Below are 82,051 nucleotides of genomic sequence, written 5' to 3' on the forward strand. Positions count from 1 at the left end.
CCGTAACCACTCCGGATGATCGATGACCCGCTCGATCGCCGCCACGAAGTCGGCTTCCAGAATCCCGTGGGTCTGCCATTCGGCCAGCCGAAGCCGCAGCGCGTCCTCGGCCAGCAGCAGCCCGCGCCACGGCACCTCGAGGCCTTTCACCACGGGGGCCTCGCCCGGGACCTCGGCGGTCTCGAGGACCGTCCCGCCGGCCTCGGCGTCGACATCGACGGTGTCCAGCGCCGCCACCGTGCGCCCGACCGTGAACCGCAGCATATGGCGCACCGCGCCGAGCCCCGCCCGGGCCATGCCGGTCGAGACCTCCGGCGCGCCGATGGCCAGCGCCGTCATGCCCCGGAATACCCGGTGGTAGCCGCGCCGCCAGTCCCGGCAGGTCTCCACCGACTGCGCCAGATCGGCGTCGTAGGGCCGGATCGCGTCGGCGACCACGGCCGCCGAGAACATGTCCGCGATCCGCTCGGGCGGGCCCGGCGGAAACATCAGATCCCACACGTCAGCACCGACCGTCCCCATGAGCAGTCACCCTGTCACGAAATGAGCCGGCGCAAAACTCGAGGACCACACCTCGAAAACCCCGGAGGCCCCTAACGCGGGTCCTCCTGGGCGCGGGTCAGGGCCCGGTGCAGCCGGGCCGCCGTGGCCGGATCCAGAGCGACGCTGGCGGAACGAATTTCGGCGCGGGCGCAGCGGTGGATAGCGACGGCGTCGGCCACCACCTCGTCCAGCGCGGCCTGCCCGATCCCGGCCTCGGCCAGATCCAGCACGGTCCGCAGCGGCGTGGTCACCAGGAAGGCTCCCGCCGACTCCACATCCTTGCGGGCGAAGCTGCGCCGCAGCACCACCAGCCGCGGCGACAGCGGAAACCGCCCGACCCGCGCCGACAGGTGCACGAACCGCGGCCGCAGCCGTCCCAGCCCGTGTAATTCGGCGGCGCTGTGGTGCGAGACCGCCGCGGCCCCTTCGAACCAGGCCGACCACATGGCGTACTCGTCGAGCGGCCCGTCCGGCCAGTCGGCCATCCGCAGCAACCCCACCCCCGAACGCAGAATGCTGCCGTCCCGCAGTCCGTCGCGAATCCGGACCTCACACCCGGTGCGCAGCACCTGACGGGTGGTGAAATACCCCGCGTGCCGCGCGGCCAGCTCCCGCAACGCGCGCCATCCGTACTCCGGATCGGGCTCCGGTGCCGCGTTCCCAACCATGACGTTCAGGATAAGCGGCACCCATGTGCGTTATGTCACATTCCACGCCCGCGAGCCGACACCTCACCGGATGCACAGAGCTCACACAGAAAGCTCGGGAAGAATCACCCCCATGAATTCGGAACCCACCTCGGACGACGCGATCAAGCGCGACGCCACGGTCGCGCAGCCGGACAATCCTGCCGCGCAGCCGGTCGAATTCGGCAAGCCGGACAGCACGCCCACCGAAGTCCTAGGTGGGCAGCACGACTCGCCCACCGAGGTGTTCAACGGCCAGGGCGCCACCACCGACTGGTGGAACGACCCCACCGCCCGGCACGGCGATCAGGCCACCCAGGCCCTCCACCCGGGCGAGGCGGCCTACGCCCCCGGCGCCACCGCCGGCACCGGCCACTCGACCGGTTCGGCGCCGACCACGGTGCTGCCGGTCGGCACCGGCACCTCCGGCTCGATTCCGCAGCCCGGCGGCGCGCAGCTGCCGCCCGGCACGCCGCCGCCCCCGATGAATGTCGGTGGCGGGCAGGGCGGCTCGTCCGGCAAGCCCCGAAATCGCAAGAAGACCCTGCTCATCGTGGGCCTGGTGGCGACGCTGCTGGTGGCCGGCGGCCTGGGGGGCGGGGAGGCCTACGCCCGCAACAAGGTCGAGAAGTGCATCAGCTCGCAGTTCCAGGCGCAGATGGGCTCCAAGATCGATGTGTCGTTCGGCTGGAAACCGCTGCTGCTCACCATGTTCGACCACAAGGTCAGCTCGGTGACGGTGAACAGCGACGACTCCAAGTTCGGCCCGGCGCAGGGCATGGTCGTACACGCCACCTTCGATGACGTCGAAATGTCGGACGGCGGCAAGCAGGCCACCGTCGGCAGCTCCACCGCCGACGTCACCTGGAGCACCGAGGGCATCACGAAGACGCTGGGCGGCTTGGTCTCCGGCACCACCGCCGATCCCGGCTCCGGCACGCTGAGCTTCGCGGTGCTGGGCGGCCTGGCCCAATTGCAGGTCAAGCCAAAGATTGTCGGCGACAAGATCGAGGTCGACACCGTGCAGGCCTCACTGCTCGGCTTCGGCCTGCCCACCGATCTGGTCTCGGGCATCGTGGATCTCATGACGCAGAGCCTGCAGAGCTACCCGATGGGCCTGCAGCCCACCAAGGTCGAGGTCACCAAGGACGGCCTGCACGTCGCGCTGCGGGGCGGGCACGCCGTGCTCGAGGCGGATCCGAATCAGCAGCAGCAACCGGTCAACTGCTAGTCCGGAAACCCTTCCAGCACTTCACGAGACCGCGACAGTCCCAGCCGCGTGGCGCCGGCGGCGATCAGCTCCGCCGCCTGCGCCGCGCTCCGGATACCGCCGCTGGCCTTCACCCCGAGCCGCCCGCCGACGGTCTCCGCCATCAGCCGCACGGCGTGCGCGCTCGCACCGCCGGCGGGATGGAATCCGGTGGAGGTCTTCACGAAATCCGCGCCCGCCCGCTCGGCGGCCCGGCACACCTCGGCAATGGCTTCGTCGGTGAGCGCGGCGGATTCGATGATGACCTTGAGCAGCGCCCGATCCCCGATCGCCTCGCGCACCGTGACGATGTCGGCCAGCACCGCGCTGTACTCACCGGCCCGCGCCGCGCCGACGTCGATAACCATGTCCACCTCGGCCGCACCCTGGTCCACCGCCAGCCGCGCCTCGGCCCCCTTGACCAGCGAATGATGTTTGCCGGAGGGGAATCCCGCGACCGTGGCCACCACCAGACCCGGCGCACGCACCGGCAACATGGACGGCGACACGCAGATCGCGAACACGCCCAGTTCGCGCGCCTCGTCCACGAGCGCGGCCACCCCGGCGGGCGTGGCATCGGGTGACAGCAGGGTGTGATCGATCATCGCCGCCACATCACGACGGGAAATCTGTGCCATGAGCACCGAGTTTGGCACACGCCCGGCGAATTTCGTTGCGGGCGGCCACCGTTGTCACGCAGACTTGTAGGCGTGCTGATCCGTCGTGAACGTACCGGCGATGCCGCCGCGATCGACGCGGTGCACCGCAGCGCCTTCGATCGCTCCGCGGATGCCGACGGTGATACCCCCTCTTCCGAGCCGATCGGCGACCCCGTCGAAGTCGGTCTGGTCCGTCTCCTCCGCGACGACGGTTCCGCCTGGATCCCGACCCTGTCGCTGGTGGCGGAGTTCCACGATCAGATCGTCGGGCACGTCTGCCTCACCCGGGCGACCATCGGCCCCTTCCCCGTGCTGGCCTTGGGCCCGATCGGCGTCCGGTCCGATCATCAGCGCAAGGGCATCGGCTCGGCCCTCATGCACGCCGCCCTCGGCGCCGCGGACGCCCTCGACGAACCCTTGGTCGGTCTGCTCGGCAGCCTCGAGTACTACCCGCGTTTCGGCTTCGTCCCCGGCACCCGCCTCGGCATCATTCCCGACAAACCTGACTGGACGCCGCACTTCCAGGTCCGCCCCCTGACCGCCTACGAGCTCGAGATCAAGGGCGAATTCCGCTATGCCGATGCCTTTTACGAGTCGTAGGTCTTTCGATTGCCGGGGTGGCGACTGATTTCGTGCCGCGTGGGGTAACTCTCGGGTACGCCCGGGATCGGTTCGGTGCCAACCGCCGGCACGCGTGCACAACCGGTGACGGCACCCGGCCGTGCGCTGAAGGCTCGGGGAGGCGGATAGGCTGGTCGGATGAGTTTCACCCCGGACGACCGTCGCTACGTGCTCACCCTGGGCTGCCCGGATCGTCCCGGCATCATCGCCCGTATCACCTCGTTCATCGCCGATTTCGGCGGGTCGATCGTGGAGGCGGGCTATCACTCCGACCTGGAGACCGGGTGGTTCTTCACCCGGCAGGCGCTCGAGGCCACCACCGTGCCGTTCGATCTGGACGAGCTGCGCAGCCGCTTCACCGCCGTCGCCGCCGACCTCGGCCCGGAGACCGACTGGCAGGTGCACGACTCCGGTGAACGCCGCCGCGCGGTGCTGCTGGTCTCCAAGGATGGCCACTGCCTGCACGACCTGCTCGGCCGGGCCACCAGCGGCGAGCTGCCCGCCACCATCGAGGCCGTCATCGGCAATCACCCGGATCTGGCCACCATGACCGAGGCGCACGGCATCAAGTTCCACTACGTGCCCTTCCCCAAGGACCCGGCCGAACGCGGCCCGGCCTTCGAGCAGGTGCGCGAGCTGGTCGACGCGCACGACCCGCACGCCGTGGTGCTGGCCCGGTTCATGCAGGTACTGCCGCCGGAGCTGTGCGAGCACTGGGCGGGCAAGGCCATCAATATCCACCACAGCTTCCTGCCGTCCTTCGTCGGCGCGCGCCCCTACCACCAGGCTTTCGCCCGAGGCGTCAAGCTGATCGGCGCGACCTGCCACTACGTCACCGCCGAGCTGGACGCGGGCCCAATCATCGAGCAGGACGTCACCCGCATCGACCACTCCGACACCGTGCACGACATGGTCCGCCAGGGCCGGGATATCGAACGGGTGGTGCTGGCCCGCGGCCTTCGCTGGCATCTCGAGGGCCGGGTGCTGGTGCACGGCCGCCGCACCGTCGTCTTCGAATAGGACCCGAAAAGCCAACGCCCGCCCCGGTTTTCCCAGGGCGGGCGTTGTCGTCTCCGAGGTCAGCCTGCGACGGCGACCGGGTCGCGGCGCGACCGGCGGATCACGCGGTGCAGCTCCACATTGAACGCCTTCTCGGCCTCGATGTTCACCAGGTGCCCGGTGGGCAGGATGGTGTACCGGTCGAGATGTCCCGCAGCGGCAAGGATGTCGGCGATCTCGCGCGAATGCACCTCCGGCAGCAGCCGATCGTGCGAGCCCGCGATCACCGTGGTCGGGATCGTCAAATGTGCTGCGGCACCGTGCAGATCGAGTTCGAGCAGGCCCCGGGCCACGGCCGCGCGCACCGACGGGCGGCAGGAACGGACGATCGAGGTGCCGAAGAGGATCTGGTCACGGGTGGCGGCCGGAGTCATCAGCCGATGCTTGGCGATCAGGTTGACCGCGGGGCCGCCGGGCAGCGGCACCGGCGTGCCGAACAGCGCCAGCGCCAGCCAGTCCGGGCCCGGGATCACATCATTGAGCAGCGGAATCACGGTGGCGCGGTTGGGAATCTGACGCGCGGCGGTGGTGGCCAGCAGCACCGCTGACGCCCGATGCCGGACCTGGTGCGGATAGCGGTCGGCCCACGCCTGGATGGTCATGCCGCCCATGCTGTGCCCGACCAGCACCGCCCGCCGGCCCGGACGCAGCACCGCGTCGAGCACATCGGAGAGGTCGTCCGCGAGTTGATCGGCGCTGAAAGAGCGCGTGCCGCTCTCGCTTTCGCCGTGGCCGCGCTGATCGAACGCGATCACCCGGTACTCGCCGGCGAAGGCGTTGATCTGCGGGTTCCAGTATTCGATGGCGCAGGACCAGCCGTGCGCCAGCACGATGACCTCACCGTCGGCCGGACCGTAGGCGTGCACACGCAGCTTCGCGCCGTCACGCGTGATGACGGGGATGATCTCGGTGGGGCGTGGGGTGTTGAGCGATGCGGTCCGGTAGTTCCGGGACCGTAGCCCAGAGCGGAAGGGCGCGGTCAGCGCGTCGGCGCCGACACCGGCCTCTGGCAGTTTCACCAGCATGAGCACTCCTTTGTGTTCCAGACCACCGTAACGCGCTAACCAAGGCGCTTGCAATAGCAAGCAGGGGGTATATCTTCTTGCTCTACAACTATGTTCGTTGTGACTGCCGTCTCCGTTAAGGAACCTCAGGGGTGAGCGAGCCCACCCCTCAGGCGCCCACCACCCGCGCGGGAATTCCGAACGCAGACTTGGCGATCCGGGCAAGTTCGGCATTGAACTCCTGGTACGCCTCCACATTCCCCAGGTGGCCGGTAGGCAGGACCCGGTACCCGTCCAGGCTGCCGGTCGCGGCGAGCATCTCGACGATCCGCTCCGAGTGCACCGGCGGGGTCATATCGTCGGCCGACCCGGCGATGACGGTGGTCGGCACCGTCAAATTGGCCGCCCCGCGCCCGACATTCAGGTAGGACAGTAGGGTTCCGAACCGGCCGCGCACTCGCGCCGAGCACGAGCGCACGATGTTCAGACCGAAGGCGGCAACATCGCCGACCGCGGCCAGGCTCATGATCTGCCGCCGGAACACCCACGTCACCGGCCGGATGGGCGGGAAGAGAACCGGAGTGCTCAGCCCGATCAGGCCGACCAGGAACGGCAGCTTGGCGATACCCCGGTTGAAGAACGGCACCACGGTGGTCTCGGCGATCAGGTCGCCGGCCGCGGTATTGGTGAGCAGCACCGCGAGCAGCTGCCGCTGCACCCGTTGCGGATACCGGCCCGCCCAGGCCTGAATCGTCATGCCGCCCAGACTGTGCCCCACCAGCACCGCACGCCGGCCCGGCATCAGCACGGCGTCCAGGACATCGGCGAGATCGTCGGCGAGCCGATCGATGGTGAGCGGGGCGGTACCCTCGTCGCTCTCGCCGTGGCCGCGCACGTCGTAGGCGATGACGCGGTATTCGCCCGCGAAGGCGTTGATCTGGGGATTCCAGTATTCGAGGCAGCAGGTCCAGCCGTGCACGAGAACGATCACATCGCCGTCGGCCGGTCCGTAGGCGCGCACCCGGAGCCGGGCGCCATCGGAGGCGGTGACCGGGACGACCTGGTAGGGACCGGCCGGCGGATTCAGATCCGCGTTGCCATAGGTCCGGGTGCGCAGGTCCGCCCGGTGCTCGCGCACCAGATCACGGACCTTCCGGCCGAGGCCCGCCCGGTGAGGCAGCGTTGCCCGCATAGGACACTCCTTTGTGTTACTGCTAGATACAGTAACCTGCGCCACCGCATGCTTGCTAGTGCAAGCACCCGAAAAGTTCCCGAGTCGGAACCCACCTCACCCCCGGTCAGCGCATTGATGTGAAAAAAAATGACCGCCACCCGGATGATCCGGAGTGGCGGCCGAGTGTCTCGAACGCGTGCTACCAGCGCGGCCCGCGCTGGATCTCATCCACCTTCGGCCGGACATCGGCGAGGTAGACGCCAGTGGCCACGATCGCCGCGATACCCAGAATCCCCACCGGGGTCTGTGCCAGCAGCAGGGCGCCCAGCGACGCCAGCAGAATCGCGATCCACACCGGCTTGGTCAGCTTGTCCACGGCCGTGAAGGCATCCGGGCGCTGGCGAATCGCGTGCACGAGCGCGAACACCGTCATGCCGAGCGCGCACAGCTGCAACACCGTCAGGATCAAGCCGGGGATTCCCATCACCTCACCCATCATACGGATGAAGCCCTGCCCACCAGGGCTTCTCACCACGACGCGGGTTCCGGAACTCCGATGTTCACACCGCCCGGCAACACCGCGAGCTCGGAGTGCGACCGTGTCCGCCAAACATGCGGCCGCCCCCGCACACGTGAGTGTGCGAGGGCGACAAGCTTTTTCGCGAAGTGCGAGGTCTTACTTCTTGGCGGGGGCAGCCTTCTTGGCGGGAGCCTTCTTGGCCGGAGCCTTCTTGGCGGCAGCCTTCTTGATCGGAGCCTCGTCCTCGACCGGAGCGGTCTCGGTGGTCACGTCCACGACCTCGGCGTCGACGGTCTCCTCGGCCTCGGCCTCTTCCTTACCGGCGAGCCCGATGTAGGGGCCGACCTGGTCGGTCACCTTGCCGATGATGTCCTGGGTCTGCGACAGCAGGTCGTTGTAGCGGGTCTCGACCTGCTCGAAGCGCTCCTCGAAAGCGGGGTTGCTGCGCAGCTTCTCGACGGTCTCCTCGCCGCGGACGACCAGGTCGGCGTACAGGTCCACCAGCTGGTGGTAGTACTGGTCGACCAGCTTGCGGAGCTCTTCGGCGGTGGCCTTCTCGCGCAGCTCGGCCAGGTCCTCGGGCAGCTCGGACGGCAGTGCCTGCACGCGCTGGCGCAGGGTCTCGGCCTGCTCCTGCAGGTCGGCCGGGAGGTTGGCAACGCGCTCGCGGGCCTCGTCGATGCGGCCCTGGACGTCGGCGGAGGTGGCGCGCTCGCGGATCTGAGAGACGGCGTCGAGCACGGCGGCGTAGATGGCGTCACCCGCGCCGACCGTGGCGTAGATCGGCTTGGTCACGGTGGCGGTCAGGTTCGATTCGGTCATGATGGTTCGCCCTCCTGGCGTGGCGGAACTTCGGTTGTGCGGTACGGAACCTCGTTGTCCCTGTCTCCCCCGGGAACGCCCCCCATTAGGTCCGTTGCGTCCCCTCGGTCCTCGTTCGCCTGGTTTTCCCGGCAGAACGATTCATAGATGTCCAGGAGGACCTGCTTCTGACGTTCAGTCAGGCCGGTGTCGGCCAGCAGGGCATCCCGGACAGGGCCGTGCGGCCTCTGCTCGAGGTACCCGGCCCGCATGTACAAGACCTCCGAGGAGACCCGCAGACCCTTCGCGATCTGGGCGAGTACCTCGGCGGACGGGTTGCGCAGCCCGCGCTCGATCTGACTCAAGTACGGATTGCTCACCCCCGCCAGCTGTGCGAGCTGACGCAGCGAGACCTGGGCGGCCTCGCGTTGCGCCCGGATGAAGCCCCCGATGTCGTGAGCCGCGTTGGCTACGCGACCCGTCCGATCTCCGGCGGCGGACGTCTCCGCGCTGTCGCCCTCGATCGGTTCGGGAACCTCGGGATCGTGCTTCATCACTCACCTTCCGGCGGTTGTGCGGTCAATTCTAGGACGGGGTGCTAACTCTTGCAAGCGCTCTGCTAGCGCTGTTCACCGAATGGCACAGCGGCAAACAACCGGCGCTCCGCCCGCAGTGCTTATTGGTCAAATGTTCAGCCATTGAACAGCAAATGCGAGACGGCATAGATGACCAGGCCCGCCAGCGAACCGATCACCGTGCCGTTGATGCGAATGAATTGCAGATCCTTGCCCGCCGCCAATTCGATCTTGCGGCTGGCCTCCTCCGCGTCCCAGCGGGCAACGGTGTCGCTGACCAACGACGCGAACTCGGCCCCGTAGTTCGCGACCAGGTACCGGACGCCGCGCTCGAGCCAGCCGTCCACCTTGTCGCGCATGGCGGCGTCGGTCGAGAGCCGCTCGCCCAGCTGCCGCACATTGTCGGCCACCTTGCGGCGCAGCGTGGAATTCGGATCGTCGGCCGACTCCAGGATCATGCGCTTGGCCGCCCGCCAGGTGGCCTGCGCCATCCCGGTGACCTCGCGCCGGCCCATGAGCTCGGTCTTGATCTTCTCCGCCTTTTCGATCATGGCGTCGTCGAATTGCAGATCGTGGGCGAAATCCTCGAGAAAGCGATTTGCTGCCAGCCGCACCTCGTGATCGGGCTGGGTGCGCACCTTCCAGGTGAATTCCACCAGCTCCCGATAAATGCGCTCGGCCAGCAGCGAATTCACGAATTTCGGGGCCCAGGACGGTGCGTCCCGGTTCACGATGCGGTCCAGCGTCTCCTGCGAGTCCAGTGCCCACTGGTGCGCGCGCTCGGCCAGCAGGTCCAGCAGCGGGGCCTGCCGGTTGTCGGCGATCAGCTCGTTGAGCACCTTGCCGATGGGCGGGCCCCACAGCGGCTCGGCGATGCGCTTGACGATGGTGTTGTCGATGATCTGCTCGACATCCTCGTCGCGCAGTACGCCGATGACCGCGCGCAATATGGTCGCGCTCTCGTCGGAGATGCGTTCCGCGTGCGCCGGTTCGGCAATCCAGCGGCCCAGCCGGAGCGGGATCTGCGCGGAATTCACCTTGACGGCAACGGCATCCGGCGACAGGAAATTGGTGCGCACGAATTCGCCGAGTCCGGCGCCCACCTGATCCTTCTTCTTGCGGATGATCGCGGTATGCGGGATCGGCAGGCCCAGCGGATGCCGGAACAGCGCGGTGACGGCGAACCAGTCGGCCAGCGCACCGACCATGCCGGCCTCGGAGGCGGCCTTCACATAGCCGACCCACTCCCCGCCCGCGCCGCGCGAACCGATCCAGGCGCAGACGATGTAGATGATCGTGGCCGCGGCGAGAAAGCCGGTGGCAATGCCTTTCATGCGCCACAGTTCACGCTTCTTGCCCTCGTCGTCCAGGAGATCGGCGAACGCTCCGCCGCCGTTGGGTGTGGTCTTCATCGGCTTCGGCTCGGTCGTGTCGAGTACCCCGGCACTGCCGGCAGGTTGCTCCATATCGTCCATTCTGGCGCGTGGTGTGACGAACTCACCGCCACCGGGCCCTTCCCGATCGGCGACGATCCACAGCATGGGAGGCTTAAGCTGAATAGGCCCAGGCCCAGGACGCGAACAAGGAGCCAACGCAGCGTGACCACCAAAGGCAGCGTGAGTGCCGCCGTGGAGGCGGCCACCGGCCCACGCGGTGGTCGTGTCGACGGCCGCAAACGCCGCTGGCAACAGCACAAGATCGACCGGCGCGAGGAGCTGGTGGACGGCACCCTGGCCGCCATCCGCAAGCGCGGCGGCGATGCCGGCATGGATGAGATCGCCGCCGAGATCGGCGTCTCGAAAACCGTGCTCTACCGGTACTTCTCGGACAAGCAGGACCTGACCCGCGCCACCATGGAGCGGTTCATCGAGACCACGCTGATGCCGCGCATCTACGAGGCCATCAGCGACGACCTCGACGAGTATCAGCTGGTCCGCAATACCCTGGCGGCCTACGTGCACACGGTCGACTCGGACACCGATGTCTACCGGTTCATCATGGGCAACGGCTCGGCCACCGACACCTCCACCCTCGCCGATTTCGAGAAGCTCTTCGCACAGGTGGTCTCGGCGGTCATCATCGACAAGTCCTTCGACCGCGGCATCCAGACCGAAGGCGCGATGCTGTGGTCCTACGTGCTGGTCGGTGGCGTGCAGTTGGCCACGGACTGGTGGATCTCCAACCGCACCATGTCCAGCGAGGAAATGCTCGACTACCTCACGATGATGGCGTGGAGCGCCATCGAGGGCATGGTTCGCACGGGCGGCGACCGGCACTACTTCAACGCGCACCCGCACGTGCTACCGGACCCCGAAAACCGTGAAAACAGTGCTAGCTGACGGCTAGCACTCGAGTTCGCAGTGTGGTTAGTCTGAACCCGGCGGACCAAACCACGGGGCATCCGCCGTGTCGGCACCAACGGGGGTGTTGGCTCCCATGGAGGGTCACTGATGGCGAAAGAGCTGCCCACATCCAGGCTTGCGCGGGGGACGAAGCTGGGAATTGCCGTCGCCGGTAATGCCTTGCGCGCTCAGAAGACTCGACGGTCCATGCGCGGCCGCTCCGAGGCCGTGCGGGCCCGGATGGCCGAGGAGTCCATGATCCGGGCCACCGAGCAGATGGTCATGGTGCTGGGCACCATGAAGGGTGTGGCCATGAAGCTCGGGCAGATGTTGTCCGTGCTCGACCTGGATCTGGTGCCACCGGAGCATCGGGAGCGGTTCCAGCGCCGGCTCGCGGTGCTGCGCGACAGCGCGCCCACGGTGTCGTTCGAGGTGATGCGGGCGGTCATCGAGGAGGACTTCGGGCAGCCGCTGGAAGCCGTTTTCGCCGAATTCGATCCGGAACCCGTGGCCGCGGCCTCGATCGGGCAGGTCTACAAGGCGACGCTGCACGACGGCCGCGAGGTCGCGGTGAAGGTGCAGTACCCGGGCATCGACGTCGCGGTGCGTGCGGATCTGAAGAACCTGGCCATGTTCCGGCGCATCCTGCAGTCGGCCATGCCGTGGGTGACCCCGGCCGTGCTGGACGAACTACGCCTGAATCTGGAGAGCGAACTCGACTACGTCGCGGAAGCCACCACCCAGAAACAGATTTCGGAGCTGTTCACCGGGCACCCGTTCATCGTGGTGCCGACCACCTACCCCGAGCTGTCCACCACCCGCGTGCTGGTGAGCGAGTACTTCCCGGGTCGCGGCTTCGACGAGATCCGGGAACTGCCTGCGGCGGAACGCAATCGGATCGGCGAGATCATCTACCGCTTCTACGTCGGCTCGCTGTTCACCTTCAACGAGTTCTGCGGCGACCCGCATCCGGGCAATCTGCTGCTGGGCCCGGACGGCCGGGTGGCGTTCCTGGACTTCGGGCTCTTCAACCGGATGGATCCCGAGCACGTGCAGTTCGAGGCCATCTGTATTCGCGCGGCGGCCGAGGAGCGGGCCGAGGATCTGCGCGATCTCATGGTCGAGCGCGGGGTCATCGATTCGCCGGATGAGATCACGCCCGAGGAGTGCCTGGAATACGTGCTGGCGGCCTGCGAATGGGCGCTGGTGGACGAGGATCTCACCATCACCCCCGAATTGGCCTCCGGCGCTTTCGTATTGGCGGTGGATCCGCGGGCCAGCGAGTTCACCGGGATGAAGCAGCAGAATCTGCCGCCCGAGCATCTGTTCTCCCGGCGGGCCGACTTCCTCACCTTCGGCATGCTGGGGCAGCTGGAGGCGACCGGCAATTGGCATCGCATCGCGCGGGAGTGGCTCTACGGGGACGAGCCGGTCACCGAACTCGGCCGCGCCCATCACAACTGGCTGGCGGGCCGCCCGGCTCCCACGCCGACCACCGGGGGGCCGACCAAGAAGACCCGTAAGCGCGCCGCCAAGGCGTGAAACCTCACCGACGGGAAGAGAGCCATGGCCAACAGGGAATTCGACATCGTCCTATTCGGAGCGACCGGCTTCGTAGGCAAACTGACCGCGCAGTATCTGGCCGAGGCGGCACCGGCCGGTGCGCGCATCGCGTTGGCCGGGCGGTCGCCGGAGAAGCTGGCCGCCGTGCGCACGGAACTGGGGGCCGCCGCGGCGGAATGGCCGCTGGTGCAGGCGGATTCCACCGATCAGGCCAGCCTGGACGCGCTGGCGGCGCGCACCTCGGTGGTGGTCACCACCGTGGGCCCATACCTGCGCTACGGGTTGCCGCTGGTGCAGGCGTGTGCCGAGAACGGCACGCACTACGCCGATCTCACCGGTGAGCCGTTGTTCATCCGGGAGTGCATCGACCGCTTCGGTGAGCGGGCCGCCGAGACCGGCGCGAAGATCGTGAACTCCTGTGGCTACGACTCGATTCCGTCGGATCTGAGCGTGTATCAGTTGTACAAGCGCAGTGTCGCGGACAATGCCGGCGAGCTCACCGATGTCACCCTGGTGGCCTGGCTCAAGGGTGGGGCCAGCGGCGGCACCATCGATTCCGGGCGGGCCATGATGGAGGCCATCGCGGAGGACCCGAGCAAGGCGTCGGTGATGTCGCACCCGTATTCGCTGAGCCCCGACAAGGCCATGGAGCCCGATGTCGGCCGCCAGACCGATCAGGCGCTCTCGCGGGCCTCGGCCATCGATCCGAGCCTGGACGGCTGGGTGGCGACCTTCATCATGGGCGCGCACAACACCAAGATCGTGCGGCGCTCCAATGGCCTGCTGGGCTGGCCGTACGGCAAGAACTTCCGTTACCGGGAGGTCATGAGCGCGGGCTCCTCGGCCACCGCGCCGCTGGTCGCCGCGGGCATCGCCGGCGGGATCGTGGCCACCATGGCGGCGGGCGCGGTGCTCTCGCGGGTGGCCGTGGGCCGCAAGCTGATCGACCGCATCGTGCCCAAGCCGGGCACCGGGCCGAGCGAGCAGTCCCGGCGCAGCGGCTGGTTCACCATGCGCACCTTCGCGCACACCACCTCGGGCGCTAAGTACGAGTGCACCTTCGCCGGCAAGGGTGACCCGGGCTATCAGGCCACCTCGGTCATGCTGGGCCAGTCCGGCCTGTGCCTGGCCTTCGACAGCCTGCCGGAGCTGGCGGGCATTCTCACCCCGGCCTCGGCCATGGGTGACGCGCTCACCGAGCGGTTGCGCGCGGCGGGCATCACCATCGAGGTCGCGCCCGCCTGATACTCCGCGGCGATCACATCCGACGCGCCGCGGCGATCACGCGGGAGTGCTGTATGCCGCGATGAGCTCGCGGTAGCGATCGAAGGCGGGCTTCGGCGTGTAATCCGAACGCAGGAGCCCGAATTCGAGGTTCATATCGCCCTGATCGCTGTAGGAGTCGCGCAGGCCGAAGTGCTCGTAAGTGGTGATGTTGAGCTCGCCGGCCAGGCCGTCGACGAGGCGCACCACCGTCTCGAGCATCTCGGCCTGCCGCACGTAGGACCGGTCCGGCCCGGTGGCCCAGCCGTTTTCGGTGATGTGGATGGGGGTGGCGGCGGGAATGCCCGCGGCGGCCAGGCTTTCGCGTCGGAAGGCGGTCACCACCGCCGTGATGGCGGCTTCCAGGCCCTCGGCAGCGATCGGGCGGAAGACGTCGGGGAAGAAATCCAGGCCGACATAGTCGAGCGCGGCGGCGAATTCGCGCCCGCCCCGGCGGCCCAGATCGGTCCAGAACTCCTGTGCCGGATCGAAGATCGGCGTCGAGTTGCAGCCGATGCGGACCGCGAGGCCGAGCCGGTCCACCTCCGCGCGGGCGGCGTGCACCCCCTCGATGATGGCCTGCCGGACCTGCGGATAGCCGCCGTTGCCGCCGGGTCCGGCATGGTTGGGCTCCTCCGCGATCTGCAGTGAGCAGAGCACGGGTCCGTAGTCGCGAATCTGCTTGCGCAGGAACGCGAGCCAGCCGGTGAGGTCGTCGCCGGGCTCGTGGAAGCACACCACCAGATCGAGTTTCCGGTGCGCCGCGGCGTACTGCCAGGGCTGCGGCGGGGCCTCCTGGAACCCGCCGCGCGCGTCGCTGTAGAGGACGTAGCCGCGCACCACGAACGGGTGCTCGCCGTGCAGTTCGTCCAGGGCCGCCGCGATGCGGTCGGCCCGTTCCGGTGGGCCGGGCGTGACATTGCCGAACTGATCGCCGGCGAGTCCGCCCGCATAAATGCCGAATCTGAGCGTCATGCCCCGACCGTAGCTGACATTTTGGTGTCACACCAATTTTAGCGTCACACCTATACTGCTCTGCGACAGGAGGGAGAGGTCGTTGGCACTACGCGAGGAGAAGAAGCGCGCCACCCGGACCGGGCTGGCTGACGCCGCCATGGCGTTGTTCGTGGAGAAGGGCTTCGACAAGGTGACCGTCGCCGAGGTGGCGCGCGCCGCGAACGTCTCGGTCAACACGGCGTTCAACTACTTCCCGACCAAGGAGGACCTGTTCTTCGACCGTCAGGACGAGGTCGCGAACCGGCTCGCCGCCGCGGTACGCGACCGCGAGCCGGGCGAATCGGCGGCCGCGGCCATCCGGCGCGCCTTCCTCGACCGGGTGCGGCGCGACGATCCCACCCTCGGCCTCTCTCCCGGCGCCACCACCTTCTGGCGCCTGATCGACGACAGTCCCGCCCTGCAGGCCCGATTGCGCCGACTCGGCGAGCAGACCGAGACCACGCTGGCCGAAGCGCTCGCCGAGGCCACCGATACCAGCCCGGACGACCCCACCGCGCGGCTCGCCGCGGCCGCCCTCGCGGGCCTGGATCGCGCGCTGCACGCGGAGATCCGCCGGGCCACACTGGGAGGCGCGGACCCGGAGACGGTGCGCGCCACCGTGATCCGAGCGGCGACCGACGGATTCGACACGGCGGTAGCAGGACTCGCCGACTACGCCACCCGGCGATAGCAACCCGCCGCGCGAGTGCGATAGGTCACATATTGCGCGTCCCGGTGACAGGCAGCACCCGCAGAATCTCTCCGGTAGGGTCGCGGACGGGACGGAGGTGGTACCCAAGAAAGGGGGGGTCGGCCACGTGAAATGGATCCTGACCCCGGACGAGTTCGCGATGCTCTGGACCCGCGAAACCGATCTGGAACGCCGTCCCTATCCGCTCGACACGACTCCGTCGGCACCCGAGAATCTCGACGGCGCAGCGCAATTCGGGCCGATCACCCCGGGCGGAACGCCGGCGCGCTTCCTGCGCCGTACCGATCCCGACCTGGCCGCGGCACTGACCCTGTGCGCCCGCACCGACACCACCACCGTCACCCTGTACGGCGAGCGCACCGCCGGCCCGGAGGCCCGGCGCATTCTCGCCTTCGCGGCGGTGGCGCAGCAGCGGGTGGGCATTCTGGTCTCGCTGCCGGACGCGGTGACGGTATCACTGTGTCCCGCAGAGCAATTGGGGCGGGAACTGGTGGAGGTCATCGGGTCGGCGCCGCCGGGACGGCTGGAGCCGCTGCGCGAACCGCAGCAGGCGGTGCTGTACCCCGATGCCGACGGCACCGGCGCGGAAGCCGACCGCTTCCGCCGCAAACTGCGCGAACCGGTGGACGGGCGCGGATTCATCACCGTCACGGTCGAACCGGCGAATCCGCTCTCACCGCCGACCCGGCATCGCACCTGGCTGGATTTCTCCGGCGACGGCCGCTATCTGCTGACCACGGCCGCCGACCTGACCCTGGCCCCGGTCACCGATGAGGAATTGGCCGCGCAGCTGGTGCAGCTGGCCCGGGTGTGAGTGCGGGCACCGGACGGGTTCAGCGCGGTTGCCTGCGGGAAACCACGCCCCGTGCTACGCATGAAGAATGGCGAACGCGACATCCTGGTCGAAACCGGTCACCAAGGCGCTACGCGCCGATGGCGTCAGGGTGAGCGATCTGAACCCATCCGCGACTCCGGGTTTCAAGGGCGACAAGCGCGCCGGCGAGGCTCTGCTCGAGCAACGCCGCGCCGTGTTGTCGGATCTGCAGGAAAAGCTGTATGCCAACGGCCGTTCCGGTGACACCCGCAGCGTGCTGCTGGTCCTGCAGGGCATGGACACCGCAGGCAAGGGCGGCATCGTCCGGCACGTGATCGGTTCGGTGGACCCGCAGGGTGTGGACCACGCGGCGTTCGGGGTGCCGACGCCGGAGGAACAGAAACATCACTACCTGTGGCGCATTCGCAAGAAGCTGCCGCGCGGCGGGCAGCTCGGCGTGTTCGACCGCTCGCACTACGAGGATGTGCTGGTGGTGCGGGTTCACGATCTGGTCGCGCCGGAGGTGTGGGGCAAGCGCTACGACGAGATCAACAAGTTCGAGCGCAAGCTGGTGGACGACGGCACGACCATGGTGAAGGTGGCCATGTTCGTCTCGCTGGACGAACAGAAGAAGCGGCTCATGCAGCGGCTGGACCGGCCCGACAAGTACTGGAAGTTCGCCCCGGGCGACATCGACGAGCGCGCGTACTGGCCGCAGTACCAGGAGGCGTACCAGGCGGTCCTGGATCGCACCAATACCGACTACGCGCCCTGGTACGTGCTGCCCTGCGATTCCAAGTGGTACGCGCGGCTGGCCGTCACCGAACTGCTCATCGACGCCCTGCAGGGCCTGAAGCTGGACTGGCCGCCCGCGGACTTCGATATCGCCGAACAGAAAAAACGTCTCATCCTGGGGTGATTCACACCCCTGCTGGATGAATATTCGCCGTTGACCACGGAAAATGGCTCGTCGCCGCGGCCCGGGCGCGACTCGGCACGCGCACATGCAGCTTTCTCTCAGGTTCTCGGGCGAAGATGGGCGCGCACGTGTCGTGACAACGGAAGGCGTGGTGAGCGCAGAGGTGAGCACTAAACCGGGTGACCGTAAAAATCCGCTCGCGAAAGCGGCGCGGGCCGAACGCAACCGCAAGATCTTCATCCAGGTCGGCGTGGCCGCGGTCCTGGTCGGTCTGGTGGCGGCCATCGGCATCGGTCTGGCGATCCGCAAGCACGACGACAACAAGGGCACGCCGGCCGCGTCGTCGGCCACCTTCGCCCCGGCCGTCACCCACGACCCGAGCACGGGCGCGATTCCGCCGAACGTCACACCTGGCGGCGCCATCCGCATCGGCAATCCGGACGCCAAGGCGAAGATCCAGATCGTCGCCGACCTGCAGTGCCCGGCCTGCAAGATGTTCGAGGGCTACAACTCCGACGCGCTGACCAAGGCGGTCCAGAACGGTTCCGCCACCATCGATTACAACATCATCTCCTTCCTGGACCGGGCCTCCAACGGCAACCAGTACTCGACCCGCGCGGCCAATGCCGCCTATGTGGTCGCGACCGCGGACCCGTCGAAGTTCCAGGCCTGGCTGGGCACCATGTTCGGCAAGCAGCCGCCGGAGAACGGCAATGGCATGACCGATGACCAGCTCATCCAGATCGCGGCCGACGCCGGATACACCGATCCGCAGGTGGCGCAGGACATTCGGGACGGCAAGTACATCCAGTTCGTGAAGGACGAGACCAAGGCGGTCTTCGCCACCGGGCTGCAGTCCACCCCGACCGTGTACGTGAACGGCAGCCAGGTGCAGGACGCCAAGACGCTCATGAGCCCGGGCGGCATGACCTCGGCGATCGAGAACGCGAGCAAGTGATGATCGCGGCGGGTCCCCGCTCGGCCTGGCCGCTGCTGCTGGGTTCATTGATCGGCTGGGCGGCGTCGGTGACGCTGCTGGTGGAGAAGTTCAAGTCGCTGACCGAGCCCGGCTATAAGCCGGCCTGTTCCATCGATCAGACCCTCTCGTGCTCGACGGTCATGGAATCGCCGACGGCGTCGATGTTCGGATTCCCCAATCCGATCATCGGCGTGGTGGGGTTCTCGGTGTTCGTCACCGTCGCCGTGCTGCTGGTGTGCGGAATCGCCCTGCCGCGCTGGTTCTTCGGCGCCATGTGGTTCGGCCTGCTGCTCGGCGTGGCGTCCATCTGCTACCTGGTGTGGGACGCCGTGTTCAAGATCCACGCGCTGTGCCCGTGGTGCATGGTGGTGTGGGCGGTGACGCCGGCGCTGCTGGCCATCGTGACCAATGTGTTGTGGGGACGCTCGCGGGGACTGCTGCAGATCCTGGTGGAGTGGCGGTGGACGCTGGTCGCCGTCTTCTACGCGGTGGTCATCCTGATCGTGTACCTCCAGTTCCAGTCGTACTGGAACAGCAAGTTCTAGTTGGGCGGGCCGACGGTGAGCGTCACGTTCACCGTCCGGTGCCCGCCGTTCGGGTCGCTGACCTCGAGCCGCACCACATCGTCCGGTCTATGGGCGTTGAGTGCGGCTTTCAGCATTTGTGAGCTGGTGATGGCGCGGTCGTCGAGAGCGGTGATGACCTCGCCGTCGGTGAGTCCGGCCTCGTAGGCGGGCAGTCCGTAGATGGACACGTCGATGCGCGCGCCGGCCGGCTGCGCGTCGGAGGTGAGGATGCCCAGGGTGGCGGTGGGGCCGATGTGCACGGTGTCGGTCGGTGTGCCGGAACGGATCTGACGGACCACGTTCATGGCGGTGTCGATGGGCACGGCATAGCCGTTGGGGCCCTTGCCCATTGCCTTCTGCATGTCACCCGAGGCGGCGGTGATGACGCCGATGACCGAGCCGTAGCGGTCCACCAGCGCGCCGCCGGACTGCCCGGCGGCCACGGCGGCCGCGACCTCGATCATGCCGTGCAGCGATTTCCGCGACAGGTCGGCGGCATTGCGGGCCACGATGGCCGAATCCAGATTGGTGATGGGCCCGCCCACCGCGGTCGGCGAGCCGGTGCCGCCGGCATTGCCGATGGCCAGCACAGCGTCGCCCAGGTGCAGTGGGGCGGAGTTGCCGATATGGGCGACCGGGAGGCCGCCCGCGCCGTTCAGATCCAGCAGGGCGATATCGGCGCCGGAGTCGTAGCCGGCGACGGTGGCGGTGTAGGTCGCGCCGGTGCCGACATCCGAAACCGTCACGGTGTCAGCGCCTTTGATGACGTGATGGCTGGTGAGCACCTCGCCCTCGGCGGTCAGCACGATGCCGGAGCCGGCCGCGCCCAGGCCGTAGGGGCGGATGCCGGCGGTGATGTTCACCAGTGCCGGTTCGGCCACCCGCGAGACCAGGTCGACGTCCAGCGGCGGCAGCGACGGGCCTGCCAGCTCGGCGGTGGTGGAGTCGTCGCGGAACGGCCAGCGCGGCAGTTCGCCGCGGTAGCCGAGAAATCCGGTGATGCCGAGGACGACGGCGACGAGCAGTGCCAGGATGCGCCCGCCCCGGCCGGGTCGGCGGCCGCGGGCCGGGTAGGGACCGGTAGCGCCGCCCGCCGGATATATCCCGCGCGTGTCGCTGTCCACGGACCCTCCCGATTGCGGTTCGCCCGCCGGCTCGAGCATGTCTGTCTATTGGTGTACCAGTATTTCAATGGCTCAGTGCCGCAACAGCCAACATGGCCAGCACCCCGGCCAGTGCGCACAGCAGCGGTCCCCTGGCGGGTTTGCCCGCATGTGCCTCGGGCAGGATATCGGCCGTGGCGAGATAGAGCAGGAAGCCCGCGAAATAGCCGAGATACAGGCCGACCAGTTCGGCGGGCACCCGCACCAGCGTGCCGATGATCGCGCCGACCACCGGGGCGATGGCATCCAGTCCCAGCATGATCAGGCCGCGGGTGCGGGCATTGCCATACAGCGTGGTCAGGGTGAAAGTGTTGAATCCGTCGGCGAAGTCGTGGCAGATGACCGCGATGGCCACCGCCACGCCGACCGCCGCGCCGGCCTGGAAACCGAAACCGATGCTGAGGCCGTCGAGGGTGGAGTGGAACACCAGGCCCGCGCCCGCGAGCAGGCCCAGCGAGGAGAAGTCGTGATTGTGCCGGTGCGCGACGAATTCGTCCTCGTAGCCGGTGTGCAGGGCCATCGAGCGCTCGATCACGTGCACGGTGAAGAAACCGACTACCGCGGCCAGCAGCGGCACCGGCACGCCGAGCACGATGCGGCTGTCCTGCTTCAGCGCGTCGGGCATCAGGTCGAAGGCCACCACGCCCAGCATGACGCCCGCGGCCAGGCCGAGCACCAGGCGCTTGCGATCACCCATGTGCACGGCCGACAACCCGCCGATCAGGGTTGCGCACATGGAGAGCACGGAGAGCAGAATGGCCATTCCGCCAGCATGACGACGGTTGGAGCCCGGATTGCCACGCCGCGCCGCGTGTGAGAATCGAACGGTTGGTTGGTCATTTCGGGCATGCGGGAGTAGGCATTACTTCATGAGCACTGCTACCGCCTACGCGGTCTCCACCCCGGACGAGGCCTTCGAGAAGATCGCCATCGAGCGCCGCGAACTGGGCCCGTACGACGTGCTGATCGACGTCAAGTACGTGGGCATCTGCCATTCCGACATCCACACCGCCCGCAACGAGTGGCGAGGGACCGCCTACCCGTGCGTGCCCGGGCACGAGATCGCCGGCATCGTGGCCTCGGTCGGCTCCGAGGTGACCCGGCACCGGGTCGGCGATCGGGTCGGGGTGGGCTGTCTGGTCGGCTCCTGTGGACACTGCGATCCCTGTCTGGCGGGGGAACAGCAGTACTGCGAGAACGAGGCAGTCTGGACCTACAACAGCCCCGTGCCCGACGAACTGCAGGCGGGCGGGCACACCCTCGGCGGCTACGCCACGCAGATCGTGGTGACCGAGGGCTTCGTGCTGGCCATTCCGGAGGGTATCGGGCTGGATGTGGCCGCGCCGCTGCTGTGCGCGGGCATCACCCTGTTCTCGCCGCTGCGGCACTGGCACGCCGGGCCGGGCAAGCGGGTCGCCATCATCGGTATGGGCGGGCTCGGGCACATCGGCGTGAAGATCGCCGCGGCCATGGGCGCGGAGGTCACCGTGCTCAGCCACTCACTGTCCAAGCAGGAGGACGGCCTGCGGTTCGGGGCGCACCACTACTACGCCACCGGTGACCGCGACACCTTCAAGAAGCTGCGCGGATCCTTCGACCTCATCATCAATACCGTCTCCGCCGACCTGCCGATCGAGGACTACCTCAGACTGCTGCGGCTGGACGGCAGCCTGGTGGCGCTCGGCCTGCCCGAGCAGCCCTACAGCGTCCGGGCTTCCGCGCTGGCGGGCGTCCGCCGTTCGCTGTCCGGCTCGATGATCGGCGGCATTCCGCAGACCCAGGAGATGCTGGACTTCTGTGCCGAGCACGGCATCGGCGCGGAGATCGAGGTGATCTCCGCAGACCGCATCGACGAGGCCTACGAGCGGGTGGTCGCCTCCGACGTGCGCTACCGCTTCGTCATCGACGCCGCCACCATGTGAGGCTGCGGGCGTGTTTCGCGCCGGCGGCCCGGCCGGCACGAAACACCCTGTGCCGCTTAGTGTCCCGACTGCTCGCGCAGAGCCTGCTTGGCGGCGTCCTGCACTTTGTCCACCGCATCGGCGAACTTGCCGTCGGTCTGCTGGTCCACCAGATCGCCGGCCTTGTCGATCAGCGGCTCCAGCTTGTCGGCGTGCTGGCCCGCCAGCTCCGCCGCCTTACCCGCCGCATCCTTCAACTGGTCGAACAAGCCCACGATCCACACTCCTGTCTCGAATCAACGTCCGTGACAGGCTATCTCCGCGTCGCGGCGGGAGCGGCGGAGCTCAGTTCGCGGGCGACGGGCTGAAGACGCCGAAGCGGTTGCCCGAGGTGTCGAGCAGCTCGGCGAAGACCAGGCCGTTCTTGGCGGTGACGGGCTGCAGGAAGACCTTGCCGCCTTCCTTCTCGGCCGCGGCCAGTACCGCGGGCACGTCCCGGACCAGCACGTAGAAGATGGCGTGGTTGCCGGAGGCGTCGTCCTGATGCGCGATGCCACCCGCGGGCATCTCCTTACCCGGATAGGTGACGATGTCGTATTTGCCGTCCTCGTCCGGGTCCGGAGCGAAGTTCCAGCCGAACAGTTCCCGGTAGAAGGCCTTCACCTGTTCGGGCTCATTGCTGCCGACCTGGAACCAGGCGACGGTGTTGAAGGGCGGAGTGGTCATCTCTGTCTCCCGAAGAGTCATGGTGGATTTCCTTGCCCCACCACGATCTCCGGGCCCGGCGACAACCCCCTGTCGGTGTTTCGCGATTATTTGCCGGTGTTCGCCGACCTAGCCGAGCGAGATCATCCGCACCTCGTGCACCGGCTCGTCCGGGCGGCACATGTCGATGGTCCGCTCCGGCCCGATCCACTCCGTCAGCTCGATGCCCTTCATCCGGTCGAGCCGGAAGTTGCGCGGCTCGTCGCGCAGCCGGCACCAGGCCAGCAGATACCAGCCATTGGTCCCGTGCAGCAGCGCCACCGGCTCCACCTCGCGCTCGCTGAGCACCCCCGAGCGATCCAGATATTCGATGCGCAGCCCGCGCCGCGCCACCACCGCGTGCTCCACCTCCGCCGGGATCGGCATCGGCGCGACGGCCTCCGGCGACTCCAGCAGCCGCACCCGCAACGCCAATTGCCGTGCCGCGTCGGCATTCTGCTGGGACATGGCGGCCAGGATCTTGCGCAGGGCACTGCGCCCGGCCGCCGCGAAGGGCCCATCGTCAGCGCGGGCCACGGCGACCGCCAGCGCCACCGCCTCGGCCGCGGTGAAGTTCAACGGCGGCAGCGACATGCTCTTCTCCAGCGCGTAGCCACCCCGCCGGCCGACATCGGCGTAGATGGGCACCCCCGACTGCTGCAGCGCGCTGATGTCCCGCTCGACGGTGCGCACGCTCACCCCGTGCCGCGCGGCCAATTCCCGTGCGGTCCGCAGACGCGGGGACACCGCCCGCAACTCCTCGACAATCGCGTAGAGCCGATCCGTGCGGTTCACGCCCACACCGTAGCGGCACCCACCGACAATCCCGGGTCGGCGCTCAGCGCCCCGACTTCCAGGGCGGATCCGGCGGCACCTGATCCGCCTTCTGGTCGTAGGTGTCGTTGTACTGCTTCTCGGTTTCGGGATCGTCCACCGGCTGATCACTCTTACCCGTCGGATCCATGCTCATTGCCTTTCTCGAAAACCTGTGTCTCGCACGCTAATCGCCGCTTCATGACCGATTCGTGACGCCGGACGCACGAAACCCCGGTCCGATCGGAGGATCGAACCGGGGTTCCGGGGTGAGCGCGAACCGGGTGGCGAGGTAAGCGTTACCGCCTCAGGCGGTTTCGCCCGCGGCGGCCTCCGCGCGACGGCGGACGCGGCGGGCCGCGGCGACCATATTGCGCAGCGACGGGTCGAGCTGCCAGTGGTGGCGGGTCTTCAGGCCGCCGTCCGGGTTGGCCCACAGGCGTTCCGGGGTGACGGCTTCCGCTGCGGCGGTGAGCAGTTCGTCCAGTTCGTCGATGTCCGGGATCCGGGCGGACCGGGACTCGTACACGCCCGGGCCGACACCGTGGGTGAGGCCGCGGCCTTCGGAGCAGTCCTCTTTCAGCGCCTCCAGCACCCACTCGATGGAGCGGGTGGCGACGATGGCGGTGACGTCCGCGTCGAGTTCCTCGATGGCCGCCACCACGTCACCGCGGCTGGAATAGCCGATGTGCGTGTGGATCTGGGTTTCCGGGCCGACACCGGAGGTGGCCAGCTTGAACGCGCCGACGGCCCAGCGCAGGTATTCGGCCCGGCCCTTCTTCCGCAGCGGCAGCAGCTCGCGGATGGACGGCTCGTCCACCTGGATGATGGCGATGCCCGCCTTCTCCAGATCCGCCACCTCGTCGCGGATGGCCAGCGCCACCTGGTCGGCGGTTTCGTAGAGCGGCTGGTCCTGGCGCACGAAGGAGCGGGCCAGCATGGTGACCGGGCCGGTGACCATGCCCTTGACCGGCTTGTCGGTGAGGGACTGGGCGTACGCGGTCCACGACACCGACATGGCCTCGGGGCGCGACACGTCGCCGTACACGATCGGCGGTCGCACACAACGGGATCCGTACACCTGCACCCAGCCGAAGTGGGTGGTGGCGAAGCCGTCCAGCAACTCCGCGAAGTACTGGATCATGTCGTTGCGCTCGTGCTCGCCGTGCACCAGCACGTCGAGGCCGATGTCCTCCTGCAGCCGGATGGTGGACTCGATCTCGGCTTCGATGCGCTTGCGGTACTCCTCGTAGGACAGCCGGCCCTGACCGAGGTCGTGGCGCGCCTGCCGGGCCGTCTCGGTCTGCGGGAACGAGCCCAGCGTGGTGGCGGGCACCACCGGCAGCCGAAGCCTGGCCTGCTGCGCGACCTTTCGCGTCTCGTAGGGCTCGCGCACCCGCATCTGCGGGGTGATGGCGTAGACCCGCTGGCGCACCGCGTGCTTCTGCTTGAAATGCACCGAGGTCGGCTTCCTGCGCCACTTCTCCGAGGGGCCCTCGGTGAGCGCCTTGGCCAGCGAGACCACTTCCAGCACCTTCTGTTTGGCGAAGGCGAGGCGGTCGGCGACGGGACCCTCGAGCTCGTATTCGACGAGCACGTCGTAGGGCACGTGCAGCAGCGTGGCGCCGGTGGAGACCACCATGTCGGGGCAGACCTTGGCGAGCGCGTTGAGGTATTCCAGCGTCACGAACCGGTCGGCACGCCACACATTGGTGCCGCTGATGACACCGGCGTAGAGCCGCTTGCGCCTGATGCCGGGGATCTTGGCCAGTTCCTCGGGCACGACCCGGTAGCTGGCCAGGTCGAGACCGATGGCCTCCACCGAAGTGCGGCACAGGATTTCGATGGCCTCACCGAAATCGCCGTACTGTCCGGTGACCAGCATGCGCGGGCGCAGCGGGGCCTTGGACAGCTGCTGGTAGGTCTTCTCGAACAGCTCCATCGTGGACGGCGAGCGGTCGCTGGTGAAGCAGGGCTCGTCCAGCTGCACGCAGGTGGCGCCACGCTTGGCGAGGATCTCGAACAATTCCTCGTACACCGGTAGCAGCTTGTCCAGCAGCACCAGCTTGTCGAATTCGGTCTCGCCGGGGACGTGGCCGGTCTTGGACAGCAGCAGCAGCGACAGGGGTCCGAGGATCACCGGCCGCAGCTCGATGCCGGCCGCCTTGGCGCGATCGAACTCGTCCAGCAGTGCCTCGGGGTGCAGCGAGAATTCGGTGTCGGGCTCGAGTTCCGGCTGCCGGTAGTGGTAGGGCGTGTTCAGCAGCTTCACCAGCTCCAGCGGCGGCAGATCCGGCCGGCCACGAGCCATCAGGAAGTAGAAGTCCAACGGGTCCAAGCCTTCTCGGAAGGGCTCGAACCGCTTGGGGACCGCGCCGAACAACAGCGCGTTGTCGAGGATGTGGTCGTAGAAGGAGAAGGTGTTGCCCGGGACCTGCGTGAGCCCGGTCGCGGCCAGCTCCAGATACTGGCTTTCTTGAATCTCGCGTCCGACGGCGAGGAGCTCGTCGCGCGACAGCGTGCCGTGCCAATAGGCCTCGAGCGCACGCTTGAGTTCCCGATGCGGACCGATCCGCGGGTATCCCAGGATGCTGGATCCGAACCCGTCGGTGACGTTGACCATCTGAACGGACACTCCTTCCGAGCTGCCGGTCCCGAACGACCTGGTTGCAGCTTATGCCCGGTTACGGTGGACGCCGCCACATGCCCGGCGGCGCGCACCTTGGGTGAAAAAACACGATGCGCTCACGCGACCACCCGCGTGAGCGCATCGAAACGCCATGGAAAGGCTCAGATCACGCGCGGTTGTACTGGTAGAAGCCCGCACCGGCCTTCTTGCCCAGCAGGCCCGCCTCGACCATGCGCATGAGCAGCGGCGGCGCCGAGTACAACGGCTCCTTGAACTCCGCGTACATGGAGTCCGCGATGGACTTCACGGTGTCGAGGCCGACCAGGTCGGTGAGCGCCAGCGGGCCCATCGGGTGGGCACAGCCCAGCACCATGGCCTTGTCCACATCTTCCTTGGTGGCGAAACCGGATTCGACCATGCGGATGGCGGAAAGCAGGTAGGGCACCAGCAGCGCGTTCACCACGAAGCCGGAGCGGTCGGCGGAGCGCACGACCTGCTTGCCCAGGATGTCGGCGGCGAACTGCTCGGCGCGCTTGGTAACGGTCTCGGTGGTCTTGAGAGTGGTGACCAGCTCGACGAGCGGCAGCACCGGCACCGGATTGAAGAAGTGCATGCCGACCACCCGCTCCGGGTTGTTGGTCGCCACGGCGATCTTCATGATCGGAATGGAGGAGGTGTTGGAGGCCAGCACCGCGTTCGGATCGGTGACAACCTTGTCGAGTTCGGCGAAGATGGCGGTCTTCACGTCCTCGTTCTCCACAACGGCCTCGACGACCAGCTGACGATCGGCGAAGTCGCCGAGGTCGGAGGTGAAGCGCAGCCGCCAGGCGGCCTGCTCCCGCTCGCGCTCGGTGATCTTGCCGCTGGACACCCCGCGGTCCAGCGACCGCAGAATGCGGGCCCGGCCGGCGGCGGCGAGTTCCCGGGTCTGCTCGAACACGAGCACGTCGACATGCGCCCGCGCGCAGACCTCGGCGATGCCCGCGCCCATCTGTCCGGCGCCGATGATGCCGACGCGCTGAATCTTTTCGCTGCTCACGTCCCGCTCCGTTCCGCCTCCCCGCAACTTTTTGCGGGCGGCTAAGTGCCGTTGCCAGTCAGACACCCGTGCCCACGTCAGGTTCCAAACCAATTTTGGTCGTCCCCGGGGAGTTACCCCGACCGCCACGAAATCAGTTGTCGCCTGCCGAACGCTGTCGAGGTCTCTGAAGTCAAGCTGGGTGAAGGCGTCGGACTGATCATGACCCTGCGCCTTCTTAAGGTCTTCGATATCGAACTATAGGAAAATGCCCTCCCCGCCGGGGCTGTCGACGGGAAGGGCGGGAGAACACCGCTGGGAGGGGGCTTGCCATCCCCTCCCAGCGGGTTCCCAGATCCTCGAAGCGGCCGAGGTTGTGATGCGACTGCCGCCCGAGGGTAGTCCTCGATCAGTTGCCAAAGGCGACAACTGATTTCGTGAGGTCCGGGTAACTCACCGGGTACGCCCTGAATCGGATCGGTACCCAACCGCCGGCACGGGTTGCCCCGGTCGACGGCTCTCCGCCGCCCGCTGAAGGCGCGGAGAGGCGGGCTGGCTCAGTGGAACTGGCCCTCTTCGGTGGAGCCCTTCAGCGCCGCGGTCGAGGTGTTGGGGTCGACCGTGGTGGCGATGGTGTCGAAGTAGCCGGCGCCGACCTCACGCTGGTGCTTGACGGCGGTGAAGCCACGCTCGGCGGCGGCCTTGAACTCGCGCTCCTGCAGGTCGACGAAGGCGGTCATGCCCTCGCGGGCGTAGCCGTAGGCCAGGTCGAACATGCCGTAGTTCAGCGAGTGGAAGCCGGCCAGGGTGATGAACTGGAACTTGAAGCCCATGGCGCCGAGCTCACGCTGGAACTTCGCGATGGTCGCGTCGTCCAGGTGCGCCTTCCAGTTGAAGGACGGCGAGCAGTTGTAGGCCAGCAGCTGGTCCGGGAAGTCGCCGCGGACGGCCTCGGCGAACTTGCGCGCGACCTCGAGGTCCGGCACGCCGGTCTCCATCCAGATGAGGTCGGCGTAGGGGGCGTAGGCCTTGGCACGCGCGATGCAGGGCTCGATGCCGTTCTTGGTACCGAAGAAGCCCTCGGCGGTACGGGTGCCGTCCAGGAACTCACGGTCGCGCTCGTCCACATCGGAGGTGATGAGGGTGGCGGCCTCGGCGTCGGTACGGGCGATGATCACCGACGGCACGTCGGCGACGTCGGCGGCCAGACGCGCGGAGGTCAGGGTGCGGATGTGCTGCTGGGTGGGGATCAGCACCTTGCCGCCCAGGTGGCCACACTTCTTCTCGGAGGCCAGCTGGTCCTCCCAGTGCACGCCGGCCGCGCCGGAGGCGATCATGGCCTTCTGCAGCTCGTAGGCGTTCAGCGCGCCACCGAAGCCGGCCTCGGCGTCGGCGACGATCGGGGCCAGCCAGTTGGCGACCGAGGTGTCACCCTCGACCTTGGCGATCTCGTCGGCGCGCAGCAGCGCGTTGTTGATGCGGCGGACCACGGCCGGAACCGAGTTGGCCGGGTACAGCGACTGGTCCGGGTAGGTGTGGCCGGACAGGTTCGCGTCACCGGCGACCTGCCAACCCGACAGGTAGATGGCCTTCAGGCCGGCGCGGACCTGCTGCACGGCCTGGTTACCGGTCAGGGCGCCCAGGGAGTTGATGTAGTCCTCGTTGTTGACGAGATCCCAGAGGATCTCGGCACCGCGGCGGGCGAGGGTGTGCTCCTCGACGACAGTGCCCTGCAGCTTCACGACCTGCTCGGCGGTGTAGTTGCGGGTGACGCCCTTCCAGCGGGGGTTGGTGTCCCAATCGTGCTGGATTTCCGCAGCGGTCTTCGGGGTGCCGACCTTCGACATCTCTGACTCCACTTCTTCGTTCGGTCTCGGTAGCCCCGCGGATCGAACCAAGCGCCGGATCAGGGAGCGAGGATGTTCGACCACTGCTGGAGCGGCAATTTGCAGACTTGCTAGGCCCGCGAGGTGTACTTCCACACGATGGCACAGGAAAAAATATGCGTCTACCTGTTGCAAGTGTGAATCCGCGCTAGCTTTCACCAGCATTTTGTTAACCCTGCAAAATTTGCTTGCGAATAGCAGCGGTGAAATCTACTTACCAGTAGCGCTGACGTGCGGTTTTGCATAACGCCCGTACTGTTTGCGTGACGGGGGCCACCGGCGCATGACGCGCCGCCGGTGATCCAGATGTGAGCACCTTCACAGATCATTGCGATCTCGATGGTTGTGAGACGAGCCACCGGGGTGCCCATTTCGGACCATTCGGTCGACTGAAAATCCCAGCATCTAGCACCGCTAGACAAGATAGCTAAGCATTGTTATCGTTGCTTCAGTTCCTAGCACCGCTAGATCACGCCGAAAGAGGCCCCCGATGCTCGTCCTGACCGGCCAGTTCCTCGCCGCCCTCGCCGTCCTGGCCAATGCCGTCGTCTACGGCACCGACTGGTGCGCCGCCCTCATCTCCCGGTCCGTCTACCGCCGCCTCGACGACGCCACCGTCACCGTCAGCGCCGGCTGGGGCCACTACTACGGCGACAAGCGCATGCCGATCTTCGGCGCGGGCGGCGTCGTCACCGCCGCCCTCACGCTGATCGTCGCCGTGGTCTCCGGCCACACCGGCGCGGCCGTCGCCGCCGCCATCGCGCTGGTCGCCCTGGTCACCTGGCTGGCCTTCTACGTGAAGGTGGCCAAGCCGGTGAACACCGCGCAGAAGGCCGCCGCCCAGTCCGGCGTCATCCCCGCGAATGCCCGTGCGCTGCAGGACAAGTGGGACAGCATCATCAACCTTCGGGTGGCCCTGCAGTTCATCGCCCTGTCCGGCCTGCTCGCCGCGCTGGCCCTCTTCTGATCCACCCGCACTCGAAGGCCCCGCACCGAACTCGGTGCGGGGCCTCGTGGTTGCCCGGGCGACAGTCGCCGGGCGATGCGCCGACGCGCACCCCTCGGCACATCGGCCCCTGGTACCCGTTGCGCCGCCGCCGAGATGGGATCAGCGGCTGGGAAGCGGCCGCCGGGCCCGGCTCGGCGGAATGTGGCATCGCTCGATCGGCCGCCGGAGCTCCTTCCTGCCGGCGCCATCCTCCGGGTCGCTCGCATGCTCGGAACCGTTGTCCCGCAAGGCCAGCAGGCACATGGCGTCGGTGACCGTGAGCCCGATCACGCCGGCGTGCAGGGCCGCTACCTCCCCGTCGAATTCACCGTCCGGGCGCAGCAATCCGATGAGGATCATCTCCGCGAGCACCAGCCCGGCCAGAGCCTGATCCCGCGTCAACCGCCGGCAGGTCGGCAGATACGACAGCACCCACCGCCCTCGGCGCTCCTCGGGCGCGTCCACCCGGAACGCGACCTCATGGGCCACATCGCTGGTGATGAGCCATTCGAGTTCAGTGATTGCCATCGATCCGATCCTCCGTTCGATTCGGACCCCGCCCCGACCCGGCACCGCCCGACACTTCCATTGGACCGTCCCGGAGCGGCCGGACCGCTACCCGATCGGCCCGGGATTTCTTCCCCGCCCGATCCGGCCGTGACCTGCGGCGGACGGCCGGAAGACCGCCTTTGTTTCCCCGCGGGCGGACGATTTCTTCGCTACCGTCGGAAGCGAATACAGCTGTCTGCCAACTGAATACGGCCCGGTCTCCGATTGCCGAGCGCGGCCGGCCGGGCGAGGAGGTCTCCGATGACACCGGCCGCCATTTCCGCACCCGAGATCGCCCGGCTCGGCCGGTCGCTGCGGGCGACGGGGCTGAGCGAGCACTGCCTGATCGAGCCGCTGGCAGTCGAGCTCATGCGGCGCGGACTGCGTCCTCGCATCGCCTGGCGCAAGGCCAATGGCCTCAACCAGCGGCAGGCCGCGGATCGCTTCAATCAGATCGCGCCCCTGCTGGATTCGGACGGTCACCGGGAACCGCGGATGAAGAACAGCCGGCTGTGCGAGATCGAGAAGTGGCCCGCCCGCACCGCGGAGGGCAACGGCTATCGGCCGCCGGCCCTGCACACGCTGGAGCTGCTCGCGCTGGTCTACAACACGACCTGGGATCGGCTCATCGATATCGACGACCTCGGTCACCTGGCGCACGAGGAGCGGGCGGCGTATCAGTCCCTCCGGGAACGCCTCGGGCGCAACCGAACCGGGACCCGGCAGCCCTACGTGACGTCCTTCGACGCCTCGACCTTCATCGGACGGCGCGGGCCGATGGAGGAGCTGCGCCGCCGCATCGACCTGCATTTCCTGGGTGATACACGGGCGCAACTGATCACCGGGGTCGCCGGGGTCGGCAAGACCGCCTTCGCGCGGCAGCTGGTGGCGAGATTCGCCGATCGCTTTCCCGACGGCATGGTGTGGCTGGAGATGCGCAGCCATGACCGCGACGCGGGATCGAACACCACCGCGCGCCTGCTCGCGGCCGGGCTGAGCCAGCTGGGTGCGCGACCGCGCCTGCACGCCGACCAGGGCGCGTTGCTGCGGCAGTGGCACCACGAGACGACCGGTCGCCGACTGATCGTCGTCTTCGACGATGTGCTGGAGAGCAAGCAGATTCGGCCACTGCTGCCGAAGTCGGCGAGTTGCTTCGTGGTGATCACCAGCCGGCGGCCGCTCACCGGCATGGTGCGCGTGAATCAGCTGGAGCTGACGCCGTTGGGGCTCGACGAGGCCGAGGAAATGCTGGCCACCCTGGGCAATCTGGGCGCGGGCCACGATTCGGCGGCGGTGCGCCGGATCGTGGAGGTGGCGGGCGGGCTGCCGCTGCCGATCCGCCTGGTGGCGGGGCGGATCAGCCGGACTCCGGGTCTGCTCGACGATCTCCGCGACGAACTCGACACGCTCACCATGCTGCTGACTCTGCCGACGACGGCGCCGCGCGCCGGGCACTGCCCGGCCGAGCTGATTCTCGACAAGTTCTCCGCCGAGGACGAATCCACCCGGGACGCCTTCGCCCTGTCCTACGCGCACCTGCGTGACGAGGAAGCGCGGAGCGCGGTGCGGCTGCTCGGCTGGTTCCCGAGCTCGACCGTGTCCGCCGACGACTTCGCGGCCATGGCGCAGGCCGAGGACTCGGCCGCGAAACGCCTGCTGCAGCGGGTCTTCGAGGACGGCATGATCGATCAGCTCACCAGTCGCCCGGGCCATCAGCGCTATCGAATGCACAATCTGCTGCACCTCTACGCCCGGTGCCGTGCGGATGCCGAGAGCCGGCCCGGCGAGCGCGGCGCGGCCCTGGGCCGGCTGTTGCGGCACTATCTGGAGACGGCGAGCGGAATCGGAAAACCGCGTCCCTTCGACACCGTGCATCACCACCCCGGTCCGGACGCGCGCAATCCGAACATGGCCGTCATGCAGTCCCGGCTGTGGTTCGAAGAGCGGCTCGAGACCATGCTGGCGTGCGCCCGCACCGCCGAACGCACCTCGGACACAGCACGATTCGCGGATCTGCTGGCGAGCCAGCTCGCGACGCTCGGATACTTCGCCGAGAGCCGCAGCATGTTCGAGCTCGCGGGCGGGATCAATCACGCCATCGGGGATCGCGCCGCCGAATGCGACGCCCACTTCGGGCTCGGCCACCTGCTCCGGACCATGCGCGAATATGCCAGGGCAGCATCCTGTTTCGAGTACGCGCACAATCTGGCGGCCGATATCGGGGACAGCGCCCGGACCGCGCGCACCCTGCTGTGGCACGCCGCCGCGCTGCGCCACCAGAACAGGTGCGACGCGGCGCGCGCCGAGGTGCGCCAGGTCCTGCGCATCGCGCACTCGCTCGACGATCTGCACCTGGAATGCGATGCCCTGCGCGAACTCGGTCATCTCCACCGGCTCACCGAGCAGTACGCGGCCGGCGATGAGAACTATCGAGAGGCACACGCCATCGCCCTGCGGATCGGCGACCGCTATTGCGAGGGCTGGTCGGTGTGGGGCCTGGGCGGCATCGCCGGGGTGCGCGGCCGGCTGGACGATTCCTGGGCGCTGTTCGAGCAGGCGTATCGGATCAGCAAGGAGATACCGGATCCGCTGCTGCAGATCGACACCCTGCGCGGTTTCGGCCACATCCACCGGCACCGCGGCGAATTCGACGCCGCCCGGATCAAATACGAGGAGTCCCGCGCCCTGACCCGGGGCATCTCCGACGCCGACGGCGAGGCCGCCGCCTGGTGGGCGCTCGGGGAGCTCGAACGCTGCGCCGACAACCCCGCGCTGGCGCTGGTCTACCTCGAGAAGGCCCGCACCCTCTGTGAGGGCATCGACCCCGCCCGCCTGCTCAAGGTCCAGCAGACCCTCACCGCCCTCGGTAGCTGAGGCGGCGCGCGCTGCCGGTTGCCGGCGTCCGGCCGGTCGGACAATCCCTGATGGTCGCTTGGTCAGCGAAGGCGCGCGGGCGGGATTAACCTGCTCGCGTGAGTCCCGAACGCTGCGATGGAATTCTGCTCGCGGCCGGTGCCGGTCGGCGATATGGCATGCCGAAAGTGCTGGCCGAGGACGGTCGCTGGCTGCGCGGGGCGGTGGCGGCGCTGCGGGAGGGCGGGTGCGCGCGAATCTTCGTGGTACTGGGGGCAACCGGGCCCGCGTACCGCGCGCCGGACCGCGAGTGGCAGGTATCGCAAACCTCGGGCATCGCCCTGCCCGCCGACGTCCACCCGGTCTGGGCGGCGGACTGGGACCTCGGCCTGAGCGCCTCCACGCGGGCGGGTCTGGCCGCGGCCGCCGCACCGGGCCTCAGCACGCGGGAGATCTCGGAGCAGACCGGAATCCCTGGTGAATCCGCAGGTCCAGGCATGGACAACACCCTTGCCGCGCGGACTTTCGACACCGGGAACGCTGCCGCGCGGAATTCCTATTCGAGGAATTCCGGCACCGGGAGTTCCACGGCGACGCCGGCGAATCACAGCACAGAGCCCGCGGAATTGGTCGCGATCATGCCGGTGGATACGCCGGACGTCGGGCCCGCCGTGGTCGAACGGGTGATCGCGGCGGCGCGGGCGAGCGAGAGCCGGTTGGCGCGGGCGTTCTTCGGGACCACGCCGGGGCATCCGGTGGTGCTGGGGCGGGCGCACTGGGCGGGGGTGTGCGCGAGCGCGGAGGGAAATTCGGGGGCGGGCACTTATTTACGGCAACGAGCGGATATGGTGTGCGTCACGTGCGATGACCTCGCAACGGGGATCGATCGGGATTATCCGGCGGACAGCGCACTGTGATCGGGAGCATGTGATGCGGGAAATCGTCGACGACCTTCTTCGAATTTGGCACAGCGGGCGCACCGGGGGGCTGGCCACTCTGGTTCGGACACAAGGCGCTGCACCCGTGCCGATCGGGTCGGCCATGGTGGTGGACGCCGACGGGCGGGCCTTCGGATCGATCTCGGCGGGCTGCGCCGAGGCCGCCGCCTACGAGGCCGCCATCGACTCGGCGCACACCGGACGGCGCGGACTGCAGCGATTCGGACCGGGCAGCGGGCTCGACGCCCAGATGGACTGCGTCGGCACCCTGGACGTGTTCACCGAACCCTTCTCGCGCAGGCACTTTCCCGAATTCCCGGATGTGGCCGCCGATATGGCGGCACAGCGGCAGGTCACCGTCTTCACCGTCGTCTGGCATTCGGACCCGGATGTGATCGGCCAGCACCTCATCACCGACCGCAAGCACGGCACCGAGCTGGTCTCGCTCCCCGACTCCGATGTCTTCGTGTCCTCGTTCGCCCGCCCGCCGCATCTGATCCTGGTGGGGGCCAACGCTTTCGCGAGCGCGCTGGCCACCCAGGCCCGGCTGCTCGGCTACCGGATCACCATCGTGGACGCCCGCGCCACCTTCGCCAATCCGACCGCCTACCCGGGCTGCGAGGTGGTGGTCGACTGGCCGCACCGCTACCTCAACACCCTCGCCTCGGCCGGTGAGATCGGCGCCGACACCGCCATGGTGGTGCTCTCGCACGACCCGAAGTTCGAAATCCCTTTGCTCACCGTGGCTTTGCGACTACCCGAGCTGGGGTACCTGGCCGCCCTGGGCACCCCGGCATCGCACGCACATCGGCTGGAGGCCCTGCAGGCGGGCGGCTTCACCGACGAGACCCTGTCCCGCCTGCACTCCCCCGCCGGTCTCGACGTGGGTGCCCGCACCCCCGCCGAGACCGCCGTATCGATCGCCGCCGAGCTGCTGGCGGTTCGCAACGGCACCTCCGCCGAACCGCTGTCCGCCTCCCCGGGCGCGGGCCGCCGGCACGTGCAGCTGGCGCGCTGACCCGGCCCTGATGCGCTGGGCTACTTCAGTTCGGGGTGCTCGGCGAAGACCTCTTTGAGCACCGACAGGTCGAACAGCTTGTCCGCCTTGATATCGATCTTGGCCTTGCCGAGCGCCGCGATATTGTTGGCGATCAGCTCGTCGGTCATGGTGAGCAGGCCATTGGCCTGGGTGTCGGCCGAAACCACCAGCCCGTTCTGGGCCGTGGCCTCCTTGGTCTGCTCGTCCTTGTCCAGGCGCTGGTCCTTCCCGTACACCTCGACCGCCAGCCGCGCCGCCTCCGCCGGATTTGCGACCGCGTCCTTCCAGCCCGTGATCTCGGCCACCAAGAACGCCTTGAGCTTGTCGCGCTCGGAGTCGATGGTCTTCTGACTCACCGTGAGCGTCTCCGCCACCAGGGGTAGCCCGAAGTCGGCGAACAGGAAATTGGAATTGGCGAATCCCTTGGCGCTCAGGGTGATCGGTTCATTGGTCAGATAGCTGACCCAGCCGTCCACCTCGCCGTTGGCCAGCGGCGTGGGATCGTACTGCGCCGGGACGACGGTGACATCGTTGGGCGTCATGCCATTGGCGGCCAGCAGCGCGTTGAAGATGAGCTGGTTGGTGTCCTGCACCCCGATCTTGCGGCCCTTCATCTCCTGCGGGCTCTTGATCGGCTTGGCCGCCGAGCTGACGATGCAGAAGGGGTTCTTCTGATACGTCGTGCCAACGATTTTCGCGGCCAGCCCCTCCAGCACGGCGGGCGCGGTAGTCTGCGGCGCGGACATGCCGATCCAGATCTTGCCGGTGCCCAGCCCGGCTTCCACCGAGGTGCTGGCCGCGCCGCCCGCCACCAGATTCACCGATCCGAATCCGGCGTCCCGGTAGTAGCCCTTCGAATCGGCAAAATACTCACCGGAGAATTCGATGTTCTTCAGCCAGGACAGCTGCACCGCCACGGTCCCGTACTTGGAACCGTCTGCGACCGAACCGTTTCCGGATCCGGTGGAATCCTTACCGCACGCGGCCAGTACTCCGGCCCCGCCCAGCGCCGCGCCGGTGAGCCCGGCGTAGCGCAGGAATGATCGCCGACCCATGGAGAACTGTGTGGCCGCAACCGGCCCGGAAATACGCCTCATGGGCCGAATGTAGGGGCTTTCGATTTCCACCGCTTTTCTTTGGCGAAGGTATTTGTGTGCGCCTTGTTAACTCATCGCTCAGTCGCGGCCGGGCTGCGGCGCGAAACGGGCCAGCACCAGATTCTCCGCCACGCCCACCACCGCGTACGCGAACACCGACACCACCGTGACCAGTGCGATCGAGGCCCAGAGCCGGTTGTACTGAAAGGTGGGTATGGCGCGAATCAGCCCGGCCCCCAGGCCGGTTCCGCTGCCCAGCCATTCGCCCAGCAGCGCTCCGATCAGCGCGCCCGGCACCGAGACGCGCGCGGCCGCGAAGACCGACGGCAGCGCGGCCGGGATCGCCACCATGCGCATGGCCGTCCAGTTCGAACCGCCGTAGGCCACCACGAGTTCGGTGGCCTGCCGGGGTGCGGAGCGCAGGCCGGTCATGATCATCACCAGGGCCGGGAAGAACACCACGATGGCGGCCATGACGGTGACGCCGAGCAGCCCGCGCCCGAACACCAGCACGATGATCGGGGTGATGGCCACCAGCGGTACCGATCGCAGCAGCATCGCCACCGGCATGAACGCCTGCGCCACCGCGGGCACACCGATGAACAGCGCCGCCACCACCAGCGCCGCGCCCATCCCCGTGCCGAAACCGATCAAGGCGTCCCGCAGGGTGATTCGCATTTCGTCGAAGATCACCTGACGGGCGCCCGCCGAGGTCGGTCCGGTCACCAGGTACTTCCACACGTCGCCGGGGCTCTTGCCGACCAGCCCGACCTGCGGATACAGCTTCAGGAAGCCGTACCACAGCGCCACCAGCAGAATCAGCGAAACCAGCAGTGGCAGCAGGAATCTCCCGATCGGCCGCAGCAGGTTCAGCACCTGCGCGGCCCGGGCCCGCGCCGGGTTCGCGACCTTGTCGGTCATCATGCCTCCGCTCGCGTCCACGGCACGGCCGCCCGCGCCACCAGCGCCACGATCGCGTAGCCCAGCCCGGCCAGCGCGGCCGCGGCCAGCGCCATGCCCCAGGTGCGCGGGACGTTGTAGGCGGTCTGTGCGGCCGTCAGGGCCACCCCGATGCCACTGTCCACACCGCCCAGGTACTCGCCGATGATCGCGCCCAGTACCGCGGAGGGCGCGGCAATCTTCAATGCGGCCAAGGTATTCGGCAGGGCAGCGATCAGCTGCACCCGGGTCAGCCGCTGCCACCGGCCGCCGCCGTAGGCGCGCACCAGATCCAGGCTGGTGCGGTCCGCGGACCGCAATCCGGATACGGTGCCGACCATGGTGGTGAAGAAGCAGTACATGGCGGCCAGGAACACCGTCGGCGTGCGCCCGCCGAACACCACCAGGATGATCGGCCCCAGCGCCAACAGCGGCGTGCAGTAGCTCAGGATGGCCAGCTGGGTGACCAGTATTTCGATGGGCGGAATCAGGACCACCAGCACGGCCAACGCGATGGCCAGCGCATTACCCCACAGAAACCCTTGCAGCGCACCCCAGGCCGTGATCCGGAAGTTGGGTCCGTACAGCGCCCAGCCGTCGGTGTACATGGTGTGCAGCACGGTCCACGGGCTCGGAACGGTGCCGCCCGCGACGCGCAGTTCGGCGAGCAGCGTCCACAGCGCCAGCAGCGCGAGAATGCCCGCCAGACCGCCCACCCTGGTTATCCGCAGACTCTCTCTCATTGCGCCCCAATTCATTCCGATGCCACCCCGCCCCGGCCGGTGCGCCCGAACAGCAGCTCCGACAGATAGTCGTGCAGCTTGTGGAATTCGGGTGTGCGCATCATCTCCGGTGTCCGGGGCCGCGGCAGATCGATGTTCACGACCTCTACCACCCGGCCGGGCCGCGGGCTCATGACGGCCACCACGTCGGAGAGGAAGACCGCTTCGGCGATGCCGTGCGTAACCATCAGTGTGGTGGCGGGCTTTTCGGTCCAGATCCGCAGCAGTTCCAGGTTCAGCCGCTGCCGGGTCATATCGTCGAGCGCACCGAAGGGTTCGTCCAGCAACAGCACCGTCGGCCGGACCACCAGCGCGCGGGCGATCGAAACCCGTTGCCGCATACCGCCGGACAGCTGCGCGGGCTTGGCCTTCTCGAAGCCCTCCAGGCCGACCAGCCGGATCAGATCGGCGACCAGCTCCCGATCTGCGGGCAACCCCGCCACCTGCAGCGGCAGCTTGATATTGGATTCCACACTGCGCCACGGCAACAGCGCCGAATCCTGGAACGCGATCCCGAACTCGTGCCGCCTGCGCAGCTCGGCCGGGGTCTCACCATTGATCTTCGCGGTCCCCGCCGACGGCGACTCCAGATCCGCGAGAATCCGCAGGATGGTGGACTTCCCGCACCCGGAGGGCCCCAGCAGCGACAGGAACGCCCCCTGCGCCGTATGCAGATCAACCGTGTCCAGGGCCGGCACCACCCGCCGCCCGGAGCGGAAGGTCTTGCTCAGCCCGCTGATATGAATGCCCGTCCCCGCGGCGGCTTCCGAACTCATAGCGCCAACGGTAAGTGCCCGCAATTGCACACAGATTGCAAATGAGCAGACCATATGACCTATTTGTTACGCAGCGAGCCGCGAAATCTGCCGGGGGGTTCGGGGCGGAGCCCTCGCGAGTATCGAGGGGTTCGGGGCGGAGCCCCCGAAATCTCGAGGGGGTTCGGGGGGTCCGAGAATCTCGAGGGGGTTCGGGGAGCCCGAAAATCTCGCGGGTTCCGGGCAGAGCCCGAGAATCTCGCGGGGGTCCGGGCAGAGCCCGAGAATCTCGAGGGGGTTCGGGGGCGAAGCCCCTGAGAGTCCCGAGAGTTGGGTTTCACCACCAGGTTGGGGGTTCGAACCAGTCGCGTGCCTCCCGGCGGAACAGCAGCACGATCACGGCCAGCGAGACCAGCGGCCCCAGCGGACCCGGCGGCCGCCCCTCGGTGATCGACGGCACCGTCCACAGCATGTTCATGACCGCCACCAGAATCGCCCCGATGCGCACCGACTGTCCCTCGGAGTTGAACGTCAGCGCGACCAGACCGAGCAGGAACGCCGGGATGAACGGCACCGCGGTTCCGATCGCGGCCTTGGCTCCCAGCAGCCATCCCGAGGAGGCCACGCAGATCGCGCCCAGCCCGGCGATTCCCACGGCGAGCACCTGCGCCGCGCGCACCGCCCGGGGCATTCGATAACTGTCGTCCACACCCGACCCCCGATCGGGTTGAGTTCCCAGGTCCGACACTCCCCCAACCTAACCCCGGACAAACCCCGGTCCCCGCCACCACGCCGCCGCCGGGTTCAGTTCACAGCTACCTCACATACGGCGTGTCCCCGGAGTGTCACGGCCGGGCGACTACGGATTCGAGTTCCCGCACCCGCACGGTGGGCAGCAGCCGGTCCCGCAGCACCCGGTCGATCTCCCCCGCGACCGGAATGACCACGGCGGCTGCGGAAGTGGCGACCGCGTCGGCGAGCAGCTCCGGCCAGTCCGGTGTCGTGCCGGCGGCCAGCGCGGCGATGATGGCCGCCACCGCAGCGTCGCCCGCCCCGGTGGGGTTGCCCGCCAGCGGTTTCGGCAGGGCCGCCGTCCAGGCCCGCGCCGGGGTCACCGCGACCATGCCCGCGCCGCCCCGGGTCACCACCACCGTGCCCACCCCGTCGGCGATGAGCGGGTCGACGGCCGCGAGGATCTCCGGAATGGTGCCCGCCGGACGGCCGGTGAGGCGTTCCAGCTCCTCGACATTGGGGGTGAGCACGACGCCGGGCACGCGCGCGGCCAATTCGAGCGGCTGGCCGTCGAAGTCGCAGATGGTGGGCACGCCCCGGGCGATGGCGGTGCGCGCCAGCTCTGCGGGCAGGCCCGGACTCACCCCGCTGGGCAGCGAACCAGAGATGACCAGGCCGCTCATACCCGAGAGCAGGCCCGCCACCCGCACCCGCAGCTGATCCACCGCGTGCGGTTCGGTGACCCGGGGCCCGGGCTCCGACAGCGCGGTGGCGGTGCCGTCATCGGATTCGCTGATCACCACCGTGCGGCGGACCCACGGCAGCGCGTGCACGAAGTCCACGGGCATCTCGAGTTCCGCCGCGGCCGCGAAGGAATGGTCCGAGAAGCCGGTGGCGCGGGCGTATTTGCCGAGTTGGTTCAGCACCCGCGTGACATTGATGCCGCGCCCGCCCAGCCGCTGATCCACCGACCGCACCCGCTGCGCCCGGCCCCGCTCGAAATGCTCCACCCGGTAGGTCATGTCGTAGGCCGGGTTCAGGGTCACGGTGAGGATCACCCCACCATCTCGGCACGTCACGGCACCGGATGCAACCCCTGTGCGGCAAAGTGGCACCGAATGTCGTTGCCATTCGGAGATATTCGAGGGGCAGGATGTCGGCCGTGCATTCGCTCCCACCGAAACACCTGCTGCTGCAGGCCTGCCGCGGCCTGCCTCCCGACGATCATCCGGTGCTGCGCTGCGCCGGCTTACTCGCGGACCTGCACGAGCGGCGGCTCACGAGAGCGGGCGGCACCGATCGGATCGACCACGACCGGGCGCGACTGGTGCACGATATCGACTGCTGGGTGGCAGCCGAACTCCCCAAGGCCGCCCGCGACGCCCACCTGCACACCGAGACCGTGGGGACGGTGGTGGACCGGCTCGCGCAATTCTCCGCGCTCGCGTACCTGACCCTGGCCATGTCCCCCGATGACGCCGTGCACGATGCCGCCCAGCGGCTCACCGAACTGGCCATCGCCTACGAACACCTGGCGGGTGAGCTGGCCGCGGGCCGCCGCCGGCTGCCGAACCTGACCGGCACACACGACTACGAATCTTGACCGCGTCACGAATTGACCGCGGCCGGCGGTGCCCGGCGAGGGGGCGGGGCACCACCGGCCACAAAGGTGGACCATGCGCAATCCACCGTCGAAGTCTCCCGGCCGGCACGAGCTCACAGGGAATCCGCGTGGGAGATGCGGTGGCAGTTCCTGTGTCCCGTCACCTGACAACCGTCCGGTCGAGCATCGACATATGAATCATGTCGCCCGAAACTCGGAGCGTGCCCTGTTCCAGCTGTGAATCGCCTGTGAGGAGGCCCAACTCCCGGGGCTCTCAGGGGCTTCGCCCCCGAACCCCCAGGGGCAATTTCGGGGAGCTCCGCCCCCGCAACCCCATCTATCCGGCGCCGGGTGGCAGGGCGCTATTTGGTGCCGGGTAGCAGGGCGCGGATGGTGTCGATGGTGTCGGCTTGGCGGGGTTCTTTGTCGGGGCGGTAGCGGACTACGCGCGCGAAGCGGAGAGCTACGCCGCCGGGGTAGCGGGGACTGGTCTGGACGCCGTCGAGAGCTATTTCGACTACCAGTTCGGGGTAGAGGTGGACGGTGTTGCCGTCGCGTTTGCGTTCGTGGCGCGGGAATTCGGCTGTCTGCCAATGGAGTAGGGCATCGGTGAGGCCCTTGAACGTTTTGCCGACCATGATCGGGTCGCCGCCCTCTGGGTCGCGGGCGCCCAGGTGGAGGTTGGAGAGGTAGCCGGTGCGACGACCGTAGCCCCATTCGGCGCCGAGCACGATGAGGTCGAGGGTGTGGGTGGGTTTGATCTTCTGCCAGGAGCGGCCGCGGCGGCCGGCGGCGTAGGGGGCGTCCAAGGATTTGATCATGATGCCCTCGTGGCCCGCGGCCAGCGCGCCGTCGAAGTATTCGGCGGCGGTTTCCGGGTCGGGGGCGATGAGGGCCGGAATGGTCAGGCCGCAGGCCACCGCGGTGAGGGCCTCGCGGCGCGTACGCAGCGGGGCGTCCAGCAGGTCGGCGCCGTCGAGATGGAGGCAGTCGAAGAAGTAGGGGTGTAGCAGCAGTTCCTGGGAGGTGGTGGCGCCGAAGCGGCTCATGGTCTCCTGGAAGGGCCGCGGGCGTCCGGAGTCGTTGAGCGCCAAGGTTTCTCCGTCGAGGACGACGCTGGTGCAGTCCAGCCGCCGCACCACCTCGACCAGTTCGGGCACGCTCGCGGTGATGTCGCGCAGGGTGCGGGTGAACACCCACACTCGCTCACCGTCGCGATGCACCTGGATGCGGGCGCCGTCCATCTTGTGCTCGACGCTGGCCCGCCCCTCGAATTCGGCCATGGCCTCCTCGAGGGTCGCGCCGGGCGAAGCCAGCATGGGCTGGATCGGCCGCCCGACCTCGAGTCGGAACGCGGCCAGGGCCTCGGCGCCGCCGGTACGCGCCGCGACGGCGGTGACCGGCAGCCGCCCGGACAGCATATGGGCCCGGCGTACCGCCTCGATCGGCACATCGAAGGCGACGGCCACCGCCTCGGCGACGATCGCGGTCAGTGCGCCCTGCCGCATCTCCCCGGTCAGCAGTCGCAGCAGGAACTCGTGCTCGTCCCGGGTCGCGGCCCCGAACAGGGTGGCCAGCAATTCCTGTCGTCGCGCCGCCGACCCGCTGCCCCCGACCTCTGCCAGCTCACCGAAGGATGTGTCCACCGCGTCCACGGACAGGGCGGGCACAGCGGCCGGCTCGACCGCGAGCGTGGTCAGCGTCCGCCACCCCGTTCCGATCCGCCCCTGCGGCAGCTCGCCGGACAACCAGGCCACGACCTGCGCCAACTCCTGCGGCGCGGCCTGCTTCAGCAGGTCGGCAAAGATCTTGATCTTGTTCTTTCGCGACGACGTCGCCCGCACACCCTGTGACGCCTCAACCACATCGGACAAGAGCACTTGTCGACGGTAACCCGAGCGACCGACAACGATGTGACGCACAGCTCAGCAGCTCTGCTAACTCTGGCGTTGGCAACGGTGCGAAGACACCAATAAACTCGAGCGCATGGCCAAGACTTACGTCGGTGCGCGGCTGCGACAGCTGCGTACCGAGCGCGGTTTGAGTCAGGTCTCGCTGGCCAAGAAGCTCGAGATCTCCGCGAGCTATCTGAATCAGATCGAACACGACGTGCGCCCGCTCACCGTACCGGTCCTGCTGCGCATCAGTGAAGTCTTCGGCGTCGACGCCGGCTTCTTCTCCTCCCAGGACGACACCCGGCTCATCGCCGAACTCCAGGAGGTCGTGATGGACCAGGAGCTCGGGGTGGAGGCCGACGCCCAGGAGATCGCCGAAATGGTGTCCGCGCACCCGGGTTTGGCGCGCGCCATGGTGAACATGCATCGCCGCTACCGGAATACGACGGCGCAGCTCGCCGCCGCCACCGAGGACCGTTTCTCCGACGGCAGCGGTTCGGGCGCCATCTCCAAACCGCACGAGGAAGTGCGCGACTACTTCTATCAGCGGCAGAACTACATTCACGAATTGGATACCGCCGCCGAGGAACTCACCCATCGCATGCGTTTCCACGGCGGTGATCTCAAGCGCGAGATCCCGCGCCGCCTCAGCGATGCGCACGGCGTGCAGATCGTGGAGCGCATCGATCTGGGCGACGGCGTGCTCCACCGATTCGATCCCGAGCAGCGCCGCCTGGAAATCGCGCCGCATCTCTCGGGTGGGCAGCGGGTGTTCAAGCTGGCCGCCGAACTGGCCTACCTGGAATGCGGTGAGCTCATCGAAAAGCTGGTGGCGGAGGGCAATTTCTCCAGCCACGAGTCGATCGTGCTGGCGAAACTGGGCCTGGCCAACTATTTCGCGGCCGCCACCGTGCTGCCCTACACCCATTTCCACGAGGTGGCAGAGGATTTCCGCTACGACATCGAGCGGCTGTCGGCGTTCTTCACCCAGAGCTACGAGACCATCTGCCACCGCCTGTCCACCCTGCAGCGTCCCAAACTGCGCGGCGTGCCCTTCTCGTTCGTGCGCGTGGATCGGGCCGGCAATATGTCGAAACGGCAGTCCGCCACGGGTTTCCACTTCTCCTCCAGCGGCGGCACCTGCCCGCTGTGGAATGTCTACGAGACCTTCGCGTATCCCGCGAAGATCATGACCCAGATCGCCCAGATGCCCGACGGCCGTAAATATCTGTGGGTGGCCCGGACCGTGGAGCGGCGCGCCACCCGATATGGCGAGCCCAGCAAAACGTTCGCTATCGGACTCGGCTGTGAATTGCGGCATGCGGGCCGGACCGTTTATGCCGACGGCCTGGATCTGAACGAGCCCAAGGCGACTCCGATCGGCGCGGGTTGTCGAGTATGCGAACGCGCCAACTGCTCGCAGCGCGCATTCCCGCCACTCGGCAAATCTCTCGATATCAGCGAGCACCGAAGTTCCATCTCGCCGTACATCATTCAATGACCGATTCGACGACCTATCCGGACGGTAAACGGCCGTGAAATCCCGTACGAACATGATCAGGTGAAAATCAGAAAGCTTGTCGCCACGGCCGGTCTCACCATTACCGCCATGGCGATCACGGGGGGTACTTCCCACGCTGCGCCGACGCCTGATCCGGCGGCGGTGCAGTCGATTCAGCACCCCGCTCGGAACCAGAATGACCTGGGTTACTCCATTGTTCGGTCGGATGCGGATAAGACGGTAACCACGACGCTCACCGGCGGCACTTTCCGGCTCACCGATGCGTCGGTGGACGTGCTCGATGCCTCCGGGGTGGTCGTGTCGCGGATGCCGCTGGCGATGACCACCGCGGGTACGGATCTGGTGGTTTCGATGCATCCGAGCCTCGAGGACAACGGGACCAAGCTGGTTGCGCATCCGGAGGCCGGCGAGGTCGCACAGCCGGGTGCCGCGGACGTCGGCCGGTGGGTGCCGACCTCGCCCAAGCAGCGCGCGACCGAAACCGGTAGTGCCGTGGGCGCGTTGGGTGGTGCGCTCGGCGGCATCGTCGTCGGCGTCATCATCGCGGTGGCCACCGGGGGCTTCGGCATCATCGCCCTGCCGTTCGCGGCCATGATCGGTGCGCTGATCGGTGGTGGCACCGGTAGCGCAGCGGGCGCCGGCACCACCAACGACGACCGCCAGGACGGCTGGACGTGGGAGCAGGACTGCCAAACCGATTACTACACCCACGAGCAGTACTGCTACTGACCCGATCTCACCGTTGGGCCCGAGCCTGTGTCAGCTTTCGCCGACCCCGGCTCGGGCTGTTTCATATCCCTTGACCTGCACGAACGTTTCCTTCACACCGCCCGAACCACGATACGGTGAGCGGAAATTCACGTCGCGGCAATGTAGGAAATCGGACATTCATCGAGAGTCATTCCGGCGCAACACTTCCCGTTTACCTTTCGTTCCACGAATACAGCCGCTGTATACGCGGCGGTATTCGCAAGCGGCGCATGTGGCGTCGCCGAACACCGTGAAGTGAAGGATCCGCCCATGCACGACTCTCCCCGCCGGGACCGGGCCGCCCGCCTGATGAAGGCGATCACCATTCCGACCGCGCTGGCGCTGTCCGCCGTCCTGGTCGCCGGCTGTGGTTCGCGCGACAGCGACACCGCGTCGGGCTCCAATGCCAAGTCCTGCGTGGACACGTCGAAGGACACCATCAAGATCGGTTCACTGCATTCGCTGACCGGCACCATGGCCATCAGTGAGGTCACCGTCGCGAATGCCACCAAGCTGGCGGTGGACCAGATCAACGCCGCGGGCGGCGTTCTGGGCAAGAAGCTGGATGTGGTGCTCGAGGACGGCGCCTCGGATCCCAAGACCTTCGCGGAGAAGGCCGAGAAGCTGATCAGTTCCGACTGTGTGGCCGCGGTGTTCGGCGGCTGGACCTCGGCGTCCCGCAAGGCCATGAAGCCCAAGTTCGAATCGCTGAATTCGCTGCTGTACTACCCGGTTCAGTACGAGGGCCTGGAGGATTCGAAGAACATCTTCTACACCGGCGCCACCACCAACCAGCAGATCATCCCGGCGCTGGACTACCTGAAGCAGAAGGGCATCACCTCCCTCTACCTGGTGGGCTCCGACTACGTCTTCCCGCAGACCGCCAACCGCGAGATCAAGGCGTACGCCAAGGCCAATGGCATCGAGATCAAGGGCGAGGACTACGCCCCGCTGGGCTCCACGGATTTCTCCACCATCGTCAACAAGGTCCGCAATGCAAAGGCGGGCGCGGTTTTCAACACCCTCAACGGCGACTCGAATGTGGCCTTCTTCCGCGAGTACGCCAATGCGGGGCTGAAAGCCGCTGACATGCCGGTGGTCTCGGTGTCCATTGCCGAGGAGGAGGTCGGCGGCGTCGGCGTGCAGAACGTCGCGGGCCAGCTGACCGCCTGGAACTACTACCAGACCGTGGACACCCCGCAGAACAAGGCGTTCGTCGCCGCGTACAAGGCGGCCTACGGCGCGAACAAGCCCACCTCCGACCCGATGGAGGCCGCCTACACCTCGGTCTATCTGTGGAAGGCGACCGTCGAGAAGGCGAAGTCGTTCGCGGTGGCCGACATTCAGAATGCCGCCGACGGCGTCAGCTTCGACGCGCCGGAGGGCACCGTCACCATCGACGGCTCCAACCACCACATCACCAAGACCGCGCGCATCGGCGAGATCCACCCCGACGGGCTCATCTACACCGTCTGGGATTCCGGCAAGCCGATCCAGCCGGACCCATACCTGAAGAACTACGACTGGGCCAAGGGCCTGAAGTAATTCGGCGGCCGCCGATGAGGGGCGGCTGGTGCGGCACCTGTGCCGCACCAGCCGTACGGCGACCAACCAAGAGGCCAATCGATATGAAACAAACAGACAATCGATCCCTGTCCACCCGCCCGTTGGTTCGCGGCCCGTCTCGTTCTGGACTGAGCGGAGCGGGGGAGCGAAGCGGAGGAGCGGAGAGAAGGAAGAACGAGACCTCCGGGGCCGCGAACCCGCCTGGAGCGAAGCGGAGGGCACATTGAACACAGCGGCTGTCGGACAGCTCTTCACAGGGCTGAGTCTGGGCTCGATCCTGCTGCTCGCCGCGCTGGGTCTGTCGCTGACCTTCGGTCAGATGGGCGTCATCAATATGGCGCACGGTGAATTCATCATGGCCGGGTGTTACACGACCTATGTTGTGGAACAACTGATCTCGGCAACGGGCGTGGCGCTGATCGTGTCGCTGTTCGTCGGCTTCCTGGTCGGCGGCCTGCTGGGCGCGGCCCTGGAAATGGGGCTCATCCGCTGGATGTACGACCGCCCCCTGGACACCCTGCTGGTCACCTTCGGTGTCGGATTGATCCTGCAGCAGGCGGTGCGGGACATCTTCGGCGCGCCCGCGAAGAACGTGGTCGCGCCGGACTGGCTGACCGGCGGCCTCACCATCGCGGGCACCGTGGTGCCCAAGACCCGCATCTTCATCATGGTGCTGGCCGTGGTGGCGGTTATCGCACTGGCCACCGCGCTCAGGACGACGCCGCTCGGCCGCCGCATCCGGGCGGTGGTGCAGAACCGCAGCCTGGCCGAAACCTCCGGCGTCTCTTCACGTCTCACCGATGTGAGCACCTTCTTCATCGGTTCCGGGCTGGCGGCGGTGGCCGGTGTGGCCCTGACCCTGATCGGCTCCACCAGCCCCACCATCGGGCAGTCGTATCTGGTGGACGCCTTCCTGGTGGTCGTCATCGGCGGCCTCGGGCAGATCAAGGGCACCGTGATCGCGGCCTTCGCCATGGGCCTGCTGAATTCGTTCGTCGAATACTCGACCACCGCGACGGTCGCCAAGGTGATCGTCTTCGTCGTGGTCGTGATCTTCCTGCAGGTGCGCCCGCAGGGTCTGTTCACCGTCCGGACGAGGAGTCTGGCTTGACCACCATCCAGCGGCTGAGTGCCAACTCTTCCCTGAAAGCCCTGGGCGGCTTCGTCATCGCCGCCATAGTCCTGTTCGGTCTCGCACCGGCGATGCTCACCGACTTCCGGTTGAGCCTGCTCGCCAAGTTCCTGTGCTTCGCCATCGTCGCGGTCGGCATCGGCCTGGCGTGGGGCCGCGGCGGCATGCTGACCCTCGGGCAGGGCGTCTTCTTCGGCATCGGCGCATACATCATGGCCATGCACATGCAGATGGCCGACGCCGCCAAGGCGCACGAGGATGTGCCGGAGTTCATGACCATCGCGGGAGTGGACCAATTGCCCTCGTACTGGCGGCCTTTCGAGTCCGCGCCGGTGGCGCTCTCGGCGATCGCGGTGCTGCCCGCCGCCATCGCCGCGGTGCTCGGCTTCGGTGTGTTCAAGCGCCGGGTCAAGGGCGCGTACTTCGCCATCCTGAGCCAGGCGCTGGCCGCGGCACTGGCGATCCTGCTCACCGGGCAGCAGACCATCGGCGGCTTCACCGGATTGAGCGACTTCCGTTCGTTCTTCGGCTTCCGCCTGGACGATCCGGTGAACCGGCGCATGCTGTTCTTCATCGCGGCGGGCACGCTGCTGATCGTGGTGGCCATCGCACGCCAGCTCATGCACAGCCGCTACGGGGAACTGCTCGTCGCCGTGCGTGATCAGGAGGAGCGGGTCCGGTTCCTCGGGTACGACCCGGCCAACATCAAGATCGTCGCGTATGTGGTGGCCGCGTTCTTCGCGGGCATCGCGGGCGCATTGTTCACCCCGATCGTCGGCATCATCTCCCCCGCCGACATCGGTATCGTCCCGTCCATCGCCTTCCTGATCGGCGTCGCCATCGGCGGCCGCACCACCCTGCTCGGGCCGGTGCTGGGCGCGATCGGCGTGGCCTGGGCGCAGACCACGTTCTCCGAGCACTTCCCGTCGGCGTGGACCTACTTCCAGGGTGCGCTGTTCATCGTGGTGGTCGGCTTCATTCCGGCCGGACTGGCCGGATTCGGGCCCATGGCCAAGCAGCTGCTGGAGCGGCTGCGGCCCACGACGGCCCCCGACGCCGCACCGGAACCGGCCGCCGAGCCCGGAATCGAGGCCGATGCCGAGCCGGAGGCCGAGCAGAAGGTGGAAGCGCGATGACCGTGCCCGAACCGAAAATCGGCGGTAACGCCGGAATGGACAGCGAATACCTCGAAGTCCGCGGCCTGTCCGTGAGTTTCGACGGCTTCAAGGCCGTCTCCGACGTGGATCTGACCGTCCTGCAGGGCGATCTGCGCTTCCTCATCGGACCCAACGGCGCGGGTAAGACCACCCTCATCGACGCCATCACCGGCCTGGTGCCCGCGACCGGTTCGGCGCAGAAGACCGGCGCCGAGCTGATCGGCCGCAAGGTGCATCAGATCGCCCAGCTCGGGGTGGGCCGCACCTTCCAGACGGCGAGCGTGTTCGAACAGCTCACCGTGCTGCAGAACCTCGATATCGCCGCGGGCGCGGGACGTTCCGTGCTCACCCTGCTGCGCCGGCGCAAATCGGTGCTGCCCGCCATCGAGGAGGCGCTCGAGACCACGGGGCTCGCCGCGCTGCGCGACAAACCTGCCGGGGTGCTCGCGCACGGTCAGAAACAGTGGCTGGAGATCGGGATGCTGCTGGTACAGAACGCCTCGGTGCTGCTGCTGGACGAACCGGTGGCGGGCATGAGCGCCGAGGAGCGCGAGGAGACCGGAAACCTGCTGCGCCGCATCGGCGGTGAGCGGGTGGTCATCGTCGTCGAGCACGATATGGATTTCATGCGCGCGTTCGCCAGCTCGGTGACGGTGCTCGCGGGCGGCCGCGTCCTCAGCGAGGGCACCGTGGAGCAGGTGCAGGCCGATCCGAAGGTGCAGGAGGTCTACCTCGGCACCGCCGCGGCCGGCGAGCTGCCGCCCGCTGAGACCAGCACTACTGAATCCATTGGCGCGGAGCAGGAATCGGACGAGGCGCAGGAGGCCGCGGATGCTGGAACTCGTTGACCTACGCACTGGCTACGGCCGAACCGAGGTGATTCACGGTGTGTCCCTGACGGTCCCGGACAATGGCGTAGCGGCCATCATGGGCCACAACGGGGCCGGGAAGACCTCGCTGCTGCGTGCGGCGGTCGGCCTGCTGCCCGCCAAGTCCGGGCGGATCCGCTTCGGCGGCGAGGACATCACCAAGATGTCGCCGTCCCGGCGGGTCAAGCGCGGCCTCGCCTATGTCCCACAGGGGCAGCAGAGTTTTCCACAGCTGTCCACAATGGAGAACCTCCAGGTGGTGGCCGACGGCCGCAAACGCGGAAAGGTGCTCATCGGCGAAGCGCTGGACCTGTTCCCGGCGCTGCGGGAGCTGTTGTCCCGCAAGGCCGGACTGCTCTCCGGCGGCCAGCGCCAGCAGCTGGCCATAGCCCGCGCCCTCATCACCGAACCGGCGCTGCTGATCCTCGACGAGCCGACCGAGGGCATCCAGCCCTCGGTGGTCGCCGAGATCGAACGCACCATCATCGAACTCACCGGCCGGGGCGGACTCAGCGTGCTGCTGGTCGAACAGCACATCGGCTTCGCGCTGCAGGCCGCGCAGCAGTTCTATGTCCTGCGCTCGGGCCGCGTCACCTGCTCCGGGGCGGGCGGCGCGAGCGCGGAATCCGCGGTGCGCCAGGCCATGGCGATCTGATCGGACAGTCCGTGAACGCGCGCAGGGGGCGTATTCCGTTGTCCGAGCGGGTCTATCGATCCCTGCAGCGCGATCTCGCGGCCGGGATGCTGGTACCGACCGAGCGTCTCGGCGAGGAACGCCTCGCCGAGACCTACGGCGTCTCCCGCACCCCGGTCCGCGAGGCGCTGGCCCGGCTCCTCGCCGACGGCCTGCTGGAACGCCACACCGACGGCCTCTACCCGTACCGCCCCCGGGTCGACGAACTCGGGGACCTCTACGAACTCCGAATAGTCCTGGAGGCCAGAGGAATCCAACGACTGCAGGCCACTGTGGCGGAGCTCCCGGAGCCGCTGGCCGCGGCTGTTCTCCCGGAGCGCCCGGTAGCGACCGTGCCTTCGGAGCCGCCGGCAGCCGCCGTGCCTCCGGTCGTTGTCGCCCACCCCAGACCGTCCGGGTCACCCACCGACACGGGCGAACTCGGTGCGTACACCTATGCGACCGAGCCGGTTCCCACCGCACCGACCGCTCCGGTCGATGCGATCACCGCCCGGGCTCCCGGACCCACGAGTCGACCCGCGGTCACACTGCACGACATGGGTGCAGTCGAGCGGGAGCTCGACATCTGGCGGCGCGTGCGCGAGCATCCGCCCGAACCCGGGGCCGAACTCATCGCCGCCGACGAACGATTCCACACCACACTCCTGCTGGCCGCCGGCAATTCCGCACTGGCCGACGCACTCTCGACGGTGCACGCCCGGGTGCGGCCGGTGCGAGCCCTGGACATGCCCACGCCCGGGCGGATCGCCGCGATGGCCGAGGACCACATCGCCCTTGCCGAGCACCTGCTCGCGGGAGATCTGGACACCGCCCTGCGTACCCTGCTGGCCCACCTCACCAGCTCCCGAGCGCACGTCCTCACCCGCGCGCGCCGCGCACTGGAGCTCACCAAACTCGCCCAGGCGGTCCGCGAGTGACCCGATCCGCGCCGCGCCGGGCCGTCGGTCTGGCGAGTGGCTCAGACAGGGTGTTGACTGGGGGAATGGTGTCGACGAAGCCACGCATCGCTCCTGGTCGCCTGCGGGAGCTCGGTCCGGTGAACTGGGTTGTCTGGCAGGCGCTTTCGCGTGCCGCGGGCACAGAGGACGCGCATCTGTTCAGTACGCTGGGCCGCACCGGCGGCCTGTTCCGGGGATGGCTGCACTTCTCCGGCCGCCTCATGCCGGGCGGCAAGCTGCGCCGGTACGAGTCCGAACTGGTCATCCTGCGCGTCGCCCACCTGCGTCAATGCGAGTACGAGACGGACCATCACATCCGGCTGGGCCGCCGCGCGGGCGTCACCGCCGAAATCCTGGACCGCCTCCGGGAGGGCCCGGCCGCCGCCGGGTGGTCCGCCAAGGAGCGGGCGCTGCTCACCGCCGTGGATCGGCTGGTCACCACCCGCGACCTCGACGACGCCACCTGGCAATCCCTCGCCGACCATTACGACGAGCGCCGCCTCATCGAAATCGTCCTGCTCACCAACCAATACGAGGGCCTGGCCAGCACCATCACCACCCTCCGTATCCAAACCGACCACTAGTCGCGCGTCCGGCCGCGGCCGCTGGCGTGGGTCAGCGGCGCAGGCGGTGGACCGGCTGGGTGGCGGCTTCGGGAACGGTCTCGGCGTGCGGGATGGAATGCGCGTAGGCGGGTTCGGCGGGGCGGGCGGGCTGGATGCGGGCGTGCAGGTGCATGTCGTGCCAGCCGTCGTCGTGCAGGCCCGCGCTGCGATTGATGCCCTCGAGCACGAAGCCGGATTTGTGTGCCACCCGGCAGGATTGGGCGTTATGAACGGAATGCCGTAATTCCAGGCGGTGGAATCCGGCCACCTCGAAGGCCCAGCCGACCAGCGCCTCCACCGCGCGCGGGGCGATGCCGCGGCCGCGCACCGCGGGGACCACCCAGTACGCCAGCTGGGCCTCACCGTGCCCGAGTTCCATGTGGTGCAGCGAGGCCCGGCCCATCAGCCGGCCGCTGCGGCCATCGGCGACAGCCCAACTGGCCACGGTGCCACCGCTCCACGTGCGCACCCAGGAGTCCACCCACTCCCCGGCCTCCTCCACGGTGTCCGCGGTGCGCACATGCCAGCGCCGAATGGCCGGATCCTGGAAGGCCGCATACACCTCGGGCCCGTCCCGGCGCAGCCACGGCCGCAGCACCAGCCCGTCTCCCATCGGGAGCACCGGCTGCGCTGCCCGACTGAAGGTTTCGACGGCGACGATTGCCGGGGTTGATCGCGGCATGGGTGGAATTCTGCCCGCGATCGCCCGGTCCGCGCGGCGATATTGAGACCATCGTCCCGATCGGTCTCTCTTGCGCGTATCGCCCGAACCGGCCGGCCGCGCTCAGGGCCTGCGGTTTTCGATCAGCGCGGCCAATCCGTCCAGGACCCGGTCCAGCCCGAACTCGTAGGCGTGGTCCGCGCTGTAGGCGCTGTCGTGGGCCTGCCCCGCGACCGCTCCGATCCGGGCCGCCAGGGGATAGCGGCGGGCGTCGAAGACCCGCGCCAGCAGCGGGGCCGCCCGCTCCCACCACTCGCGATCGGAGTGCCCGCTCTCGGTCGCGGCCCGCGCGGTGTCGATGGCAAGCTGCGCGGTCGAGGTCACGAAGCCCAGCACATAGGTGAGCGCGGCGTCCATCTCCAGATCACCGAGGCCGAGCCCGTCGAACGCGCACAGCTCGTGATCGTATTTCGCGGCCACGCCGGGACCCAGCGGCGGCCGCGTGGTCGGCAGGTAGGCCACCCAAGGATGCTCGGCCAGCAGGGCGCGATTCTCGGCGGCGATCGTGGAAACCCGTTCCCGCCAGGGCATTCCGGTGAGATCGTGACGGGGCATGCGCTGGTAGACGGTGTCGAGCATGAGGTCCAGCAGTTCGGCCTTACCCGGCACGTAGGTGTAGGTGGCCATGGGCGTGATGCCCAGCTTGGCCGCCACCGACCGCATGGTGAGCGCGCCCAGCCCCTCGCCGTCGGCGATCTCCAGCGCGGCCGCGATGACGGCGTCGAGGGTGGTGCGCTGCTTGGGCCCGCGCGCCGAACCGCCGGATCCGGGCTCGCGCCACAGCAGTTCCAGCGTGCGCACCGGGTCCCCGGCGCTGCTGCGTTCCCCGCTTCGTCCGGCCATTCGCGTCACCTCCGCCGCTGATCGTATCGATGTGACAGTCGTCACTTTGCAGCCCGTCGAGAATTTACGTACAAAGTACAGTGTACTTAGTACAGCGTTGATCGGCACCACCTAGGAGGCCTCATGACCACCATCACCGCATCCGCGATCTCCCTGAACGTGCCCGACCCGATCGCCTCGGCCAGCTTCCTCATCGACCACTTCGGCTTCGCCGAGAAGATGTCGGCCGACGGCTTCGTCAACGTGACCCGGCCGGACGCCGGATTCGACGTCATCTACCTGCGCACCGGCCTTCGCAGCTTCAAGCCGGACCGCATCGCGGGCAGCGCGGGCGAGGGCCTGCTGGTGGTGTTCGTCGTGGACGACATCGACGCCGAATACGCCCGCGTCCAACGCGAAGGCGTGCCGATCGTGACCCACATCGAGACCGAGCCGTGGGGCGAGCGCTACTTCCAGGCCCTCGACCCCAATGGGATCGTCATCCAACTGGTCCAGTGGGTCTGACCGAAACCCGCTGAAAAATTCCTCCGTCGAACGTGTCGATTCCGGCCGGGCCCGTTCGAGGAGTAGTCGAGGGCCGAACGGCGGCCCGGCACTTCGACGAGAGGAATTCGATGCGAAAAGTGGTGGCTTTCGAGCACATGACCCTCGACGGCTTCGCGGCCTCGCGCACCGAGCTCGGACTGGAATGGACATTCGGCGCCTACAGTCCGGACCTCGCCGCCTTCCACGACGAGCACATCCGGGCCGATATCGGTACGACGATCTACGGCCGCAAGACCTTCCAGGGCATGCGCGATCACTGGTCGAGCGTTCCGGACAACCCGGAGGCCACGGCGCACGATCTCGAACACGCCGAATGGGTCACGAATATCGACAAGATCGTCTTCTCGACCACGCTCGAGTCGGCCGGCTGGCTGAACACCCGGATCATCGACAGCGACGGGGCGGCGCGCATCGCGGAACTGCGGGCGGAAGACGGCGGCGCGCTGGTCATCTACGGCAGCCCGACCCTGGTGCACTGGTTCGCCGACGCCGGGCTCATCGACGAATACCGCATCGTCATCCATCCGGTGACAATCGGCTCCGGCACCCCTATGTTCCGGGACAAGACCGAACTGAATCTGAACCTGCTGGAATCGAAGTCGTTCGACGGTGGCGCCCTCTATGTCCGCTATGCAGTCGCCCAGCGAGAGGATTGAGCAATGCGATACCTGGCACTGATTCGCCTGGATCCCGCCCAGATGCCCGAGGAGGGGCCCGGAGATGACCTGATCGCCAAGGTCAACGAGATCATCGAGGAGATGACCAAGGCGGGCGTGCTGCTCGACACGGCGGGTCTGCGCCCGGTCGAGGAGGGCACCCGGATCCGGCAGGCCGGCGGCGTGCAGACCGTCGTGGACGGGCCGTACACCGAATCCAAGGAGATCATCGGCGGATACATGGTCTTGCAGACCCGTTCGCCGGAGGAGGCGGCCGAGTGGGCGTCCCGGTTCCTGCGGGTGCACGGGCCGGAGTGGGACATCGAGGTCGAGGTGCGACAGCTGGACGGCCAGAACTGAATCCGCAGCAGGAGCGGGCGCGCCGGGCCGTGGAGGCGGCCTGGCGCATCGAATGGCCGCGTCTGGTGGCGGGCCTGACCCGCCTGGTCGGTGATATCGCCACTGCCGAGGAGCTCGCGCAGGACGCCCATGTGGCGGCGCTGGAACAGTGGCCTCGCGACGGCGTCCCGCCGAATCCGGGCGGCTGGCTCATGCTGACGGCGAAACACCGTGCGGTGGACCGCATTCGGCGCGACGTGAACTTCGCGCGGAAACTGGAGGTGCTCGGCCGTGAGACGCTCACGGCCGAGCAGCCGCCCGGCGAACCGGAACCGGCCATCGCGGATGACCTGCTGCGCATGATCTTCACCGCCTGCCATCCGGCGCTCTCGCCCCCAGCGCGGGCGGCGCTCACCCTGCGCATGGTGGGCGGCCTGACCACGGCCGAGATCGCGCGGGCCCATCTGGTCCCGGAATCGACCGTGGCGCAACGCATCGTGCGCGCCAAGCGCACCATCGCGGCCAAACGGATTCCCTACGAGGTGCCCGCGGGCGCGGAGCTGGCCGCGCGCCTGGACTCCGTGCTCGAGGTCATCTACCTGATCTTCAACGAGGGCTATACCGCCACCTCCGGCGAGCGCTGGGTCCGGGCCGAATTGTGTGAGGACGCACTGCGTCTGGCACGCATCCTCACCGGGCTGCTGCCCGAGGAGCCGGAGGCGTACGGGCTGGCGGCCCTGCTCGAACTGCAGGCTTCCCGCACCACCGCCCGCAGTGACGCGGACAACGCGCTGGTGCTGCTGCCGGATCAGGACCGGTCCCGGTGGAATCGGCTCTCGATCGAACGCGGCCTGACCGCTCTGGGCCGCGCGCACACGCTGAACCGGATGCGGGACCTTCCGCCCGGGCGCTACGCACTCCAGGCCGCCATCGCCTCCGTGCACGCCGTCGCCCCCACCGCCGCCGAGACCGACTGGCGGCGCATCGCCGGACTGTACGCGGTGCTGGCGCAACGGTTTCCGTCGCCGATCGTGGAGTTGAACCGTGCGGTCGCGGTGGCCATGGTGCACGGACCGGCCGCCGGGCTGGAGCTCATCGACGCGATCGTCGAGACCGGCGCTCTCGACGACTACCACCTGCTGCACGCGGTGCGCGGGGATCTGCTGTCCCGGCTGGGCCGGGATGCCGAGGCGCGGACGGCCTTTCGACGCGCGGCCGAACTGACAGCCAACGAGACCGAGCGCGAACTGCTGCTCGGCCGGGCGCGCTGACGCCGTCCTCACTCCGATCAGCCATTTCACCGCGTGTCGCTCACCCCTCCCGCGAAACGGCAGGGCGTACGGTCGGTTCCTGACTGAAGACATGTGGGTCTGTTTTTTCGTGAACGACACGGAAGGACCAGGCGTTGCCCATTCTCGACAAGCGTCCGCTCCGAGCCACCGTCCTCGGACTGCTCGTGGCCGCTCTCGCCCCGCTCACCGTCGCCGTCGGCACCGCCGACGCGCGCACCGAAATCGCCGACCCCATTGCCCAATCCGCGTTCCCGGCTGCTCTGCCGGTGGACCCGGCGTCCCTGCTGCAGCTGGTCGGGACGGCCCAGCGATTCGCCAAACCGGCTTTGCAGACACTGGCGCGTTTCATCGTGCCCGCGGACCAGTGGGGATCGTTCAATCAGATCATCACGCACGAGAGCGACTGGCAGGTCTTCGCCATCAACCCGACCTCCGGCGCCTACGGGCTGGCCCAGGCCCTCCCCGCGCACAAGATGTTCAGCGAGGGCCCGGACTGGATGTTCAACCCGATCACCCAGCTGCGCTGGGCCTACCGGTACATGGTCACGCGCTACGGCAGCCCGAATGCCGCCTGGGACTTCTGGCAGGCCCACAACTGGTACTGAGCCTGCCGGTCCCCGAGCTCGATTCAGCCCCGATCAGCTCAGCGCGGCCCGGAAGACCTCGGCGACCGGGGTCGACGGGCGGCCCAGCAGCCGCTGCAGATCACCGGAGTCGACGGCCAGGATGCCGTCGGCGATACCGGCGTCGGCATCGGCCAGGGCGGCGGCATAGCCGGCGTCCAGACCCGCGCCCTCCAGCGCCGCGGCGTAGTCGGCCTGCGGCAGGTCCTGGTAGCGGACCGGCTTACCGGCCACCTCCGAGATCACCTGCGCCAGTTCGGCATACGAGAGCGTCTCGTCGCCGCCGAGTTCGTAGACCTTGCCCTCGTGGCCGTCGGTGGTGAGGACGCGGGCGGCGGCCTCGGCGTAATCGGCGCGGGCCGCGCCGGATACCTTGCCCTCGCCCGCCGCGCCGTAGAGCACACCTGTCTCGATGGCGTGCGCCAGGCCGCCGGTGTAGTTCTCCCAGTACCAGCCGTTGCGCAGCAGCACGGTCGGAATGCTCGCCCCGGCCAGCGCGGCCTCGGTGCCGATGTGCTCCTGGGCCAGGATCAGCGGATTGCGGCCGGCCTGCGGAATGCTGCTGTAGGCCAGCAGTTTCACACCCGCCCGCTCGGCCGCGCGCAGCACGTTGGTGTGCTGGGCGACGCGCTTACCGAACTCGTTGCCGGAGACCAGCAGCACGCGGTCGACGCCCTGGAAGGCGCGCTCGAGCGCGTCCGGATCGTCATAGCTCGCCACCCGCACGTCGACACCCCGCGCGGCCAGATCAGCCACCTTGGCGGGATCGCGGACCACCGCCACCACCGGCTGCGATCCGTCCTTCAACAGCGCCTCGACGACCAGGCGACCCAGCTGTCCACTTGCTCCGGTGACTGCGACGGTCATGACTACCTCCAGGTTTCAGGGAATGAACTGCGGTGCTGACATGTACTAACTAATAGTAAGCACATACTATTCCAGAACCGCTACCCGAATCACAGGTAACCTGAACCTCATGAACGCTCGGCCTCCCGACCGGTCCTACCCGGACGACCCCACCCTGGAAGCCGACGTCTTCGCCCGCAACTGCTCCTCGCGCCCGGTCCTGCAAGACGTCGCCAGCCGCTGGGGCGTGCTCGCCCTGGCCGCACTGCGCGAGGGCCCCTACCGGTTCTCGGCGTTGCGCCGCCGCGTGGACGGCATCTCCGAGCGCATGCTCTCCCAGACCCTGCAGACCCTGGAACGCGACGGCATGGTCAATCGCGAAGTCCAGCAATCCATCCCGCCGGTCGTCGAGTACACCCTCACCGACCTCGGCGCGCAGGTGGCCGACCAGCTCGTCGGCCTCATCGACATCCTCGAATCCAATATCGCGAAGATCGAAGCGGCCCAGACCGCCTACCACCGCACGTAAGGAGCCGCATGTCCGCCGACATCGACCTGAACTATCTCGAACGCTGCGTGGAGCTGGCCGCCGAGGCCCTGGACGCGGGCGATGAGCCGTTCGGGTCACTGCTGGTCGGCGCGGACGGCACGGTGCTGGCCGAGGACCGCAACCGCGTCTCGGGCGGCGACGCCACCCGCCACCCCGAATTCGAGCTGGCCCGCTGGGCCGCCGAGCACCTCGCCCCCGAGGACCGGGCGACGGCCACGGTCTACACCTCCGGCGAACACTGCGCCATGTGCTCGGCCGCCCACGCCTGGGTCGGCCTGGGCCGCATCGTCTACGCGGCCTCGACCGCCCAGCTCACGGGGTGGCTCAACGAGTTCGGCGTCCCCGCGGGCCCCATCCGCCCCCTTGCCATCCAAGAGGTGGCCCCGGGCATCCCCGTCTCCGGCCCCTTCCCGGAGCTGACCGACCGCGTCTACGCCCTCCACCGCCGCCTGCACTTGGCGGACTGACCGCTGGAAAAACGAAAGCGGCCCGGTGCCAGCGGAAATCGCTAGCACCGGGCCGCTTCAGGGATACGGCGACAGAACCCTGAGATTCGTGAGACTCGCCCCCACTTCGGAGTTCGGGGGCAGGCTCCCGAACTCCCTTGGGGGTTCGGGGGCGAAGCCCCCGAGAGTCTTCGAGAGCTAGAAGTTGATCATGTGGCCGGCGAGGCCGTGGATCGCTTCCTGGAGGGCTTCCGACAGGGTCGGGTGGGTGTGCACATTGCGGGCCAGTTCGTTGACCGTGAGATCCCACTTCTGGGCCAGGGTCAGTTCCGGCAGCAGTTCGGAGACGTCGGGGCCGATGAGGTGGCCGCCGACGAGCTCGCCGTACTTGGCGTCGGAGATGAGCTTGACGAAGCCCTGCGCGTCACCGAGGCCGTGCGCCTTGCCGTTGGCGGTGAACGGGAAGGTCGCGACCTTGACGTCGTAGCCCTCGTCGCGTGCCTGCTGCTCGGTGAGACCGAAGGAGGCGACCTGCGGCTGGCAGAAGGTGGCGCGCGGCATCATGCGGTAGTCGCCCAGCGACATGGTCTCCGCGCCCGCGATGGTCTCGGCCGCGACCACACCCTGCGCCTCGGCGACATGCGCGAGCTGCAGCAGGGCGGTGACGTCACCGATGGCGTAGATGCCGGGGACGTTGGTACGCATGTACTCGTCGATCGCGATGGCGCCGCGGTCGGTGAGCTGCACGCCGGTGTTCTCCAGGCCGTAGCCCTGCACGCGCGGCGCGAAGCCGACGGCCTGCAGCACCTTGTCCACGGTGACGGTCTCGATCGCGCCGGACTTGTTGTCCTTGATCGACACGGTGACCTTGGACCCGTCGTCCTCGATGGACTGCACGGCCGCACTGGTGGTGATGGCGATGCCGAGCTTCTTGTACGCCTTGGTGATCTCCTTGGAGATGTCGGCGTCCTCGTTCGGCAGTGCGCGGTCGAGGAATTCGACGATGCGCACGTCCACACCGTAGTTCTTGAGGACGTAGGCGAACTCCATGCCGATGGCGCCCGCACCCACGATGAGGATGGAGCCCGGCAGATCACGGGTGAGGATCTGCTCCTCGTAGGTGACCACGTTCGCGGACAGCGAGGTGCCCGGCAGCAGCTTGGTCTCGGTGCCCGCGGCGATGATCACGTTGTCGAACGTGATGTCCTCGGTGCCGCCCTTGGTGAGCGCGACCGAGAGCGACTTCGGGCCGGTGAAGGTGCCCTTGCCGTCGAACTCGTCGATCTTGTTCTTCTTCATCAGGAAGTGGACGCCCTTGACCCGGCCGTCCGCGACCTTGCGGCTGCGGTCGAACGCCGCGCCGAAGTCGAAGGTCGCGTTACCCGAGATGCCGAAGGTCTTCGCTTCCTTGGTGAAGATATGAGCCAGCTCCGCATTGCGCAGCAGTGCCTTGGACGGAATGCAGCCCACGTTCAGGCACACGCCACCCCAGTATTTCTGCTCGACGATCGCTGTTCGCAGGCCGAGTTGAGCGGCACGGATCGCGGCGACGTAACCGCCGGGACCAGCGCCGAGAACGACGACATCGTAGTGGGAAGTCACGGCTTCGAGACTAGACCTGTTGTCGGGGCCTCACTCAGCCATCCCCCGCCCGCGTGAGACGGGGAACACGTGAGAGAGGTCACGCCCGTCCGGCCTGGAAGCGACCGATCAGTCCGCCAGACCTGCTCTAATCACGCCAGACCCGCTGGGCCACGCGCGCGAAATTGCCGCCGAACACGGCCGCGCGGTCGGATTCGGAGAAGCCGCGCGCGGCCAGCACCTCATCCAGACCCGGCACTCCCGACGCGCCGAGCAGGTCGTCCGGCGGCACCCACTGCAATTGGCCGTAGCGCAGATACTCCTCGGAGAAGCTCTCGGGATTCTTGGCCAGCTCGCGGTTGAAATCGTCGGCGTCGAAGGAGTAGTCGGAGCCGACCCCGATGTGCTCGATGCCGACCAGTTCCGCCCCGTAGGCGATGTGGTCTGCCATGGCCTCGATGCGCCCGGCCCGGTCGGCGGGCTCGTTGCGGCCCAGGAAGATGCCGACCCCGTTGATGCCGATCACGCCGCCGGTGGCCGCGCACACCTTGGCCTGATCGTCGCCGATATTGCGCGGATGTGCCCACAGCGTCGCGAAATTCGAGTGGCTGTAGATCATGGGAACCGTCGTGGTCTCGGCGATGTCCAGGCCGGTGCGGCGCGAGCAGTGCGAGCCGTCGGCGAACACCCCGACCTCGTTCAGCTTGCGAATCAGGTCCCGTCCATAACGGGTGAGCCCGGTGCCGTCGGTGTCGAGACATCCGCCGCCGGCGGCATTCGCGTGGTTGTAGGTGGGCAGCAGCGACCGCAGGCCCAGTTCGTAGAACAGCTCGACATTGTCGAGATCGCCCTCCAGCGGCCCGGAGTCCTCGAGGTCGAAGGCCAGCGCCAGGGTGGCGTCGGTGTCCTCGGTGGGGACCTGCGGCCACGCGTCCTCGATGCTGTGCACCAGACGGAATCGCCCGTCGGTCAAGGCATCTCGGCGGAACTGGGTGACCAGCTCGAGCGACTCGCGAGTGGATTGCGGCGCATAGCCGATGTTCACCGAGAGATACGAGCCCAGCGGGTATCGCGTCAGGTCGGCGAGGTCCGCGGTCGGCAGCAGCGGCAGGCAGCAGTGCTGTTCCCACAGCCGGGGCTCATGCGACACGCCGAGGCCTCCTGGATCCGATCGGTATCGAAACAGCAATCCTACTGACCGCGCGGCGCAGTGCCCGGCAATACGTTCGCGACCGGCGAACGCGTGCCTGGGCAACAATGTGGGCATGACCGGTGTTGGAGAGGGCGTGACGGATCCCTACCTGTGGCTCGAAGAGGTCGAGAGCGAGCGCGCCCTGACCTGGGCGGAAGAACGTAATGCGGTGTCCAGGGAGCGGTTCGCGTCCTCGGAGCGCTTCAGTGACCTCGAGGCGCGCGTGCTCGCCATGCTCGACACCGACACCCGCATCGCCTATCCGGGCCGGCGCGGCCCCTGGCTCTACAACTACTGGCGCGACCGTGAGCATCCGAAGGGCCTGTGGCGGCGCACCACCTTCGCCGAGTACGCCAAGGACGATCCGGAGTGGGAGATCCTCATCGACCTCGACGCGCTGGCGGCGGCCGAGGGCGAGAACTGGGTCTGGGGCGGTGCGGCGGTGAAGCGGCCGGAGCAGCGGCGCGCGCTCATCAGCCTCTCGCGCGGCGGCGCGGACGCCAAGGTGGTCCGCGAATTCGATATCGAGGCGAAGGCTTTCATCGCGCCCGAGGACGGCGGCTTCCACCTACCCGAGGCCAAGTCGGACTTCGCCTGGATCGATCACGACACCCTGTACGTGGGAACCGATTTCGGCCCCGGCTCGCTGACCGATTCGGGCTATCCGCGGGTGGTGAAGCGCTGGCGGCGCGGAACCCCGCTGGAGGCGGCGGAATTCGTGTACGAGGGCGAGGTCACCGATGTGGCCGTCTCCTCGGGCTACGACCGCACCCCCGGCTACGAGCGGCACTTCCTGAGCCGCGCCACCGACTTCTTCAACGAAGAGGTCTACCTACTGGAGTCCGACGGCACGCTGCGGTTCATCGACGTGCCCACCGACGCCACCGAGACCTGGTACAAGCGGTGGCTGCTGGTGCGGCTGAAGTCGCCGTGGGAGGTGAACGGCGCCAGCTATCCGGCCGGTGCGCTGCTGGCGGCCGACTTCGAGGCATTCCTCTCCGGCGCACGCGATTTCGAGGTCCTGTTCACCCCCGACGCGCACACCGCGCTGCACGGCTACGGCTGGACCGAGAACCACCTGCTGCTGGTCACGCTGGAGGACGTGCAAACCAAGCTGTACGTGCTCACCCCCGGGCCCGACGGCTGGGCCCGCGAGCCGCTGGCCGATACCCCGGCCATGGCCAGCACCAGCATCATGAACCTGGACCGCCTCGAGGGCGGCGACGAATTCATGCTCTCCACCAGTGGTTTCACCCGCCCGACCACACTGATGTCGGGGTCGGTGGGCGGCAGCGTGGAGGTGCTGAAGCAGGAGCCGAGTTTCTTCGACGCCGACGGCATCGTGACCGAGCAGTTCTTCGCGCAGTCCGACGACGGCACCCGGATCCCGTATTTCGTGATTCGCCACCGCGATCGCCAGGGCTCCCCGGGCCCGACCGTGATGTCCGGTTACGGCGGGTTCGAGGTCTCCCGCACCCCCAGCTACAGCGGCATGGTGGGCATGGGCTGGCTGGAGCGCGGCGGCACCTACGTCATGACCAATATCCGCGGTGGCGGCGAATACGGTCCGGAATGGCACACCTCGGTGCTGAAGGCCAACCGGCACAAGGCCTTCGAGGATTTCGCGGCCGTGGCGCAGGATCTGGTGGCGCGCGGCATCACCACGCCCGGGCAGTTGGGCGCGGTGGGCGGCAGTAATGGCGGCCTGCTCATGGGCGTCATGCTGACCCGGTACCCGGAGCTGTTCGGGGCCATCGTGTGCCAGGTGCCGCTGCTGGACATGAAGCGCTACCACCTGCTGCTGGCGGGCGCGTCCTGGATGGCCGAGTACGGCGACCCGGACAGGCCGGAGGAGTGGGAGTACCTCGCGAAGTACTCGCCGTACCAGAACACCAGCCCGGACCGGCAGTATCCGCCGATCCTGCTCACCACCTCCACCCGCGACGACCGCGTGCACCCCGGCCATGCACGAAAGATGGCCGCGCGCTTGGCATCCGAGGGCCACAACGTCTGGTACTACGAGAACATCGAGGGCGGCCACGGCGGCGCGGCGGACAACAAGCAGTCCGCCTTCCAGGCGGCGATAATCTACGAGTTCTTCACCCAGCAGCTGATGGACTGACGCCCGGGAGCCGACATGGACCAACTGGACGAGCTGATCGAGAGCACCGCCACCGCCACCGGGCTCGATCCGGACGACGTCCGGTCCTTCACCGCCACCGCCGAGCGGCGCGAATATCCGGCCGGCTCAACCCTGTTCCACGAGGCCACGCCGCGGGAGTGGGCAGGCATCGTGGTCGAGGGCGAGATCCAGATCATCTCCGGCCTCACCGGCCACGAGGTCCAACTCGCGCGCCTGGGTCCCGGCAGCCTGGTCTCCGAGGTCGCGCTGGTGGACGACTCCCTGCACACCGCCACCGGCCGCACCCGCGACGGTGCGGTAGTGCTCGCGGTCCCGCACGCCACCCTGCGGGAGCTGGCCGAGCTGCATCCGGATCGCTACTACCGCATCGTCGCCCGCGTCGCCCAGCTCATCGCGCACCGCATGCGCAGCGTCTCCGAACGCCTGGCGGCGGCGATCGCGGCCCAGCAGCCGCTGGGCGGCATTCGCACCGAACACGATTCGCTCGGCACCCGGGAACTGCCCGCCGAGGCGTACTACGGCGTGCAGACCCTGCGCGCGATGGAGAACTTCCCGATCTCGGGCGTGAAGCTGCGCCGGTTCGGGCACCTGGTGTCCGCACTGGCCTACGTGAAAAAGGCCGCGGCACTGGCGAACGCGGAGCTGGGGGCGATCACGCAGGAGAAGGCGACGGCCATCATCGGGGCCTGCGACGAGCTGCTGGAGTCCGGCGGCTCCACCGCTCAGCGCCTGTGCGAGGACTTCATGGTCGACATGGTGCAGGGCGGCGCGGGCACCTCGACCAATATGAACGCCAACGAGGTCATCGCCAACCGCGGCCTCGAGCTGATGGGGCATCGCAAGGGCGAGTACCGCTACCTGCACCCCAACGACGACGTGAACTGCTCCCAGTCCACCAATGACGTCTACCCCACCGCGGTGAAGCTCGGCGTGTACCTGTCACTGCAGGACGCCGCCGCGGCGCTGGCGGAACTGCGGAATGCCCTGCGGGCCAAGGCGGTCGAATTCGGCGACGTCATCAAGATGGGCCGCACCCAGCTGCAGGACGCCGTCCCCATGACCCTGGGCCAGGAGTTCGGCGCGTACGCGGTCATGATCGGCGAGGCCATCAGGCATCTGCAGCGCATCGGGCAGGACCTGCTCGCGGTGAACATGGGCGGCACGGCCATCGGCACTGGCATCACCAGCCCGCCCGGCTACGCGGACCTGGTCACCCGGAATCTCGCCGAGATCACCGGGCTACCCATCCGCCAGGCCGAGAACCTGGTCGAAGCAACCCAGGACTCGGGCGATTTCGTGGCGGTGTCGGGCACCCTCAAGCGCGCGGCGGTCCAGCTGTCCAAGATCTGCAACGACCTGCGGCTGCTCTCCAGCGGCCCGCGCGCCGGCCTGGGCGAGATCAATCTGCCCGCGGTGCAACCGGGTTCGTCGATCATGCCCGGCAAGGTCAACCCGGTCATCCCGGAGGTGGTGAACCAGGTCTGCTTCCAGCTCATCGGCTACGACATGACCGTCACCATGGCCGCCGAGGCCAGCCAGCTGGAACTGAACATGGCCGAACCGATCATGGCCTACGACCTGCTGATGGGCCTGATGATGCTGCGCAACGCGGCCATCACCCTGACCAGCCGCTGCATCACCGGCATCACCGCCAACCGGGACCACTGCCGGGATCTGGTAGCGCACAGCATCGGGCTGGTGACCGCGCTGGTGCCCAAGCTCGGCTACGAGCAGTCGGCGGCGATCGCCAAGGAGGCGTTGCGGACCGGCGGCAGCGTCTACGACCTGGTGCTGGAGCGCAGCGCCCTGAGCAAGGACGAGCTCGACGAGCTGCTGAGCCCGGAGAAGATGACCGCGCCGCGGTCGCGCACCCTCTGAATCGGCCCACGAATCAGCGGTCCCGGAGCCACTTTTCGACATAGTCGAGGGTGGACTCGGGATCGCTGATCCAGCCGTTGTGCCCGAGCGGGTCCGGATTGTGCCAGGTGGTGATGTCGGCCTCGGACAGCTTGGCGAGCAGCTGCCGCGCCGACCCGCGCGGGGTCAGCTCGTCGCCGGTCATGGTGATCGACAGGACCGGCAATTTCAACCGCCCGATGCGCTCCTCGTAGTCGATATCGGCTCCGGCGGGCTGGAATCGGCCGGTGCGGGCCAAGCGCGCCCAGTCGGCGATGAGCGCCTTCGACTGCCGTCCGAAGCCGCCCGCGGTGATGGTGTCGCCGGGCCAGAACCCGGCCAGATTGGCGGTCAGTGACAGCGCCGCGCTGCCCAGCGCGGCCATGCCCGTGTAGCCGCGGAAATGCGGCGTGCCCGCGGCGATGAGGATCAATCCGCCCAGCCGCCCGCGGATCCGGGAGGCGTACATGACGCCGAGCTGGCCACCCATGCTGTGCCCCAGCAGGTATGGCGTGCTGCCGGGGAACCGCTCGCGGACCACCTCGAACATGGCGGGGAAGTCGACCGCCACGAGTTCCTGATAGCCGTGGGTGCTCGGGACACCGGGTTTCGGCCTGCTCTCGCCGTTTCCGCGGATCTCCAGCAGCGCCACATCGAAACCCCGGTCCGCCAATGGCTTCCCGAACAGTGAGTAGTACTCCCCCGGGACACCCAGGCCCGGCGCGATCACCACCACCGGCCGGGGACTGTCGGCCGTAATCGGATGCCGGTGCGGGCCTTTCGCCGGTATCAAGCGCACCGGCACCGTGGTCCCGTCGGGCATCTGGATGGGCACGGTCTCCATGACCGGCACGCTACCCGCAAAGGTCGCGCCCGTCCGCGAGGCAGCGGACGGGCGCGAAATCGAGTCGGTTGACGGAGGTTCGGGCCGGGTCAGGCGCTGACGGCGCCCATGATGATGCGGCGCAGCACCCGGATCACGTCGTCGAGCGGCTGGCGCGGTTCCGAACCGCTCCAGGCGTCCACCACGTAGTTCACGGCGCCGATGATGGCGAGCACCCGCATTTCGTAGTCACCGGGCGGGATTTCACCGTGCAGGGCGGCATCCTCGGCGGCGCTGGCCAGCAGCGCGCCCCAGGCGCGCCGCAGTTCCAGGCGGAACTTCTCCACCTTGGGTCCCGCCCCGACGACTTCGACGAGCGCGACCCTGGCCTTGCGCGGATCGCGCCCGATGGACTCGATATAGGCGCGTACGGCGGCGTCGATGATGTCGATGGCGCTGGCGTCGGAGTGCTCGGCGATGGTGGCCGCCACGGCTTCCCGGGATTCGCGATCGATCTGCTCGTAGAGCTCGAGCAAGAGCGATTCGCGTCCGGTGAACTCCTCGTAGAACTGTCTCGAGGAGAGACCGGCGTCCTTGCAGATGGCCCCGACAGAACTATTGGCGTATCCATCGCGCGCGAACACCGTGAGCCCGGACTCCAGAAAACGCGCACGACGCTGCCGCTGCCGGTCTTCTACGGGCTGCCCGGCGTACATTCTTCCCGCGTTCGTTTCCTGTGACATTGCGCCAGACAATACCGAAGGGCCCGATCCCCTCGTCATGGATCGGGCCCTTCGTTTGAACCTTCGACTTACCGCGCGATAGCCGAAAGATGGCTCAGTGACTTCGGGCCGGGCGGCGCACCCGGGACGGTGGGTATAGGCAGGGGAACCGTCCCGGGTTCGGGACGCGGGTCCGGGGGGAGAGACTCGCGGCCCGATGTCGCATTGACCCGAAAGTCACTGATCGTTTGCCGTTCAACACGATACAGAGCAGCCGAACTGGACGGAATACTTTTCGAGGATCTTTCTAGAATTAATTTGTCGAACGCTCGCGATGCCCGGCCGGACCAGGGCGGGAGCGCCCGATGCGAGCGGAGTACCCAGCGCGCCACCCGCCGACACCGGGCACGAAACCCGCCGACACGGGCATAAAAAGGACCCGATCCTCTCGTCGGAGATCAGGCCCTTCCAGATCACCCCGGCTTCCGCGCAGTAGCCGAAAGATGGCGCTCGCGTGGCTACTTGGCGGAAACGCACGAAGAGCCGGTTGCCGGCAGCTCGAGAATGGCCTGAACGAGAACATCCGAAAGGAAGTTCGCCAAGGTGGTGCTCCGATCCGCCGGAGTGCCAGCGCCTTCACTGACTGTTTGCCCTCGGCACGATACCGATCCGGCGCCCACGCAGGGAAGATTTCCCATGAACTTTCTAGAATTTTTTTGAGAAAGCCCTAGATCAGGCCGGGACCTCCGGCTCGCCCAGAGTGAGCATGAGCCGGTTGGCCCACGAGAACGAGGCGGCGGACAGCACCAGATCGTGCAGCTCGGCGGAGTCGAAACCCAGCTCTCGCAGCCGCTTCAGATGATCGGCGGACGCGCGCGGCGGATTGGCGGCCAGCGCGTCCACGAAATCGATGACGGCGTCCCATCTTTCGTCGATCCGCACCTCATTGCCCTCGTCCAGCAACCGCTGCACATCCGCGACACGCTTGGACAGCGCAGAAGTGAAACGCGAATGAACGGATGCGCAGTACTCACACCCGTTGTGCCGGGAGGTAACGGTCGCCGCGAGTTCGCGCTCGGCGCGGATCAATCCCCCTCGACCGTAGAAGATCGCTCGGTCATTCGCGCTGCGCTGCGCCAGCACCTCGGCATTGCGCGCGAGTAGCCGGAAGTAGGGGCCGACACCCCGGTCACCCTCGAGCAGGGGGCGCTGCAACTCATCGGCATCGGCCAGCACGATGGGTTCCACCCACGGCACCCAGTCCAGCTGCTCCTGGGTGAATCCCCTTGGCCGCCGCGATATCTCGACACTGCGCACCTCGCGCCCGGACTCACTCATCATCCGCTCCGATCAGTCGCAGCCCGGCCAGCAGCCGGACCTGGAAGTGCACGAACCCGATGAGCTGCGCCACCGTCACGATGTCGCGCTCGGACAGGCCGGCCGCGGCCAGCGCGTCGATGTCCGCGCGGGCAATGGACGCCGGCGCGGAGGTCACCCGGGCGGCGTGCCGCAGGATGGCCGCCAGCACCGGATCGCCCTCCGCCGGAGTGGTTCCCAGCGCCGCGTAGTGCGCGGCCAGCTCCGGCGCGCCGGCCAGCTCGGCGACGGCGACCGCCGCCGCGATCAGCCGCTCCCGTCCGACGCTCGCGGTGGCCGGGCCGTCGAGCAGCGCCTCGAATGCCCCCTGCGAATGTTGGATTACCTCCGGGCGTGTCGCGCGCACGGCGCGCACCGATTCGGCCCGCGCACCCAGCACGGCATCGATGACATCGGCGCGGCGGCCCACTGCGCCGCCGCGCGAGCCGGCCGGGCCGGCCGCATCGGAAACACTCTCTCCGGCCACTTCCGTTGCGGCAGGCGGCGTGTCGTCATAGGCGGGGGGTGCCTCGGTCACCGGGTGGTCCTTTCGTCGGGTCGCCAACCCAGTTGCGGCGCGACCTTGGTGGCGATGAGTTCGATGGAGCGCAGGGTGGCGGCGTGACCCGGGTCGACCGGATGCGCCTGCACGATGAAGTCGGTGGCATGCCGCAGCGCCGCGTCCTCCGACAGCTGCGCCACCACCTCGTCCGGGGTGCCGACGTAGATGTCGCGCAGCACTTCGCCGACGAATTCCGCCACTTCGGGTCCGCCGTTGCGGCCGAGCTGATCCAGGAACCGGGCCGCGCCGCGCTCGGCGAGGGCGACCGCCTCGTCGTGGTCGTCGGCCACGAAAACGCCCCGGGACGCGCCGATTCGCGGTTCGACGCCCGCGGGCAACGCGTCGAGGTAGGCGTCGACCAGCGGTTGCTGGATCTGCCAGAGGGTGGCGGCCGGCGCGGCCGGATCACGCGGCTGGGCCTTCGACAGCAGCAGTCCGTCACCGGCCCGCCCGGTCCGGGCCGCGCCCCCGGCCGAGAAGGTGGCCTGCCACAGGCGGCGACGCAGCCCCGCGGCGGGCGGGTTCAACCCACGGTCACCGACCAGCGGCGTACCGTCCAGGGCCGCGGTCACCCGCGCCAGTTTGCTCGCGTACACCAGCTGCCGATCCGCGCCGGCCAGGTCGAACAGGTCGAAGGCGTGCCGCGACCCGCCCGCGCCGAAGCCCAGCTCGAGCCGCCCGCCCGACAGCTCGTCCAGCACCGCCGCGTCCTCGGCGACCCGGATCGGATCCTCCAGGGCCAGCGTCACGATCGCGGTCCCGAAGCGGATGCGCGGGAAGCGGGCGGCCGCGTGGGCGAGGAAAACGAACGGGGACGGCAACCCGCCCTCGGCCGGATCCAGGTGATGCTGCGCCACCCAGGCGGTGTCGTAGCCGAGCCGTTCGGCCAGCCCGATCTGCTCGAGGGCCTGCCGGTACACCGTGCCCGCGTCCTCCGCCGGATCGGAGCGGACCAGGCGGGTGAAGAAGCCGAGCCGTTGCGGGGTCATGTGGTCACCTTTCCGAGGTAGGCGTCGCGCACCGCCGGATCGCCGACGAGTTCCGCGGCCGGGCCGTGCAGCACGATCCGCCCGCTGCGCAGCACATTGGCGGTGTGCGCGATGCTCAGGGCCAGCTCCGCCTGCTGCTCGACGATCAGGATGGCCAGGCCCAGCTCCCGATTGAGCCGGGCGATCTCCTCCAGTACCCGATCCACGAACAGTGGCGACAATCCCATGGTGGGCTCGTCCATGCAGATGAGGCGCGGTTTGCTCATGAGCGCGCGGGCGAAGGCCAGCATCTGCTGCTCGCCGCCGGAGAGCGTGCCCGCCCGCTGGGCGCGCCGCTCGGCCAGGCGCGGGAAGTGGCCGAATAGCTCGGCGGCGCGCGCGGCCAGCACCGCGCGGCGCTCCCTGCGGATGTAGCCGCCGACGAAGAGGTTCTCCTCGACGGTCATGGCCGGGAAGACGCGCCGGGCCTCCGGGACCGAGGCCAGCCCCGCTCGGATGCGCGCCGACGGGGGCGTCGTACTCACGTCCGTGCCGTCGACGCGCACCGTGCCGGAGGACGGTTTCAGCAGGCCGAGCGCGGTTTTCATGGTGGTCGACTTGCCCGAGGCATTGCCGCCCAACAGCGAGACGATCTCGCCGGGCCGCACCCGCAGGGAGACCTCGTCGAGGGCCCGGGACGAGCCGTAGTGCACCACCACCCGGTCGAATTCGAGGATCGGCGTGGCGTTCTCGTCGAACTCAGACATCCGCGCCGACCTTGCCGCCGGCCCGGCTGCGCCCGAGGTAGGCCTCGATGACGCGCGGATCCGCCAGCACCTCGGCGGGCGTGCCCTGGGCGATGATGCGCCCCTCGTCGAGCACGAGTACCCGGTCGGACAGTTCGTGGACCAGGTCCATCTTGTGTTCGACCAGCAGCACCGTCTGGCCCTGGGCCTTCAATTCGGCCAGCTGTCTGCCGATTTCGGCGGTCTCGGTCTGGTTCATGCCGGCGGCGGGCTCGTCGAGGAGCAGCAGGCCGGGTTCCGCGGCGAGCGCCCGCGCGATCTCGGTGCGGCGGCGATTGGCGTAGGACAGCGTGTAGGTCGGATGGTCGGCGCGCGGCACCAGACGTTCGGAGAACCGCGCGAGCTGGGCGTCGATGCGTGCGGCCGACGCCCGCCGCTCGGCCCGCGCCGCCGGTGTCGGCACCAGCGCCACTGCCAGCTCGGCGAGCAGCGAAATCCATTTCAGCACCGGCACATTCGCCAGCATGCGCAGTGGCCGCGCGGCGCGCAGCGTGGGCTGCAGGCCCACATCGACGTTCTCGCGGACGGTCATATTGCCGAACACGCGGCCGTTCTGGAAGGTCCGTGCGATCCCCGCCGCGGCAGCCGCCTCCGGGCGACCGGGGCGAATCCTGGTGCCGTGCACCAGGACTGCCCCGGCATCCGGCTTCAGCACACCGGAGATCAGATTGACCGTCGTCGACTTCCCGGACCCGTTGGGCCCGATGATCGAGACGAATTCACCGGGCGCGATGGAGAATTCGACCAAATCCACGGCCCGCACACCGCCGAACGAGCGTCGCAGACCGGTGACCGTGAGCACATCAGGCGTTGACCGGGACACGATTCCTCCTCACCAGAACTCCCTGCGGCCGGAACCGCACCACCAGCAGCAATATCAAGCCGTACAACACGATTCGCCACGATGGCGCCAGCCGCAGCAGCTCCGGCACCCCGATCAGCACCACCGCGCCCAGCACCGCGCCGTACGGCGAGGCGGTGCCGCCCAGCACCAGGATGGTCACCACCAGCAGCGACATGGGCAGGTTGAAGACCGTCGGGTCGATGTAGGAGTACTGGTGGGCCAGCAGCGCGCCGCCGATGCCGGAGAAGAACGCCGCCACCGCGAAGGCCAGCGCCTTGTAGTCGCGCACCGGCACCCCCGCCGAGCGGGCGGCCACCTCGTCGGCTCCGATGGCCCGGATGGCGATCCCCAGCCGGGACCGCTGCACGCCGACGATGACCGCCAGCACGATGGCCAGCACCACCAGCTCCAGCCGGAAAATCTGGGTGTGCGTGGTGAATTCGTATCCGAACAGGCTGGGCGCGGGGATCCCGAAGATACCGTAGCTGCCGCGCGTCACCGGCTCCCAGTTGCGGATGATCGCCACCGTCACGATGCCGATGCCCAGCGTCGCGATGGCCACATAGTGCCCGCCCAGCCGCCACAGCGGCGCGGCCAGCACCGACGAGGCCACGGCCGCGACGAGGCCCGCGGCCACGATGGCGGGCAGGAAGGCCCAGCCGTGCGACACCGTCAGCACCGCGGAGGTGTACGCGCCGATGGCGATGGGACCCGCCTGCCCGATGGCCAGCTGTCCCGCCGACCCGGCCACCAGCGTCATGGAGACCGCGATGATGGCGTAGGCCAGGATCTGGGTGCCCACCGAGATGCCGTAGTCGTCCGCGATCAGCGGAATCGCCACGCCCGCAACGGCGAACGCGATCAGCGCATGCCACCAGCGCACCCGTGGTTCCCGCCCCGACCCGAGGAAGGTGCCGGTCATGGGCTCGTATTCGATAGCGGGCGGCCGGGCGAGCAGGCCGCCGGGCCGCAGCACCAGGAAGAGCACCAGCAGGCCGAAGGTGATCAGATCCCGATAGCCGTCACCGAACCAGTAGATGCCGAACGCCTCCACCAGCCCGAGCACGAAACCGCCGAGGACCGCGCCCGGAATCGACCCCAGCCCGCCGATGGTGGCGGCCACGAACCCGGTCATGCCGACGATGCCGCCGCTGGTCGGCGAGATGTTCGAGTTGTAGAGGCCGACGAAGACGCCTGCCAGCCCACCCAGTCCGGAGGCGATGGCGAAGGCCAGCGACTGCACCCGGCCCACGCCGATGCCCATCTGTGCGGCGGCGTCCGGGTCCTGCGCGGTGGCGCGAATGGCCAGGCCGTGGCGGCTGTAGCGCAGGAAGGCCCAGAGTCCCGCCATCACCGTGAGGGTGAGGGCGAACATGACCACATCGGAGGTGCCGAACCGCACCCCGCCGACCCGGAAGTTGTTGGTGGGCAATACCTGTGGGAAGGGCCGGGTGTCGGGCCCGAACACCAGGGCGACCACGTTCTCGATGATCAGCCCGACCGCCACCGTCGCCAGCAGCGCGGCGATGGCCGGGGCTCGCCGCAGCGGCCGCACCGCCAGGATGTCGATGGCGACACCGACCAGCGCCGTCGCCGCCACCACGATGACCAGCGCGGCCCACCAGGGCACGCCGTGCTGGGCGATCAGCCACCAGCCCAGCACCGAACCGAACGCGAAGATCGAGCCGTGTGCGAAGTTGATGACATTGCCGACCCCGAAGATGAGGGTGATGCCCACGGCGATGAGCGCGTACGCATTACCGTGCACCAGACCCGCGATGAGCGTGTCCAACATCTATTTGGCGCTTCCGACCGGCACGAATTTGCCGCTGCGCAGCTCCAGCTCGATCGGCTTCACGCCGCTGGGCCGCCGCGTCTGCTGATCGAATACGAAGGTGCCCAGGCCGATTCCGTCGAAGTCCTTGATCTCACGCAGGCCCTTCAGCACGCCCTCTCGGGTGGCGCCGCCGGTCTTGGCGGCCTTCACCAGCACATTCAGCGCGTCGTAGGCGTAGACGTTGAAATCGCCGGGGTCGGTGTCGAACTTGGCGCGGAACTTGGTGACGAAGCTCTGGATCTTCGGGCTCGGATCCGACGGCGTGAAGACACCGTTGACGATGTCGCCCTCGGCCGCCGCGCCCGCCAGATCGATGAACTGCGGGGTGTTCTGGCCGGCGAAGAGCTGCCCGGTGAACCCGACATCACGCAGCTGCTTGACCACCAGCGCGCCGTCCGGGCCGTAGCCGAGGTGCACGAAGGCGTCCGCGTTGGCGTCGCGGCCCTTGATCAGCACCGGCCGGAAGTCCTGCGAATCCGGCAGGATGGCCGAGGAGTAGGCGATCTCGATGCCCTTCTCCTTGGCGAACTGCTCGAAGAATTTGAAAGCCTGCTTGCCCCAGTCGGTTTCGAGGTAGACGACGGAGACCTTCTTCGCCTTCGACCGCACCCACTCGGCATTGCGCTCCATGTACACATCCAGCGTGATGGAGGGGCTCCACGAGTAGTCGCCTGCCTTGGTGAAATCCACCGAGGAGTTGGTGAACCCGTACTGCACCAGCTTGCCGCGGTTGTACACCGGCGAGGCCGCGATGGAGGCGGGCGAGGAGAAGTCGCCGAGCTCGGCAATGATGGACTTGTCGCCCACGAACTTGGTGGCGATCGGCACCGTCTGCTTCGGATCCGACTGCGAATCCTCCCATTTCAGCGCGACCTTCTTGCCGTCGATCCCGCCCGCCGCATTGATCTCGTCCAGGGCCAGGTCGAAGCCCTGCTGCCAGAGCCGCCCGTACTCGGCCGACCCGCCCGTCTTCGGGCCCGACACCCCGAAATACACGGTGTCCGACTTGCCGTCCGACGACCCGTTCCCGCACGCCGACAAGAGCCCCGCCACCACGGTCGCCGCCGCCACACCCACCAACACCCGGAATCCACGCGACCCGGACCAGTTCCTGCTCATTACTACCTCTGTACTCGCGCACCGACACCTCGTCGGGGCATAGGGACTCGACCGCGACCGCGAAGGCGTACGGTGCGGGAAAGAGAATCGCCCGCATGGAATTCGGGCGCTGGACCTCAGCCGTTGGCCGGGCGGCATCCAGACATGGACCTGTGCTCCTTCGACTAGCGCTTGCGGGCCCGCGTGGACACCGCCTGGTCGTCACCCGGGGCACCCCACCGCCGCGCGAGGGTTGCCGATCAGCGAGCCGGGGCTCGAACATGCTGATACTCGTGACCGTGGGTAGAACGGTAGCCGCGGCCACCGCACGCTGACACCATTCGAATCACCCTGATGCCAACGACCCATCCACCGACGAGAGGAAAGCCCTTGCCACCCCTGCAAATTGCCGTCTGCGGCCCCAGCACCTGTACCGGCACCGAGTCCGCCGCCGCCCGCGAGGTGGGCCGCCTCCTCGCCGCGGCGGGTGCGACCGTGCTGTGCGGCGGCGGCTCGGGTGTGATGACCGCCGTCGCCGAGGGCGCCTCCAGCGCAGGCGGACTCGTCCTCGGCATCCGCCCCGACAGCAACCGTGACGCGGCCTGCCCCGGCCTGTCCGCGGCGATCTATACGAATATGGGCGAGGCCCGCAATGCCATCCTGGTGGCCTCGGCCGACGCGGTTATCGTCGTCGGCGGCTCGTGGGGCACCCTGTCCGAGCTGGCGCTGGCGCACCACCGCGGCATTCCCGTCGTCTCACTGCACGGCTGGCAGGTACGCGACGCCGACGGCTACGCGGTCGACGCCTCGATCCCCGCCCTCGACCCCGCCCACGCCGTGGCCCTCGCGCTCGCCCCGCCGATCTATCCGTGAACGCGTGAACCGCGCCCGGCCGGTGCGCCGAGAACGGTTGCGAATCAACCGGTTACGCGGCGAGGTGGGCGGCCAGCCAGACCGGGAACTCGGTCAGATCGCCGAGCACCACATCCGCGCCCGCGGCCGACAGCTCCTCGGCCGCATAGGGCCCGGTGGTCACCGCCACCGACACCGCGTCGGCCACCTTGGCCGCCCGCACGTCGCCGAGATGATCCCCCACATAGATCGAGGCCCCACGCTCCCGCAGCACCTCGCCCTTCTCCTCCGCCCAGGCCCCGCCGACCAATTCGTCGACCGCCAGCCCGAGATGATCGAGATGCAACTGCGCGTGCGGCCCGTTCTTCGCCGTGATCACCAGCACCCGCCCACCGGCCCGATGCACCGCCGCCAGCGCATCGACCACCCCCGGCAGATGCTCCGACGCGTGCACCGCCAGATCCGGATACAACTCCCGGTACATCGCGACGATCCCGGGCACCTCGTGCTCCGGAAACCACTGCGCCGCCTCGTGGGCCAGCGGCGGCCCGAGCCGTGACACCACCAATTCCGAATCGATCGCCACCCCGGTCCTCGCGGCCACCGCATCCCACACCGCCGCAATCCCCGGCCGCGAATCGATCAGCGTCATATCCAGGTCGAACCCGACCACCAGCCCACCGGCGACTGCACCCGAACGATCAACACGCATCCCCAGACCCTACGACCCACCCCCACCGCACCCGACCACCGTCGCACCCACTCAGGACCGTGCGCGGCGCGATACCCACCGGCCGGGCCGAACCCGAACGGTGAAGCCCGGCCGCTGAGGAGGTCCGCACCACCCGCGCTTCCCTGCGCTGCGGCATTTCGGGGATCCGGCAGGCTGTGTCGTGACGACCTGGGCCGCAGGCTCGGCCGGACGGAAATTCGCGGGCATGTCCATGCGGCCCGAATTAGGCTCGGGCGCATGCCGAGCGATCAGGGAACGCTTTTCTGTGGGACGGAGCTGGCGGCGCGGATCGAGCGGGTCGAAGCGGAGTTCATTGCGAAGGGCAGTGCGGCGGCCGCGGACCGGCTGGGAGTCGATGCGGGGTTCGTACTACCGGTGGCGGGCGGGGTGGCGTCCTTCGCCGAGGAGGGGTCGCCGCTGAACAAGGTGGCCGGGCTCGGATTCGCGGGGAGGCCCGAGGCGTCGGAACTCGACGAGATCGAGCGGTCGTTCGCGGCACGGAAGACGCCGGTGCAGGCCGAGTTCTCGCAGCTCGGCGATCCGGGTGTCGGCGAACTCCTCACCGGGCGCGGGTATCGACTGGTGTCGTTCGAGAACGTGCTCGGGCTCGAGCTCGGCGGCGAATGTGCCGCGGTGGTCGCCGACGGTGTCGACGTGAAGCCCAGTGGCGAGGACGAGTTCGACACCTGGCTGGCGGTGGTCGCGGAGGGTTTCGCGCATCCCGATACCCAGGGTGTGGCGTCGCACGAGGAATTTCCGGCCGACGTCATCGCCCGGGCCCTGCGGGATCTCACCGGTGCCGCGGGGATGCGGCGATATCTGGCCCGGCGTGACGGGCGGGTGGCGGGCGGGGCGAGCCTGCGCATGTCCCAGGGCGTCGCCCAACTGACCGGCGCGGCAACCGATCCCGCGCATCGGCGGCACGGGGTGCAGTCGTCGCTGCTGTCGGTGCGCCTCGCCGAGGCGACCGCGGCGGGCTGCGATATCGCGGTGGTGACCACCCAGCCCGGCTCGAAGTCCCAGCAGAATGTGCAACGGCTGGGCTTCGGGCTGCTCTACACGCGGGCGATCCTGGTCAAGCCCTGATCAGCCCGGTCATGTCCTGATCAGCCCGGCAGCCGGTGTGCGGCAATCGGTTTCAGGTGTTCGCGCAGCAGGTCGCCATCGTCGCCGAAGAGCTGGGCGTCGGTGTCGACGGCGGTCTGCACGCCCTGGCTCACCAGTCCCCGTCCGGCGGAGGTCAATTCGATGCGCAGGACCCGGGCGTCGGCCGGATCGGCGCGGCGGAGGAGCAGACCGCGCTCCTCCAGCCCCCGAATCACCTTGGACGCCATCATCCGATCCGAGCCGGACATGTCGGCCACCTGCTGCTGGGTCGGCAGCTCGCCCTCCCGGCTCAGCCAGCCCGCCGAGGCCAGCAGGTTGAACTGGGTGGGGGTGAGGCCGAGCGGGCGCAGATTGCGCTCCAGCGTCGCCCGCCACTCCAGCGCAGCGTGATGCAACCAGAAGCCCGGACTCATCAGCGGTCCTCGCGGCACGCCACGCGCCTGCCGCGAAGCTCCCGGCGCCCGCCCCGATGATTCAGTCACGCCGTAGCGCCTCCTGTTCCAGTGCCGCGAAGGTCAGCGGCATGTCCGCGCGCATGGCCTTCTCCCAGACGAGTTTGAACAAGGGCCCGAACAACCCGTGCACCTCGACATTCTCGGCCACCCGCACGGTGCCGTCGCCGAGGGCCTCATAGGTGCGGTGGCCGCGCAGCTTGCCGAACGGAATACCCGCCTCACTGGTCCACGACTGTCCCGGCTCCACGGCGACGATGGTGAACGGTCCCGCCGGCGCCCCCTTCGGCTTGACCCACCCGGTGGTCCCGACCGCGAACTCGCCGTCGATGCGGGACTTCTCCTCGTGCGGGTCCCATTCGGACCAGCGGGCCACATCGGTGGCGACCGTCCAGATTTTGTCGATGTCACCGGTGATCACGGCCTCTTCGGTGAACGAGTACATCATGACTGCCATCTCCCCTCGGGAACTTCTGTTGTTGCGACAACAGTAACCGTAGTCGCGACAACAATCAACCCCCACCGCTGACTCGATGACCGCCAGCGGTGCCCGATGACGGACGGCATCGATATGCCGCCGCCACCGGGCACCGGTCGCCCTTACGGCGCGAGGGCGTGGCCGAGCGGGCGCGTGGTGAACGTGCCCCGGCCCTGTGTGCGACTGCGCAAACGGGTTGCGTAGCCGAACAATTCGGCCAGCGGCACCGTGGCCGTCACCACCACGACGCCGGAGCGGGCGACCGAACCGGTCACCCGGCCGCGCCGGGCGGCGAGGTCACCGAGCACCGCGCCGACATGGTCCTCCGGCACGGTCACGGTCAGCTCCACCAGCGGCTCCAGCAATGCCATGGCGCTGGCTCGCAGGGCTTCCCGCAGCCCCAGACGGCCCGCGGTGCGGAACGCCGGCTCCGACGAATCCTTCGAATGCGTCGCGCCATCGGTGAGCGTGACCCGGACCCCGGTGACCGGATGACCCGCGAGCGGACCCTCCGCCAGGGCGTCCCGGCAGCCGGCCGCCACCGCACGGACGAACTCCGCCGGCACCCGGCCACCGACCACCGTCGACACGAACTCGAATCCCGTTGCCCCGGGCTCGGATTCGCGCAGCGGCTGCACATCGAGCACGATGTGTGCCCACTGTCCGGCTCCGCCGTCCTGCTTGGCGTGCCGGTAGGTCAGGCCCTGGACGCCGCGCACCACGGTCTCCCGGTACGCCACCTGCGGCCTGCCCACGGTCACGCTGAGCCCGCGGTCGCGGCGCAGCTTCTCCACCACGACCTCGAGGTGCAGTTCGCCCAGTCCGGCCAGCAGGGTCTGCCCGGTCTCCGGGTCGGTCCGCACCGTCAGGGACGGGTCCTCCTCGGCCAGCCGGGCCAGGGCCGCCGCCAGCTTCTCGGTGTCCGCGCCGGTCCGCGCTTCGACTGCCACCGACATCACCGGCTCGGTGGGAGCCGGAGGTTCCAGCAGCGCCGGGGCGTCCGGCGCGCACAGGGTCGCGCCGACCCGCACGGCCTTCGGGCCGACCAGCGCGACGATGTCGCCCGCCACCGCAGCCTCGACCTCCGCGTGCCGGTCCGCCTGCACCCGCAGGATGCGCGCGACCCGCTCGCGTCGACCGCCGCCCACGTCCAGCACGGTGTCGCCCTTCCGCAGGATGCCCGAGTAGACGCGCACGAAGGTGAGCCGCCCGGTCGGCGTGGCATGCACCTTGAAGGCCAGTGCCGCACACGGTTCCGCCGGATCCGCGGCGCGGACGTCGTCACCGGCCCCGACCGCGGGCCGGTCCAGTGGTGACGGCAGATATGCGACCACGGCGTCGAGCAGCGGCTCGATGCCGATATCGCGATAGGCCGCGCCGCACAGCACCGGCACCACCTCGCCGGCAAGGGTGAGCTCCCGCAGCGCGACGGCCAGGGTCTCGGCGGACAGGCCGGAACGTTCGACGAACTCCTCCAGCGCCACCGAATTCCGCTCCGCCACCGCCTCTTCCAGTTCGCGTCGGCGTTGCGCAACCTCGTCCGCGAGGCGATCCGGAACCGGGCCCGCCACCAGACCGTCCTCCCACGTGAGGGCACGCAGGTGAACCAGATCCACCACGCCGGCGAACACGTCGCCGGTGTACACCGGCAGCTGGACGAGCACCGGAACCGGATGCAGCCGTTCGCGAATCGAGGCGACCGCGGCCGTCAGGTCGGCTCCGGCGCGATCCATCTTGTTGACGAACGCGATCCGGGGCACGCCGTAGCGGTCGGCGCGCCGCCATACCGATTCGCTCTGCGGCTCGACACCCGCCACAGCGTCGAAAACCGCTACCGCGCCGTCCAATACCCGCAGCGACCGCTCGACCTCATCGGAGAAGTCGACGTGCCCCGGGGTGTCGATGACGGTGAGCCGGTGCCCGGCCCACTCGCAGCTCACCGCCGCCGCGAAGATGGTGATGCCCCGATCCCGTTCCTGTGGATCGAAATCGGTGACGGTGGTGCCGTCGTGTACCTCGCCGCGCCTGTGGGTGATCCCGGTGAGAAACAGCATCCGCTCGGTCACCGTGGTCTTCCCGGCATCCACATGCGCGAGAATTCCGAGATTCCGAACGACTGCCAAAGTTTGTCGAGAAATATTGGTACGCACGGTCATACGTCCTTCGTGCTGATCCGAAACAGAACAGCGCGATTCCCCCGGACAGGGCAGACGCCCCGGGGGTACTCAGTACCGGCCGCGCAGCCGGCACCGAGCCGGCGAGGACACCAGGATCACCTCGAAGCGCGGGCGGGCCACGACGACGTCGCGATGAACGCGCATGATCGGCCCCTTCCAGCTCTCCAGTCCGGCGGAATCTCCCGCTCCGCCGTGCGACCGTAACAGTGCAACGTTCTCGGTGTCGCGTGAATTTCCCAGGGGCCCAGTCGAGCTCGTCCGCTGCTACATCGACAGGTGCCCGACATGGATCACCGCCAGATTCGCGACGACCAGGGCCGGGAAGGCGATCGCGGCCGTTCGATGCCCCAGCTGCCAGAGCCCGGCGGCCGCGCCGCCGAACACCACGACCTTGGTGGCCACCGCCACCGCGGGGATCGCGAAACTCGCCTGCGGCGCGGCGAACATACCCCACAGCACCATGGCCATCAGGGCGACTCCGCCACCCAGTAGCACCTTGGCGATCCGGCTGCGACCGGTACGCACACCCCAGTAGGCCAGTGCGCCCACGGCGACGAGTTCCAGCACGAAGGCGAGAGTCAGGTTGACGGCTGTCCAGGCGGTGGTGATCATAGCTACTCCGAGATCGATGCTCTCAATTGAGACCAATGATCTCTCAACCGAAGGCATCGAGTCAAGAGCAGTGCTCTCGCTCTGTGATCGGGGGCGGAAATGCCAAGGGCCCCCGGCACAGTGCCGGGGGCCCTTGGACGGCGAGGAGAGCGAAGTACGGCTGATCACCAGCTCGCCCAGATCCCAACTCACACAGGCATCTTCGCAACCTTCAATGCCCCGGCCCAGCGAATTGCTCGCCGACCGAGGAGTACCCAGAAAACGCCGAAGGCCCCCAGCTGATGCTGGGGGCCTTCGCGAAGGATGTTCCGGCGGTGTCCTACTCTCCCACACCCTGTCGAGTGCAGT

82 protein-coding genes, 4 pseudogenes and 1 riboswitch (1 of these 87 only partly in view) are annotated in these 82,051 nt (G+C 68.2%); of the genes and pseudogenes, 40 read left to right on the forward strand and 46 right to left on the reverse strand.

The window, feature by feature from the left end:
- Together ACIRRA_RS32395 and ACIRRA_RS32400 are read right to left on the reverse strand one after the other, a co-directional pair.
- A protein-coding gene (locus ACIRRA_RS32395) for a hypothetical protein (protein ID WP_402776122.1) crosses the window boundary here: on the reverse strand, nucleotides 1-522 show its beginning. It extends 969 nt beyond the left edge of the window; 522 of the gene's 1,491 nt are visible here — the first part of the coding sequence; it begins with the start codon at nucleotides 520-522; the stop codon falls past the left edge of the window.
- A 71-nt stretch (nucleotides 523-593) separates the two neighbouring features.
- The gene (locus ACIRRA_RS32400) at nucleotides 594-1,211 is read right to left on the reverse strand and encodes a hypothetical protein (RefSeq protein WP_402776124.1); all 618 of its coding nucleotides are present in this window, start codon (nucleotides 1,209-1,211) and stop codon (nucleotides 594-596) included.
- 112 nt (nucleotides 1,212-1,323) lie between these two features.
- Between ACIRRA_RS32400 and ACIRRA_RS32405 the strand changes: the two genes are divergently transcribed.
- A complete protein-coding gene (locus ACIRRA_RS32405) occupies nucleotides 1,324-2,460 on the forward strand; it encodes a DUF2993 domain-containing protein (RefSeq protein ID WP_402776125.1) in 1,137 nt (378 codons plus the stop codon).
- Here the strand turns inward: ACIRRA_RS32405 and deoC are convergent.
- The gene (gene deoC / locus ACIRRA_RS32410) at nucleotides 2,457-3,116 is read right to left on the reverse strand and encodes a deoxyribose-phosphate aldolase (RefSeq protein WP_402776128.1); all 660 of its coding nucleotides are present in this window, start codon (nucleotides 3,114-3,116) and stop codon (nucleotides 2,457-2,459) included. The genes ACIRRA_RS32405 and deoC overlap by 4 nt on opposite strands.
- A gap of 72 nt (nucleotides 3,117-3,188) precedes the next feature.
- Between deoC and ACIRRA_RS32415 the strand changes: the two genes are divergently transcribed.
- Complete coding sequence (locus tag ACIRRA_RS32415; protein ID WP_402776129.1) at nucleotides 3,189-3,737, forward strand: GNAT family N-acetyltransferase; 549 nt, start codon at nucleotides 3,189-3,191, stop codon at nucleotides 3,735-3,737.
- A 159-nt stretch (nucleotides 3,738-3,896) separates the two neighbouring features.
- Nucleotides 3,897-4,778: a formyltetrahydrofolate deformylase gene (purU, locus tag ACIRRA_RS32420; protein WP_402776133.1), complete on the forward strand. Its 882-nt coding sequence runs from the start codon at nucleotides 3,897-3,899 to the stop codon at nucleotides 4,776-4,778.
- A gap of 59 nt (nucleotides 4,779-4,837) precedes the next feature.
- Here purU and ACIRRA_RS32425 read toward each other — a convergent pair whose 3' ends face one another.
- The 6 genes from ACIRRA_RS32425 to ACIRRA_RS32450 form a co-directional block, all read right to left on the reverse strand.
- Nucleotides 4,838-5,842 carry an alpha/beta fold hydrolase gene (locus ACIRRA_RS32425; protein ID WP_402776136.1) on the reverse strand — a complete coding sequence of 335 codons (1,005 nt, stop codon included), beginning with the start codon at nucleotides 5,840-5,842 and terminating at the stop codon, nucleotides 4,838-4,840.
- A gap of 148 nt (nucleotides 5,843-5,990) precedes the next feature.
- Nucleotides 5,991-7,013, reverse strand: coding sequence for an alpha/beta fold hydrolase (locus ACIRRA_RS32430; RefSeq protein WP_402776138.1), 1,023 nt, complete (start codon nucleotides 7,011-7,013; stop codon nucleotides 5,991-5,993).
- A 181-nt stretch (nucleotides 7,014-7,194) separates the two neighbouring features.
- Nucleotides 7,195-7,491: a DUF2516 family protein gene (locus ACIRRA_RS32435; protein ID WP_402776140.1), complete on the reverse strand. Its 297-nt coding sequence runs from the start codon at nucleotides 7,489-7,491 to the stop codon at nucleotides 7,195-7,197.
- 180 nt (nucleotides 7,492-7,671) lie between these two features.
- Entirely contained in the window at nucleotides 7,672-8,337 is a 666-nt protein-coding gene (locus ACIRRA_RS32440; protein WP_402776142.1) for a heparin-binding hemagglutinin, read from the reverse strand.
- Entirely contained in the window at nucleotides 8,334-8,870 is a 537-nt protein-coding gene (locus ACIRRA_RS32445) for a helix-turn-helix domain-containing protein (RefSeq protein ID WP_402776144.1), read from the reverse strand. Before ACIRRA_RS32445 ends, ACIRRA_RS32440 begins: the two co-directional genes overlap by 4 nt.
- 137 nt (nucleotides 8,871-9,007) lie before the next feature.
- Nucleotides 9,008-10,303 (reverse strand): DUF445 domain-containing protein, encoded by a 1,296-nt coding sequence (locus ACIRRA_RS32450; protein WP_402776331.1) that lies wholly within the window; start codon nucleotides 10,301-10,303, stop codon nucleotides 9,008-9,010.
- A 186-nt stretch (nucleotides 10,304-10,489) separates the two neighbouring features.
- On the opposite strand from ACIRRA_RS32450, the gene ACIRRA_RS32455 reads away from it, so the two are divergent.
- The 3 genes from ACIRRA_RS32455 (at nucleotide 10,490) to ACIRRA_RS32465 (ending at nucleotide 14,041) form a co-directional block, all read left to right on the forward strand.
- Nucleotides 10,490-11,230: a TetR/AcrR family transcriptional regulator gene (locus tag ACIRRA_RS32455; protein WP_402776147.1), complete on the forward strand. Its 741-nt coding sequence runs from the start codon at nucleotides 10,490-10,492 to the stop codon at nucleotides 11,228-11,230.
- A 111-nt stretch (nucleotides 11,231-11,341) separates the two neighbouring features.
- On the forward strand, nucleotides 11,342-12,775 hold the full coding sequence (locus ACIRRA_RS32460; protein ID WP_402776149.1) for an ABC1 kinase family protein: 1,434 nt from the start codon (nucleotides 11,342-11,344) through the stop codon (nucleotides 12,773-12,775).
- A gap of 24 nt (nucleotides 12,776-12,799) precedes the next feature.
- Nucleotides 12,800-14,041, forward strand: a complete 1,242-nt coding sequence (locus tag ACIRRA_RS32465) for a saccharopine dehydrogenase family protein (protein ID WP_402776152.1) — start codon at nucleotides 12,800-12,802, stop codon at nucleotides 14,039-14,041.
- A 36-nt stretch (nucleotides 14,042-14,077) separates the two neighbouring features.
- Here the strand turns inward: ACIRRA_RS32465 and ACIRRA_RS32470 are convergent, their stop codons facing one another.
- Nucleotides 14,078-15,034, reverse strand: a complete 957-nt coding sequence (locus tag ACIRRA_RS32470) for a hypothetical protein (protein ID WP_402776155.1) — start codon at nucleotides 15,032-15,034, stop codon at nucleotides 14,078-14,080.
- A gap of 82 nt (nucleotides 15,035-15,116) precedes the next feature.
- On the opposite strand from ACIRRA_RS32470, the gene ACIRRA_RS32475 reads away from it, so the two are divergent.
- The 5 genes from ACIRRA_RS32475 to ACIRRA_RS32495 all read left to right on the forward strand — a co-directional run bounded on the left by ACIRRA_RS32475 (nucleotide 15,117) and on the right by ACIRRA_RS32495 (nucleotide 19,024).
- Nucleotides 15,117-15,746, forward strand: a complete 630-nt coding sequence (locus ACIRRA_RS32475) for a TetR/AcrR family transcriptional regulator (protein WP_402776156.1) — start codon at nucleotides 15,117-15,119, stop codon at nucleotides 15,744-15,746.
- Between the two features lie 127 nt (nucleotides 15,747-15,873).
- Complete coding sequence (locus ACIRRA_RS32480) at nucleotides 15,874-16,581, forward strand: ESX secretion-associated protein EspG (RefSeq protein ID WP_402776159.1); 708 nt, start codon at nucleotides 15,874-15,876, stop codon at nucleotides 16,579-16,581.
- Between the two features lie 67 nt (nucleotides 16,582-16,648).
- A complete protein-coding gene (locus ACIRRA_RS32485) occupies nucleotides 16,649-17,500 on the forward strand; it encodes a polyphosphate kinase 2 family protein (protein WP_402776162.1) in 852 nt (283 codons plus the stop codon).
- Between the two features lie 163 nt (nucleotides 17,501-17,663).
- Nucleotides 17,664-18,458 carry a DsbA family protein gene (locus ACIRRA_RS32490; protein ID WP_402776164.1) on the forward strand — a complete coding sequence of 265 codons (795 nt, stop codon included), beginning with the start codon at nucleotides 17,664-17,666 and terminating at the stop codon, nucleotides 18,456-18,458.
- Nucleotides 18,458-19,024, forward strand: a complete 567-nt coding sequence (locus tag ACIRRA_RS32495) for a vitamin K epoxide reductase family protein (RefSeq protein WP_402776166.1) — start codon at nucleotides 18,458-18,460, stop codon at nucleotides 19,022-19,024. The genes ACIRRA_RS32490 and ACIRRA_RS32495 overlap by 1 nt, the downstream gene beginning before the upstream one ends.
- On the opposite strand, the gene ACIRRA_RS32500 is transcribed toward ACIRRA_RS32495, so the two are convergent.
- Nucleotides 19,021-20,169, reverse strand: coding sequence for a S1C family serine protease (locus tag ACIRRA_RS32500; protein WP_402776169.1), 1,149 nt, complete (start codon nucleotides 20,167-20,169; stop codon nucleotides 19,021-19,023). The two genes, ACIRRA_RS32495 and ACIRRA_RS32500, sit on opposite strands and share 4 nt — an antisense overlap.
- 64 nt (nucleotides 20,170-20,233) lie before the next feature.
- Nucleotides 20,234-20,971 (reverse strand): ZIP family metal transporter, encoded by a 738-nt coding sequence (locus ACIRRA_RS32505; protein ID WP_402776172.1) that lies wholly within the window; start codon nucleotides 20,969-20,971, stop codon nucleotides 20,234-20,236.
- Nucleotides 20,972-21,077: 106 nt separating this feature from the next.
- On the opposite strand from ACIRRA_RS32505, the gene ACIRRA_RS32510 reads away from it, so the two are divergent.
- Complete coding sequence (locus ACIRRA_RS32510) at nucleotides 21,078-22,130, forward strand: NAD(P)-dependent alcohol dehydrogenase (protein WP_402776175.1); 1,053 nt, start codon at nucleotides 21,078-21,080, stop codon at nucleotides 22,128-22,130.
- 56 nt (nucleotides 22,131-22,186) lie between these two features.
- Here the strand turns inward: ACIRRA_RS32510 and ACIRRA_RS32515 are convergent, their stop codons facing one another.
- From ACIRRA_RS32515 to aceA, 7 genes are all read right to left on the reverse strand, one after another.
- A complete protein-coding gene (locus ACIRRA_RS32515; protein ID WP_357006502.1) occupies nucleotides 22,187-22,384 on the reverse strand; it encodes an antitoxin in 198 nt (65 codons plus the stop codon).
- A 70-nt stretch (nucleotides 22,385-22,454) separates the two neighbouring features.
- The gene (locus ACIRRA_RS32520) at nucleotides 22,455-22,856 is read right to left on the reverse strand and encodes a VOC family protein (protein ID WP_402776177.1); all 402 of its coding nucleotides are present in this window, start codon (nucleotides 22,854-22,856) and stop codon (nucleotides 22,455-22,457) included.
- Between the two features lie 87 nt (nucleotides 22,857-22,943).
- The gene (locus tag ACIRRA_RS32525) at nucleotides 22,944-23,648 is read right to left on the reverse strand and encodes a helix-turn-helix transcriptional regulator (protein WP_402776180.1); all 705 of its coding nucleotides are present in this window, start codon (nucleotides 23,646-23,648) and stop codon (nucleotides 22,944-22,946) included.
- Between the two features lie 43 nt (nucleotides 23,649-23,691).
- Entirely contained in the window at nucleotides 23,692-23,817 is a 126-nt protein-coding gene (locus ACIRRA_RS32530; RefSeq protein ID WP_402776183.1) for a hypothetical protein, read from the reverse strand.
- A gap of 156 nt (nucleotides 23,818-23,973) precedes the next feature.
- Nucleotides 23,974-26,289 (reverse strand): 5-methyltetrahydropteroyltriglutamate--homocysteine S-methyltransferase, encoded by a 2,316-nt coding sequence (gene metE / locus ACIRRA_RS32535; RefSeq protein ID WP_402776186.1) that lies wholly within the window; start codon nucleotides 26,287-26,289, stop codon nucleotides 23,974-23,976.
- A 172-nt stretch (nucleotides 26,290-26,461) separates the two neighbouring features.
- Nucleotides 26,462-27,334, reverse strand: coding sequence for a 3-hydroxybutyryl-CoA dehydrogenase (locus ACIRRA_RS32540; RefSeq protein ID WP_354847064.1), 873 nt, complete (start codon nucleotides 27,332-27,334; stop codon nucleotides 26,462-26,464).
- Between the two features lie 536 nt (nucleotides 27,335-27,870).
- Entirely contained in the window at nucleotides 27,871-29,160 is a 1,290-nt protein-coding gene (gene aceA, locus ACIRRA_RS32545) for an isocitrate lyase (RefSeq protein ID WP_402776190.1), read from the reverse strand.
- Nucleotides 29,161-29,689: 529 nt separating this feature from the next.
- Here aceA and ACIRRA_RS32550 point away from each other — a divergent pair.
- Complete coding sequence (locus ACIRRA_RS32550) at nucleotides 29,690-30,166, forward strand: DUF1772 domain-containing protein (protein WP_402776193.1); 477 nt, start codon at nucleotides 29,690-29,692, stop codon at nucleotides 30,164-30,166.
- A gap of 141 nt (nucleotides 30,167-30,307) precedes the next feature.
- On the opposite strand, the gene ACIRRA_RS32555 is transcribed toward ACIRRA_RS32550, so the two are convergent.
- Nucleotides 30,308-30,715, reverse strand: a complete 408-nt coding sequence (locus tag ACIRRA_RS32555; protein ID WP_402776196.1) for a hypothetical protein — start codon at nucleotides 30,713-30,715, stop codon at nucleotides 30,308-30,310.
- Nucleotides 30,716-30,997: 282 nt separating this feature from the next.
- Between ACIRRA_RS32555 and ACIRRA_RS32560 the strand changes: the two genes are divergently transcribed.
- The 4 genes and pseudogenes from ACIRRA_RS32560 (at nucleotide 30,998) to ACIRRA_RS32575 (ending at nucleotide 35,545) form a co-directional block, all read left to right on the forward strand.
- Nucleotides 30,998-33,610 carry a tetratricopeptide repeat protein gene (locus ACIRRA_RS32560; protein WP_402776198.1) on the forward strand — a complete coding sequence of 871 codons (2,613 nt, stop codon included), beginning with the start codon at nucleotides 30,998-31,000 and terminating at the stop codon, nucleotides 33,608-33,610.
- 158 nt (nucleotides 33,611-33,768) lie between these two features.
- Nucleotides 33,769-34,017: pseudogene (locus ACIRRA_RS32565) on the forward strand (nucleotidyltransferase family protein); the annotation flags it as partial.
- Nucleotides 34,018-34,155: 138 nt separating this feature from the next.
- Nucleotides 34,156-34,506, forward strand: a pseudogene (locus ACIRRA_RS32570) (NTP transferase domain-containing protein); the annotation flags it as partial.
- Nucleotides 34,507-34,612: 106 nt separating this feature from the next.
- A complete protein-coding gene (locus ACIRRA_RS32575; RefSeq protein ID WP_402776201.1) occupies nucleotides 34,613-35,545 on the forward strand; it encodes an XdhC family protein in 933 nt (310 codons plus the stop codon).
- Between the two features lie 20 nt (nucleotides 35,546-35,565).
- Here the strand turns inward: ACIRRA_RS32575 and ACIRRA_RS32580 are convergent, their stop codons facing one another.
- The 6 genes from ACIRRA_RS32580 to ACIRRA_RS32605 all read right to left on the reverse strand — a co-directional run bounded on the left by ACIRRA_RS32580 (nucleotide 35,566) and on the right by ACIRRA_RS32605 (nucleotide 40,929).
- Nucleotides 35,566-36,663 (reverse strand): ABC transporter substrate-binding protein, encoded by a 1,098-nt coding sequence (locus tag ACIRRA_RS32580; RefSeq protein WP_402776204.1) that lies wholly within the window; start codon nucleotides 36,661-36,663, stop codon nucleotides 35,566-35,568.
- A 78-nt stretch (nucleotides 36,664-36,741) separates the two neighbouring features.
- A complete protein-coding gene (locus ACIRRA_RS32585; protein ID WP_402776333.1) occupies nucleotides 36,742-37,536 on the reverse strand; it encodes an ABC transporter permease in 795 nt (264 codons plus the stop codon).
- A 47-nt stretch (nucleotides 37,537-37,583) separates the two neighbouring features.
- Nucleotides 37,584-38,345, reverse strand: coding sequence for an ABC transporter permease (locus tag ACIRRA_RS32590; RefSeq protein ID WP_402776207.1), 762 nt, complete (start codon nucleotides 38,343-38,345; stop codon nucleotides 37,584-37,586).
- A gap of 11 nt (nucleotides 38,346-38,356) precedes the next feature.
- Entirely contained in the window at nucleotides 38,357-39,160 is an 804-nt protein-coding gene (locus tag ACIRRA_RS32595; RefSeq protein WP_402776210.1) for an ABC transporter ATP-binding protein, read from the reverse strand.
- Nucleotides 39,161-39,476: 316 nt separating this feature from the next.
- Entirely contained in the window at nucleotides 39,477-39,830 is a 354-nt protein-coding gene (locus tag ACIRRA_RS32600) for a hypothetical protein (RefSeq protein ID WP_402776213.1), read from the reverse strand.
- A gap of 154 nt (nucleotides 39,831-39,984) precedes the next feature.
- Nucleotides 39,985-40,929, reverse strand: a complete 945-nt coding sequence (locus tag ACIRRA_RS32605) for a hexose kinase (protein ID WP_402776216.1) — start codon at nucleotides 40,927-40,929, stop codon at nucleotides 39,985-39,987.
- Between the two features lie 104 nt (nucleotides 40,930-41,033).
- On the opposite strand from ACIRRA_RS32605, the gene ACIRRA_RS32610 reads away from it, so the two are divergent.
- Entirely contained in the window at nucleotides 41,034-41,474 is a 441-nt protein-coding gene (locus ACIRRA_RS32610) for a DUF4254 domain-containing protein (RefSeq protein WP_402776218.1), read from the forward strand.
- Nucleotides 41,475-41,836: 362 nt separating this feature from the next.
- Here ACIRRA_RS32610 and ACIRRA_RS32615 read toward each other — a convergent pair whose 3' ends face one another.
- Nucleotides 41,837-43,354 (reverse strand): ATP-dependent DNA ligase, encoded by a 1,518-nt coding sequence (locus ACIRRA_RS32615; RefSeq protein WP_402776221.1) that lies wholly within the window; start codon nucleotides 43,352-43,354, stop codon nucleotides 41,837-41,839.
- 106 nt (nucleotides 43,355-43,460) lie between these two features.
- On the opposite strand from ACIRRA_RS32615, the gene ramB reads away from it, so the two are divergent.
- From ramB to ACIRRA_RS32665, 10 genes and pseudogenes are all read left to right on the forward strand, one after another.
- Nucleotides 43,461-44,870, forward strand: coding sequence for an acetate metabolism transcriptional regulator RamB (gene ramB / locus ACIRRA_RS32620; protein WP_402776224.1), 1,410 nt, complete (start codon nucleotides 43,461-43,463; stop codon nucleotides 44,868-44,870).
- 108 nt (nucleotides 44,871-44,978) lie between these two features.
- Nucleotides 44,979-45,620 carry a hypothetical protein gene (locus tag ACIRRA_RS32625; RefSeq protein ID WP_402776227.1) on the forward strand — a complete coding sequence of 214 codons (642 nt, stop codon included), beginning with the start codon at nucleotides 44,979-44,981 and terminating at the stop codon, nucleotides 45,618-45,620.
- A 330-nt stretch (nucleotides 45,621-45,950) separates the two neighbouring features.
- Nucleotides 45,951-47,186: an urea ABC transporter substrate-binding protein gene (gene urtA, locus ACIRRA_RS32630; protein WP_402776336.1), complete on the forward strand. Its 1,236-nt coding sequence runs from the start codon at nucleotides 45,951-45,953 to the stop codon at nucleotides 47,184-47,186.
- A 244-nt stretch (nucleotides 47,187-47,430) separates the two neighbouring features.
- Entirely contained in the window at nucleotides 47,431-48,318 is an 888-nt protein-coding gene (gene urtB, locus ACIRRA_RS32635) for an urea ABC transporter permease subunit UrtB (protein ID WP_402776230.1), read from the forward strand.
- 14 nt (nucleotides 48,319-48,332) lie between these two features.
- Nucleotides 48,333-49,475, forward strand: a complete 1,143-nt coding sequence (urtC, locus tag ACIRRA_RS32640; protein WP_402776339.1) for an urea ABC transporter permease subunit UrtC — start codon at nucleotides 48,333-48,335, stop codon at nucleotides 49,473-49,475.
- Nucleotides 49,472-50,344, forward strand: coding sequence for an urea ABC transporter ATP-binding protein UrtD (gene urtD / locus ACIRRA_RS32645; protein ID WP_402776232.1), 873 nt, complete (start codon nucleotides 49,472-49,474; stop codon nucleotides 50,342-50,344). Before urtC ends, urtD begins: the two co-directional genes overlap by 4 nt.
- Nucleotides 50,328-51,020 carry an urea ABC transporter ATP-binding subunit UrtE gene (urtE, locus tag ACIRRA_RS32650; protein ID WP_402776233.1) on the forward strand — a complete coding sequence of 231 codons (693 nt, stop codon included), beginning with the start codon at nucleotides 50,328-50,330 and terminating at the stop codon, nucleotides 51,018-51,020. Before urtD ends, urtE begins: the two co-directional genes overlap by 17 nt.
- An 11-nt stretch (nucleotides 51,021-51,031) precedes the next feature.
- A pseudogene (locus ACIRRA_RS32655) lies at nucleotides 51,032-51,352 on the forward strand (GntR family transcriptional regulator); the annotation flags it as partial.
- Nucleotides 51,332-51,976: an FCD domain-containing protein gene (locus tag ACIRRA_RS32660; RefSeq protein WP_402776342.1), complete on the forward strand. Its 645-nt coding sequence runs from the start codon at nucleotides 51,332-51,334 to the stop codon at nucleotides 51,974-51,976. The pseudogene ACIRRA_RS32655 and the gene ACIRRA_RS32660, both read left to right, overlap by 21 nt.
- A 65-nt stretch (nucleotides 51,977-52,041) precedes the next feature.
- A complete protein-coding gene (locus ACIRRA_RS32665) occupies nucleotides 52,042-52,581 on the forward strand; it encodes a carboxymuconolactone decarboxylase family protein (protein ID WP_402776236.1) in 540 nt (179 codons plus the stop codon).
- A 31-nt stretch (nucleotides 52,582-52,612) separates the two neighbouring features.
- Here ACIRRA_RS32665 and ACIRRA_RS32670 read toward each other — a convergent pair whose 3' ends face one another.
- Nucleotides 52,613-53,284 carry a GNAT family N-acetyltransferase gene (locus ACIRRA_RS32670; RefSeq protein WP_402776239.1) on the reverse strand — a complete coding sequence of 224 codons (672 nt, stop codon included), beginning with the start codon at nucleotides 53,282-53,284 and terminating at the stop codon, nucleotides 52,613-52,615.
- Nucleotides 53,285-53,386: 102 nt separating this feature from the next.
- A complete protein-coding gene (locus ACIRRA_RS32675; protein ID WP_402776242.1) occupies nucleotides 53,387-54,166 on the reverse strand; it encodes a TetR/AcrR family transcriptional regulator in 780 nt (259 codons plus the stop codon).
- Nucleotides 54,167-54,289: 123 nt separating this feature from the next.
- Between ACIRRA_RS32675 and ACIRRA_RS32680 the strand changes: the two genes are divergently transcribed.
- From ACIRRA_RS32680 to ACIRRA_RS32700, 5 genes are all read left to right on the forward strand, one after another.
- The gene (locus ACIRRA_RS32680; RefSeq protein WP_402776245.1) at nucleotides 54,290-54,670 is read left to right on the forward strand and encodes a VOC family protein; all 381 of its coding nucleotides are present in this window, start codon (nucleotides 54,290-54,292) and stop codon (nucleotides 54,668-54,670) included.
- Nucleotides 54,671-54,780: 110 nt separating this feature from the next.
- Nucleotides 54,781-55,368, forward strand: a complete 588-nt coding sequence (locus tag ACIRRA_RS32685; RefSeq protein ID WP_402776246.1) for a dihydrofolate reductase family protein — start codon at nucleotides 54,781-54,783, stop codon at nucleotides 55,366-55,368.
- A gap of 3 nt (nucleotides 55,369-55,371) precedes the next feature.
- Complete coding sequence (locus tag ACIRRA_RS32690; RefSeq protein WP_402776249.1) at nucleotides 55,372-55,728, forward strand: YciI family protein; 357 nt, start codon at nucleotides 55,372-55,374, stop codon at nucleotides 55,726-55,728.
- Between the two features lie 29 nt (nucleotides 55,729-55,757).
- Entirely contained in the window at nucleotides 55,758-56,978 is a 1,221-nt protein-coding gene (locus ACIRRA_RS32695; RefSeq protein WP_402776252.1) for an RNA polymerase sigma factor, read from the forward strand.
- Between the two features lie 134 nt (nucleotides 56,979-57,112).
- Nucleotides 57,113-57,604, forward strand: coding sequence for a transglycosylase SLT domain-containing protein (locus ACIRRA_RS32700; RefSeq protein ID WP_402776255.1), 492 nt, complete (start codon nucleotides 57,113-57,115; stop codon nucleotides 57,602-57,604).
- 33 nt (nucleotides 57,605-57,637) lie between these two features.
- On the opposite strand, the gene ACIRRA_RS32705 is transcribed toward ACIRRA_RS32700, so the two are convergent.
- On the reverse strand, nucleotides 57,638-58,489 hold the full coding sequence (locus ACIRRA_RS32705) for an SDR family oxidoreductase (protein ID WP_357006402.1): 852 nt from the start codon (nucleotides 58,487-58,489) through the stop codon (nucleotides 57,638-57,640).
- A 109-nt stretch (nucleotides 58,490-58,598) separates the two neighbouring features.
- On the opposite strand from ACIRRA_RS32705, the gene ACIRRA_RS32710 reads away from it, so the two are divergent.
- Together ACIRRA_RS32710 and ACIRRA_RS32715 are read left to right on the forward strand one after the other, a co-directional pair.
- A complete protein-coding gene (locus tag ACIRRA_RS32710; RefSeq protein WP_402776258.1) occupies nucleotides 58,599-58,997 on the forward strand; it encodes a winged helix-turn-helix transcriptional regulator in 399 nt (132 codons plus the stop codon).
- Between the two features lie 8 nt (nucleotides 58,998-59,005).
- On the forward strand, nucleotides 59,006-59,485 hold the full coding sequence (locus ACIRRA_RS32715) for a nucleoside deaminase (protein WP_402776260.1): 480 nt from the start codon (nucleotides 59,006-59,008) through the stop codon (nucleotides 59,483-59,485).
- A gap of 177 nt (nucleotides 59,486-59,662) precedes the next feature.
- Here the strand turns inward: ACIRRA_RS32715 and lpdA are convergent, their stop codons facing one another.
- Nucleotides 59,663-61,066 carry a dihydrolipoyl dehydrogenase gene (gene lpdA / locus ACIRRA_RS32720; RefSeq protein ID WP_402776263.1) on the reverse strand — a complete coding sequence of 468 codons (1,404 nt, stop codon included), beginning with the start codon at nucleotides 61,064-61,066 and terminating at the stop codon, nucleotides 59,663-59,665.
- 127 nt (nucleotides 61,067-61,193) lie between these two features.
- Nucleotides 61,194-62,195: a dipeptidase gene (locus ACIRRA_RS32725; RefSeq protein ID WP_402776266.1), complete on the reverse strand. Its 1,002-nt coding sequence runs from the start codon at nucleotides 62,193-62,195 to the stop codon at nucleotides 61,194-61,196.
- A 115-nt stretch (nucleotides 62,196-62,310) separates the two neighbouring features.
- Between ACIRRA_RS32725 and ACIRRA_RS32730 the strand changes: the two genes are divergently transcribed.
- The 3 genes and pseudogenes from ACIRRA_RS32730 to ACIRRA_RS32740 all read left to right on the forward strand — a co-directional run bounded on the left by ACIRRA_RS32730 (nucleotide 62,311) and on the right by ACIRRA_RS32740 (nucleotide 66,258).
- Nucleotides 62,311-64,359, forward strand: a complete 2,049-nt coding sequence (locus ACIRRA_RS32730) for a prolyl oligopeptidase family protein (RefSeq protein ID WP_402776269.1) — start codon at nucleotides 62,311-62,313, stop codon at nucleotides 64,357-64,359.
- Between the two features lie 15 nt (nucleotides 64,360-64,374).
- Nucleotides 64,375-64,710: pseudogene (locus tag ACIRRA_RS32735) on the forward strand (cyclic nucleotide-binding domain-containing protein); the annotation flags it as partial.
- A 72-nt stretch (nucleotides 64,711-64,782) separates the two neighbouring features.
- Complete coding sequence (locus ACIRRA_RS32740; RefSeq protein WP_402776344.1) at nucleotides 64,783-66,258, forward strand: aspartate ammonia-lyase; 1,476 nt, start codon at nucleotides 64,783-64,785, stop codon at nucleotides 66,256-66,258.
- Nucleotides 66,259-66,271: 13 nt separating this feature from the next.
- Here the strand turns inward: ACIRRA_RS32740 and ACIRRA_RS32745 are convergent, their stop codons facing one another.
- The 9 genes from ACIRRA_RS32745 to ACIRRA_RS32785 all read right to left on the reverse strand — a co-directional run bounded on the left by ACIRRA_RS32745 (nucleotide 66,272) and on the right by ACIRRA_RS32785 (nucleotide 75,313).
- Nucleotides 66,272-67,120 (reverse strand): alpha/beta fold hydrolase, encoded by an 849-nt coding sequence (locus ACIRRA_RS32745; protein ID WP_402776271.1) that lies wholly within the window; start codon nucleotides 67,118-67,120, stop codon nucleotides 66,272-66,274.
- Nucleotides 67,121-67,209: 89 nt separating this feature from the next.
- Nucleotides 67,210-67,842 carry a TetR/AcrR family transcriptional regulator gene (locus tag ACIRRA_RS32750; protein WP_245550798.1) on the reverse strand — a complete coding sequence of 211 codons (633 nt, stop codon included), beginning with the start codon at nucleotides 67,840-67,842 and terminating at the stop codon, nucleotides 67,210-67,212.
- A 711-nt stretch (nucleotides 67,843-68,553) separates the two neighbouring features.
- Nucleotides 68,554-69,159: a peroxidase-related enzyme gene (locus tag ACIRRA_RS32755; protein WP_402776275.1), complete on the reverse strand. Its 606-nt coding sequence runs from the start codon at nucleotides 69,157-69,159 to the stop codon at nucleotides 68,554-68,556.
- Nucleotides 69,152-69,715, reverse strand: coding sequence for a hypothetical protein (locus tag ACIRRA_RS32760; RefSeq protein ID WP_402776278.1), 564 nt, complete (start codon nucleotides 69,713-69,715; stop codon nucleotides 69,152-69,154). Before ACIRRA_RS32760 ends, ACIRRA_RS32755 begins: the two co-directional genes overlap by 8 nt.
- Nucleotides 69,712-70,728: an LLM class flavin-dependent oxidoreductase gene (locus ACIRRA_RS32765; protein WP_402776281.1), complete on the reverse strand. Its 1,017-nt coding sequence runs from the start codon at nucleotides 70,726-70,728 to the stop codon at nucleotides 69,712-69,714. Before ACIRRA_RS32765 ends, ACIRRA_RS32760 begins: the two co-directional genes overlap by 4 nt.
- The gene (locus ACIRRA_RS32770; RefSeq protein ID WP_402776284.1) at nucleotides 70,725-71,474 is read right to left on the reverse strand and encodes an ABC transporter ATP-binding protein; all 750 of its coding nucleotides are present in this window, start codon (nucleotides 71,472-71,474) and stop codon (nucleotides 70,725-70,727) included. Before ACIRRA_RS32770 ends, ACIRRA_RS32765 begins: the two co-directional genes overlap by 4 nt.
- The gene (locus ACIRRA_RS32775) at nucleotides 71,467-72,336 is read right to left on the reverse strand and encodes an ABC transporter ATP-binding protein (protein WP_402776287.1); all 870 of its coding nucleotides are present in this window, start codon (nucleotides 72,334-72,336) and stop codon (nucleotides 71,467-71,469) included. Before ACIRRA_RS32775 ends, ACIRRA_RS32770 begins: the two co-directional genes overlap by 8 nt.
- Complete coding sequence (locus ACIRRA_RS32780; protein WP_402776290.1) at nucleotides 72,317-74,152, reverse strand: ABC transporter permease; 1,836 nt, start codon at nucleotides 74,150-74,152, stop codon at nucleotides 72,317-72,319. Before ACIRRA_RS32780 ends, ACIRRA_RS32775 begins: the two co-directional genes overlap by 20 nt.
- The gene (locus ACIRRA_RS32785; protein WP_402776293.1) at nucleotides 74,153-75,313 is read right to left on the reverse strand and encodes an ABC transporter substrate-binding protein; all 1,161 of its coding nucleotides are present in this window, start codon (nucleotides 75,311-75,313) and stop codon (nucleotides 74,153-74,155) included.
- A gap of 162 nt (nucleotides 75,314-75,475) precedes the next feature.
- A riboswitch (SAM riboswitch) is annotated at nucleotides 75,476-75,591 on the reverse strand.
- Nucleotides 75,592-75,682: 91 nt separating this feature from the next.
- Here ACIRRA_RS32785 and ACIRRA_RS32790 point away from each other — a divergent pair.
- Nucleotides 75,683-76,165 (forward strand): TIGR00725 family protein, encoded by a 483-nt coding sequence (locus tag ACIRRA_RS32790; RefSeq protein WP_402776296.1) that lies wholly within the window; start codon nucleotides 75,683-75,685, stop codon nucleotides 76,163-76,165.
- A 52-nt stretch (nucleotides 76,166-76,217) separates the two neighbouring features.
- Here the strand turns inward: ACIRRA_RS32790 and ACIRRA_RS32795 are convergent, their stop codons facing one another.
- Nucleotides 76,218-76,856: an HAD family hydrolase gene (locus ACIRRA_RS32795; RefSeq protein ID WP_402776299.1), complete on the reverse strand. Its 639-nt coding sequence runs from the start codon at nucleotides 76,854-76,856 to the stop codon at nucleotides 76,218-76,220.
- 258 nt (nucleotides 76,857-77,114) lie between these two features.
- Here ACIRRA_RS32795 and ACIRRA_RS32800 point away from each other — a divergent pair, with 258 nt between their 5' ends.
- On the forward strand, nucleotides 77,115-77,963 hold the full coding sequence (locus tag ACIRRA_RS32800) for a GNAT family N-acetyltransferase (protein WP_402776302.1): 849 nt from the start codon (nucleotides 77,115-77,117) through the stop codon (nucleotides 77,961-77,963).
- A 20-nt stretch (nucleotides 77,964-77,983) separates the two neighbouring features.
- Here ACIRRA_RS32800 and ACIRRA_RS32805 read toward each other — a convergent pair whose 3' ends face one another.
- The 4 genes from ACIRRA_RS32805 to ACIRRA_RS32820 all read right to left on the reverse strand — a co-directional run bounded on the left by ACIRRA_RS32805 (nucleotide 77,984) and on the right by ACIRRA_RS32820 (nucleotide 81,703).
- Complete coding sequence (locus ACIRRA_RS32805; protein WP_402776305.1) at nucleotides 77,984-78,397, reverse strand: MarR family winged helix-turn-helix transcriptional regulator; 414 nt, start codon at nucleotides 78,395-78,397, stop codon at nucleotides 77,984-77,986.
- 61 nt (nucleotides 78,398-78,458) lie between these two features.
- Nucleotides 78,459-78,884 carry an SRPBCC family protein gene (locus ACIRRA_RS32810; protein ID WP_402776308.1) on the reverse strand — a complete coding sequence of 142 codons (426 nt, stop codon included), beginning with the start codon at nucleotides 78,882-78,884 and terminating at the stop codon, nucleotides 78,459-78,461.
- Between the two features lie 152 nt (nucleotides 78,885-79,036).
- Nucleotides 79,037-81,070: an elongation factor G gene (gene fusA, locus ACIRRA_RS32815; RefSeq protein ID WP_402776311.1), complete on the reverse strand. Its 2,034-nt coding sequence runs from the start codon at nucleotides 81,068-81,070 to the stop codon at nucleotides 79,037-79,039.
- A gap of 285 nt (nucleotides 81,071-81,355) precedes the next feature.
- Complete coding sequence (locus ACIRRA_RS32820; RefSeq protein ID WP_402776314.1) at nucleotides 81,356-81,703, reverse strand: YrdB family protein; 348 nt, start codon at nucleotides 81,701-81,703, stop codon at nucleotides 81,356-81,358.
- Nucleotides 81,704-82,051: the final 348 nt, after the last annotated feature.

It is taken from the genome of Nocardia sp. NPDC101769, from assembly GCF_044766925.1.
Lineage (GTDB): Bacteria > Actinomycetota > Actinomycetes > Mycobacteriales > Mycobacteriaceae > Nocardia.

Coding starts and splice junctions, on each gene's coding strand:
- ACIRRA_RS32400 (WP_402776124.1), bottom strand. CDS start 1,211: ATGGTTGGGAACGCGGCACCGGAGCCCGATCCGGAGTACGGATGGCGC.
- ACIRRA_RS32405 (WP_402776125.1), top strand. CDS start 1,324: ATGAATTCGGAACCCACCTCGGACGACGCGATCAAGCGCGACGCCACG.
- deoC (WP_402776128.1), bottom strand. CDS start 3,116: ATGGCACAGATTTCCCGTCGTGATGTGGCGGCGATGATCGATCACACC.
- purU (WP_402776133.1), top strand. CDS start 3,897: ATGAGTTTCACCCCGGACGACCGTCGCTACGTGCTCACCCTGGGCTGC.
- ACIRRA_RS32425 (WP_402776136.1), bottom strand. CDS start 5,842: ATGCTGGTGAAACTGCCAGAGGCCGGTGTCGGCGCCGACGCGCTGACC.
- ACIRRA_RS32430 (WP_402776138.1), bottom strand. CDS start 7,013: ATGCGGGCAACGCTGCCTCACCGGGCGGGCCTCGGCCGGAAGGTCCGT.
- ACIRRA_RS32435 (WP_402776140.1), bottom strand. CDS start 7,491: ATGGGTGAGGTGATGGGAATCCCCGGCTTGATCCTGACGGTGTTGCAG.
- ACIRRA_RS32440 (WP_402776142.1), bottom strand. CDS start 8,337: ATGACCGAATCGAACCTGACCGCCACCGTGACCAAGCCGATCTACGCC.
- ACIRRA_RS32445 (WP_402776144.1), bottom strand. CDS start 8,870: ATGAAGCACGATCCCGAGGTTCCCGAACCGATCGAGGGCGACAGCGCG.
- ACIRRA_RS32450 (WP_402776331.1), bottom strand. CDS start 10,303: ATGAAGACCACACCCAACGGCGGCGGAGCGTTCGCCGATCTCCTGGAC.
- ACIRRA_RS32460 (WP_402776149.1), top strand. CDS start 11,342: ATGGCGAAAGAGCTGCCCACATCCAGGCTTGCGCGGGGGACGAAGCTG.
- ACIRRA_RS32465 (WP_402776152.1), top strand. CDS start 12,800: ATGGCCAACAGGGAATTCGACATCGTCCTATTCGGAGCGACCGGCTTC.
- ACIRRA_RS32470 (WP_402776155.1), bottom strand. CDS start 15,034: ATGACGCTCAGATTCGGCATTTATGCGGGCGGACTCGCCGGCGATCAG.
- ACIRRA_RS32485 (WP_402776162.1), top strand. CDS start 16,649: ATGGCGAACGCGACATCCTGGTCGAAACCGGTCACCAAGGCGCTACGC.
- ACIRRA_RS32495 (WP_402776166.1), top strand. CDS start 18,458: ATGATCGCGGCGGGTCCCCGCTCGGCCTGGCCGCTGCTGCTGGGTTCA.
- ACIRRA_RS32505 (WP_402776172.1), bottom strand. CDS start 20,971: ATGGCCATTCTGCTCTCCGTGCTCTCCATGTGCGCAACCCTGATCGGC.
- ACIRRA_RS32510 (WP_402776175.1), top strand. CDS start 21,078: ATGAGCACTGCTACCGCCTACGCGGTCTCCACCCCGGACGAGGCCTTC.
- ACIRRA_RS32520 (WP_402776177.1), bottom strand. CDS start 22,856: ATGACTCTTCGGGAGACAGAGATGACCACTCCGCCCTTCAACACCGTC.
- ACIRRA_RS32530 (WP_402776183.1), bottom strand. CDS start 23,817: ATGGATCCGACGGGTAAGAGTGATCAGCCGGTGGACGATCCCGAAACC.
- metE (WP_402776186.1), bottom strand. CDS start 26,289: ATGGTCAACGTCACCGACGGGTTCGGATCCAGCATCCTGGGATACCCG.
- aceA (WP_402776190.1), bottom strand. CDS start 29,160: ATGTCGAAGGTCGGCACCCCGAAGACCGCTGCGGAAATCCAGCACGAT.
- ACIRRA_RS32550 (WP_402776193.1), top strand. CDS start 29,690: ATGCTCGTCCTGACCGGCCAGTTCCTCGCCGCCCTCGCCGTCCTGGCC.
- ACIRRA_RS32555 (WP_402776196.1), bottom strand. CDS start 30,715: ATGGCAATCACTGAACTCGAATGGCTCATCACCAGCGATGTGGCCCAT.
- ACIRRA_RS32560 (WP_402776198.1), top strand. CDS start 30,998: ATGACACCGGCCGCCATTTCCGCACCCGAGATCGCCCGGCTCGGCCGG.
- ACIRRA_RS32580 (WP_402776204.1), bottom strand. CDS start 36,663: ATGAGGCGTATTTCCGGGCCGGTTGCGGCCACACAGTTCTCCATGGGT.
- ACIRRA_RS32590 (WP_402776207.1), bottom strand. CDS start 38,345: ATGAGAGAGAGTCTGCGGATAACCAGGGTGGGCGGTCTGGCGGGCATT.
- ACIRRA_RS32595 (WP_402776210.1), bottom strand. CDS start 39,160: ATGAGTTCGGAAGCCGCCGCGGGGACGGGCATTCATATCAGCGGGCTG.
- ACIRRA_RS32600 (WP_402776213.1), bottom strand. CDS start 39,830: ATGCCCCGGGCGGTGCGCGCGGCGCAGGTGCTCGCCGTGGGAATCGCC.
- ramB (WP_402776224.1), top strand. CDS start 43,461: ATGGCCAAGACTTACGTCGGTGCGCGGCTGCGACAGCTGCGTACCGAG.
- ACIRRA_RS32625 (WP_402776227.1), top strand. CDS start 44,979: ATGGCGATCACGGGGGGTACTTCCCACGCTGCGCCGACGCCTGATCCG.
- urtA (WP_402776336.1), top strand. CDS start 45,951: ATGAAGGCGATCACCATTCCGACCGCGCTGGCGCTGTCCGCCGTCCTG.
- urtD (WP_402776232.1), top strand. CDS start 49,472: ATGACCGTGCCCGAACCGAAAATCGGCGGTAACGCCGGAATGGACAGC.
- urtE (WP_402776233.1), top strand. CDS start 50,328: ATGCTGGAACTCGTTGACCTACGCACTGGCTACGGCCGAACCGAGGTG.
- ACIRRA_RS32665 (WP_402776236.1), top strand. CDS start 52,042: ATGGTGTCGACGAAGCCACGCATCGCTCCTGGTCGCCTGCGGGAGCTC.
- ACIRRA_RS32670 (WP_402776239.1), bottom strand. CDS start 53,284: ATGCCGCGATCAACCCCGGCAATCGTCGCCGTCGAAACCTTCAGTCGG.
- ACIRRA_RS32675 (WP_402776242.1), bottom strand. CDS start 54,166: ATGGCCGGACGAAGCGGGGAACGCAGCAGCGCCGGGGACCCGGTGCGC.
- ACIRRA_RS32680 (WP_402776245.1), top strand. CDS start 54,290: ATGACCACCATCACCGCATCCGCGATCTCCCTGAACGTGCCCGACCCG.
- ACIRRA_RS32685 (WP_402776246.1), top strand. CDS start 54,781: ATGCGAAAAGTGGTGGCTTTCGAGCACATGACCCTCGACGGCTTCGCG.
- ACIRRA_RS32690 (WP_402776249.1), top strand. CDS start 55,372: ATGCGATACCTGGCACTGATTCGCCTGGATCCCGCCCAGATGCCCGAG.
- ACIRRA_RS32705 (WP_357006402.1), bottom strand. CDS start 58,489: ATGACCGTCGCAGTCACCGGAGCAAGTGGACAGCTGGGTCGCCTGGTC.
- ACIRRA_RS32710 (WP_402776258.1), top strand. CDS start 58,599: ATGAACGCTCGGCCTCCCGACCGGTCCTACCCGGACGACCCCACCCTG.
- ACIRRA_RS32715 (WP_402776260.1), top strand. CDS start 59,006: ATGTCCGCCGACATCGACCTGAACTATCTCGAACGCTGCGTGGAGCTG.
- ACIRRA_RS32730 (WP_402776269.1), top strand. CDS start 62,311: ATGACCGGTGTTGGAGAGGGCGTGACGGATCCCTACCTGTGGCTCGAA.
- ACIRRA_RS32740 (WP_402776344.1), top strand. CDS start 64,783: ATGCGCAGCGTCTCCGAACGCCTGGCGGCGGCGATCGCGGCCCAGCAG.
- ACIRRA_RS32745 (WP_402776271.1), bottom strand. CDS start 67,120: ATGGAGACCGTGCCCATCCAGATGCCCGACGGGACCACGGTGCCGGTG.
- ACIRRA_RS32750 (WP_245550798.1), bottom strand. CDS start 67,842: ATGTCACAGGAAACGAACGCGGGAAGAATGTACGCCGGGCAGCCCGTA.
- ACIRRA_RS32755 (WP_402776275.1), bottom strand. CDS start 69,159: ATGAGTGAGTCCGGGCGCGAGGTGCGCAGTGTCGAGATATCGCGGCGG.
- ACIRRA_RS32765 (WP_402776281.1), bottom strand. CDS start 70,728: ATGACCCCGCAACGGCTCGGCTTCTTCACCCGCCTGGTCCGCTCCGAT.
- ACIRRA_RS32770 (WP_402776284.1), bottom strand. CDS start 71,474: ATGTCTGAGTTCGACGAGAACGCCACGCCGATCCTCGAATTCGACCGG.
- ACIRRA_RS32780 (WP_402776290.1), bottom strand. CDS start 74,152: ATGTTGGACACGCTCATCGCGGGTCTGGTGCACGGTAATGCGTACGCG.
- ACIRRA_RS32785 (WP_402776293.1), bottom strand. CDS start 75,313: ATGAGCAGGAACTGGTCCGGGTCGCGTGGATTCCGGGTGTTGGTGGGT.
- ACIRRA_RS32795 (WP_402776299.1), bottom strand. CDS start 76,856: ATGCGTGTTGATCGTTCGGGTGCAGTCGCCGGTGGGCTGGTGGTCGGG.
- ACIRRA_RS32800 (WP_402776302.1), top strand. CDS start 77,115: ATGCCGAGCGATCAGGGAACGCTTTTCTGTGGGACGGAGCTGGCGGCG.
- ACIRRA_RS32805 (WP_402776305.1), bottom strand. CDS start 78,397: ATGAGTCCGGGCTTCTGGTTGCATCACGCTGCGCTGGAGTGGCGGGCG.
- ACIRRA_RS32810 (WP_402776308.1), bottom strand. CDS start 78,884: ATGATGTACTCGTTCACCGAAGAGGCCGTGATCACCGGTGACATCGAC.
- fusA (WP_402776311.1), bottom strand. CDS start 81,070: ATGACCGTGCGTACCAATATTTCTCGACAAACTTTGGCAGTCGTTCGG.
- ACIRRA_RS32820 (WP_402776314.1), bottom strand. CDS start 81,703: ATGATCACCACCGCCTGGACAGCCGTCAACCTGACTCTCGCCTTCGTG.